This is a genomic window from Gilliamella sp. BG3, from assembly GCF_046635605.1.
Taxonomy (GTDB): domain Bacteria; phylum Pseudomonadota; class Gammaproteobacteria; order Enterobacterales; family Orbaceae; genus Gilliamella; species Gilliamella bombi.
In genome coordinates this window covers 1-90062 of sequence record NZ_JBIDFE010000012.1, presented here as the reverse complement: position 1 = coordinate 90062, position 90062 = coordinate 1, and the positions used below count along the sequence as shown (strand labels likewise).

The 90062-nt window shown below is 32.4% G+C and carries 96 protein-coding genes, 1 tRNA gene and 5 pseudogenes; 50 read left to right on the top strand and 52 right to left on the bottom strand.

What is annotated here, in order from left to right; translation table 11 throughout:
• Window positions 1–1024: hypothetical protein (locus tag ACGH6S_RS07285; protein WP_411578997.1), on the top strand; the 1024-nt coding region annotated here is incomplete at its 5' end.
• 357 nt (window positions 1025–1381) lie between these two features.
• Here ACGH6S_RS07285 and pdxT read toward each other — a convergent pair.
• Both pdxT and pdxS read right to left on the bottom strand, forming a co-directional pair.
• The gene (gene pdxT / locus ACGH6S_RS07280; protein ID WP_174798148.1) at window positions 1382–1981 is read right to left on the bottom strand and encodes a pyridoxal 5'-phosphate synthase glutaminase subunit PdxT; all 600 of its coding nucleotides are present in this window, start codon (window positions 1979–1981) and stop codon (window positions 1382–1384) included.
• Window positions 1981–2868 (bottom strand): pyridoxal 5'-phosphate synthase subunit PdxS, encoded by an 888-nt coding sequence (gene pdxS / locus ACGH6S_RS07275; protein ID WP_411578541.1) that lies wholly within the window; start codon window positions 2866–2868, stop codon window positions 1981–1983. Before pdxS ends, pdxT begins: the two co-directional genes overlap by 1 nt.
• A gap of 202 nt (window positions 2869–3070) precedes the next feature.
• On the opposite strand from pdxS, the gene ACGH6S_RS07270 reads away from it, so the two are divergent.
• Window positions 3071–4474: a PLP-dependent aminotransferase family protein gene (locus tag ACGH6S_RS07270; protein ID WP_411578542.1), complete on the top strand. Its 1404-nt coding sequence runs from the start codon at window positions 3071–3073 to the stop codon at window positions 4472–4474.
• 24 nt (window positions 4475–4498) lie between these two features.
• Here ACGH6S_RS07270 and ACGH6S_RS07265 read toward each other — a convergent pair whose 3' ends face one another.
• Window positions 4499–5257 (bottom strand): IclR family transcriptional regulator, encoded by a 759-nt coding sequence (locus tag ACGH6S_RS07265; protein ID WP_411578543.1) that lies wholly within the window; start codon window positions 5255–5257, stop codon window positions 4499–4501.
• 212 nt (window positions 5258–5469) lie between these two features.
• Between ACGH6S_RS07265 and ACGH6S_RS07260 the strand changes: the two genes are divergently transcribed.
• The 5 genes from ACGH6S_RS07260 (at window position 5470) to ACGH6S_RS07240 (ending at window position 10219) form a co-directional block, all read left to right on the top strand.
• Window positions 5470–6360 (top strand): dihydrodipicolinate synthase family protein, encoded by an 891-nt coding sequence (locus tag ACGH6S_RS07260; protein WP_411578544.1) that lies wholly within the window; start codon window positions 5470–5472, stop codon window positions 6358–6360.
• Window positions 6361–6378: 18 nt separating this feature from the next.
• Window positions 6379–7347, top strand: coding sequence for a 2-keto-3-deoxygluconate transporter (kdgT, locus tag ACGH6S_RS07255; protein ID WP_411578545.1), 969 nt, complete (start codon window positions 6379–6381; stop codon window positions 7345–7347).
• Between the two features lie 4 nt (window positions 7348–7351).
• Window positions 7352–8503 (top strand): lactaldehyde reductase, encoded by a 1152-nt coding sequence (gene fucO, locus ACGH6S_RS07250; RefSeq protein ID WP_411578546.1) that lies wholly within the window; start codon window positions 7352–7354, stop codon window positions 8501–8503.
• A gap of 680 nt (window positions 8504–9183) precedes the next feature.
• Window positions 9184–9447 (top strand): SemiSWEET family transporter, encoded by a 264-nt coding sequence (locus ACGH6S_RS07245; protein WP_034914233.1) that lies wholly within the window; start codon window positions 9184–9186, stop codon window positions 9445–9447.
• 418 nt (window positions 9448–9865) lie between these two features.
• Window positions 9866–10219, top strand: coding sequence for a DUF1161 domain-containing protein (locus ACGH6S_RS07240; RefSeq protein WP_085164780.1), 354 nt, complete (start codon window positions 9866–9868; stop codon window positions 10217–10219).
• Between the two features lie 71 nt (window positions 10220–10290).
• Here the strand turns inward: ACGH6S_RS07240 and asnA are convergent, their stop codons facing one another.
• Window positions 10291–11283, bottom strand: a complete 993-nt coding sequence (gene asnA, locus ACGH6S_RS07235) for an aspartate--ammonia ligase (protein WP_085164779.1) — start codon at window positions 11281–11283, stop codon at window positions 10291–10293.
• A gap of 575 nt (window positions 11284–11858) precedes the next feature.
• Here asnA and ACGH6S_RS07230 point away from each other — a divergent pair.
• Complete coding sequence (locus ACGH6S_RS07230) at window positions 11859–13346, top strand: hypothetical protein (RefSeq protein ID WP_411578547.1); 1488 nt, start codon at window positions 11859–11861, stop codon at window positions 13344–13346.
• Between the two features lie 750 nt (window positions 13347–14096).
• Here ACGH6S_RS07230 and ACGH6S_RS07225 read toward each other — a convergent pair.
• Both ACGH6S_RS07225 and crcB read right to left on the bottom strand, forming a co-directional pair.
• Window positions 14097–14495 carry a cell division inhibitor SulA gene (locus ACGH6S_RS07225; RefSeq protein WP_065589978.1) on the bottom strand — a complete coding sequence of 133 codons (399 nt, stop codon included), beginning with the start codon at window positions 14493–14495 and terminating at the stop codon, window positions 14097–14099.
• 106 nt (window positions 14496–14601) lie between these two features.
• Window positions 14602–14979, bottom strand: coding sequence for a fluoride efflux transporter CrcB (gene crcB / locus ACGH6S_RS07220; RefSeq protein ID WP_296318041.1), 378 nt, complete (start codon window positions 14977–14979; stop codon window positions 14602–14604).
• A 165-nt stretch (window positions 14980–15144) separates the two neighbouring features.
• Here crcB and ACGH6S_RS07215 point away from each other — a divergent pair, with 165 nt between their 5' ends.
• Window positions 15145–15753 carry a riboflavin synthase subunit alpha gene (locus ACGH6S_RS07215; RefSeq protein ID WP_085164774.1) on the top strand — a complete coding sequence of 203 codons (609 nt, stop codon included), beginning with the start codon at window positions 15145–15147 and terminating at the stop codon, window positions 15751–15753.
• 383 nt (window positions 15754–16136) lie between these two features.
• Here the strand turns inward: ACGH6S_RS07215 and comJ are convergent, their stop codons facing one another.
• The 3 genes from comJ to ACGH6S_RS07200 all read right to left on the bottom strand — a co-directional run bounded on the left by comJ (window position 16137) and on the right by ACGH6S_RS07200 (window position 17956).
• Window positions 16137–16619, bottom strand: coding sequence for a competence protein ComJ (gene comJ / locus ACGH6S_RS07210; RefSeq protein WP_296301329.1), 483 nt, complete (start codon window positions 16617–16619; stop codon window positions 16137–16139).
• Window positions 16620–16942: 323 nt separating this feature from the next.
• Window positions 16943–17377: a hypothetical protein gene (locus ACGH6S_RS07205; RefSeq protein WP_174798154.1), complete on the bottom strand. Its 435-nt coding sequence runs from the start codon at window positions 17375–17377 to the stop codon at window positions 16943–16945.
• Window positions 17378–17455: 78 nt separating this feature from the next.
• Window positions 17456–17956: a CPCC family cysteine-rich protein gene (locus ACGH6S_RS07200; RefSeq protein WP_174798155.1), complete on the bottom strand. Its 501-nt coding sequence runs from the start codon at window positions 17954–17956 to the stop codon at window positions 17456–17458.
• A 131-nt stretch (window positions 17957–18087) separates the two neighbouring features.
• On the opposite strand from ACGH6S_RS07200, the gene ACGH6S_RS07195 reads away from it, so the two are divergent.
• From ACGH6S_RS07195 to ACGH6S_RS07140, 12 genes are all read left to right on the top strand, one after another.
• On the top strand, window positions 18088–18540 hold the full coding sequence (locus ACGH6S_RS07195) for a hypothetical protein (protein WP_174798156.1): 453 nt from the start codon (window positions 18088–18090) through the stop codon (window positions 18538–18540).
• Window positions 18541–18725: 185 nt separating this feature from the next.
• Complete coding sequence (locus tag ACGH6S_RS07190) at window positions 18726–19319, top strand: hypothetical protein (protein WP_174798157.1); 594 nt, start codon at window positions 18726–18728, stop codon at window positions 19317–19319.
• 86 nt (window positions 19320–19405) lie between these two features.
• Window positions 19406–19783 carry an Imm8 family immunity protein gene (locus ACGH6S_RS07185; protein WP_085164763.1) on the top strand — a complete coding sequence of 126 codons (378 nt, stop codon included), beginning with the start codon at window positions 19406–19408 and terminating at the stop codon, window positions 19781–19783.
• 200 nt (window positions 19784–19983) lie between these two features.
• The gene (locus ACGH6S_RS07180) at window positions 19984–20448 is read left to right on the top strand and encodes a hypothetical protein (protein ID WP_143422057.1); all 465 of its coding nucleotides are present in this window, start codon (window positions 19984–19986) and stop codon (window positions 20446–20448) included.
• A 60-nt stretch (window positions 20449–20508) separates the two neighbouring features.
• Entirely contained in the window at window positions 20509–20868 is a 360-nt protein-coding gene (locus ACGH6S_RS07175; RefSeq protein WP_411578548.1) for a hypothetical protein, read from the top strand.
• A 147-nt stretch (window positions 20869–21015) separates the two neighbouring features.
• Entirely contained in the window at window positions 21016–21501 is a 486-nt protein-coding gene (locus ACGH6S_RS07170) for a hypothetical protein (RefSeq protein WP_411578549.1), read from the top strand.
• Window positions 21502–21541: 40 nt separating this feature from the next.
• Window positions 21542–21853, top strand: coding sequence for a hypothetical protein (locus tag ACGH6S_RS07165; protein WP_085164759.1), 312 nt, complete (start codon window positions 21542–21544; stop codon window positions 21851–21853).
• Window positions 21854–21980: 127 nt separating this feature from the next.
• A complete protein-coding gene (locus ACGH6S_RS07160; protein ID WP_085164756.1) occupies window positions 21981–22862 on the top strand; it encodes a hypothetical protein in 882 nt (293 codons plus the stop codon).
• Window positions 22863–23144: 282 nt separating this feature from the next.
• Window positions 23145–23537: a DUF2750 domain-containing protein gene (locus ACGH6S_RS07155; RefSeq protein ID WP_085164754.1), complete on the top strand. Its 393-nt coding sequence runs from the start codon at window positions 23145–23147 to the stop codon at window positions 23535–23537.
• A 63-nt stretch (window positions 23538–23600) separates the two neighbouring features.
• Window positions 23601–24722 (top strand): hypothetical protein, encoded by a 1122-nt coding sequence (locus ACGH6S_RS07150; protein ID WP_411578550.1) that lies wholly within the window; start codon window positions 23601–23603, stop codon window positions 24720–24722.
• Window positions 24723–24894: 172 nt separating this feature from the next.
• Window positions 24895–25254 (top strand): hypothetical protein, encoded by a 360-nt coding sequence (locus ACGH6S_RS07145; protein ID WP_085164747.1) that lies wholly within the window; start codon window positions 24895–24897, stop codon window positions 25252–25254.
• Between the two features lie 174 nt (window positions 25255–25428).
• On the top strand, window positions 25429–26046 hold the full coding sequence (locus tag ACGH6S_RS07140) for a hypothetical protein (protein WP_174795983.1): 618 nt from the start codon (window positions 25429–25431) through the stop codon (window positions 26044–26046).
• Between the two features lie 18 nt (window positions 26047–26064).
• Here ACGH6S_RS07140 and ACGH6S_RS07135 read toward each other — a convergent pair whose 3' ends face one another.
• From ACGH6S_RS07135 to ACGH6S_RS07115, 5 genes and pseudogenes are all read right to left on the bottom strand, one after another.
• Window positions 26065–26397 (bottom strand): hypothetical protein, encoded by a 333-nt coding sequence (locus ACGH6S_RS07135; protein WP_085164743.1) that lies wholly within the window; start codon window positions 26395–26397, stop codon window positions 26065–26067.
• Between the two features lie 222 nt (window positions 26398–26619).
• Window positions 26620–26847, bottom strand: a complete 228-nt coding sequence (locus ACGH6S_RS07130) for a hypothetical protein (protein ID WP_065589828.1) — start codon at window positions 26845–26847, stop codon at window positions 26620–26622.
• 22 nt (window positions 26848–26869) lie between these two features.
• On the bottom strand, window positions 26870–27241 hold the full coding sequence (locus ACGH6S_RS07125) for a hypothetical protein (protein ID WP_411578551.1): 372 nt from the start codon (window positions 27239–27241) through the stop codon (window positions 26870–26872).
• Between the two features lie 151 nt (window positions 27242–27392).
• Window positions 27393–27611: a hypothetical protein gene (locus ACGH6S_RS07120; protein ID WP_065589781.1), complete on the bottom strand. Its 219-nt coding sequence runs from the start codon at window positions 27609–27611 to the stop codon at window positions 27393–27395.
• A 194-nt stretch (window positions 27612–27805) separates the two neighbouring features.
• A pseudogene (locus ACGH6S_RS07115) lies at window positions 27806–28195 on the bottom strand (DoxX family protein).
• Window positions 28196–28373: 178 nt separating this feature from the next.
• Between ACGH6S_RS07115 and ACGH6S_RS07110 the strand changes: the two are divergent.
• A complete protein-coding gene (locus ACGH6S_RS07110) occupies window positions 28374–29255 on the top strand; it encodes a DUF4261 domain-containing protein (protein ID WP_085164741.1) in 882 nt (293 codons plus the stop codon).
• Window positions 29256–29347: 92 nt separating this feature from the next.
• Complete coding sequence (locus ACGH6S_RS07105; protein WP_085164739.1) at window positions 29348–30238, top strand: DUF4261 domain-containing protein; 891 nt, start codon at window positions 29348–29350, stop codon at window positions 30236–30238.
• 139 nt (window positions 30239–30377) lie between these two features.
• Here the strand turns inward: ACGH6S_RS07105 and ACGH6S_RS07100 are convergent, their stop codons facing one another.
• From ACGH6S_RS07100 to ACGH6S_RS07075, 6 genes are all read right to left on the bottom strand, one after another.
• Complete coding sequence (locus ACGH6S_RS07100) at window positions 30378–30662, bottom strand: hypothetical protein (protein WP_065589784.1); 285 nt, start codon at window positions 30660–30662, stop codon at window positions 30378–30380.
• Window positions 30663–30671: 9 nt separating this feature from the next.
• Window positions 30672–31073, bottom strand: coding sequence for a hypothetical protein (locus ACGH6S_RS07095; RefSeq protein WP_085164737.1), 402 nt, complete (start codon window positions 31071–31073; stop codon window positions 30672–30674).
• 63 nt (window positions 31074–31136) lie between these two features.
• Window positions 31137–31646, bottom strand: coding sequence for a hypothetical protein (locus tag ACGH6S_RS07090; protein ID WP_296302540.1), 510 nt, complete (start codon window positions 31644–31646; stop codon window positions 31137–31139).
• A gap of 445 nt (window positions 31647–32091) precedes the next feature.
• Entirely contained in the window at window positions 32092–32829 is a 738-nt protein-coding gene (locus ACGH6S_RS07085; RefSeq protein WP_208610445.1) for a hypothetical protein, read from the bottom strand.
• A 403-nt stretch (window positions 32830–33232) separates the two neighbouring features.
• On the bottom strand, window positions 33233–34063 hold the full coding sequence (locus ACGH6S_RS07080) for a phosphoenolpyruvate hydrolase family protein (protein ID WP_085164731.1): 831 nt from the start codon (window positions 34061–34063) through the stop codon (window positions 33233–33235).
• Window positions 34064–34079: 16 nt separating this feature from the next.
• The gene (locus ACGH6S_RS07075) at window positions 34080–35288 is read right to left on the bottom strand and encodes a Tm-1-like ATP-binding domain-containing protein (RefSeq protein WP_085164729.1); all 1209 of its coding nucleotides are present in this window, start codon (window positions 35286–35288) and stop codon (window positions 34080–34082) included.
• 178 nt (window positions 35289–35466) lie between these two features.
• Between ACGH6S_RS07075 and ACGH6S_RS07070 the strand changes: the two genes are divergently transcribed.
• Both ACGH6S_RS07070 and ACGH6S_RS07065 read left to right on the top strand, forming a co-directional pair.
• Window positions 35467–36096, top strand: a complete 630-nt coding sequence (locus tag ACGH6S_RS07070; RefSeq protein WP_065589788.1) for a TetR/AcrR family transcriptional regulator — start codon at window positions 35467–35469, stop codon at window positions 36094–36096.
• A gap of 129 nt (window positions 36097–36225) precedes the next feature.
• Complete coding sequence (locus ACGH6S_RS07065) at window positions 36226–36807, top strand: hypothetical protein (protein WP_411578552.1); 582 nt, start codon at window positions 36226–36228, stop codon at window positions 36805–36807.
• Window positions 36808–36969: 162 nt separating this feature from the next.
• On the opposite strand, the gene ACGH6S_RS07060 is transcribed toward ACGH6S_RS07065, so the two are convergent.
• From ACGH6S_RS07060 to ACGH6S_RS07045, 4 genes are all read right to left on the bottom strand, one after another.
• Window positions 36970–37407 carry a hypothetical protein gene (locus ACGH6S_RS07060; protein ID WP_034915509.1) on the bottom strand — a complete coding sequence of 146 codons (438 nt, stop codon included), beginning with the start codon at window positions 37405–37407 and terminating at the stop codon, window positions 36970–36972.
• A gap of 559 nt (window positions 37408–37966) precedes the next feature.
• On the bottom strand, window positions 37967–38347 hold the full coding sequence (locus ACGH6S_RS07055; protein WP_051634362.1) for a DUF805 domain-containing protein: 381 nt from the start codon (window positions 38345–38347) through the stop codon (window positions 37967–37969).
• Window positions 38348–38561: 214 nt separating this feature from the next.
• Window positions 38562–38975 (bottom strand): hypothetical protein, encoded by a 414-nt coding sequence (locus ACGH6S_RS07050; RefSeq protein ID WP_034915862.1) that lies wholly within the window; start codon window positions 38973–38975, stop codon window positions 38562–38564.
• 580 nt (window positions 38976–39555) lie between these two features.
• A complete protein-coding gene (locus ACGH6S_RS07045) occupies window positions 39556–39876 on the bottom strand; it encodes a hypothetical protein (protein ID WP_034915866.1) in 321 nt (106 codons plus the stop codon).
• A 102-nt stretch (window positions 39877–39978) separates the two neighbouring features.
• Here ACGH6S_RS07045 and ACGH6S_RS07040 point away from each other — a divergent pair, with 102 nt between their 5' ends.
• A complete protein-coding gene (locus ACGH6S_RS07040) occupies window positions 39979–40209 on the top strand; it encodes a hypothetical protein (protein ID WP_411578554.1) in 231 nt (76 codons plus the stop codon).
• A gap of 260 nt (window positions 40210–40469) precedes the next feature.
• On the opposite strand, the gene ACGH6S_RS07035 is transcribed toward ACGH6S_RS07040, so the two are convergent.
• Both ACGH6S_RS07035 and ACGH6S_RS07030 read right to left on the bottom strand, forming a co-directional pair.
• On the bottom strand, window positions 40470–40727 hold the full coding sequence (locus ACGH6S_RS07035) for a hypothetical protein (RefSeq protein ID WP_411578555.1): 258 nt from the start codon (window positions 40725–40727) through the stop codon (window positions 40470–40472).
• Between the two features lie 112 nt (window positions 40728–40839).
• Window positions 40840–41211: pseudogene (locus ACGH6S_RS07030) on the bottom strand (DDE-type integrase/transposase/recombinase); the annotation flags it as partial.
• A 316-nt stretch (window positions 41212–41527) separates the two neighbouring features.
• On the opposite strand from ACGH6S_RS07030, the gene ACGH6S_RS07025 reads away from it, so the two are divergent.
• The 3 genes from ACGH6S_RS07025 (at window position 41528) to ACGH6S_RS07015 (ending at window position 42939) form a co-directional block, all read left to right on the top strand.
• Window positions 41528–41734, top strand: a complete 207-nt coding sequence (locus ACGH6S_RS07025; protein WP_034910630.1) for a hypothetical protein — start codon at window positions 41528–41530, stop codon at window positions 41732–41734.
• Between the two features lie 266 nt (window positions 41735–42000).
• Window positions 42001–42432: a hypothetical protein gene (locus ACGH6S_RS07020; protein ID WP_065589791.1), complete on the top strand. Its 432-nt coding sequence runs from the start codon at window positions 42001–42003 to the stop codon at window positions 42430–42432.
• 189 nt (window positions 42433–42621) lie between these two features.
• On the top strand, window positions 42622–42939 hold the full coding sequence (locus tag ACGH6S_RS07015) for an MmcQ/YjbR family DNA-binding protein (RefSeq protein ID WP_411578556.1): 318 nt from the start codon (window positions 42622–42624) through the stop codon (window positions 42937–42939).
• 155 nt (window positions 42940–43094) lie between these two features.
• Here ACGH6S_RS07015 and ACGH6S_RS07010 read toward each other — a convergent pair whose 3' ends face one another.
• The 6 genes from ACGH6S_RS07010 to nikA are packed head-to-tail and all read right to left on the bottom strand — an operon-like array spanning window position 43095 to window position 49414.
• Window positions 43095–44420: an MATE family efflux transporter gene (locus ACGH6S_RS07010; protein WP_085164095.1), complete on the bottom strand. Its 1326-nt coding sequence runs from the start codon at window positions 44418–44420 to the stop codon at window positions 43095–43097.
• A 3-nt stretch (window positions 44421–44423) separates the two neighbouring features.
• A complete protein-coding gene (locus ACGH6S_RS07005) occupies window positions 44424–45203 on the bottom strand; it encodes an ABC transporter ATP-binding protein (protein WP_085164094.1) in 780 nt (259 codons plus the stop codon).
• Window positions 45204–46058, bottom strand: a complete 855-nt coding sequence (locus tag ACGH6S_RS07000) for an ABC transporter ATP-binding protein (protein ID WP_296300912.1) — start codon at window positions 46056–46058, stop codon at window positions 45204–45206.
• Complete coding sequence (opp1C, locus tag ACGH6S_RS06995) at window positions 46055–46885, bottom strand: nickel/cobalt ABC transporter permease (RefSeq protein ID WP_085164092.1); 831 nt, start codon at window positions 46883–46885, stop codon at window positions 46055–46057. The genes ACGH6S_RS07000 and opp1C overlap by 4 nt, the downstream gene beginning before the upstream one ends.
• The gene (gene opp1B / locus ACGH6S_RS06990) at window positions 46882–47826 is read right to left on the bottom strand and encodes a nickel/cobalt ABC transporter permease (RefSeq protein WP_065589797.1); all 945 of its coding nucleotides are present in this window, start codon (window positions 47824–47826) and stop codon (window positions 46882–46884) included. Before opp1B ends, opp1C begins: the two co-directional genes overlap by 4 nt.
• Window positions 47827–47848: 22 nt before the next feature.
• Entirely contained in the window at window positions 47849–49414 is a 1566-nt protein-coding gene (gene nikA, locus ACGH6S_RS06985; RefSeq protein ID WP_411578557.1) for a nickel ABC transporter substrate-binding protein, read from the bottom strand.
• Window positions 49415–49712: 298 nt separating this feature from the next.
• Between nikA and rhlE the strand changes: the two genes are divergently transcribed.
• From rhlE to ACGH6S_RS06965, 4 genes are all read left to right on the top strand, one after another.
• Window positions 49713–51029 (top strand): ATP-dependent RNA helicase RhlE, encoded by a 1317-nt coding sequence (gene rhlE, locus ACGH6S_RS06980; RefSeq protein ID WP_411578558.1) that lies wholly within the window; start codon window positions 49713–49715, stop codon window positions 51027–51029.
• A gap of 16 nt (window positions 51030–51045) precedes the next feature.
• Complete coding sequence (locus tag ACGH6S_RS06975) at window positions 51046–51381, top strand: YggL family protein (protein WP_411578559.1); 336 nt, start codon at window positions 51046–51048, stop codon at window positions 51379–51381.
• An 85-nt stretch (window positions 51382–51466) separates the two neighbouring features.
• A complete protein-coding gene (locus tag ACGH6S_RS06970; RefSeq protein WP_085164088.1) occupies window positions 51467–51775 on the top strand; it encodes a hypothetical protein in 309 nt (102 codons plus the stop codon).
• 641 nt (window positions 51776–52416) lie between these two features.
• Entirely contained in the window at window positions 52417–53850 is a 1434-nt protein-coding gene (locus tag ACGH6S_RS06965; protein WP_411578560.1) for a hypothetical protein, read from the top strand.
• A 103-nt stretch (window positions 53851–53953) separates the two neighbouring features.
• On the opposite strand, the gene ACGH6S_RS06960 is transcribed toward ACGH6S_RS06965, so the two are convergent.
• Window positions 53954–55546 carry an ABC-F family ATPase gene (locus tag ACGH6S_RS06960; RefSeq protein WP_034910532.1) on the bottom strand — a complete coding sequence of 531 codons (1593 nt, stop codon included), beginning with the start codon at window positions 55544–55546 and terminating at the stop codon, window positions 53954–53956.
• Between the two features lie 745 nt (window positions 55547–56291).
• Between ACGH6S_RS06960 and ACGH6S_RS06955 the strand changes: the two genes are divergently transcribed.
• The 5 genes and pseudogenes from ACGH6S_RS06955 to ACGH6S_RS06935 all read left to right on the top strand — a co-directional run bounded on the left by ACGH6S_RS06955 (window position 56292) and on the right by ACGH6S_RS06935 (window position 60942).
• The gene (locus ACGH6S_RS06955) at window positions 56292–58052 is read left to right on the top strand and encodes a hypothetical protein (RefSeq protein ID WP_411578561.1); all 1761 of its coding nucleotides are present in this window, start codon (window positions 56292–56294) and stop codon (window positions 58050–58052) included.
• Between the two features lie 269 nt (window positions 58053–58321).
• Window positions 58322–58408, top strand: a pseudogene (locus tag ACGH6S_RS06950) (riboflavin synthase); the annotation flags it as partial.
• 101 nt (window positions 58409–58509) lie between these two features.
• On the top strand, window positions 58510–59064 hold the full coding sequence (locus ACGH6S_RS06945; protein ID WP_296300901.1) for a YbhB/YbcL family Raf kinase inhibitor-like protein: 555 nt from the start codon (window positions 58510–58512) through the stop codon (window positions 59062–59064).
• Between the two features lie 25 nt (window positions 59065–59089).
• On the top strand, window positions 59090–59872 hold the full coding sequence (locus ACGH6S_RS06940) for an AraC family transcriptional regulator (protein ID WP_085164084.1): 783 nt from the start codon (window positions 59090–59092) through the stop codon (window positions 59870–59872).
• 212 nt (window positions 59873–60084) lie between these two features.
• A complete protein-coding gene (locus ACGH6S_RS06935) occupies window positions 60085–60942 on the top strand; it encodes a carboxylate/amino acid/amine transporter (RefSeq protein ID WP_411579492.1) in 858 nt (285 codons plus the stop codon).
• Window positions 60943–60955: 13 nt separating this feature from the next.
• Here the strand turns inward: ACGH6S_RS06935 and ACGH6S_RS06930 are convergent, their stop codons facing one another.
• A complete protein-coding gene (locus tag ACGH6S_RS06930; RefSeq protein WP_411578563.1) occupies window positions 60956–61909 on the bottom strand; it encodes an AEC family transporter in 954 nt (317 codons plus the stop codon).
• Between the two features lie 10 nt (window positions 61910–61919).
• On the bottom strand, window positions 61920–62693 hold the full coding sequence (gene yaaA, locus ACGH6S_RS06925) for a peroxide stress protein YaaA (RefSeq protein WP_411578564.1): 774 nt from the start codon (window positions 62691–62693) through the stop codon (window positions 61920–61922).
• Between the two features lie 73 nt (window positions 62694–62766).
• Between yaaA and ACGH6S_RS06920 the strand changes: the two genes are divergently transcribed.
• A complete protein-coding gene (locus ACGH6S_RS06920; RefSeq protein ID WP_034910542.1) occupies window positions 62767–62994 on the top strand; it encodes a YccJ family protein in 228 nt (75 codons plus the stop codon).
• Window positions 62995–63000: 6 nt separating this feature from the next.
• Entirely contained in the window at window positions 63001–63918 is a 918-nt protein-coding gene (gene rnz, locus ACGH6S_RS06915) for a ribonuclease Z (RefSeq protein ID WP_065589807.1), read from the top strand.
• Window positions 63919–63975: 57 nt separating this feature from the next.
• Here the strand turns inward: rnz and argE are convergent, their stop codons facing one another.
• The 4 genes from argE to cmoA form a co-directional block, all read right to left on the bottom strand.
• On the bottom strand, window positions 63976–65139 hold the full coding sequence (gene argE, locus ACGH6S_RS06910; protein WP_208610420.1) for an acetylornithine deacetylase: 1164 nt from the start codon (window positions 65137–65139) through the stop codon (window positions 63976–63978).
• Between the two features lie 239 nt (window positions 65140–65378).
• The gene (locus ACGH6S_RS06905; protein WP_411578565.1) at window positions 65379–71399 is read right to left on the bottom strand and encodes an alpha-2-macroglobulin family protein; all 6021 of its coding nucleotides are present in this window, start codon (window positions 71397–71399) and stop codon (window positions 65379–65381) included.
• Window positions 71400–71630: 231 nt separating this feature from the next.
• On the bottom strand, window positions 71631–72599 hold the full coding sequence (cmoB, locus tag ACGH6S_RS06900) for a tRNA 5-methoxyuridine(34)/uridine 5-oxyacetic acid(34) synthase CmoB (protein ID WP_174798179.1): 969 nt from the start codon (window positions 72597–72599) through the stop codon (window positions 71631–71633).
• A 37-nt stretch (window positions 72600–72636) separates the two neighbouring features.
• Window positions 72637–73368 carry a carboxy-S-adenosyl-L-methionine synthase CmoA gene (cmoA, locus tag ACGH6S_RS06895; RefSeq protein WP_065561420.1) on the bottom strand — a complete coding sequence of 244 codons (732 nt, stop codon included), beginning with the start codon at window positions 73366–73368 and terminating at the stop codon, window positions 72637–72639.
• Between the two features lie 72 nt (window positions 73369–73440).
• Between cmoA and ACGH6S_RS06890 the strand changes: the two genes are divergently transcribed.
• Entirely contained in the window at window positions 73441–74586 is a 1146-nt protein-coding gene (locus tag ACGH6S_RS06890) for a metallophosphoesterase (protein ID WP_143422002.1), read from the top strand.
• 28 nt (window positions 74587–74614) lie between these two features.
• On the top strand, window positions 74615–75697 hold the full coding sequence (gene rnd / locus ACGH6S_RS06885) for a ribonuclease D (protein ID WP_174798180.1): 1083 nt from the start codon (window positions 74615–74617) through the stop codon (window positions 75695–75697).
• Between the two features lie 27 nt (window positions 75698–75724).
• Here rnd and ACGH6S_RS06880 read toward each other — a convergent pair whose 3' ends face one another.
• Window positions 75725–76417: a 5'-methylthioadenosine/adenosylhomocysteine nucleosidase gene (locus tag ACGH6S_RS06880; RefSeq protein WP_174798181.1), complete on the bottom strand. Its 693-nt coding sequence runs from the start codon at window positions 76415–76417 to the stop codon at window positions 75725–75727.
• A 98-nt stretch (window positions 76418–76515) separates the two neighbouring features.
• Between ACGH6S_RS06880 and ACGH6S_RS06875 the strand changes: the two genes are divergently transcribed.
• Window positions 76516–77286 (top strand): SDR family oxidoreductase, encoded by a 771-nt coding sequence (locus ACGH6S_RS06875; RefSeq protein WP_411578566.1) that lies wholly within the window; start codon window positions 76516–76518, stop codon window positions 77284–77286.
• A gap of 27 nt (window positions 77287–77313) precedes the next feature.
• Window positions 77314–78183, top strand: a complete 870-nt coding sequence (locus tag ACGH6S_RS06870; RefSeq protein ID WP_065589816.1) for a co-chaperone YbbN — start codon at window positions 77314–77316, stop codon at window positions 78181–78183.
• A 251-nt stretch (window positions 78184–78434) separates the two neighbouring features.
• On the opposite strand, the gene map is transcribed toward ACGH6S_RS06870, so the two are convergent.
• Entirely contained in the window at window positions 78435–79223 is a 789-nt protein-coding gene (map, locus tag ACGH6S_RS06865) for a type I methionyl aminopeptidase (RefSeq protein WP_174798184.1), read from the bottom strand.
• A gap of 221 nt (window positions 79224–79444) precedes the next feature.
• On the opposite strand from map, the gene rlmC reads away from it, so the two are divergent.
• The 3 genes from rlmC to ACGH6S_RS06850 all read left to right on the top strand — a co-directional run bounded on the left by rlmC (window position 79445) and on the right by ACGH6S_RS06850 (window position 83180).
• Window positions 79445–80587 (top strand): 23S rRNA (uracil(747)-C(5))-methyltransferase RlmC, encoded by a 1143-nt coding sequence (gene rlmC, locus ACGH6S_RS06860; protein WP_085164076.1) that lies wholly within the window; start codon window positions 79445–79447, stop codon window positions 80585–80587.
• 252 nt (window positions 80588–80839) lie between these two features.
• On the top strand, window positions 80840–82408 hold the full coding sequence (gene gshA, locus ACGH6S_RS06855; RefSeq protein WP_174798185.1) for a glutamate--cysteine ligase: 1569 nt from the start codon (window positions 80840–80842) through the stop codon (window positions 82406–82408).
• Window positions 82401–83180: an endonuclease/exonuclease/phosphatase family protein gene (locus ACGH6S_RS06850; RefSeq protein ID WP_174798186.1), complete on the top strand. Its 780-nt coding sequence runs from the start codon at window positions 82401–82403 to the stop codon at window positions 83178–83180. The genes gshA and ACGH6S_RS06850 overlap by 8 nt, the downstream gene beginning before the upstream one ends.
• On the opposite strand, the gene ACGH6S_RS06845 is transcribed toward ACGH6S_RS06850, so the two are convergent.
• The 3 genes and pseudogenes from ACGH6S_RS06845 to rnhA form a co-directional block, all read right to left on the bottom strand.
• Window positions 83161–84396, bottom strand: coding sequence for a transglycosylase SLT domain-containing protein (locus tag ACGH6S_RS06845; protein WP_065639678.1), 1236 nt, complete (start codon window positions 84394–84396; stop codon window positions 83161–83163). The genes ACGH6S_RS06850 and ACGH6S_RS06845 overlap by 20 nt on opposite strands.
• A gap of 40 nt (window positions 84397–84436) precedes the next feature.
• Window positions 84437–85164 (bottom strand): annotated as a pseudogene (gloB, locus tag ACGH6S_RS06840) (hydroxyacylglutathione hydrolase).
• Between the two features lie 85 nt (window positions 85165–85249).
• Window positions 85250–85723 (bottom strand): ribonuclease HI, encoded by a 474-nt coding sequence (gene rnhA / locus ACGH6S_RS06835; RefSeq protein WP_065589823.1) that lies wholly within the window; start codon window positions 85721–85723, stop codon window positions 85250–85252.
• A gap of 179 nt (window positions 85724–85902) precedes the next feature.
• Between rnhA and dnaQ the strand changes: the two genes are divergently transcribed.
• Together dnaQ and ACGH6S_RS06825 are read left to right on the top strand one after the other, a co-directional pair.
• Complete coding sequence (gene dnaQ, locus ACGH6S_RS06830) at window positions 85903–86637, top strand: DNA polymerase III subunit epsilon (protein ID WP_244178508.1); 735 nt, start codon at window positions 85903–85905, stop codon at window positions 86635–86637.
• Between the two features lie 116 nt (window positions 86638–86753).
• Window positions 86754–86830: transfer RNA gene (locus ACGH6S_RS06825), tRNA-Asp, on the top strand.
• Window positions 86831–86879: 49 nt separating this feature from the next.
• On the opposite strand, the gene ACGH6S_RS06820 is transcribed toward ACGH6S_RS06825, so the two are convergent.
• From ACGH6S_RS06820 to ACGH6S_RS06785, 8 genes and pseudogenes are all read right to left on the bottom strand, one after another.
• Window positions 86880–87176, bottom strand: a complete 297-nt coding sequence (locus tag ACGH6S_RS06820) for a tyrosine-type recombinase/integrase (RefSeq protein WP_411578567.1) — start codon at window positions 87174–87176, stop codon at window positions 86880–86882.
• Entirely contained in the window at window positions 87133–87648 is a 516-nt protein-coding gene (locus ACGH6S_RS06815) for a tyrosine-type recombinase/integrase (protein WP_411578568.1), read from the bottom strand. Before ACGH6S_RS06815 ends, ACGH6S_RS06820 begins: the two co-directional genes overlap by 44 nt.
• 72 nt (window positions 87649–87720) lie before the next feature.
• The gene (locus tag ACGH6S_RS06810) at window positions 87721–87915 is read right to left on the bottom strand and encodes a hypothetical protein (RefSeq protein WP_238786375.1); all 195 of its coding nucleotides are present in this window, start codon (window positions 87913–87915) and stop codon (window positions 87721–87723) included.
• 68 nt (window positions 87916–87983) lie between these two features.
• A pseudogene (locus ACGH6S_RS06805) lies at window positions 87984–88133 on the bottom strand (helix-turn-helix domain-containing protein); the annotation flags it as partial.
• A gap of 78 nt (window positions 88134–88211) precedes the next feature.
• A complete protein-coding gene (locus ACGH6S_RS06800) occupies window positions 88212–88607 on the bottom strand; it encodes a hypothetical protein (protein WP_174798190.1) in 396 nt (131 codons plus the stop codon).
• Window positions 88608–88663: 56 nt separating this feature from the next.
• Window positions 88664–88867 carry a hypothetical protein gene (locus ACGH6S_RS06795; RefSeq protein ID WP_174798191.1) on the bottom strand — a complete coding sequence of 68 codons (204 nt, stop codon included), beginning with the start codon at window positions 88865–88867 and terminating at the stop codon, window positions 88664–88666.
• A 51-nt stretch (window positions 88868–88918) separates the two neighbouring features.
• Window positions 88919–89083, bottom strand: a complete 165-nt coding sequence (locus tag ACGH6S_RS06790) for a hypothetical protein (protein WP_411578569.1) — start codon at window positions 89081–89083, stop codon at window positions 88919–88921.
• Window positions 89084–89086: 3 nt separating this feature from the next.
• Window positions 89087–89716: a KilA-N domain-containing protein gene (locus tag ACGH6S_RS06785; protein WP_411578570.1), complete on the bottom strand. Its 630-nt coding sequence runs from the start codon at window positions 89714–89716 to the stop codon at window positions 89087–89089.
• A 176-nt stretch (window positions 89717–89892) separates the two neighbouring features.
• On the opposite strand from ACGH6S_RS06785, the gene ACGH6S_RS06780 reads away from it, so the two are divergent.
• On the top strand, window positions 89893–90062 hold a 170-nt coding region (locus ACGH6S_RS06780), incomplete at its 3' end, for a transposase (RefSeq protein WP_411578571.1).

Genomic DNA, 90062 nt, shown 5'->3' with positions numbered 1-90062 from the left:
TTTCAAATTATTATCAAAATTATTCCGAAAAGTTCCGTTAGTATTGATATTGTTATTATTGTCTTCTTTATGGAATGTACAGGCGAATGGCAAAAAGGTTCGAACGGGTAATCGTAGTGATGCAATACTGCTACCGTCGGCAGTTATCCATTATGCAAGGCCGAATCTATTTTTGGGTAATGACGAATACGCAGGTCCAGCTGACATATGGAATCCTAAGAAGGGCTTCCTAGTTCAATCAATCGATCCTAAATCATACAACCTCAATTTTCCAACTACAGGAGCGCATAATTTATATTTTGATTTACTTATAACAGGAATAGATGTGAGAGACTTGACATGGGAACCGGTCACGCATGAGGGAATTACAGCAACAGTGACAAATGTTGTAGCTAATAATGACTATTGGATTCCTTGGGAGGATTTTGCAAAAGTTGTCGCCCGTGTTAAGTTAACAGGTCCAGAGGCCAGAAATCAATGGGATAATCCAAATCCTAGCCGAATTGCTGTACCAAAGTTACCGCAAACGTTTGAGTTAGTGGGTAGAGATAGATATGGCATTGAGGTAGTAAAATATGGATTTGTGTTGAGGCAGTGGTTCGTCGTTCGGGATAATCCCAATGGATATGTTAATGGTAGACGTCATAATGACCAGTTAGCATGGTGTAATAATATAGGCTACCGGATGCCAAGGATCAGGGATTTAACTAACGCGGCAGGTCCTGTAGGCGCCAGCCCATCTTCATCAGATAATAATTACATGCGCTATATTGGTGCAGGCTTTTTTTCCGAGTGGGGCAGCATGTACGGCTACACTGGTGCTAGCTTTGTCGACAACCGCTACTGGACGAGCGATACCGACGACAACTACTGGATGAGCGATACCGACGACGACTACTGGAAGGAAGCTGCTAAGGTTAAGGATAGCCACCCGTTCACTGTGGGCTCACACTTTGGCAACTTCTATGGGTACTTCCCGTTTTACAGCACTTATGTTGTTTGCTCCTTGGACCTTAGACCTTAGTCCTGAGGTCGCCGAGGCCAATATTTAGAAACACCTATTTTGATACTTTAACTATCATAAAATTGTTTACCGCCGTGTAGGCAGTTTAGAAAACCCACGAACAGTTTCTCCCCGCATTTCTGGCGTTCACTGCCGTGTAGGCGGTTTAGAAAAGTATTCAAATCAAAGCGCATTCATAGAGTGCGTTTACCGCCGAGTAGGTGGCATATAAATCAAAAAAGCCCTCAGACGAGGGCAGTGGATGTCTACCGACAGAATAGCTGGCTATGGTTATTAGCTGTGTTCAGAAATTTTATTGAACGCTTAAGCTAGTCATTAATAATCCATTATCAACAATATAAAATAAATATTAATAAATTAATTACAACATTTCTCAACAAAGTAACGCATAATTCGATTATCGACGGTTAGTTCGGGATGAAATGAGCAAGTCAAAATGTTATCTTGCTGCGCCATTACACAATGATTATCAATAAAAGCTAGCTGATTGACTTGCTCACCAGCTTTTGCAATATATGGAGCACGAATAAATACTGCTGGAATTTGCTCACCAATAGTTGGTATATCTAACATTGTCTCAAAGCTGTTAATTTGCCGACCAAAACCATTGCGTTCAACGCAAATATCCATCAAATCTAATAATTCGACTTCGTTATGAGTTGTCGTTTTGCCACAAAGCACTAGCCCAGCACAAGTACCTAAAATTCCTTTGCCTTGTTTAGCAAATTGTTGAATGGGCGCTAAAAGCCCATTTTGTTTAATTAATCGACTAATTGTGGTCGACTCTCCGCCGGGAATGATTAAACCATCTAAATTAGCTAATTGTTCCGGTTTCTGAACTAGTGTTGCTTGTACATTATCAATACTATTTAGCATCAAAATATGCTCACTAACTGCTCCTTGTAAGTTGAGCACACCAATGTACTTAACATTGCTTAGTTTGGATGATTTTGCCATTACCAACCTCGATCTTGCATTCTTTCTGATTGAGCAAGTGTGCTGATTTCAATGCCTTTCATGGCTTCGCCTAATTCTTTTGATAATTCGGCTAATCGTGGATAATCATTAAAATAAGTAGTAGCTTGCACAATGGCTTTGGCAAATTTTTCTGGATTTTGAGATTTAAAAATGCCCGATCCAACAAAAACACCATCAGCACCTAGTTGCATCATAAGTGCTGCATCGGCAGGGGTCGCAACGCCACCAGCGGCAAAATTCACAACTGGTAACTTACCTAGTTGTTTTACTTGTAATACAAGTTCATAAGGTGCGCCAATTTCTTTAGCAAAAGTCATTAGCTCATCTTTTGATTTTCCTGTTATCAAACGGATTTGCTCATTGACTTTACGTATATGGCGAACAGCTTCAACAATATTCCCTGTTCCTGGTTCGCCTTTGGTACGTAACATTGATGCTCCTTCACCAATTCGACGCAGTGCTTCACCCAAATCACGACAACCACAAACAAAAGGCACGGTAAATTCATCTTTAAGAAGATGGTACTGTTCATCGGCTGGGGTTAGTACTTCGCTTTCGTCAATATAATCAACCCCCATTGATTCTAAAATACGTGCTTCAACAATGTGGCCAATACGTGCTTTAGCCATAACAGGTATGCTAACAGCATTCATGACTTGTTCAACAATAGTAGGATCTGCCATTCGAGCGACACCGCCAGCTGCTCGAATATCTGATGGTACTCGCTCTAAAGCCATTACCGCAACTGCACCAGCTTGTTCGGCAATTTTAGCTTGTTCAGCATTAACAACATCCATAATTACGCCGCCTTTTTGCATTTGTGCCATACCACGTTTAACAGTCTGTGTTCCTGTAATTTGATTCATTTTTTACTCCTAGTTGAAAATTGGCCTTGTTTGAAAAGTATTATTCAAAAAGAAACAGTTAGACGAAACAGCCAATTGGACTATAATAAAGCCATCCAATTTTAGGTTTGTTGATGTTACTATAAAAATTGCTCAGATAGAATATTGATTTTATTTAATTTTTAATGTATTTTCTAAAAAAAACAAGTGTCTAAAATAAAATATGTGGCAAAAACAAAAACTAACCCAATTTGAAGGATCACTTTTTCAACAATTGACTCACTTAATTGAACATTATATTGAGCAAGGAATTTTGATTGCTGGCGAAAAGTTACCTTCAGAAAGGGAGCTAGCTAAAATGTTACAGATTAACCGCTCAACTGTAGTACATGCACTGGAGCTGTTGACTGAACGAAGCATACTACTTCGACGTCGAGGCAGTGGCACTTATGTCAATAATAAAAAATGGGGCGTGCAAACCTATTCATCGATCAATTGGCGTTTACCAGCCCATTTTTATCGAGATAAAAAATCATTTTATCAACAAAAAGTGGCACAAGTGCGTGCGCAACAAGTGCATATTTGCGATCTGGCTAATGGTGATTTGCCAACTAATTTAATTCCCAAACTCCAGCTACCTGATACCTCGTTAAATGAATTGATTATGCATGAAAAAAACAGCGATGCATTACAATTAGGTTTACCATCGCTTAAAGCTCAAATTGCAACTTACATGCAAACTCAGTTTTCTATGCAAGTTGATATTAACGAAATTTTAATTACATCGGGCACGCAACAGTCGTTATTTCTTATTACACAGGGTTTACTTAAGCCAGGAGATGCAGTTGGAATTGAATCTCCTTCCTATTTTTACTCTTTACCTTTGTTTCAGGCTGCTGGATTACGTTTATATGGTATTGAATGTGATAATGAAGGTATTACCCTTGAAAGCCTATCAAATTGCGTACAACAACATCAAATAAAGTGGTTATTTTTGAATCCTATATTTCAAAACCCAATGGGCTTTGTTATGAGTAATAGACGAAAACAGGCAATTGTTGCATTTTGTCGTTCGCAATGTATAGGTATTGTTGAGGATGACGCCTATAGCAGTTTAGCGTTTAAACCAAATTTGCCAGTATTGCCCATAAAAAAATGGGATCAGCATAATCAAGTTATCTATTTAGGATCGCTATCAAAATATATAGGAGGAAATATTCGTATTGGGTGGATGGTGGCACCGCGTAATATTATCAAAAATCTGTCCAATATTCGGCAACACATTGATTCGGGGTTAAGTATATTGCCGCAATTATTAGCTCAAGAATATCTACAACATCATCACACTGTCCATCAACAACAGCTACGGCAAACGTTACAAATCAAAGCAGAGCAGTTAATGCATTGGTTGGATTGCTATTTCGGTGGTGAGATTACTTATCAACCTCCACTAGGTGGCTTTCATTTATATGCGCATTTACCTGTAAAAACGGTAGCGCAAGAATTAGCTGTGCTTAATAAACTGTTATCAAAAGGAGTGACGGTATCGCAAGGGGCTGACTTTGGCGATAATTTAGGAACAATTAGATTAAGTTATGGGCATTTTGAACGGAAAGTAGTTTGTTAGCTCAGCAGCTTATTACCATGATTATTAGCTTTTAATTTTGTCGGATAGTATTTTTGTTGCAGCTAACAAATATTGAACAAATTCGTTTATTCTTTCATTTGGCATTTGGAACCGAACCCCTGATGTGCTAATGGCTGCAATGACTTTGCCATTTTTATCATAAACAGGGGCGGCTAAGCAGGTGACTTCGTCAAAGTCTTCACCATTATCAAATGCCCAACCTTGTTGACGTATTTTTTGTAGCTCTTTTTTGTAAGCTGTTTTTGTGGTGATAGTATTTTGTGTTTTTATAGTTAGATTTTCGTTTGGGAACAAGTCATCAATGCGTTGTTCTGGTTCCCAAGCTAAAAGCACTTTACCCAGTGCAGAACAGTGTAAAGAAAGTTTGCGACCTAACCAGCTTTTGACTTGAATGGCACTAGGACTTTCAACTTTGGCTAAGTAGATGGCTGAATTACCGTCTAATACACCTAAATGGCAGGCAAGTTGTGTTTTATCCCGTAAAAATGAAAGTGGTTCAAGGGCTAAATCTTTTATATTAAATTGTTCGATTGCCTTATTACCAAATTCATAAAAAACAAGGCCTAAAAAATATTTTCCTTCGTTTTGTCGTAATAATCCGTTAGTTACTAAGCTAGCAAGTAGTGCCGAAGTTGAGCTTTGAGGTAAAGATAACCCTTGATAGATTTGTGTATAGGTTGCACCATCGTGTTTTGCAATAAAGTGAAATATTCTGTTTGCTTTATCTATGGCAGGGGCTTGGGTTGTTATTTCGGTTGTCACAAATTACGCTCATGTGTTGAAACTATTGTAATTATAAATATTTTTTTTATTTTCAACAACAGCAATTTCATTTTTACTTAATATTTGATCGTTATCACATTCTTAACAAATAGTTACTCATTTATGTCTTAATTAAGTTGAATCATTTTATTTACGATTATATATTGAAACAAACATCAATATTATGTTGTAAAATTTAATTAGGAGTTATTATGAAACATTCTCATCCATACTTTGGGGCTATTTGCCCTGCTATCACACCATTTAACAGCCAAAATAAAATCGATTTTGCGGCAATGGAAAAACACTACAAAATGCTAACTAATGCAAAAATAAACGGTATTTTAGTTATGGGGACTATAGGGGAGTTTGTCACTATGACTATTGATGAACGTTTAGAAATTATTAAACAAGCTCATCAATTCACTGATTTACCTTTGATTGTTAATGTATCAACCACTGTTGTTGATGATATGGTCAAACTTGCTGATGCAGCATTTGATGCTGGTTATGGCGCTGTAATGGCGTTACCTCATTACTATTTTGCACAAACATCAAATCAACTGTATGAATATTATAAATATTTAGACTCTAAATTTGCCAGCAACTGGTTTATTTATAATTTCCCTGCTAGAACAGGTTGTGACGTTGATTCACAATTGGTTACTCGATTAATGACTGATTTTCCAAAATTCATTGGCATTAAAGATACAGTTGACTGTGCATCGCACACCCGATCTATCGTTTTAGCTGCGCAAAAAATCCGTAAGGACTTTGCGGTATTTTCTGGTTTTGATGAGTATTTTGTACCAAATTTAATGAACGGTGGTGCAGGGGTTTTGTCTGGTCTTAATAATGTGGTTCCTGAGCTTTTTGCTAATGTAATGACGGCTTTTAAACAAAATGATTTTAATGAATTAATACAGTTACATAAAGAAATCAGCCGATTATCTAACATTTATAGCATTGGCGATGATTTTGTAACTACTATTAAAGTCGCAGTTGAACAAAAACAACATTATTTAGAACCAATATCGCGAAATTTTGGTGGAAATCTAAATAATGAACAAGTTACAAAAATAAAAACACTTTTTAATTACTAATTAAAAGAGAGCTCACTTATGAAAATTAAACAATGTATCGACAAAGTGCCAGGAGGCATGATGTTAGTACCTCTTTTTTTAGGTGCGTTATTACATACTTTTGCTCCTGGGACTGCTAAATATTTTGGTTCTTTCACTAATGGTATTATTACAGGTGTTGTACCTATTTTGGCGGTTTGGTTATTTTGCATGGGAGCATCAATCAATGTCAGTGCAACTGGAACAGTATTGAAAAAATCAGGCACATTAGTTGTGACAAAGCTAGCAGTAGCATGGGCATGTGCCTTTATTTTTACTCAAATATTGCCTGATAATGGCTTAGTCAAAACGGGGTTTTTTGCTGGATTATCCGTTTTAGCGATTGTTGCATCGCTAGATATGACTAACGCGGGTTTATATGCGTCATTGATGCAAGAATATGGCACAAAAGAAGAAGCAGGTGCGTCAGTATTAATCTCAATGGAATCTGGACCTTTAATGACCATGATCATCCTTGGTTCTGCGGGTTTGGCATCGTTTCAACCAGAACATCTAGTTGGAGTATTAATTCCCTTTATTGTTGGATTTATATTAGGAAACTTAGATGAAGACCTCAGAAGTTTATTCAGTGTAGGAACAAAAACACTAATTCCTTTTTTTGCTTTTGCATTAGGTAACACCATTGATTTGGCTGTTATTTTTAAAACAGGATTATTAGGCGTGTTTGTTGCTATTTTTGTTATTGTTGTTTCAGGCATACCACTTATTTTGGCAGATATATTTATTGGTGGTGGTCGTGGAGTTGCTGGAATTGCCGCATCGGGTACTGCTGGTGCAGCTGTTGCAACACCGTTTTTAGTGGCCGAAGTTGCACCAACCTTTGCCGAGGCTGCACCAGCAGCAACAACACTTGTTGCTGCATCAGTCGTAATAACCTCGATTGTGGTTCCTATCATCACCTCTTTATTTAGTAAGTATATTGCCAAAAATATTGAAATTAAGGAGTAATAGTATGGCTTATCGTATGATATTAAATGAAACTTCGTACTTTGGTGCAGGTTCAATTCATCATTTGATTGATGAGGTAAAAAAGCGCCATTTTAAAAAGGCGCTTGTCGTTACCGATAAAGATCTTATTCAATTTAACGTCGCCACTAAAGTCACCAATTTATTAGATGAATTTGGTTTGAGTTATGATATTTTTGACGAAGTGATTCCAAATCCAACGATTAATATCGTAAAAAAAGGCGTAGAAATTTTTAAACAATCAGGTGCGGATTATTTAATTGCTATCGGTGGAGGGTCACCACAAGATACAGCAAAAGCAATTGGTATTATTATTAATAATCCACAGCATGCCGATGTGCGTAGTCTAGAAGGGGCAATTAATACCGAAAAACCAGCAGTTCCAATTATTGCAATTCCAACTACAGCAGGCACAGCAGCCGAAGTTACCATTAACTATGTTATTACTGATGAAGAAAACAAACGTAAATTTGTTTGTGTCGACCCGCACGATATTCCTGTTGTTGCCATTATTGATAGTGAAATGATGGCATCAATGCCTGCTAGTTTAAAAGCTGCAACAGGTATTGATGCATTAACTCATGCTATTGAAGGCTTTATCACTAAAGGTGCATGGGAACTATCGGATATGATGCATTTAAAAGCGATAGAAATCATTAATCGGGCATTACGTGCGTCAGTTAAAGGTGACCCCAAAGGGGTAGAGGATATGGCTCTTGGGCAATATGTTGCTGGAATGGGATTTTCTAATGTTGGTCTTGGACTTGTGCATGGTATGGCTCATCCTTTAGGCGCTTTTTATGGAATACCTCACGGTGTCGCTAATGCTGTTTTATTACCTCATATAATGGAATTTAATGCTGAATCAACAGGTGAAAAATATCGTGACATAGCCAAAGCAATGGGATTGAATGATATTTTAAATCAAACAATACAAGAGGTTCGTAAACATGTTGTTGAAGCAGTTAAACAGCTCAATAAAGATGTTGGTATTCCAGCCAAATTGCGTGATATTGGTGTTAAAGAACAGGATATTCCCGAACTTGCTAAGGCTGCATTTGCCGACGTTTGTACTGGAGGCAATCCACGCGATGTTAATGAAAAAGATATTGAAATGCTATATCGCCATGTTTATTAGTTATTAATAAACATTTAATAATTTGTATTTTATAAAAATAAATTCTTGGCCTATTGCGGTAGTTCATTTGTTGTGGTTTATGACTATCGCCTTTTTGTAGATACTTTAGCTTTACTATTCGGTCTACTCTTCAATTGTATTATTCTATTTAGGTAAAATATATTAATTTATCTGCATAGTGAAGAAGTAAAAAAACACTTGCTTTTTTAGATAAAATAAAATTGATTTTTTGGTAGTTTAATATTTAATCTTTTTAATAAATATATTAATAATCAATTAATTGCAGAGTTATCAACAGGTTTATTCAGTACTTATTAAGTCATAAAGTGAATAAATATCTTAAGTCCCTTTTTTAATTATCCGCAAATAAACCACACTCAAAAAAGCTCAATAGGCAATTGAGCAAAATATCACCTTTTAACCAATTATTGAAATTAGTTTTTCCTTGTTATTTGCTTTTGTAACGCAATGCAAACAAATGAAAAATTTTTATAACATTATGATTAAATATAAAATCACTTATAAATAACATTAGGGATTAATTAAAAATTGGCTAATTACTTACCTTTTTTTAACTATACTTTACCATTGAACCAAATATGTTAGTTTACTGCCACTATTCTAACTCGTTATAATTACAAGCATCAGGTAAAAACCAGAAACGATATTAGGAGACTATTTTGCATCTTTCATCTAAGGCTTTTCGTATTTTAGGTATTATCGCTACAGTGGCGTCATTAGGGATGTATGTTTCTTATATTCCACAAATCATCGATAATTTGCATGGATTGAAAACAAACCCAATTCAACCATTGGCCGCTTCCATTAACTGCTCGCTATGGGTCTGCTATGGGCTGCTACAAGAAAAGAAAGATTGGCCACTAGCAATTGCTAATTCGCCAGGAGTAATTTTTGGGTTAATTGCTTTTTTTACTGCTCTATAATTTACATAATATCATTATGTAACAAGTAATCAGTTGCTCTTATATTATCGCTTTTTGGGTAGCATTTTTATTGTTTGAGTTCATAGTAAATTTCAACAAGAATTGTAAAAAAAGATTTTTTTTGTTATCAAATTAACTCAAAAATTGTTCAGATTAATATTTAATCATTTAGAAAATTATTTAATAATTAAAATGTTATTGAGTTATTAACAGGTTTGTTAAATACTTATCAAATTGTACAGTGAATAAATCAAGTTAATCGATTTGCTTTAATATTACCGACAAAATGATAGATTTGTTGAAATTTGCAATTATGCTGGCAGATTATTTTTAAGTACATCTTAAAAGAAGATAGACAGACTAATAGATAGTTTTATAATGCATCCAAAAATCAAATAACCGTCAAAAGGGAAAGAAAATGAAAAAATTAATCGGTATATTTTTACTTAGTTTACCCATGTTGGCTGTAGCTTCAAATTGTGATGAAATTAGTGCTAATATTGCTGAAAAAATCAAAAACAACGGTGTTGATCCTTCACAATTTCAGTTAAAACTTGAACCATCTGATAAATCAGAACAACAAATTGAAGGTAAAATTGTTGGTTCATGCGATCGTGGTCAACAACGTATTGTTTATGTTCGTTTGGATGGTTTAGCAACGCAAACACAAACTCAGCCAGCTAATACAAAAGATGAAACTGAAAGCCGTAATGATAAAGCAGAACCATCAATAAACACCCCAACCGAATCAACACCAGTCGAAGGTAAATGACCCGTTAAAAATTAATTATGTAATTTTTGCAGAAAAATAGGGAGTAATGCCCTATATTTATATGTTTGTGACTAGAGCAAATGGCTATAATTTGCTTTAACCTCTTCGTCCCATACACTTGATTGTACTTGACCAATGTGTTTTTGTTGTAAAAGCAACATAACCAAACGCGATTGCCCAATTCCACCACCAATGGTTTGCAACAAATCGCCATTAATTAATGCTTTATGCCAAGCAAGCTCTAAACGATCTTCGTCATTTGTTAGTTTTAATTGACGTTTTAACGTTTCTGGATTGACACGAATCCCCATTGATGAAATTTCCAATGCGCTATGCAAAATTGGATTCCACACTAAAATATCGCCATTTAAGCCATTAGATCCTAAATCGTTTTCACTGCTCCAGTCATCATAATCAGGTGCACGAGCATCGTGCTTTTCATTATTTGATAATTTACCGCCAATACCAATTAAAAACACAGCTCCAAGCTCTTTAGTTATTGCGTTTTCACGCTCTTTTGGGGATAAATTTGGATAGCGTTTTAATAACTGCTCACTATCGATAAAGGTGATAGATTCGGGTAAAAATTGTGAAAGATGATACTGTTGTGAAACAATTTTTTCGGTCGCTTTAATGGCAGCATAAATATTTTCGACCGCTTGTTTTAGATAAGTTAAATTGCGATCTTCTGGACGAATTACTTTTTCCCAATCCCACTGATCAACATAAACTGAGTGAATTGGCGAAAGTTGCTCCTCGTCTGGGCGTAATGCTTTCATATTAGTGTAGATTCCTTCGCCAACTTTGAAATGGTGATCGCTCAAGATTTTACGTTTCCATTTAGCTAGTGAATGTACCACTTCATATTGTGCATTAGGTATTGCTTTTACCTTAACTTGCACTGCGTGCTCAGTACCTGAAAGGTTATCTTGAATACCATCGCCAACTTTACTTAGTAACGGAGCTTGCACTTCGATAAGTGATAAACGCTCGGCAAGTTGCTCAGCAAAAAATTGCTTAACAAAGCTAATTTGCTGTTGCTGCTCTTTAAATGATATCGTCATGTTTACGCTCTAATCATTTATTTAATTTTCAGTGTATCAGTAAAGTAAACTAGATGAGTGAATTTTGCAAGATGAAGATAGAAAGGTAAAGCATTGACTTGTTTAAATTGAATAAACGTTTGATTTTGCTAAAAAATAAAATTTAAAAACTTCAATAAAATCAATTGTCTACCTGAGCGATTTTAGAACAAAACATACTTATAGCGCCATAAAGTTAATATGCTTGTCTTATCACAACATCAAAATACATGATCACTAAGTTAGGTTAACACGCCAAACTGGCGGTTTTGTGTTTTGGCGGTTAGTAGTGATATTAAGTATTAAAAATAAAAAGTTAATTTATCATAAACTTAACATTATATTTTGCTAAAAAATTGACTTATTGCTAAAGCTGAATCATTTCTATCTTTACATTTCTTTACAAAAAAGTAAGCTCAAGAACTAGCCAACTATTTTTTTAACGGCTATACTTCCATCGATTTAGGAAAACAAGCTTATTTAACAAGCTAATAAATATAAAACAAAACAATAAAACAATAAAACAATAAAACAATGTACTTGATGGATGAATCGTAATGCAATATCATTTTTGCCACAAGACTTGGCAAGCCTATGTCTTAAATTTATCGAATAATTTTATTCGGCGAGTGTTTGCTCAAAACTTATTTATATCTCTGAAATTATCTACAAAATCATTTTTAAAAATTCAATTGGTACTGGCGCCGTTGTTGTTACTGCCGTATTCATTGGAATCGCAGGCATTATCGGCCACTACATCGAATACCATTCAAGGCACTGCACCCTATTTAACGCTTGATGATGGTGTCACTAAAGAGACTAATATAGATGGCTTATTAGCTATTAAGTTATCAGACGGTCGAACATTTACACCACAAAATAATCCCTCATCACCGGCAGCACCAATTAAGGTACCTGTAGAGTATACTTGGGGTAATATTAATATAATAGTTCCGCCATTAAGTGAGTACTTCCATATGAATGACTTGGTGGCACAAGGTAAATTGCGTGATGATGATGGAGATCCTATAGAGACAAATGGGGGTATCCTTCTGTCTATCTTTGATAAAAATGGTCGATGGATTAATAGTGATCGTAATAATAATAGTAGGTTAACGATATGTAATGCACCTTATGCGGTGAGATTAGAGAGTCCAGAGGTTTATTTATTTACTATGTATGGTGACCCATATTATAGTAAACTCGAAGGAGGTACAGTAACGTATTACATTAGTCCAAATACCGTCCCTCAAATCTGTTCTGTAAAGCCAAATCTTGGTGGTCTGGATGGTCTAGGTGACATATGGAATTATAGGGACGGATTTTTCGTTCAATCAACTAATCCTGATTTATACAACCTAAATTTCCCGACCACGGGTGCGCACAATTTATATTTTGATTTACTCATAGGAGGAGTAGATGAAAGTCAGTTGACTTGGTCGCCAGTTACACACGGGGGGATCACAGCGACAGTAACGAAAGAAGTGGTTACTAATGGGGGGGGTGAAAAAGTTGTAACGCGCGTTAAGTTGACAGGGCCAGCGGCAAGTGATAGTCAAAAAGAGTCAGATAGTCCAGGTCTAATTGCCGTGCCAAATTTACCACAGGTATTTGAATTAGAGGGTCGAGATAGTAGTGGTAATGTAGTAGTGAAATATGGATTTAAGTTAAAGCAGTGGTTTGTTGCACGAGGAAACAAGTTAGGGACATTTTCTGAGCAAGAATCTTGGTGTAATAGCATAGGTTATCGTCTGCCTCGGATAAGCGATTTAACTAATGCGAAATGTGGTATAGATGATCGTTTCCCATGTGTAGAAGACATAAATGGCGCTACTCCTTTATCAATAGGTAATTATCCTCAGAGACGAATAGGCGCTGGTTTATTTACCGAGTGGGGCGCACTGATTGGTGGATATACCGATGCTGATTTCGGATTCCCGCATTGGACGAGTGATATAATGGGAAGTAATCCGTTTCTTGTATACGAAGGCACGGTTTCTAGATCTGATGGGGTTTGGGATGCTTCTGCTATTTGCACGTTTTAGTGGTTAGTTCAGTTTTAAAGCACAGGGATATTTATGGCGTTAATCAAGGACAATCTAGCCAAGAACTAAGCCGTTGCTCGATGGAGCATCGGCTGGCAAAACCAGTTGGCCTTAAGCTTTAATAACTTAAAACCAAAAAACGCCCCGACTAATAAGATTTAAAAATTTGCGCTTTTGTTATTAACCAGTTGTTATTAAACGACTGTTATTAAATAATAAAAGCGCTTTTCTTGAAAAATAAAGCCACAATAATAAAAAAGAATATAATCTATAAAGCATTGATTTTAATTAAAAACATAGATTGGACTATGAAAGCAAATAGTCTGATTATTCTTTATTAACTACCTTATTATTAACGTATCAAACTTAAATTAAAGTAACACATCTTTGGAAAATAACCGTTTTAGGCGTAGTACAACAGAATACTTTAAAATGGCTGATTGTAGTAGCAAGGCAAAAAATTTTAATTACTAAGTAAATTCTATTTGCCAAAAAAATCGTTATTGTAGATTAATTACCCATGACGGCGATTGGAAAGGTTGCTCGAAAAAAACTGTGTCAATTGCTATTATAAATTACTATTATTAACAACTATCAAAAAAAGCTGAACATTGCTAAATGCTCAGCCCTGATTTTTTATACATCAAATACTTAACTTAATTTTTATAGTGGTATATTAGTTTATTAAACATTTTAGATTTGCTTTCTAAAATTAAAAAATATGCTTTTATTTAAATAATATGTTTGTTTTTAATGATATTGGATAGATTGTTCACTTTGCTCATCGTGTACTAAAAGTAGACAAGTATCACTTAATGATACGGCTTTTTGTAAACGTGCTTTGTCTTGTTCATTAAGGTTATTGATACAAGCAACTATATAGCTACAGGTTTTGTATTGTAAGACTTTTTCAATGGTTGATACTAGGTCTTCATTATTTAAATTTGCTAGATGAATCACTTTGTGTTTATCTAACCCTGCAGTATTAACCCATGAACGTTTTAACATTGGTCGGTCAGAAAGCCATAATTGCCATTTTTTAGCTTTATTAAGTGATTTTAATAAAGGGCGTTGTTGTTGTAATACTTGTTGAAAAGGGGACTCAAAATTAATAGCCATAAGTTGTTGTGTAGAATGTTCAATAAGCATAATAACCTCTGTACTGTTTTTCTATACAGTGTATATTAATACAGTATTTTGAGGTTGTAAACTCTATTTATGATTATTTTTTATGTGATTTATTAATTGAGTTATTTTAAGAACGCAAATATTGATACGATAAAATACCTAAATATGTCATTAAAACTGAACCAATTACATGAATCAATATTGTTGCTAAACCCCAATATATTCGACCGTCTTGTAAAAAGTTAACCACCTCGGCAGAAAAGGTTGAAAAAGTTGATAAGCCACCACAAAAACCTGTTATTACCAATAACCGCCATTCAGCAGAAAGGTTAGAGTGATTAAAAAAGGCAATTGCAAAGCCAATAATATAGCCAGCAACTAAATTAGATAGCAATGTACCTAGTGGAATAGTAAAAGCAATAACATTGAGTTTAAGTGATAAGAACCAACGCATTAATCCCCCCGCTACTGAACCGACAGAAATGGCTAAAATCAGTTTTAACATAATGATATATCCTTGACTATACTTTGAAATATGAATTTGTTATCGCTATAGATACTAAGTGATCGGAAAATATATAAAACGATCATACCAGTAGAAAATAGAAATAGGAAATCCTAATCAGATTGAGATAGAATATTCAATATTAAGAAAATTTGAGGTATATCTATGTTTACAGGCATTGTTCAAGGCGTTGGTCAGATTATTGATATTGTTGATCAAAATAAATTAAGAACATATAAAGTTAAATTACCGCATCAATTAACTAATAAAATTGAAATAGGGGCGTCGATTGCCAATGATGGATGTTGCTTAACAGTAACGGGGGTCGATAAAGATATCGTGTCGTTTGATATTATGGAAGAAACCCTTGCATTAACGACATTGGGTGATAAAAAAATCGATGATTTTGTGAATATTGAGCGTAGCGCTAAATATGGTGATGAAATTGGTGGTCATGTGATGTCTGGGCATATATCTTGCACTGCAACTATTGTTGATATTCAAAAAACTGCCACAAATTGTGAGATGACATTACAATTGCCGAAAGAATTTATGAAATATGTATTATATAAGGGCTTTATTGGCATTGATGGTGCAAGCCTAACAATTGGGCAGGTAAAAGAAGATCGTTTTGCTATTCATTTAATCCCTGAAACGTTAGCTATTACCACGTTAGACGCTAAAAAAGTCGGAGATAAAGTTAATATCGAAATTGATTCCCAAACTCAAGCCATTGTTGATACAGTTGAACGGGTATTGGCAGCAAAAAATTGATAATATTTAATTTTGATTCTCGATTAATTTGAGAAAAATATTATTAGATTATTATCGAGTAACTGGTTTATTTTAATTAAGTATTTTCGTTAGTTTAACCTGAAATCAATGGTCTACCTGAATGTTTTATTAAAATAGGTAATAATCTTTTATAACGTTTGGAGACCTTTGATTAGTAGTTAAGGTATATCGACAATTTAATACCAACAAAATTTAATTTTATACTTAAATACTGTTTATATTTAAATGCTTTTTTTACTTAAACATATAGTTACCTGAAAGTTTTTGACAAGATTTTTAACATTTCCACCACAGACAAAAACAATTTAGTTCTTATTGGTTTATTTTTATGCTTTGATTAGTGTTAATTAGGTTGAAGATGGTTATACTTTACCCGATTGGAGCATTTTTCCTTTTTTGCCACCCCATTGGTCATCAATAATGTAGTGAGCTGTGATTGGTACAAGTGCAGGTATAAAGGTAAATTTATAAAAAACTTCATCACCTTCGCAGATTTCATAATACAGTGAATATAATGGTGCATCTAATTGTAGGTTAATAGTAAATTTTTCTGTGGCAGAGGCAACCTCAATCGTATTTTTGGGATGTGTGTAAAAGGGAACAACAATGCATCGTTGGGTTTGGTTATCCATTGTAAAACTATCTGATAAGGTTAAAAAAACGTTTGCACCGAAAACATCATCAGGTAATGGGTCAAAAATGACATAATCCTTATGAATAACTGCACCTTGTGCAATATTTTGTTTACCCCATTGCGATAATTCTTCACTGTATGGTCTAGATCTGACTAAAATTTGACTATGAGATATTAATAAATCTACAACCTGTTGTTTGTTTTTCTCCATCAGAGATATTCCTTTACATACCATAAAATCATCAAATTAAATGTAGGAAATTGCCAGATTGTTAATATCAAATTATAAAAATAATTCGCAAATAATAATGTATAAGGCATTTACTTAAAATTGCTTTATGTGGTTTAACCATTTTGTAAAAATTAATAAGCCATCTAGGCTTTTGTTTTCTATTTTTCTTTTGGATTTTTGAATATTGGCTGATTATGCCATATCTTTGTTAAAGCATATATTACTTTTTCGGGTTTCTCATTTATTTTAGCCTCATGTGTTATTTGGCGTTATTTGTATGGGTAAAAACAATATAATAAATCTTATTTAGTTAAAATAAGATTTATTGGGTTATTTAATTCAATCACTATTTTGAAATCGGCACTTGATTCCACTATAAGAAAGTGATTTGGCAATTCAGTTGCATTAATGAATGGGTTTGATGTTTCGAAATAGATCACCCATTTTAAATCATCTTTAGGCGTTAAGTAGGCAATAAACCCTTCTGAACCATAACTTCCTTCACCTAAAAAGCATTGATTACCATTAGTTATGGTAATTTTTTTTGTGATATCTATATTAGTGATATTATCAGGATCTTTATCCAAAAAAAGATTAAGGTTGAATTGTTTCCCTTTTTTAATTAACAATTGGGGATAAAACTGGGCTGAAAGGGATATCGATTCACCAGTAGAAAAGTAAATCCCGTCTTTTATAGGTAATGTTTGTTTATTCCATAACGCTAATATTTTTGTCATCTAAGCACTCTTTTATATGTTAATCTCCAAAAGCGTGGTTAATTTATTGCATAATCAAACCTAGATTTGATGCAAGTATTATAAATGTCTATTAGCTAATTTATACGAAATATTTGTTAACGTAGCTTTTTGTTTGTCGAATATTGCTTTATATTTGCTTAATGTTGAGTGATTAACTGCACTATAATGGTTTAGTTCATTATTTTGTGTGCCGTCATCTTCCCAATAGCATAATGGACAAACATCGTATTGTCCTTGATGAGTTAAGGTTAAATAATGGCAACAAGGGCATGCATGCAAGATATCTTCGTCCCCTATAATGGTAATAGGTTCACGGTATAAAGCACTAATATATTGTTTTAAATATTGATTAGAATAGCCTTTCAATTTAATGCCAACAAAATAGCCTAATAAAAATTGCTCAATGGCATCATCATAAATATTGTTATATGCTAAAGGTTGGCCTTCTTTATCAAGATAATTTGCAAAGAGTATATTTTCAATATCCTGTTTTGTGGATTGTGTAATCATTTCGATAGCTAACAGTGTTAAAGCAAGTTTTCGGCTGAGTGTTTTCATTGGGTTAATGTAAATAATGAAATGATAAATCGTCTAATTTATCAGATATATAGTTTTGTTACTATCTGGCTTTTTATTTTATGCTTATGATAAATGAAAAACAGGGACAATAAAAAGATAGAATGTTAAATATGGGAAAATTAAATATTGATCTTATTGATATTATTAACAATGGTGGCTTTTTGAAGTGCCTTTCTGCTTTAGCGAAAGATGCTTTTTTTCGACATTGCCGAATAGAAACAATGAAATCAGCCATTTTGTACACGGCTAAAATCGGGCTTTTTGATATAGAAGTAGGTCTTGATAAAAAAGAACATAGTGGCTATGAACTCATTAATTTATCTGAAGATAACCATGAAGTTAGTGGTATCGCTATCCATGATACTTATGGAATAATGAAAACAAATTTTAATGCTTTATTATCAGCTAATATTATCCAATTATTGCCTGAGCATACAGTAAACCATATAGATAATATAGAACAAATTGAAATCCACTTCTGTAGTGGAAGCACTATAATTTATCAGCAAGCTGACTTATCGCCTGCGGTAATATCCAATACATTAAAGGGCGTCATTTTTTGAATTGGAATAATGTGTGATTTGTTTATCGTCATCAATTACTATATGATTATTATTGATTATATAAGGAAAAAATAGAGATAACATTTCAAAAGAAGATCTCAAAATTTAATCAATTAAAATTGAGTCACATGAAAAAAAAGAAATGTTGCCCTTGATCTGTTGCGATACCCAAAAGGTAATAAAAAATGAATTCTATCGATATTATAAAAAGCTATTTGGCAGGCTCGCTTTCTCCACAGGATTTTCAAAAAGAACTTTATTATAATAAGGATATTGAAGATCTTCTATCTGAAGAGAATCAAATTCCCCCCTATACCAGCAGATATAAAAACGCATTTTTATATCTTATTGAAATTGATATTTTATTGCCATCAGGTGAACTCGATAGTAAAGATTTACTTTCAAAGTTTCTCGCTAAAAGAAATATTAACTTCTCGTTAAATAATGAACATAAAAAAAAGTATGATCTATTTATGAAAATTCAGCCAAGTTGGTTAAATTTAACTGAACCATACTTTAATTTAATCATGAATAAACATCGGGATAAAGTTGGAGTTGAATTAGAAAGAGCGTTAAAATTAGAAATTAAGAAAGATTTTAAGTTTTTAAAAAATAGACCTAAATGGCTTCAATCCCCAAACTGGCCAACCGTAGATAACAAACCGTTAATTTTTATAGGTCAATTAGATATAACCCAAATTAGCCATGATATATCCTATTTATATATATTTTTAGATGAAAAGAAAAATACATATATGACTTTTGAGCAATCAACATAAACAATAACTAACTGGCAACACGGCGATATGATTTAATAATAATTCTATCGGGTTGCCATAACTAGCAAAATCTCAAGCGATATATCATGAATAAATTAAAAATTAGGCAACAAAAATTTGAAGTGAAACATTACTGGTCCCCAGATATACATGATCCTTGGCGATGGAAGCCAGAAGACAATGCAGTATTTTACTTATTAGAAATGAATATTGGTATTACAGGAAAGGATGAAACAGATATTTATTCAATTATTATTGCCACTCCAGAAGGGATAATGAATTTAAATAACGATAGAATGCAACAACCTAAATTATATAAAATGTTGTTACTATACCAATACGATTGGAATAAGGTTAGACGCACAATAGATCAGCAGCTTGCTTTGATAAATCCCACTGATGAAATACAAGCCTTGGATAAATTAGCCAGTAGTTTTTATTGGGAATATGATGGTATGAAATAACCCTAAAAAAATATGCTAATTATGAATATGTGGTGATGAGTAATTAGCACAATTTATTAAGTGATCCTTTATAGCGGTTTGAGTAAAAATAGTTCGGTTGAGACTGAGCCTAATGGGAACGTGCAAACTAAAACCAGCATTCATGTGGATTGCAAAAGTGAAGTACATAAGTATTCCATAAAATGGGAGTTTTAATATTAATGCATATTCAAAGAGAAAAGATCTTATATGCACTTCAAAAAGCATATGGCGATTTAAGCAACCCAGATTTCCATTTCGTGATGGAATCCTATAACTCCCTAAAATATAAATGTCTACTAAATGATATCCATGCTTTATTTAAAGTAGAAGATAATACTGATTTAAACTATGACGTATGTATATCGCTAAAATTTAATTATCATAATAAATCAATGTATTTATATTTATCTTTAGTATCGGCCTATGCCTTTTTATTTTATGAAAATAAAGTTATTGATTGTAATGATGATATTTATCAAATATTGCCTGAACTGATTGATATATTACATGATTATCATTTTGTGTTGTTAAACAAAAATGAGCTTTTATATACCTTTGATATAAATTCCTCGGCTTTTGGTTTCGAGGATAAAAAAGCATCAGTTTTAGCACTGTTGTTTTCATTCGGTTTATCGGTCAATTAAAAATAATAATTAAACTACATGACGACAGCTTGGGAATAGTCGAAATAGGAGAAAAATAAAATGCCAGAAGTAAACAATCAGGCAATTGAAACAATCTATGGAGAAATATATGGAAGAGACGCTTTAATATTAAAAGACATCATATTTGATATGTTTCCACTGGAATTAAAGGTAGTAGCTTCTTTGTGGTTACCACATTGCCAACCCAGCAGAGGATTAGAAGGCGAGGCTTTAATCTGTTTTAAATTTAAAAATATAAAAAGTTTAACTATTACGATGATTGAAGAATCAAAATATCAGTTGGTACAAAAATCTTGTTTCGATAAAGTATTTGATAAGGAACAAGATGAACATTATGTTTTAAGTACTTATGATCATATTTTTGATGTGATTGGTCAATGTGAAGTAAGCTACAAATAGTTATTAACGTTTGTAATAATTTGGAAGGAAAATTGGCTGATAATATGGTTGTACATCATAAAAACCCATTATTTCGTCAATAATAAAGATTTACACAAGTATCCTAAAAGAATATCCCTTATTTGGTACTAATTAAAAGAGGTCGGTATGAATTTATTCTGCGATAATTGTAATAAAGCATTTATAGCATCAGAGGAGCAAGACCGATTCATCTTAGTTTCTCGTAAAAAAAACATGAAATTCATTATGATACAGTGTCCTTATTGTTTTATGAGTTATGCTTTTAATCCAATGCGGTTAACTAACCTAGACAATAAACAAATCCCTGTTGTTAATGGGTTAAGATGCCCTAAAGAAACATGTACGGGTATAGTATCTTATATTGAAGATATCCCTCCATTTTTTGGGTGTGGTGAATGTGGTAACGTCTGGTTAAAAAAAGAAAATTTGTATGATGATATTAAAAATATAATATCTAAGTATCCTTATAGAAAACATGCATATAATATAATAAACGGCGAATATTTACCTGTTCTAGATAAAGAAATTCCACCATGCTATGATGAGCAAGTCAGTTTAGAGTGGAATAATGAAATAAATAAAGACGATGGTTGTGATGATGGCAGAAAATAGCCAGATACAATTTATTGTAAATAATAATTGGAGATTATGAATGAAAACTATAAGAGGAATTGATAATTTGTTCCGTATTTATAAAAATTTGAATGAACCGTGGTCTTTTTTTGTAGAACCTGAATTTATAAATGAGATCAATTGCATTAAAAATGCCAATTATTACATTGCAGAGACGGAAGATGAATTTGATGAAATGGATGATTCACCTGATAAATATGATGCATGGTTAGAATATCCGATATTTCAAGCCATTATCGATAATAAACTTGAACATCATCCTAATGCTACAAAAAAAGATTTATTAGATGCTATTATTTATTACCTTGAAAATGATGATTTTTTGGATTAATCCAAAATGGGAAGGTCAAAAAAAGGTCTTTCCGTTTTTAAGCAAAAATCTGTAGTAGTAAAATTTACCGTTGTTAACCGCATTAATGTAGTCTATTTAAAACAGTTTTTATCGCTAAAGAGAAATTATGAAAAAATTTTTAGAATTACTAAATAAACAAGGTATAAAATACCTCATTGAAGACAATAAGATCACAGTTGATGGTAATTTAAATCTAAGAAATAAAGGAATTAAAGCATTACCTGAAAACTTGTTTGTTAACGGGGATTTGATTTTAACTTATACAAGAATTGAAGCACTACCTAAAAATTTTTCTGTTAGTGGTGATTTAGATTTAACAAATACAGAAATCAAAAAATTACCTGAAAATATACTTATTGGTGGCTATTTATATTTAACAAATACGGAAATCAAAGCATTACCTAAGAATTTTTCGATTAGTGGTAGTCTAAATTTAGCAAAAACAAACATAACAGCACTACCAGAAAACCTATCTGTCCAAGGTGATCTCAATTTAACAGTGACAAACATCAAAATGCTACCCGAAAACTTATCAGTTGGTGGGAATTTATACTTAGGATTTACAGAAATAGAAGCATTACCAGAACACTTTTCTATTAAAGGTGATTTGGATTTGAAATTTACCAAAATGACTAGGTTACCTGAATACTTATCCGTTGATGGTCACTTAAACATCGAATCGACAGAAATTCAAGAATTACCCGAAACTTTATCTGTTGGTCGTGGCATATATTTGGATATAGATCAAATACAGAATATAGCTTATCGTAAAACTAGCGAAGATAACTCGCAAATTATTTTTGCTTGTTGGGTTAATGGCTCATTTGCAATCCAAGCAATGGAATTTTTTGGTACACTTGCCGATTTTGAAAAAATGGTTGATGAAAACTATTCTGAAGAAAATGCGATAAAATACAAAAAAATGGCGAATGAATGTATCAAAGAGCTGAGTACAAAGCTTAATAAACCGTTACCGATAGTAAATTAAGATAAAATAAAAAACACTCTACCTTGATTAGTCCAATAAGATCGGCAAAATGACTACAATGCCGAATATTACTAAATAATGTGAACTGTCCTCATTTTAGTGGACAGTCATTTCAAATCACTCTTTAATTTAATTTTATTTTAAAATTTAACAGGTTATAAAAAAACACGGATATCAATATACTGTATTTCAATACTCTAATTTATACAAATTTTCAACATTGACATGATAATTATTATTATCTATGCTTGCCAAACGTAGCAAAAAATATGAGGACTAATTATGAAAGTATCAGCCAAAGAAATCGAAGCTATGTCAAATAAAGGTAGCAAAGAGAGATACATTTATTCTATAAAAAGAATTGTTGATAACGAAAAAGCTTGGGTTTTGGATTATGATGGTTTTGCCTTGAGTGGCATAAATGGTGACAATAGTGAAGTTCTTATATTATGGCCAGCTCGTGAATATGCTGCAAATTGTGCTATAGATGGTTGGGAAAATTACAAACCAAAAGCATTATCTCTTGATTATATAATGGATGATTTATTGCCTAAATTATCATCAAAAGGGACTCAAGTCGGTATTTTCTCAGTTCCGGGGCTATCTAATACTCCAGTTGTTGATGCTGAAAGTTTACTGCTTGATTTAGAACACGAATGTAGTAATTATATGTAATTTTATATTGATATCAGGATAAAAATAAAATTATCACAACCTTTATTATTTATGCGAGATATAATGGAAAAGTTTTTGGAGTTATTAAACAAAAAAGGCGTAAAATACTGTATTAACGATAATAAAATCATAGTTAATAATAATTTAAATTTAACAAAAAAAGGAATTTGTGTATTACCCGATAATTTATTGATTAACGGCGATTTGATTTTAGCTTATACAAAAATTGCAGCACTACCTAAAAATTTTTCTGTTAGTGGTGATTTAGATTTAACAGATTCAGCAATTCAATTATTACCCGACAATTTATCTGTAGGTGGTAGTTTATATTTATCGTTTACACATATCAAAGAACTGCCTAACAATCTATCTATTGGCGGTGATTTATATCTAGGAAATACAGACATTCAATCATTACCAGAAAATTTATCAATTGGTGGCGATTTAGATCTTGTCTTTTCAGAGCTCAAAGAATTACCTGATAACCTATCGATTGGTGGTAATTTAAATCTAGAAAATTCAGAAATTGAAATACTACCAAGAAATTTATCAGTTGGTGGGGATTTATATTTAATCAATAGTCAGATCAACAAATTATCTGAAAACTTATTTGTTGGTGGCGATCTAGATTTAGCCTATACAAATATTCAATCATTACCTGAAGGCTTAACAGTCGGTGGTGATTTAGATTTAAGAAATACAAACATCAAACAACTACCCGAAAAATTTTCTGTTAGTGGTTATTTAAATTTAAGAAATACAAAAATCCAAACATTACCAGAACATTTATCTGTAGGCGGGTATTTAAGTCTAGCGAATACAGAAATTCAAGCATTGCCTAAAAATTTATTTGTTGGTGAACATTTAAATATACAGTCAACCAAAATCACATCATTACCCGAAAACTTATCTGTTGGTCGTGGCATACATTTGGATATAGCTCAAATACAGAATATAGCTTATCGTAAAACTGGCGAAGATGACTCACAAACTATTTTTGCTTGTTGGGCTAATGGAGCATTTGCAATTCAAGCAACGAACTTTTTTGGTACACTTGCAGATTTTGAAAAAATGGTGGATGAAAACTATTCTGAAGAAAATGCGATAAAATACAAAAAAATGGCGAATGAATGTATCAAAGAGTTAACTATAAAGCTTAATAAACCGTCACTGAGAGTAAATTAAGATAAGTTAAAAAAGCAAATCTTCTTAATTGACTCAATGATATCGCCAGATAAAGTAATATTATACCAATCACATTCTTCTATATGATTAGGTAATAAGCGCTTTAGATATTTACGATAATATTGTTGATTTAAAGCAATCTATTGTTTAAAACAAACTAAGCTGCTAAAAAATGAATATACAACATATAGAAACAGCTGATTGCAATATCTTGGATACTAAAATATTTTCTCATAAAATTAAGATATATTTTGCATCAGTTTACCAATTAGAGACAAAACAACACATAACTAATGTTTGTTTATCGATTTTTAATTGGTCATTTTTTGAAGCAAATGTTTTTATCGTTAATCATTTGAATAATCGCTTTGAACAGAAAACGTTATTCAAACATGAATTAGAGTTTTTTGAATATATTCAGAAAATATCGCTTGAACAAAATAATTTTATATTACAAGGATACAGTAAAAAATCTGGCAACTGGCTAGAGTATCGTTTCATAGATAGTGATTTTTGCTTGACCATGTTTTAACAAAAATATAGCTGCGCATGTAATAACTATGCAACCGTTTTTGTAATGCTATAAGCATTGATAAAAAAATAAATTAATTGTCTGACAAAAAGCTTAAGTGATCTATGGAATATAGGCTGTTATTTCTAGTGTCATAACACGTTTATTTGGGTATCAATGTAAAGGTACATAATCATGAAATCAAAAGATCAGCGCTTCCTATTCTTAATTGAAAATAAAACCGCCCCTTGGGGCGACTGGGGCGATATACTTTGGACAGGGTTAACACCTTGGGATGAAAATAAGCAGTCTATTGCTATCGAACGTACCGGACCTTTTACTCCAAAAGCTTATTTTTCAAGTAATAACTTTATTTTTACAAAAGAAATAAAGGAACTAATCGAAAATTCCTCATTAAAAGGCATTAAATTTTTGTATGAAATAGAAAAAAAGAAAATTATTAATCTTGATTGGACAAAATGGGATGTGAATAAAGATATAACTGATTATTTAGATGATCTATATGAACCAGTGGATTTAATTTTTGATGGCATTAATGATGTAAAATTAAATCAGGATATGCCAGATTATTACTTGTCTAGTATAGAAAGCCAAATTCATTTAAACAAAAATAAACTTATCGATATGCAAAACCCTTCGGAATATATTACTTTTGTTGGCAACGAACTTGATGATTCTGATTTTTTTATGGGAATTGAAATACTAGGCTGTTTTATTAGTGCAAGAGCCAAAAATTGGCTAGAAAAATATTGCCCTAACTGTTTTGACTACTATTTAATTAAACCTGACTAATAGTGGAAATATTCTAACTTAATTGCTTAATCTAAATAAAAGATAATCATATAATTTTTCTGCTAAAAAATTAGCATGCTCACTTTTTACGATTAAATTAAAAAAATAGTATTGGTTATACGAATCTTCAATTATAGGATCGGAAAGCATACAAAATTCGATGTAAGCTAAATATAATTTTTTTATATCATCAGAAATTTCTTCTAAAGAGATATGATAATTGCTTATATCATAAAAGATATTAGTGAATTTATGATTAATAATACTTAACTCTATAAAAGGAGCTTTATTTTTCTCACAAAATTCCCAATGAAGCGATTTTGTTTTATCATTTCTATAAATGAATTTCATTAAGGATCCCATCCTAGATTTTGTGAATTTGTTATTTAAAGGGTAAGGTTGATTCTGTCTCCGAATTCTAATAAACCGATTCATAGAAAATATTTCTTTATTTAAATCAGAAGAAGAATAGCTTATTACATTTACATACGCACTTGTATCATTTTATGCAATGTGGGTGATTTGATGTAAATACTTATATCTTGATAATTGCTACATCTATTCTTTTTGATGTTAGTATACAGCCAAATCAGAATGACAAAAACCTGTTACAAAATCCATTAATTCTAAAATAATATCTTCACTATTAGGATATGTTAAGTTTTGCAAGCACACATACATACAATTTTTGGACATGCCTTTGTTTTTAAAATAAACAAGTGATTTTCTAATGTCTAACAGGTCTTGTTTTTCAGATATTTTTTGTGTGATACAAGCTATAAATTCTTGTTGATAAAGCATGTTATTTTTCTTTTTTCTTCTTTTATACATTAATAATTACAGTTGCTGAACTATCTGAGAAAATATCGTTAATATATTTAATTAACAACGTGTTATCTAGTTCATTAAATTCAATAATAATTTTTTTAGCCTGTATTTGCTCGGTTTTATGTTTATTTATCTCTATGGTAAGTGTATTTTTTTTCAAAACGATACTTTTAACTGCTTTAGCTACTTCGATTTCGGTTAGATGAGTTTGAATACCTATTGATTCATCTACATCACCTTCATCTACATCACCTTCATCTTCATCAAATCTAGATAATATTAAGTAATTGTTGGGAAATATTAGATCGTTGCTGATACCAATAATTAATACTTGATCTTCGGTATAACAGTTAATATTTGTTGCCAAGAATTTTATTTCATTATTTATCATATTATTAATATTCTGATTTTCTTAAATATCATTTTTCTTGGTAAGATTTATGTCAATTATAGTATTTATAAAATTTTGCTATTACTAATAAAGTGAGTTTAAACAAACCTAACAATTTAATATAACTTTATCTAATACCTTCTTGGTAATGATAGTGCTCAAGCATTTGTGCACTATTTTGTATACACCAATCATAACCACCAATATCTATCGGCATTTTAGTCAAAACGCCTGTTAATTTGTTAAGCTTTACCCAGTTATCTGCTTTTTCAAGGGACGAAAACACCGCAGATACCATTGAAATATTGTCTCTCTTAAAAACCCAAACCCAACTATATTCTTTCATACTATTTCACCTGTAATTCTTCTTTGTATTTTTCATGCTAATAATAAAAATGTTATAAACAATAATTTATGGGAACTGCTTGTATTGTTTATAATATTTTCTCAAATTACTGTAAACAATACGAGCAATTTCTATATTTTTTATTTGTACTGGAAGTTATTGTTTAGAGAGTTCAATTCAATAGAAGGATCATATTATTTTGTTAATGAATGATATCTTTGAGGTAATACGCTAATTTTTCCAGTCCCCAATAATACAAGACTAAATGCACTCAAAGCCATAAAAGCAGGATATTCCCAACCTCCACCTGTATTGCTAAATGATCAGCCATTTGTTGAATGAATAAAACTTATAACAATCATCTGAATAACAGTGAGTGAGCTGATTATACGAGTTAGAATTCCTAAAAGTAATAAAGCGCCACCAGCAATTTCAAAAGCAATTGTTAAATAACCAACAAATCCTGTAAATCCAATAGATTCAAAGTATTGAGCTGTACCAGAGGGGGTTAAAACAAGAAGTTTAGTTAACCCATGCGCCAAAAACATAATACCTAACGCTATACGTAATAAAAGTGATGCAATGTTGTTTAATCGATGTTTTAGTCGATGAGCTTAAAAATCATCCAAGATATGTTTGTTAAAAAATTGATCGTTTGGTATTTTAAATACTCTACAATATAAATATAATGTATACAAAACCGTACCCAATTAGGCTTGTGCTATTTAGGTAATAGAAGATGAATTTAATAAGGAATATAAAATGGGGTTATTTTCTCGCTTGTTTAGGCGTGGTGATAATGAAATCCAGCAATCAGATGACATCTTTGTGCCAAATTCTTCTATTGAAAATCCTTTATCTTTGATCGTTCTATTCAATGGCAAACTCTCTTTTAATCAACATAAATTATTAAAAACATTACGCAAAATTGATTCATCAATGAAAAATATTAGTTTGCAATCATCAATTGAGCAAATAGCTGATGGAGCTGATATACATGCAGTCTTTGGTAAGCACATTATTAAAATCGTTGGCTTTAATTCCCCTTGTTCTGCCGAAATTTTAGAACCTTGTATTGAAAGTAGTCAAAAAAGGCAAGATTTTAGACAACAAGTTTATCATCATCAAAGCCATATAATGTTGTACTATGTTGGCTTTGAAGAGGATTTAGTTGAACAATATGTTGCTCTAACACAGTTTGCTGTTGGATTTGAACATAGTGATATGTGCGCTCTTATTAATGCAAAAGCTCATCAAATTTTAGCAACTCATGTTGCCAGTGCACTGGCAACCGAACAAAAAGGCGTGTATTTGTTACGTAATTGTTTACCTTTATTTTTTATTGGATTTGAGGAATTTAATGTTGACCATTTTGATGGCATATGGATGCGTACTTATGGTGCCGATGCTTTTGGTTTTCCTGATTTTGCTATATTAGCTAATAGTTATGAAGATGGAGAAAAATATATGAACATGTTCAATAATTTATTGCTTTCTTTGCGGGATAGTGGGGCAATGATACGTGCAGGTCATACTACTGAAGATACTGAGGGCAAAAAAATGTTATTGCGTAATCCATTGGTACAAGAATCTTTTTTACAAAATGGTGGAATGGTATTGGTGATGGAATACTTTGTTGAGTAATCTTTAGTATAAATCAGATTTATTAATATAATGGTTAGTATCCTTATTGATAATAATAGATTTTAGAAAAACTTAATATTAAGGAATAGTAAATGAATATTTTTTCACGCCTATTTGGCAAAAAAACACAGCAACAACAAGCAAGCGGGAATCTGGTTGAAAATCCAGAGATTAAAGAACCGTTAGCATTAGGAGTCGTTTTTAAAGGACAATTTTGTTTTGATGAAAATAATTTATTAAATAAATTACGTAATATAGATTCTTCTATGAAAGATATCCAATGCCAACAGCCATTGGGGCAGTTAGATGATGGATGCTATATCTTAGTTGGTTGGGGAAAACACGTGATTAAGCTATTCGGTATCAATGCTCCATATCCTGCAGAGGTATTAGAAACTTGTATTGCACCTGCACATTATAATCAGGATATCAAAGCGCAAATTCGCAATAATGATAGCCATTTAATTTTATATTATGTTGGGTATGAGCAAGATGTACTTGAGCAATACCTTGCTTTAACCCGTTTAGCAGCTGGTTTGGAGGAGTTTAATGCTTTAGCTGTGATTAACGGAAATGGACATACTTCGCTACCGATAAATACTATTCGCAAATTGGTTACAGATAAAGATGGAATTGATAGTTTACGCTATTGCTTACCCTCGTTCTTTTGTGGATTTGTGAAATATGAGGTAGAGGGTGTTAAAGGGGTATGGATGCGTACTTATGGTGCGGATATTTTTGGCTTGCCTGATTTTGCTGTATTAGCCAATAGCCATGATGAGGGGGAATATTATTTTGAAATGTTTGGCAATATCCTACAGTATTTGCGTGATAGCGGTGCAACAATGAGGCCAGGCGATACCATGGAGGTGGGTGATGATAAAATGATGTCATTACGCGCTCCACAAGATGATGAATACTTTTTGAAAGATCAAGGTCATGTTTTGGTGGTTGAAATAAATAGCAATAATGCAACTGCATAAATACTTAACTTGCCAGCAAAATTAATCTAATAAAATAAACGTCTATTTTTAAATAGTGCGTTTATTTTTTTATATTCATTTTATCACTTAATTTATTGCTTAATTTACTTATTGATAGTGCTAACCCATTATCAAAAATTTATTTTTTCATTGTGAGTACAATATCGCCAGAATTCAGCCTTACCTTTTCGCCATTATATTGGTACTCAGACCACAGTGAAGGGTTATCCGATTCACAGTCATTAATGATTCGATATTCACTATAACCTGTATTACAGCCCAAGATAGGTATAATCTCACCAACAGTTCTGTCGATATCATGTTCAGACAAGTAGGTAATTAATTTTTTGACTAATTCTAGTTTGTGTTTTAACTCTGAATTATCTTTATATGATGATTCAATAAAATCAATAATATCTAACATTTATAACCTTTATAAAAATGTAAAACCAAAAAAATGATTTGGGTCAAAAAGTAAATTACCGCAGTCTTGACCATTGACGTAACTTATACTCATTGAGGAGAAGGGTATTGATGAGTATGTTATATCGGTGATAATTACAGCCTGCTCAGTTTTGAATAATTGTGAATAAATTGACATCAATGAAAAATGGTCATCATCATCTAAAGTAAACCATGCTTTAATTTCTGTTAATTCATTATATTGTATAATACCTGCTTCACTGAGATATAACTCAAAAATAACTTCATCAATAATAAAATATAATCTGTCATAAAATGGGTGAAAAATCGGTAGGGTAGCATAATCAATATAGCCAGCGATCATTACATCCTTTAGTTCACCAAGCATTAATCTATCAAAAAACCCCTGCATGATTAATCCTTTTATTACTTTGTACAATTAACTTAAAAAATGATTTTAACGATTCTGTTGTAATCAGCATATCAAGCTACTTCGAGCATCATCCAAAAGGCATCTATTATTTGATAAATAAAACTCACCGATTTCTTGCACATCTTTATCGTCACTTTGTAAAGCTAAAATAGCCAATTTTTTTGATAACTTCTGGCTAAATGAATTGAATAAATACATCAATATACCAAATGTTTCATAATTCTGTTGCCCTAAAATAGGTATAATATAATTCCAAAGATGTTTTTCTAGCCACTGTGTATTGATACTTAAAATAATCTCTTGGCATAATTTTGTATTGCCATCTAAATATTGCATAATGTTGATAATTTCAGGTAATAAGCTTATTTTGATTGCTTCTGGAAATTGTTTGATCAAGTGTAATAACAAGGGATCAAACTTTTGGGTTAAATGTGTTTTAATTAATTCAACGGCTTTAGGCTGATTAGCTAATAAATAGAGTTTATTTAATAAATTATCCTGTAGATTAATGCAGTCGATTAAAAGTTGATTTATATCATTGAATGAGTGCATATTTTGGGTTACCTGTTTTATCTATAATGCTGCTTAAGGTTTTATTTGGCAAAACCATATCCAATTATCATGATGAAAATAAAATGCAATATTGTTATCAGAGCAGATAAGTAGGCTATCATCATGAATATTATCTAGACAATGGGTTGATATTTCCATCCCATTGGTATAGGCATCATAATAATATCCTGATTTAATGGTATAGTGTTTTATAATTTGAGCAAATTTTTCAAAAGCATTGTTATCGATTCTTACACAATGGTGATTCAAATGTTTATCAAGATATTTGATATTATTGGCAAATTTCTGCCACTTTCCATTAATGAGAAAGTGATATCGTTGTTTTTTATCTTTCTTTATAAAGTTGTTTATAAAAAAATTTAGATGATTCATAGTATATTGAATATCAAGTTATGATTTGACCTTTATATATTGCCATTTTATCTTAAAAAATACCTTTTAATTGCTTTTTTGATATTTTGATCTGTTTAGCGATGATTTCTACGTAGAATGAATCACTTTGAATAATGTAATGCCAATAGTCACCGCGATCATATTGTTGCCAATTAGGGAAATGAGTTTGTCGTTCATTGACTAATTGCTCAAGCCATGATGATTCAGGAACAACCCAATAACAAGAATTAACATCATCGCTATCACAATGACTGTAATAAGCACACTGTTTGTTTCGCTCAAAATGCATTGCCCAAACATTAGAAAACTGAAATATACCCGTAAATTTAGAATACTTGGCAGGTTTATACCATATTTTACAATAGGCGGTTAAAGCATCGCCTTTGGATTTTATGACAATGTCATCGTTGGGCGCTTGCCAAAAAGGAAGTTCAATGGGATAGGCATGATCTTTGGTTTGTGAGTGTTGATAGATAATACTATGATTGGTTAAGGTTGTTTGAATATGCTTTTCAACGTGGTAATTAGGAGATTTATCCTCTGTAATCATGAATGTAAGAATATAAGATGGATTAAGGACGATGTCAAAAGTACGATCAATTTTGTCATGAATTATTATAGTAAAATCATCTAACTTAGCTTTAGCAATACCACTATCATTTTTATAAGTAAATGTACAGTTAAAGGCTTTCGTAAGTTTGGCTAATAGTCGTTCAAATGAGCAATTCTCATCAATTAACAACCTTAACCATTTTGGGGGAGTGTTCATCTGTTCCTGCTTAGTACTATTACTTTGCGATTAATTTAAGCCTAAACTGGTAAAAATATTTGCCAGTTTATCAATAATATTTATCAATTTTAATCTTTTTGAGAAGGAATTGTTAGACTAATCTCATTTTTTATTATCTAAATAGTATTATTAAACAATTATTTCAAATCGAAGATAATTTTGAAAGTGGTTGGTGGTTTTGCTATTTACTTATTTGTTAAAGCTTTTATGCATATTTTTACATAGGATTAGGGTTTCTGTTAAATTTAAATTGCCATATAACAAATATGCGTAGATATTAATAATATAATGTTTCAATCAGAATAAAGTTTAACGAATTTCACTTCTCTTAAAAAAATAACAGCGCGATACATTAGTTGCGCTGTTATTGCTTATATTATTGTTAGTGTCGTTGAATTGATTTAAATCTTTCTGTCGTTTGTTTTAGTGCAATTTCTGTTGGTAAACGTTCCATTGAACTTGCTCCATAAAATCCATTACATTCAGGGCAATTTTTTAAAATATATTCAGCATCTTCAGGGGTAGCAATAGGACCACCATGACATAAAATAATAATGTCTGGGCGAATTGCTTTAGCCGCTTTTGCCCATTGATTGATTAGTAGCACACAGTCAGCTAGTTTTAATGCTGTTTCTGCACCAATACTCCCCCCCGTCGTTAGTCCCATATGAGGTACTAAAATATCTGCACCCGCTTTAGCCATATCGATCGCATTTTGTTCACTAAATACATAAGGTGTTGTAAGTAGATCTTTTTCATGTGCTTTGCGGATCATTTCGACTTCTAAAGCGTATCCCATTCCTGTTTCTTCTAGGTTTGCTCTGAAGTTGCCATCAATGAGTCCAACAGTTGGAAAGTTTTGCACGCCAGCAAATCCCGTTTCTTTTAATTTATCTAAAAATTGGTCAAATTGACAAAATGGATCTGTGCCATTTACACCCGCTAGTACTGGCGTATTTTTAACTACTGGTAATACTTCTTTAGCCATATCCATTACAATTTCGTTAGCATTGCCATAAGCAAGTAATCCTGCTAATGAACCTCTACCTGCCATACGGTAACGCCCTGAATTATAGATAACAATAAGATCGATACCACCAGCTTCTTCACATTTTGCTGATAATCCTGTACCAGCTCCACCACCAATAATTGGTTGACCTTTAGCTATCATGTCGTGGAATTTTTTTAACAATTGAGTGCGTTGACTACCCATAATATTCTCCAAATATTTATTTCATTATTTTTGTAAATTCATTGATGATAAGATCACAAAACTGCGGTGAGTTTATATGATAAGGGGTTTTTATTAACTTTCTTTTTTGAGTTTGAATAAAGGTTTTTTCAAATTCATCAATAAATGCTTGATTTGCTTTTGGTGACCAAAAAGCACCACCTTCAATATCTAAAGCAGAAAAACCACCTTCAGGAATAATAAAAGTGACATAACCTTGGCATTGATTAAGTTTATTTGCTATCCAATTAGCCATTTTTTGATTTTCTTCTGGCGTTGTTCGCATTAATGTCACTTGTGGATTATGTGGATAAAATAGGCGATCTTGATATTTTTGAGGAATAGTATCAGGGCTTGCAAAATTTACCATATCAAGTGCACCACACGATCCAATATAAGGTACTTGGCTTCTTGCAATGGCACCAAAACGATCTTCATCGCAGGCTAAAACACCGCCAAATAAATAATCACATACTTCCGTTGTTGTAATATCAAGCACACCGTGCAATAAATGGCTATCAGCTAGTTTTTCCATTGCTTTGCCACCACTGCCTGTTGCATGAAAAACCAAACAATCATATTGCCCGTTTAATTTAGTTGATACAGATTGAACACATTTAGTTGTGACACCAAACATAGTTAAACCAATTGCAGGCTTATCTTCAATCGTATCTTGGGTTTTAAATAGAATTGAGCCAGCAATAAAATTAGCTGCATTGGTTAAAACTTTCCTAGATATGACATTAATTCCAGCAATATCAGTAACTGAATACATCATTGCAATATCACTTGCACCGATATAACCAGAAATATCACCAGATGCCATTGTTGATACCATTAGTTTAGGAATTCCTACAGCTAATGATTGCATGGCTGGAGTAATTAATGCAGTTCCTCCCGAACCACCTAAACCTAGTATGGCTTCTACATCGTTTTGAGTCATCAGAAACAATTTGAAAGCTTCGGCCATTGCAACAATTGCTTTACCTCTATCGCCACAAAAAACAGCCTGTTTACCGTCTGGATGGTAACTAGCGACGGTTTCTGCTGTGATAGTTGCTAAATGATTAAATTGATGAGATTGTGTAGAAACATCAATAATTTTGCAGTTGAGATTTTTTAAATCAAGAATATTTTTAATATAAACGATTTCTTGCCCTTTGGTGTCTAATGTAGTAACCAAATAAATTGTACTAGTTGATGCCATTTATTACTCCTAAATGAGTTAATTAGGTAAATATTTGTAACAAAAGGGTGATTAATTGTCATACATTATATATCAAAAATGAGATTTAAGTCTCATTTTTTAGGAAATGATAAATTTTAACTAATTTATTAAAATGCAGTATCATATTTAAAATTACGATAAATTAAATATATTCCTAATGACTCAGAAAACTTTAGTATCGCACCCAACATATGTTGGCGTAAAAAAACGGACTTATGAGCGTTTAATTAATATTGCATTAGAAGCATTAGAACAAGGCTGTGAGCTTACCATAACTGAACTTGCTGATAAATCGGGTATATCTAGAGCAACAGCATACCGCTATTTTCCAACACAAAGTGCTCTAATTACAGCTGTGGTAGAAAGTTCATTAGAACCTATTTTTAGTTGGCAATCAAAAAAACAAAATGCAGAAGAACGTATTAATGATTTTTTAGCTTTTGCTTTTCCTCAAATGCTAAAGCATGAAGGGGCGCTACGTGCAGCATTAAGGGTTTCATTACAACAGTGGGCAACAGAACGGTCATCATTATCACCACAAACCGAAAAATTGGTACGAGGTAATCGTAAAGAAACTCTTACAACAATATTATCCCCACTCAAAGCTGAACTACCAAATGAGCTTTATGATAAAGTAGTTTATGCTATTTCAATTATTTACGGTTCTGAAATATTTATGGTACTCAAGGATATCTGGGGACTTGATGATCAAAATGTAATATCACTATCGCAATGGATAGCTAAAGCCATCATTCATCAAGCCAAACAAGAAGCATCGAAAATTTGATTGGAGCTCAAAAAGTCTATTCTTTAATTTTACTTATTCTTGTATATTAAAAAAATCAATAAGTTTACAGAAAATGGGATAACATAAAATAATGATTCATCCTTATCTAAATATTTGAAGTAGGACCTAATGAAAAAACTTGTTTTTATCTTTATTTTTTGTCTTTGTGGTTGTGCAAATAAGCAAACGCAAATTTTGCCTAGTAATGACACAATTATAAAATTAAAAGTTGAAAAAAGTGTAGGGATTATTGCTGAATCAAAGGAATACTCATATCAATTTACTAGTCCCGAAGCCATACTAGAACTTAAAAGCTACCATGATTTTTTAGCTGAAAATAAAGATGATATTGAAAGTGTATCAATTACATTTTATCAAGAAAATTTAAGTGATGAAATTGTTGCTCAATATAGTAATTTTATTCCTGAGCTAAAAGCCTTAAACAATAAAAAATTATTAGCGAAATATAAATCAAAATCGATTTTGAGAGATGGTTATTATCAAGTTCTATTTAAAACCAAAGGAAACTTCTATAAGCAATCCAATACATTATCTGATCAATATTTATTACCAGAATCAATTACTGTATTTGTTAAATCAAATCATGAAAAAGAATCAGATATTGACATCCAGGGCGATATGATTGGTTTGATTATATTTCCAATTTTTATTCCTATGGCGATGGTTGGTTGCTTAATTGGTCCTTGCTAAAAAGCCTGTAGAAAAACATCGGCAAGTTTACTCTCCATGGTTGAAATGATCCTTTAAAAATATCATTAGGCGTTTTCCCCAAAATCGATTTATGGGATTACCTGTATTATAAATATTAATAAATCCCTTAAATAGTACAGTCAAAAAGTAGAAAATCCCCTTTTACTTTTTGAATGTTTTGAATTTTGATAGCCAATAATTGCCTTTATCATATACACAACCAATTAAAACATTTCCTTCGGTTTTGATTGTTAATTCGCGACTATAACAATATTGTTTTTCAAAAGACCAATTTATATCAGCAATATCAAGATATTTCATAATAAGTTCAAAACTTGTTTCAGAATATATGATTATATTATTCAATAAAGTAACTGGATGACGAGCTAAATCAAATCCTATTGAATATATCTTGGAATTAACAACCATTATTTCCAGTGAATCGTAAAAATAAGAAAAACCTTCACTTTTTTTAAATTTATCAAAATAATATTTTTTACCCAAATCTTTTTTTTGAAAAATAGAATATATTTCTTTCTCTGGTAATTCTACTTTTAATCCCAAATATATCCCAGTCCTAAGAAAATCAGTTAAATCCATTTATTTTCTCCAGTATTTTTAAAAATTTAACCAATTCAATTAATTAGATTCTCACCAAAATATTAGACAGAGCCCACCTTGATGATGTATATAATTATAATAGATTTCAATATATTCAAATAGTGCTTTGTTAGTCAGCTTCCTGTTTTTATAGTAACAATCATGAATAATATGGGGGTGAGTATATGAAAAAGTTTTCAACAACCGCATTATCAAAGCAGCTTCATCTTCGACTCATACTTTGCCTTAGTCCATATTGTAACAATCACTGTTTGAAACCGGCACTGTAATATTGGTTTTCTAAGTCACTGTGACTGGGCTCATTTTTAGGAAGATGTATTAAATATGGCATTTATTGAATATAAAACACGAAAATAAACAATATCATTATCTACGTTAGTTTTGTACTAAAAATAGGATATTTATAATCATTAAAATGTTAGTTGAAAGTTATGTTAAAACTGAGAATAAGAGGGGGTAGATAAAATAGTTAAGAACAAAGAGCTGAATATAGGGAAAACTGTACTCCCTTCACCATGCGGAGTGAAGGAGTATTTTACTAATTTGACAATATTCTTGGGTTAGGTCCGTATTGGTTTTCTCCTGAAGTTGGTTTTATTATTAAAGATGCACCTATTATAGCTCCTGGACAGAGAAGATAAACAAAACACCACAGACCGCTTGTACCTATATCATGTAATCGTCTAACATTGTAAGACAATATTGTAAGAAAAGTAACGATAAAAATTAACATTACACAAATTCCTAATATAGTACTTGGTAATATTTTGTCCATACTGAATAGCAGTACAAAAGAGAACCATACTAATATACATTGAATAAGAATAAAAAATCCAAACTCACTACGAGTTGAACGGCCTTTATAACGAAACATTTTTCTATAGCCATCAAGCCATGAATTAATTGCTTTACTCAACACTTAATACTCCTTATTTATTAAAATATTTGTAAATGTATAATAAATTAAACGTTATCTCAAATATTTTATATTGATAATGTAATAGAAATAGCTAGAATAATTTAATAAAATTGATTTTCATCAATTAAATGCCTGCCACTATTATTTTTTGGTTTTGATAATATTGTTATTTATAATTAGTTTGTATTACTTATAGGTATTATCAATTTATTTATCAATAAGGTATATGTGTTTCATTAATTGGAACAAAATCACTTAATCCTATTCTCCATCGTTGTTCAACATATTCTAATAACTCATCGAAATTAGAAAAAACATATTGTTCAAATGAAGTTATTGATTGATTGAATGCACTATTATTATCCGTTAATGTGGGGTCTGCATAATATGTACGCAGCTTATATAAAAAAAACACTTCTTTCTCATCTATTATTGGTCTTATAAGTTGATCTATATAAAGTGAATACAAGGAAAATTCCCATTCGTCATCTTCTTCCTCAGGTTTCTCATATTCAATAGAATAAATCTCAATAAAACGAGTTTTATTTTCTTCCAATCTTTCAAAGAATTGACCTTTCATTTCATAGGGAAATGGATGGTAAGGATTATTGTATTTTCTCTTATTCATAATTAATAAAATATCCTAATAATTTCACCGCCATAGGATCGCTATAAGTATAAATCTGCAAATGCATGCCATTAGAATTCTGAGCTCCAATTTTCGCATTCCAACTAAAATCATCCTAATGATACGTTCCTTTGTACCTGTTTTATTTTGTACAGTTACAAGAGCCTTTTTGCATTTAGTTCACTGCATATTTTACTTCTAATTATCTATGATTTATTACAATTCCCCAACAATAGACCAAAACCTAATTAAAATTCATTAGGTGCACACAGATTCAAGCCAGCTAATAATCTAATCAGGTTTGCCAGAATAAAGCGTTCTATTTCCAGATCATTGTATCTGAAATTATTGTAATGTAAGCCAGTTTATTTGTCTAAATATTGTCCCTAATATCTGAGGTGTTGCTCTATGGATTCGTGTCCAATTTCCTTAATGTGCTTACTTCAAAGCTGATAGCTACATTCTGACAGTATTTCTCTATTAGCATCGGTCAGTTTTTCTGGACAGTTGTTTTAGTTGGAATAAGAGTAGTAATGTAAATTACTAAATTATGATGTAACTTTTTGATATTTTATAATTTTTAAATTAATGATTGTATTCTTGGTTTCCAGCCATTATTCCATTTGCTTTCAATTTCAGAAGAATAGTTTTTTATAGTATAATAATCATCCTTATCATGGTGAGAAATGAAACATTGGTCTACACATTGACAAATCCAAATTAAAAGGTTTTTTATATCAATATCATTTTTAACTAGATATAGATATTCTTCTGCATTTTTTATTGTAATTTCAATTAGATTGGCATGAAAAAAACCTATCTCAAATAATAAATAGCAAAAAGTATCTTTAATTGAATCATCTTTATTTTGTAACATTTTATTTTTTATATGTAAGTTCATTTCAACAATTCGGGTTCTTTCTTTTTGCTACTGTGGATTTTTTTATTATTCATTAAGTGTACCATCAAAATTGAATATATCTTAGATTTTTCTAAAGATAAAATGTCCCATAATTATCTTTGTAAATCAATTACTATCAGTCGCGCTATTGTGGTATTAAGTCGTTGTACTTACTATTATCCAACTAAATTATTGGATGATTCAATGATTATTTTGATATTAAGTGATATAGCTGAAAAACATTTACGCTGGGGGGCCGAAATTTTTTATTGTATCGGAAAGCTCGCTATAAATAGAGTTGCAAACGTGTTTATTGGGTGTATTGTGAGTTAAAACTTAATTTTCAAATAAAGCGTAAAAAGCGTACTCTACCTCGAACACTAGAAAAGTAATCGTTATCCAACAAACAAGGTGAATGTTGGTCAATGAATTTGGATGATAGAAGTCGAAGCTAACGTTGTTTTAGTACGTAATTATTGATGACTTTAAAAGAGAAGTATTAGATATTGATACTACGGTGAGTTTATCAGCTGGTAGTGTTATTTACTATCTAGATAAACTGGTCAAATATCATGGTTATCCGAGCATACAAATCAAATTGACAATAAATATTTGATAATGTTGTCTTTTGTTACTTTTTTAAGAACTACAGCATATTCATCTTTAAAATATCCTATATCAGCTATTTCATCTATTTCATCTTCCATATCTTGAATAAACCGTATCGGATCATAAAAATTGAACGTGCGTGTATTTCCATTTACTGTAATTTCAAAATTCAATATAACACCTTTAGATTCGCATTCAAATTGATACAAATCGTCATACCAATCAGGAAATATAATACTCATTAATCTAGTACCTTTTTTTTGATAGAGCAACCTGATAATCTTTTACATACATTGGATACGATGGAATGATATTGTAAATATCCCAAACTTAGTATACAATTCACGTAGAAAATTAAGCTGCTTGTTTTAGTTTTTTATACTCAATCGGTGTCATGTTATTTAATGTCTCATGCGGTCTTTCGGTGTTATAAATCGTTCAATATAGCCATTTTGATAAGGGCTACCGGGTTTGATGTAATCTATAATTATACCATGTTTTTGCCCAATTAGTAAACGTGTTTCCGGTGAATTCTGGCCCATTATCGACCCGTATTTTTAATGGATACCCATGATATTCAGCCAGTTTATCTAAGTAGCGGGTAATCCTTCCTGCTGGTAAGCTTACTGCAATATCAATCCCTAACGCCTCACGATTAAAGTCATCGATGACATTGAATGTTCTAAAGCGACGTTGATTACGACTACTGTCACACATAAAATCCATTATTAAATCCCCTTTTCTTTTATCATAGAGAATTTTCTACTTTTTTGTTGTACTATTTTAGGGGATAGTTACACAACTTGTTTGATTTCTATTTCAGATATATCTGTAGAATTGGAAATATTAACAAACAGCTTGGCAACTGATAAATAAAAATTTAATAAAATCAATACTCTACCTGATGGTTTTTATATCACCTAAAAAGACATGTTTATTGAGCAATTTTTAAAAAACTACACTTGCTTTTTTCTTAAATCAGCGGTTAGATATAACAGTGATAAGCATTGGGTTTATCACTAATTTATTAGGAGGACTTATAATGGTACAAAAATTTGCTCCATACGGTAGTGATGTTTCGTCTGGCACTTATAAGTGCGCTGACTGTGGCTATATTTATTCTAACCAAAGTAAGAAATCGTTACCTCCTTGCCCTGATTATAATAAAAAACCGCACAGCAAAAATGGTTGGTATATTATGTCTGGACAGGGTGATTCAGTTAAAGATCCTCATCCACATAAAAAGTAATTTTATTCAGTTAATGCTATTAAAAGGTAGCCAATATGGTTACCTTTTTTGATTGTATCGATTTAAAATGATATTTTTTAGTTGTCAGCAATTAATTGTGACGTATGTATAACGATATGACTATTAAGTATAAATATCAATTCTTTCATATAGTTATTTTATAAACCGCTTATTTTGTTGTGAATTTATTTGATTTGTTTTTCATTTAGATGTTTTTTATAATAAAATCAATATGACTGTTAAATCTAAAAGTAAGGAATATTGAAGTGAAAAAGCTAATGAAATTGGTAGTGTTACTTTCTGCTCTTTTTACAATTTCGAATGCGTATAGTGCTGAATTACCACCATCAGCAAACATAACTAAAGCTTTTGCTGATAGTGCAAAAAGGTCGATATTAGGTGAAGGTGGCGAATTTCCGGTTAAAGTGGATGCGGGTTATGAAATAACTAACATTTTTGGTAACCTTAATAATATTGTTTTTGAATATAATATGCCGACCGATAGCCAAAGTGTATCAATAGTAGACATTACAGAAAATATCAGGCTTGGGCTTAATGCTCAATTTTGTAATAAGCAAGACGTGATTGAAGTATTACGTGCTTATGATATTCGGTTTTTATTTCGTTTTCAATTCAATGATGATCGTAATGTGCCAGCAACGTTATCAATAGATGAAATTTGTAAAGAACAAAAATAAATAGGTTAAATTTATAGCTATTGTTGACACCTTATTTTGATATTATTATGTATAACAGTGATTTTATAAGGCTTAATTAGCATGTTATATATTAAATAAGCTGTTTATATTATTGTATTAGATTGGGTGAATTGAAAAAGAAAAATAACAATAAGCCTTAAGAATAAATTAATTGAATATGCTCATACTTTGAACAATATTCAAATTGACCATACTTTTGAAAATTACCCTAACTATCAGGTTATTAGACATAAAACTAATGCTAAATGGTTGGGGTTAATTATGTCAGTGGGAAAGAATAAGTTAGGTCTAAATTCAAAAGATATGGTGGAAATAATTAATGTTAAATCTGATCCTGAATTAATTTCTATAATAAAAATTAATTCAGATATATTACCCGCATATCATATGAATAAAAATCACTGGATCACAATAATGCTCGACGGTTCTGTGCCGTTTGAACAAATCGTAAGTTTATTAAACCATAGTTATGATTTAACTATTTAAAATATATGATATATTTTAAAAAATATAAAATGGTATAGTTGCTTACACAACAGGTTAATTCAGAAACAAAAGCTTTGTATTATCTTTTATATAACTATTTAATTAATGCTTTGAACGGTATAAATACTTTAGACTTTTAAAAGATAATTGGTTATTTAGTTTAGTATATATCTTTTAGAATTTTTTACCCACATTACTAAAAATAAAGTTCTACCTAAGCTAAATAAAATATAAGAAAGCCATAATCCATTATTCCCCCATATTGGTACACAGATATATTGTGATATCAGCCATAAAATTAAGGCAAGAATCATAGAATCACGAATAGAAGAAGTGTAACTGATCCCAGAAAAAACGCCATAATAGATAAGACCACCTGCAACCACAATAGGAAAGATAGTAAGCCAATATTGATATTGCAAACAGATTGTGATGATTTCGGTTTGATTGGTTAATAATTTAATAATTGTTGTATTAAATCCAAACCATAAGGCAATTAATATTAGAGGACAAATAATACAAGCTTGCAGTGACCAATGTAAGGTTTGATTATATAACTTAATATCTTTAGTACCTTTCGCCTTACCGCTAAATACGCTTGAGGCATTGGCAAACCCGTCAAACAAATAAGCCATTAAATAGTGAATTTGAAACAAAACGGCATTAGCAGCTAACACTTCGGTGCTAAAACTCGAACCAATCGAGATAAAATGGTTGGTAACGATTAATAAACAAATGGTACGAATCATCAAATTGGTATTAACTAAAATCACTCCTTTTAATGATTGCCAAGATAGTATCGATTTTAAATCAGTTTGTTGATTGGATTTCGGTAAATTACGATAAATAAACCAAATGCCTAACAAAGTACAAATTATTTGGGCAATTAGTGTTGCAAAGGCAACTCCCTGCACATTCCAATGAAAGCCCCAAACAAAAATTACTGCCATAATAATATTAAGCAGATTAATTAATACTTGTAGAAATAGCACAGCCTTTACTTTAGACATTCCCATTAACCAACCAACTAAAACGTAGTTGATAAGGACAAACGGTGCTCCCCAAATTAAGACAGAGAAATAAATATCCGCGTAATGCTTTACTTCTTCATTAGGTTTGATAATGTGCATTGAGGAAGAAAATATCATCTGTTGAAAAATGATAAAAATAATTCCTAAAAATATAGCTATAAATAAAGGGCGAATTAAAGATGCTCGCAACAGTAACGGGTCATCTAATGCTTGTGCTGCAAAACCAGTGGTACTAACTCGTAAAAAGCCAAAAAGCCAATAAATAGTATTAAAAATAACAGCGCCAACAGCAATGCCTGCAATAAAGGCTGGATTGGGTAAATGTCCAACCAATGCGGTATCGACCACGCCCAGTAATGGAGTTGTAATAGTTGAAATAATAAACGGAATAACTAGCGCTAAGTAATCTTTAAAACGATATTGTTTATTAACGATAGATTGAGTTGCCATAATTTAAAAACCTAAAATAGATTTAAGAAGTTGTTTAGAGTAAACATTATTAACCTGATTTAAATTGGCTATTTTATCAACTTGTTCGACAATCTGTCCTTGATAAAAGAAGATCACCCGATCGCAAAGATAAGTGATAGTCGCTAAATCATGTGTAATAAAAATGGTTGTTAAATTTAACTGTTTTTGCAGATCAACTAATAACGATAAAACTTGAGTTTGAACAGTAATATCAAGTGAACTTACTGCCTCGTCAAATAAAACAAATTTAGGTGAACAGGCAATTGCTCGTGCAATACAGATACGTTGTAATTGTCCACCACTCATTTCGTGGGGAAATCGATGATAAAATGATTCATTTAATCCTACTTGTTCTAATAGTTCAATTACTCGCTTTTTAAGTAGGCTTGCAGTAAGTTTGTCATAAATATAAATGGGTTCGGCAATAATTTCAGCAGCGGTAAAATAAGGGTTAACTGAAGTGTTGTAGTCTTGAAACACAGCGCTTATTTCTCGTCGCATTGGAGACTTTCGCCATGCACGTTGTCCTATATCTTGCCCATTAAAATAAATTTTGCCACTATCAGGTTTTTCAAGCCCCAAAATTAGTTTTCCAAGTGTACTTTTACCGCTTCCGCTTTCTCCTACAATACCTAAACATTCGCCTTGGTATAAAGACAAAGAAACATCTTTAATAATTGGCGTTTTTTTGCGATTAAATAAACCTTGATTAGGTTGTAAGAAAGATTTTTTGAGATTATTAATTTGTAATAACGGCGTCATTTAGATAGTCTCCAATCTATTTGGGTGGATAACGGCGTTAAATTTGGCTAATAACTGTTTACGAGTATCAATTAAGTAACGTGTATAATCATTTTTAGAATGATAAAAAATATGATCGCAACTACCTTGTTCTATAATCTGGCCTTGATTCATTACAATAATATGATCAGCGATATGGTGAATAACACTTAAATCATGCGAGATAAATATCATTGCTGTTTTCGATTTTTGTTTGATATTTTTTAATAATTGCAGAATATGAAGTTGACTAATAGAATCCAACGCTGTGGTTGGTTCATCGGCAATAATTAATTCAGGTTCAAGCATTAATGCTATTCCGATCATGATTCGTTGTAACATGCCACCACTTAACTGATGCGGGTATTTCTTAAAGATTTGTTTTGGATCATTAAGACCAATGTCCGCAATCATAGTTAATGTTTTTTCAATAGCTTGTTTTTTACTAATTGTCAGATGTGCCAATAACGTTTCAACCACTTGATTGCCAATACAATAAAGCGGATCAAAAGCATTCATTGGATGCTGTAGTATAGCCGAAATAGCATTGCCACGAATATGGCGTAATGTTTCATGGTTTTGTTTTAATAAATCACCATTTGATTGTAATGCTATTTTAGACTGTTTAGGGTTAAATAAAACTTTGCCTTGAACCGAAAAGTAGGGCTCTAATAAACCGATAATAGCTTTGCTAGTTAAACTTTTACCGCAGCCACTTTCGCCCACAATACCTAAACATTGATGATGCTCAAGGCAAAAGGAGATATCATTAAGCAGTGTTTTGCCATTATCCAGTGTTACAGTAAGATTCTTAACCTCAAGTAATTTATTATTCATGCTGTTTTTTCCTTAGGATCAAGAATGTCACGTAAACAATCACCAAGCATATTAAATGCAGCAACCACAATTAATATTGCAATTCCGGGGTAGAGCATTTGCATAGGATGCTGCATCATAACGTTTTTTGCTTCACTTAGCATTAGTCCCCATTCTGGAGTTGGTGCTTGTATGCCAAGCCCTATGAAAGATAAAGCTGAAATATTTAAAATTACCCAACCAGTATCTAGTGTGGCTAACACAACTAACTCTGACATTACATTTGGTAATAAGTGACGGCGAATAATAAATGAATGTGGTGCGCCAATTGCTCGGGAAAATAAAATATAGTTTTTACGGCTATATTTGATAACCGAGCTGCGAATCATACGACTATACCAAGCCCATTTGACCATAATATTGGCAATAATAACGTTCTCAATACCCACACCAAGTACGCCTACAATAGCAAGAATCATTACTTGGCTAGGAAAAGAGAGCATAATATCGCATAAACGCATAATACACTCGTCAAGTTTACCTCGTTTATAACCTGAAATTAGGCCAATTATTGCACCAATAACAATGGTAATAATCATGGTTAATAATGACAAAAATAACGTGGAGCGAATACCATAAAGTAGTCTTGAAAAAATATCACGTCCAAGATGATCACAACCTAACCAATGCTGAGCAGACATTGGGGCGTATTTACGAATAATACGTACTTTATTGGGATCAAATGGTGCAATATAAGGGGCTAAAATACCTAATATAATGATAGTTGCAATGATAATTAAACAACATAATGCAGTTTTATTTTTACAAACCTGCTTAAGTACATTCATGACAAACCACCATTATCACGTAAACGAGGATCTAGTAAATGATGAATAACATCGACAATAAAATTACATACCACAAATAATATTGCCATAATTAAAATATAAGCTTGGATAACGGGGTAGTCTCGATTCATAATAGCTGCAATACATAACCGTCCAAGTCCTGGCCAGGAAAATATATATTCAACCACAAATGAGCCAGCAATTAATTGCGGAATTGTCATCCCTAATGCGGTAATAGTGGTATGTAACGAATTGATTAATACATGCTTAAGAATAATTGTTCGTTCTTTTAGTCCTCGGCTACGTGCATAAAAAACGGAGTAGTTACGCATGTTTTCTAGCATGTTATTACGAATAAAACGAATATAGGTTGAAATATAAACGAATGATAGCGTTAAAGTTGGTAGGATTAGATTTTGCCATGTGCCATATCCATTAGTTGGAAGTAAATCTAAATAATTAGCAAAAAACCAGATAAATAAAAGCCCAAGCCAGTAGCTCGGCATAGCCGTGCCTAAAAAAATTATAATACGTAAAATATGATCAAAAACTGAATTGACAAAAATGGCACATAAAATGCCTAAGATCAGACTAATAATTAACGTAAAAATAAATGAAGATAATGCTAAAAGCAGTGTTGGTTGTAAGCTTCGAATGATCTCATCTAATACTAGCCTATCTCGATGTACAAAAGAACGACCAAAATCAAGTTGAAAAACGTTATATAACCAACTGATGTAACGGTTCCAAAATGGTTCATTTAAACCTAACTCTAGGCGCATACTTTCAATAGCATCAGGCGTGGGCATAATTTCATTTAAACGTAATGCTACTTCAGCAGGATCAGAAGGGGCTAAATTAATAAGTAGAAAAGCGATAAACGAGATACCGATAATAATCGGTATCATCATAATTAAACGTTTAAAAAAGTAATTTAACATTATTACTAACTAACAAAATAAATTAAAAATGCATTTTCTCAAAGGGAATGTCAAACTGCGAAGGAGCAAATTCAATACCTTTTAGTGATTTTATGGCGATAGCTCGGTTGCGTTCATAAGTTAACGGAATATAGACCGCTTGGTTATGCAATGTTTCAAGCACATAACGGTAAAGATCTTGACGTTCTTTTTCATCAGTTGAAATTAATGCTTTACTAATGCTTGCATCAATTTGAGCTTTCTCTTTCAATCCTTGTTGTGCCATATAATCACCATATACTGGTAATTTCATGCCAGACATAAAAGATTGTGGGTCATAAGGCATTCCCCAAGAAATATCAAATACCATATCAAAATCACCAGCTTTTTGGCGATCACGATAACCTTGTTCTTCTTCTCCATGAATGTTAAGTTTTAAACCAACCTGTTCAAACTCATCTTGCATATATTGTGCGATAGTTTTTTGAGATGCAGTATTGCTATCATAATAAAGAGTTATTTCAAATGATTTGCCATCTTTTTGACGGTAATTCTGACCTTTTTGTTTTAGCCAACCTGCTTTATCAAGTAGTTCTTCGGCTAATTTAATATTATATTCGTAAGGTTTTAACCCAATATTTGCATAAGGAATATTAGTAGCCATTAATGTATCAGCTGGCGCTTCGCTACCATTGAAGATACCTTCCGAAATATCTTTTTTATTTATGATATGTTCGATTGCTCGGCGCACATTAGCATCGCTTAAAGCGGGTCGAGTGGTATTCATCAATACGATACGGCTTGATACAGGTTTTGACATTAATGTTTGAAATTTATCAATTTCTGAAAAACGTTCAAATGAATCGGCATCCACCATATTTTTACCATAAATTAAATCAATTTCACCTTTTTCAAGTGCCATTAAACGGCTTTGGTTGTCTGCTATAACTTTCATGGTAACAGTTTTCAGTTTTGGTTGCTCACCCCAATAGTTAGGATTTGCGTTAAAAACAGCATACTGATCTTTTTTATGATCACCTAAAATATAAGGGCCTGTACCAATATAAGATTTAACGCCATTTTTTGTTTCACCATCGATCATTGAATTCGGTGAAATAAAGCGCATGGGTCTGGTTACTGCAATTTCAATCAAAAACGGGTAGTAAGGCTCTGACAGATTAACTTGAAGAGTATAATCATCTACCGCTTTGACTTCAGTAATTAAACGTACCATTTCAAGCCATGTATGGCGCACTTTATTTGACAGGACAGCATCCCAGTTTAATTTTGCACTGTGAGCATCGAATTTAACACCATCACTAAAGGTAACATCTTTTCTCAGTTTAAACGTATAGGTTTTTCCTTGGTTTGTAATAGTCCAGCTTTCGGCAAGCCAAGGAGAAAATGTGCCATCTTGATTATAATGAACAAGCGACTCATAGAGCATATTTTGAGCCCACATTTCACCTCCATAAAGGTGTGGATTCAAATCGCGTATATCTCGGAAGTTTGCAAAAGTGATATCATCTTTTGCAAAACAGTTAAAGCTAAAAAGCGATAAAAGTGAGACAATTAATAGCTTTTTAATGTGGCTAAAGTTTAAAAGCATGTTTAATCCAGTAAATTATTATTAAAGAGCAAAATATTAACATAATCGTAAATGATAATAAATATCATTTATATTTTTATGGATAAACACAATTAAAATTAGTACTCTTCTTTATAACATATTTATATATTAAAGGTGCTTTGATAATTTTAAGTAAGGGTTTGTGTAATATTTTAATATTTGGATTAGTATACATAATAGTCGATAAGTAAATTTACAAAATAATCAAACAAATATTATTGAATTGCTTTATAATACATATGAATAATTTATTTTTTATTTATTTAGGATACATTTCATGTCATTTGGCTCTCTTGGTTTAGATACTGAGATTTTAAAAGCAATTCAAGAACAAAACTATACCGATCCAACTCCCATTCAACAACAAGCTATACCTGTAATCTTATCTGGTAAAGACCTTATGGCGAGTGCACAAACAGGAACAGGTAAAACGGCAGGGTTTGGTTTACCAATATTACAAAAGCTTATTGAACAGCAAGCAAAAGAAGCTAATAATCCAAAACCTAAAAAAGGCAAACGTCCTTTATATGCCTTGATTTTAGCCCCAACGCGCGAACTGGCTGCGCAAATAGGTGAAAATATTCGTGATTATAGTCGTTATTTGTCCATTCGTTCATTAGTAGTTTTTGGTGGGGTGAGTATTAATCCGCAAATGATGAAATTGCGCAGTGGTGTGGATATTTTAATTGCAACACCAGGGCGATTGCTTGATTTACAGCAAAAAAATGCGGTGGATCTGTCAACGATTAAAATACTGGTGTTGGACGAAGCTGATCGCATGTTAGATATGGGATTTATACATGATATTCGTCGTGTGATTACCAAGCTACCTAAAAAACGGCAAAATTTAATGTTTTCGGCAACTTTTTCGGATGAAATAAAAGTTTTGGCTCAATCTATTTTGCAGTCACCTGAATCTGTTGCTGTAGCCAAAACCAATAGTGCTTCAGATCAAATTACTCAATATGTTCATCGAGTTGATAAACGTCGTAAGCGTGAGCTACTGTCTTATTTAATCGGTAAAAATCAGTGGCAACAAGTGTTAATTTTTACACGAACCAAATATGGTGCAAATCATTTAGCGGAACAATTAACGAAAGATGGCATTAAATCAGCAGCTATTCATGGGAATAAAAGCCAAGGAGCTCGTACAAAAGCATTAGCTGATTTTAAAAGCGGACAAATTAGGGCATTGGTTGCCACAGATATTGCCGCTCGAGGTCTTGATATAGAGTTATTACCTTACGTTGTTAATTATGAGCTCCCTCAAGTTGCTGAGGATTATGTTCATCGTATTGGTCGAACAGGTCGAGCGCAGAATCAAGGGCAAGCTCTCTCGCTTGTGTGCATTGATGAATTGCCACAATTAAAAGCAATTGAAAAATTAATTAAAAAAAAGATTCCAGAATTAACAACCAAAGGGTTTGAAGTTGATCCAAAAATTAAAGCTGAACCTGTAAAAAAATCGCCACCAAGGCGTGCGCCAGCAAAAAAAAGAAGTTCATCTTCAAATCGATCGTCGCAATCCAATCAAAATGGTGTGAAAACCTCCAATAAACATAATCACACTAAAAATAAGCAAACTTATATTTAATAAGAAGGAAATTATTATGGTAAATCGCAGCAGACGTTTACGAAAAAAATTACACATTGAAGAATTTAAAGAATTAGGTTTTACCGTTAGTTGGTCGTTTGAAGAAGGTACAACTGAAGAAACTTTAGATAATATTGTCGATCAGTTTATTCTTGAGGCTATTCAACCCAATGGTTTAGCTTATGAGGGGAGTGGTTATTTAAATTGGAAAGGGATTATTTGCACCCAAAAACTAGGCAATTGTACCGAAGAACATCGTGACATTGTCACAAAATGGCTAAACGAACACGGTCTAAAAAGTGTTAAAACTAGCCCACTTATCGATATTTGGTGGGATGAATTAGAATTCTAATCTATTGGTGATCTCTAAATAGAAAATAGTCACTGGTGTGGCTATTCAAGTACAATATAGTATTTCGGAAAGGAGTACTTATATAATGAACGAAGGTACTATTTTTAAACTTGATAAAAAGTATACGCCTTTTTTATTCAAAGCGATAGAAGCAGCAAAGAAAAGCGAATTTGTGACCAAATATAAATACGATATCGATCATTTTTATATATCTTTTAATAATTATATAAGAATAAATAATGGATTTAGCTGTTATACAATAAGTTTTTATTCGAAAGAGATAACGCAAGATAATTGGATGGACATTGGGGCAGGCGGAATAGTTATAGATGATATAAATGTTGATATAGATATTGATTCTGGCGATGTTATTTCCATTTATGCAAGCCGTTAACATAAATAAGAATTTATAAAAATTATTGGTATATAAAAATAATTACATTAGCGGTTATATTATAGCTACTAAAATTTTTTAAATTATTTAATAGTAAATCGCTTTATATATTGGTACAGCTATTTTTTTCAATGATAGATTATCAACGGATGATATTACAACTTTAATATGCATTGCTTTTTTATAATTTTCTTTCCAACTGTAAGTAAAAGATATCCAAGCTAATATTTACAAATCTTAACAAAAAGGTCAGCATTTTATATTTAAATGATGTTATTTTTTATTTACAATATAGGCTTGTTTTAGTGAGTTACTATATTTCTTTTTTATCTAAAACAAAAATGATTTTATAAAAATTAATCGATACACTATATAAAAATATTATATTAAACAATTACTTGAAATATTGAATAGGTTATGGTAGAATGAAAGAAGCAACACAACACAACACAACACAACACAACACAACACAACACAACACAACACAACACAACACAACACAACACAACACAACATTAATTTATTCTTTGTGTAAAAAAATATTATCAAGTAAATTCCTCAAAAATTCATTCTTTGTTTATAAAAATTGCCATAAATACATTATTTATTATCTTAGATTGATAAAAATACGAAAAATTCAGATGATAAATTTCATCTTTTTTATCTTTATGACATTATTGACCATTACTAATAGTTATGCTGCTTTATCTGCAAAGACAATAAAAACAATTGAAGGTTCAGCCCCTTATATCAAATTAAATGGCTCTGCTATTAATGGACTAGCTGATTTATTGAGTTTTCAAAAACCTGATATTTCCTCTAACTATGTAGTAATTCATCCATCAATAAATAAAGTAATTTATGCGCATAATGGGGATAAATTTAATCAATTTATTACAAAAGTTGTTGCTGATGGACAACCAAAACGTTTATCAAATATTGTGGGAGTAAGTTATGGTGATGATGATGGTGATTTCGCTCATTCAACTATGGGAATAACAGGTACATTAACTGCTACTTGGCGCTATCGACAGTCAGATGGTACGATAAGAACGTTATCTGCTGATGAATTAAAAAACAAATTAGATTCATGCCAAAGCCCATATCAATTGACGATTAGCGCTAATGGTGTTAAAGCGCAATCTCAATATGGTATACCATTTGAACATGCTTATGGTAGTCTTAGTAAAACGTATACAATAAAAGTTGATGATTTCAAAGTTTGCTATATAAAGCCTGCTAGTTTACAAATTTATGATGCTTCTGGCGTTAACAAAAACACTTGTACCAATACAACAAATTGCAAATTTATTGGTGGTTATAATCCTAGAGTTTTCTTCCCTAATGAGGGTTTTTCGGCTTTGGCTCCTACTAAATTCCCCACAACGGCTTTTGATAAAGCAAAATTTACTTTAAGAATGAGTAATGAACAAAGTGATTATATTTATACATCAAGTAATCCAAATTTAGTCTCAATAAGTAATGTAGCGGGAAGTGAAGGTGTTGTTACCTTTAATTCATCCGTTCATCCCAATTTACCTTTTAATGTAATTTTAACAGCAAAGACAAAACCCAATACAATAAGGCCTTCAAAAACGTTTATTTATTCTTTTACCATTAAAAAATGGATACGAGCACTTCCTCCAACACAATATAAAACAGAGGAGTATTTAAATACTGGAAATGGTATTTTTCCTGCAGCTAATGCTTGTGCTGGACGTGATTTAGGGATGATTAGTGCAGAAGAAGCGGCAAGTTATTTTTATTCACCAATGGAACTCAGCAATGCTCCAAGTGCAGCAACAGCTGTAACCGGGAATGGAACTGGATCATTTCCTGAATGGTATCATAATCGAGAAGCCCGATTATCTCGAGATATAGATGGGACGTTTTATGGTGAATGGGGGAATTTATATAAAGGTTATCCTAAGAATGGTTTTGATTTATCTCAAGGATGCACTTGGAGTAGTCAGGCGTATACAAATGGACTTATATTTGGCATTGATATCCAAAATGGTTATGTTGGTTATAATTTGCTTAAATATGATGGATGCACTCCTGTTTGTCGAAAATAGTATCGAGAAAAAGCTACTTTAGCATTGTATAAAAACAATAAAAATTATTAATATACAGAAAATAGCCACATTCGTATTTGTGGCTATTTTTAGTAATGGCTAATTATTCAATCCCTTGGCTACGCAAGTAATCTTCATAATTACCTGTGTAATCAATGACTTTTTCAGGTGTAATTTCAACAATGCGTGTTGCCAATGAACTAACAAATTCGCGATCGTGTGAAACAAAAAATAGCGTGCCTTGATAAAGCTCTAATGCCATATTGAGTGATTCGATAGATTCCATATCTAAATGGTTGGTTGGCTCGTCCATAACAATAATATTTGGGCGTTGCATCATCAATTTACCAAATAACATACGTCCTTTTTCACCACCTGATAGTACTTTGACTTGCTTTTTAATATCATCTTGTGAAAATAACAATCGGCCTAAAATACTACGTACGGCTTGCTCGTCATCGGTTGGCTGCTTCCATTGGCTCATCCAGTCAAATACAGTTAAGTCGCCTTCAAATTCGTATTCGTGATCTTGTGCATAATAACCAATATTGGCATTTTCAGACCATTTTATATCGCCTTGTTCGGGAGTAAGCTCGCCCATTAGTGTTTTTATTAATGTAGTTTTACCAATACCGTTAGTCCCTAAAATAGCGACTTTTTCGCCCACTTCGACCATTAGGTTTAAGTTTTTAAATAGTGGACCATTATCAAAACCTTTGGTCAGGTTTTCAACAACAAGCGCATTACGGAATAGTTTTTTATCTTGTTCAAAACGAATAAATGGATTTTGACGACTAGAGGCCTTGACTTCTTCAAGTTTAATTTTTTCAATTTGTTTTGCGCGCGAAGTTGCTTGTTTTGATTTAGACGCATTGGCACTAAATCGACTAACAAAAGATTGTAGCTCACTGATTTGTGCTTTCTTTTTGGCATTGTCAGCTAATAAACGCTCTCTCGCTTGCGTTGATGCTGTCATATAATCATCATAGTTACCAGGGTAGATGCGAAGCTCACCATAATCCATGTCTGCCATATGGGTACAGACCATATTTAAAAAATGGCGGTCATGCGAAATAATAATCATGGTGCTTTCGCGTTGATTTAAGGTGTCTTCAAGCCAACGGATAGTATCGATATCCAAGTTATTGGTCGGTTCGTCAAGCAATAAAATATCGGGATTTGAGAATAAGGCTTGGGCTAATAATACTCGTAATTTCCAGCCTGGTGCGATTTCGCTCATTAATCCATAATGTTGCTCAATTGGAATACCAACACCTAATAATAATTCACCCGCACGAGCTTCAGCGCTATAACCATCCATTTCGGCATATTGGGTTTCCAAATCAGCAACTTTAAAGCCGTCTTCTTCACTCATTTCGGGAAGTGAATAGATGCGATCACGTTCTTGCTTGATCTGCCATAATTCGGTATGTCCCATAATTACGGTATCAAGTACGGTAAACTCTTCAAACGCAAATTGGTCTTGGCGTAATTTACCTAATCGTTCATGCGGATCTAAAGCAACATTACCAGATGTTGGCACTAAATCACCACCAATAATCTTCATAAAAGTTGATTTACCGCTACCATTGGCACCAATTAAACCATAACGATTACCATTACCGAATTTAACCGAGATATTTTCAAATAATGGCTTACTTCCAAATTGCATTGTGATGTTATTTGTACTTAACACTAGAATTTACTCTCTTTAACATGCGTTTCACTCATAAGTAATAATTAGCCTTTGAGTGAAGTCGCGGAAATATGAATTGGCGCATATTATGCCATAATTAATCATTTTTGAGGATCTTTGTTTTAGATAACGGCATTTAAGGAGGAGATATTTAATTATTAATATATTGTAAAACATATGAAAAATCAGTGATATTTACTCTTTATGATTAAAATAATTCCCTGAATTCTACAAGATGTTAACCGCTTATCATATTACTTTAAACAAAGTAAATCATTCCTAAAATTTATTTTTACTTTTTGATTTCAGGCTAATTGCGAATAAATATCATCACTTGATATTACCATAATAACTCATTGATTTCCCTTAAAACCTCTTGAGTGAAAAATTCATTTAAATCAATACGCTATCTGAGAAATTTTTATTGTAACATGCACTAATCTTTTAAACATCTGAAGTGATTGATTTGTCGTTGGAAACTATCGACAAATCAATCCCAACAAAATTTAAATTTTATACTCAAATACTTTTTATACTTAAACACATAGTTACCTGAAACTTTTTGACAACATTCTCAGGGTTTTCATCGCAGACAAAAGCGCCCTAATGAATCAATAATTATCTTTTTACACTCCTTAACAAATACCCTAATTTCAAATTTGAAAAAACCGTTTAACCTATTTATACTTTATATTGAGTATATAAAATTAAAATAAATATATATTGAAACAAAGGAATTAGAAGCATGTTAACATGTTGTTTAATAGCTAGCTATCACTTGAGTTTATTTTTTGGATTGAAAACAAGACGTAATTTATTGATGGTAAGCATTACCAATTCGCTAATGCCTTTTCATTTAGGATTAAATTCGAATTTTAATTTACTTATAAAATCTTCAAGGTTTTTATTATCTCATTTTTCCATCACACTATTATTTATTGTTATAAGTCTATTATTAACTGCCAATATCAATATAGCAAATGCGTTAAGTGCGACAACCAGTAATGTAATCAATGGTAGTGCACCATATCTAACCTTTGATGGTGGATTAACTAAGGCAGAAAATACCGAAGCATTACTTGCAATAACTTTAGCAGATGAAATGGAGATAAAAGCAAATGAAGATGTATCAAGCATCATAAAGCCGATAGAGCTACCACAAAGTATAAAAAAGTTTAGTGATATAAAAACAGTGGTGCCACTCCCAACATCAGGGAATAGCTATTATCCAAGTTTTGATTTAAATAATTTAATTGGTACTCCATACAATTATTGGGGCGATGATGATGGCGATGGTGATATAAGTGCCACTGGAAGTATAACTGTAAAGTGGCAAGATAATATGGGTAACGATATAACAGCAAACGTAAAAGCAAACCCAACCGAATTATTAAGTACTTCATGTGCTGCAAATTATCAATTAACGATAAAAGCAACCTCAGGCGAATTATCAACACGGTATGGTTCACCTAAAAAAAGTACTTTTAATGCAATAGAGCACACTTATTATATTAAACCACATAAAAATAATATAACCCCTTGTTCTGTATTATATGCACAACCCAATTTGGCCCATGATGACACTGCTTATGGCGACTATTATAATGAAAATTCAAATGGTGAGACATGGGTTGCTTGGAAGGGGTACAAAGTATCGAGTGCATCAAATAGTGGAAATTACGAAAATGACTCAAGCATAAAAGAAAATAACTTTCCAAGTACAGGATCGCATGGATTGTATTTTTATTTGTTATTTGAAGGTATAACGCCAGCAGAAGTATTAGCAGCCAATGGTAATCTAGTTAGTGCAGAAGAGGGGGGAAATGTCAGTTTAATATTAAGCACCGAAAATACGCCAAGATGGAGGCATGAGTATTATGGACCTAAACCATATGGGTATAGCGAGCCAGGTTTGAAGATAACGTTAAAAGGGCCGCGTTATAACTCAAATGATAAAAGTTTTAACCCTGTAACTTTTAAACTGTATGCTGATAGCAGTAAGAACAAATTATTATATGAATTCAGGCTAATGCGTTGGTATATAGCACAGCCTAATGTTGTGTATAATGGAACAGGAAATGGCACAGATGCTCAAACAGCTGTAAGGAATTATTGTCACAGTTTAGGAAGCGGTTATCGAATACCTGATATGAATGATTATACGAACACTAATAGGAGAGGTTGGTCAGGTGGGATACCTGGACGGAATAAATGGGCTGCTCTTCGTCAATTGAGTTACCAAACTGGAGGAAGATGGATAGGGGGAATATTGAATGAATGGGGATGTATAGTCAATGACTGGAATGCTGCAGGCTCTGGTGGTGCATCCAAATGCAATGGTTATACTGGAACCGATTGGGATAGCTATATGTATTGGAGTGCAGATGTGTCATTAAGTGGTGATTATAAAGGTAAAGGAATGTGGGTAATATCGAATGTTGGTGCACCTCGTGTTTTCGGGGATTTTTCCTATTCAACTTATCGCGCTGTCTGTGTTACACCATAAAAAGACATTAATGGCAAATCCTTTGCACAGGATAGTTGCTGGTGAAATCTGTTTATCTCTAGGATTTACTAGCATTGTTTACAGTAATTTGAAAAATTGCTGTAATGGATATACATAAAAAACAAAACTAACGCCTTATTACAGACAAGAGATATGGCGCTTATATCATAAACGGTCACTGATTTGGCTAAAAGCTTTATGGTCATTCGCCCAACCATTTAACGTATTAAAGAAAGCCCGATTGAAGCTTTTGCCTTTTTGACAAGTAAGTAGGAGACAAAGTCAAAATTGAAATTGACTCACAAACTCAAGCCATTGTTGATATGGTTGAACGAGTATTAGCCGCAAGAGAATGATAATATTAATCGAATTTGTGTCATATTTAAGCTAATTTGTGCTGATTATAGATTGAAAATTCCTTATGATGGCTTTTATTTAATAGTTAAAAGAGGTTAACATGCGTATTTTGTACAAAGCGAAAGTCATTATTTATAGTACATTATTATTGAGTACAAGTTGCAGTAATGCGGCACAATTACAATTAACTAGCACTGATCTTGTCGATAGCGGGTTTACTGCTCGGTTTATATCCAATCAATTTGGTTGTCAAGGCGAAAATATATCTCCGCAAATTTCATGGCAAAATCTACCCAAAGCGACAAAAAGTTTAGTATTAACTATGTATGATCCTGATGCACCAACGGGTTCTGGTTGGTGGCATTGGGTGATTGTTAATATTCCTGTACAAACGCCGTTTATTAAACAATCAGCAGGAAATAATCCCAATTTATTACCTAAAGGAAGTAGGTTAGTACGTAATGATTTTGGCGTGATAAATTACGGTGGTCCATGTCCTCCGCTAAATTCGACTCATCGATATCAATTTACACTTTATGCACTAGACATTGATCACATTGAGGTTGATGAACAAACCACACCAGCTCTAATTGGTTTTATTGCTAATTCGCATCAAATAGCGAAGGCAGATATGATTTACTCCTACTCACGTTGATATTGGTTAATAGGCTATTAGGATTATGGATTTTGCTTCAATTGGTCGAGTGACTTATATAACACAACGTTGTAATCAAACCCTAAAGCAGATTCAAAGCAATGATCCAATGATTGTCTATGTCATAAATGGCGAAAAACAGATTGAATGTGAGGGCGAATATTTTAAGGTAAAAACAGGTCAATTAGTCCTGATTCCAGCAGGTAATTTAATGAATATAAATAATTTTTATATTGATGATAAGGATTATCAAGCCATCTGTTATTCTTGGCATGCACAGTTAATAGACCAATTTGCTTTATCTCATCTTTATCAGAATAGTCAAATTCTTAAAAAAATTAAAGTTGAAACAATATTACCTGAAACTTTTATTACTCGATTGGTACAGATTAAAACAGAATTATTGACCCATAACCAATGCAATTCTAATCTTGTTAAACATTTATTTATTGAATTATTAATTAGATTATCTGCATTTGGTGTGTATTTTCCCCTGAATAATAACCCAAAAATTAGCCAAAAAATTCGCGAAATTATTAACCAGCAGCCAGACAAAAAGTGGCAGGCAGCAGAAATTGCTAAACAATTTGCTATGAGCGAATCAACTTTACGACGACATCTTGCTTTAGAAGGATATAATTTATCCAAAATTATCTTAGATATAAGAATGAATTTTGGTTTAATGCTGTTACAAACTACCCAAAAAACGATCCTACAAATTGCCCAAGAAGTGGGATATGAATCAGGCTCTCGTTTTGCTTTTTACTTTAAACAACGTTTTGGTTTTTCACCAAAGAGGCTACGTTAGTCAATTTTTTATCACTAACATTTAATTTTATTTATTAAATTTTTTTATGCGTGTTCATTACCGTGGTTTCTCAAATTACTGTATATAGCGACAATTGTTCTTACAGGTTGTCAATTATTTTTTCATAGTAATCAATTTTTATGATATAAAGTTTACAAGTGTTAAGCCAATTGATACGATCTGTATCTAGTTATTTTTTATATTCATCAATTATGCTTTATCTTATTTTTGTGACAATTATTTGGTCATTCTCATTTAGTTTTATTGCGGTTTATTTAAGTGGACAAGTCGATTCTTGGTTTGCTGTTGTAATGCGAGTGCTATTTGCCTTTATAACTTTTATTCCATTTTTACGTTTTAAAAATATTCGTTTTAAGCAGATGTTGCTTTTAATGGGAGTAGGGGCATGTCAATTAGGGATTATGTACTTTTTTTATTATAATTCTTTTCAATATATTTTGGTGCCTGAAGTTTTATTATTCACTATTTTTACACCAATCTATGTCACGGTTATTTATGATCTATTGCAACAACATCCTTTAAGGCTTAGCTATCTTTTAATGGCAATTATTGCAGTAGTTGGTGCAGCCATTATTCGTTATGATCATATTAGTGCCAATTTTATTATCGGTTTTTTATTAATTCAGGGCGCCAATATTGTTTTTGCATTAGGTCAAGTAGGATATAAAAGGATTATGGAGGTTTATCCAATGCCCCAACATCAAGCTTTTGCTTGGGTTTATTTTGGAGCAGTGATTGTTGCCAGCTTTGGCTGGCTGCTGTTTGGTGATGCATCAAAATTACCAACAACTAATTTGCAATGGGGAATTATTATTTGGCTTGGAATAGTGGCTTCTGGTGTGTGTTACTTTTTATGGAATTTTGGCGCGACAAAAGTTGATTCGGGTACTTTAGCTATTATGAATAATGTGGTTATCCCAACAGGGATTTTAGTGAATGTGGTTATTTGGCATCAATCATTAGACTGGTTACGCTTTATATTAGGTAGTGTAGTTATTGTGTTGGCACTATTGCTACACTACAAAATTAAAAATCGATCATTGAGTTAAGCACAATAAGCAGTTAAGGTAAATGTGTCATAATCGATAAAATTAGCGGCGTTGTAATAGAAGACAGCGTCGTTGATATTAGTAAGCTTGAAGCAATAGGTCCTTGTAACACTTCAAACTGTCTTGCCATCATATAACAATTTATTGCAATTGAAACCGAACTAAGTAATACCACTACCTGTAATTCCAAAGTTGGTAAACCTAATAGTTTACCCATAATGTAAGTAACAATTGGCAATGCAGCTAATTTTAAAATACAGATAGAGGTCGTAATAAGTAATTTGTCGCGAATTTTATATTCAGCCAGTCCCATACCTAGCACAATTAATGAGAGTGGTGCAGTCATATCGCTGACCATTTTTGTTGACTGATTGATAAATTTGGGCATAGGTAATCCAATATAATTTACGACAATCCCAGTGAAAATACCTATAATAATAGGATTTTTTGATACGTTTTTTAATGCTTTGATAAAGCTCCGTCCAGAAAATTTACCCATTTGAACAAATTCAATTGATACGGTAGCAAGTGACCATAAAATCAGAGCGTTAAATATAACAATAATGGCTACAATGGGGATTGCTTTCTCGCCAAGTAGCATTTTGATGATGGGAATGCCAACAAAGACGGTATTAGTATAAATACCACCCATAGCAAAAAGTGTACTTTCTGAACCTGTTAATTTAAATAATTTTGATGCAACCAAACAACCAAACGCAAAGACGATAAATGATCCACCAAAAAAGACAAATAACACTTTTATATCGATCTGTGACTGTTCAGAAAAGTGGCTCATGATCTGAAACAGCATAATCGGAAACGCTATATAAAAGGTAAATTTGGTTAAGCTGTCGGTCACAGTTTTTTGCCAACGACCAATTTTAACAGCTAAATATCCTAATAAAATTAAGATAAATAAAGGCAAAGTAGATAAAAACTGTGCCCATAATGTAGTAAGAAATTCCATTATTATTATTTTATTGATGATTGCGTATAAAGTACCATTCTAAGTCAGTTGATCGTTTCGAATCAAATTGATAGCCTTCTAGATTAAAACTTTTAATATCGTCACTCTTTTCAATGCAATTTTTTATAATGTATCGGCTCATTAGTCCGCGTGCTTTTTTTGCATAAAAACTGATAACTTTATAGGTATCTTTACTTTGATCTAAAAAAATAGGCTGAATTATAGTTGCATTTAATTGTTTTGGTTTGATCGCTTTGAAATATTCGTTTGAGGCTAAATTGATTAATGTGCGATGTGATGATTTGGCTAGTTCGCTATTAAGGTGTTGAGTTAATTTATCGCCCCAAAATTGATAAAGATTAGTGTTATCGCCATTTTTTAAGCGGATACCCATTTCTAACCGGTAAGGTTGAATTAGGTCAAGTGGTCTTAAAATACCATAAAGACCTGATAATATTCTTAAATGAGATTGTGCAAACTTTAGATCTTTATCAGTAAAATCTTCAACATGTAATCCTTCATAAACATCACCTTTAAAAGCAAGTATAGCTTGTCTTGCATTTTCAAGATTAAAATCACTATGCCAATCTTTAAATCGCTCATAATTAAGTTCGGCTAATTTTTTGCTAATAGACATTAAGTTAGCTAAATTCTCAACACTTAGTTTTTTGCAATCTTGAATAAGTTTTTTAGTTAAGTCAATAAATTGAGGAAGTGTGTAATTTGGGGTTAATAATGGAGATTGGTAATCCAAAGTTTTCGCCGGAGAAATAATTGTTATCATACGTATTTAGCCTATTGTGTTTTGCAGTAAATAGGTTTATTTTACCTCTAATTCAACTCAAAGGAGTAGCAAAATGAACATCGATAAAAAAGAAATACATGATATTAAATCTTGGGCTTCTGTTCGTGAAACCTCGATTGAAATTGCTGAGGCTATTTTTGAGCTAGCTAACCATGATGAAAAACTTGCCGAACAAATTTGGTCAGAAGGTAGTGATGAAGTGTTGAAAATTGCGTTTTCTAAAACCAAAGCGGATAAGTTGTTCTGGGGTGAGCAGACTATTGAACGTAAAAATGTTTAAATCTTTATGAATTTGACTTTTTTAGGGACAAGTGCTGGTTCCCCAACATTACAACGTAATGTGAGCAGTATTTTATTGGATCTTAGGCAAGAGCGGGGTAAGTTCTGGCTTTTTGATTGTGGTGAGGCAACTCAGATGCAAATGCAAAAAGCCAAGTTTAGTCTTGCTAAACTTGAGATCATTTTTTTAACACATCTACATGGCGATCATCTGTTTGGACTACCAGGTGTTTTAACTTCCCGTTCCTTGATGCAGAATCAATCTCCTTTAACATTGATCGCTCCGAAAGGAATTAAAATCCTTATCGAAACTGTTATTGAAATTAGTTATTCTTGGTTAACCTATCCTCTTAACATCATTGAGCTTGAAGAAAATTGTATCGTTTTTGAAGATAATCAGTTTCAAGTAGAAGCAAAATTATTACAACATCGTGTACCGTGTTTTGGTTATCGTATTATCGAAAAAGATCTACCTGCTCAGCTTAATATCGATAAATTAAAGCAAGATAATATTCAGGCTGGTCCTTTTTATAACGATCTTAAAAATGGTAAAACAATTACACTTGATGATGGGCGAATAATTAATGGCACAGATTACTTAGGTCAAATTAAAAAAGGCCGAAAGTTAGCAATTTTAGGTGATACTATTCCTTGCCAAACCTCAATTGATCTTGCTAATGATGTTGATTTGCTTGTTCATGAAGCAACCCAAGAACATGCTTTAGTTGATAAGGCTATTGAACGTGGTCATTCCACCACTGTACATGCGGCAACGATTGCCAAACAAGCTAATGCCAAAAGACTTATAATGACTCATATAAGCCCAAGATATAATTTGAATAACAATAAAAAGTTAGTTAATGAAGCAAAAAGTGTTTTTGCAAATACTGAAATCGCTACCGATTTTGCAACTTTTTCCATTTAGTTAGATTTATTTTATAAAATTTCGCCGATGTTATTTTATCGGCGAATAAAAAACAGATTAAAGACAAAAATCCTTAATTAGTTGTTCTATTGCTATTTTAGTTGGTTTTAAAAAGTCCATTGAAATAAACTCATCGGGCTGGTGTGCTTGTTCAATTGAACCAGGTCCTAATACAATCGTTGGTGAAATTTGGTTTAGGTAGGGGGCTTCTGTGCTGTAGTTGACTGTCTGCGCACTATGACCGACTAATTTTTCAATGTGTTGTAATGCTGGATGATCTTTTTTACACTCATAGCCCGGAATTGGGGCAACTTCGTATTCTATAGCAATTCGATTTGGATATTTATCCATAACGGGTTGCAGTGCTTCACAAAGCGCATGATAAAGTGAATCAACATCGTTATCGGGCAATACACGAATATCAATCACTAGCTCACAACAACCGCAAATACGGTTGGCCGCATCCCCCCCGTGAATAACACCTAAATTTAGAGTAGGGTAAGGAACGCTAAACCCGTCATTATGATATTGTTCTTTAAATTTTTGTTTTAGTACTAACAAGCGTTCAATGACTAAATTCATCACTTCGATAGCGTTAATACCTTTATCAGGATCGCTAGAATGCCCTGATTTACCAATGACTTTAATGGAATTAGAGATAAATCCTTTATGTGCTCTGATGGGGATTAACGATGTTGGTTCGCCAATAATAGTACAGTCGGGTTGTAATTTAGTATTCTTCGCAAAAAATGCGGCACCAGCCATTGAAGTTTCTTCATCGGCGGTGGCAAGGATATAAATGGGTTTAGTTAACTTTTTAAGATCAATATCACGCAGCGCATCTAAAATAAAGGCAAAAAAGCCTTTCATATCAGCGGTGCCAAGTCCATATAACTTATTATTTTCTTCCGTTAATTTAAAGGGATCTTTACTCCATTGCCCATCATCAAACGGAACAGTGTCACTGTGTCCACTTAGCAATAAACCACCTTGGGTTTTATTTTCGGTATTTGAATAAGTAGCTAACATATTATATTTATGACGAGTATTAGGAACAGGTTGGATATCAATAGCAAAACCTAAATCTTCAAACCAACAGGCTAACTTGTCGATGAGTGCTTTGTTAGAATAATCTAATTTCTTGTTAGTAACGTTACTAATTGTTGGTATTGAAATTAGTTCGTTATATATTGTTAAAAAAGACGGTAGGGCCATAAAAATTACCTTTAAATGTTAAACGAAAATATATTATTTTATAATGCTATAAGCATAGCATTTACCTTTTCATTTGCCTATCAATAACCTTATTGTTTCATTTTCTGTTTTATATTAAGCATAAAATTAATTTAATCGTTTGAATATTAAAAGCAAGGTTTAGAATATGTTTTTTATTATTATCGTTATCTTTGATAAAAACGGGCTATAAGCCCGTTTCAGTGATTGATTAACTGTAAAAACAACTATTGTTGTGGGATGATTCTTATCTTTTGCCCACCTTTTGATACGGCTTGAATATCACGATCATACATTGCTTCACCAAATGCAGGTGGAATGCTATAGATTCCTACATTAGTTGCTTTTATTTGATAGGTGAATTCTTGTATTTTATTATTATAAGTTGAACCATAAATAATAACACGATCTTCACGTACATCTGTATATTCAGGATACCAAGTGTATTTTCCTGTTTTTATACTAATTGGTGAAATCCAGCCATAATTTTCATCATAATCATCTTCTTCATAGTCATCATATTCTTCATTATCTTGAATATATTCGTCATAATCTTTTTCCTGAGAATTTATTGGTTGTTGTACTACTTCAAAACCACCTGGTAGTAAATCAACAATGGCAATATTAGTTGCACCTTCATCTGCTAGTGCTCGGATTCTAACTGTCACGTTAATTTTATCGCCAAGTTTGACTTGTTCAACAGGTTTGCCATCAAGATCAGTAAATTCACGATATACTTCAAGCCCCCTTTTAATTGGCTCTTTAGGGATATCTTTGTCATAACCTTGTTCAGACAGCATATACCAAACAGGTAAGCTTGATTTATTAGTTATGCTTAATTGTGCATCTTGATCATTAAACTTGCCTTTAGCTAAAATTCCACTTAAATTTGCAATAATTCTTTGTTTTTCTGCATCCTTTGATATTGCATTAATTTCAAGAGTATCTTTAGATAAATTTGATTGTTCAATGCTCTGCGAATAACTACTTAAAGCCAATATTGTCATTGCTGCTGATTGAGTAGTATATTTTTGTTTATTTAGCATGATAACCATATTTTCTAATGCTTGCGCAGGAATATCTTTTGCTTTTTCAGGAAAATGTTTGCTAATTAAATAGATTTTTCCTGCATTAACGACCAGTGGATCATAATAGTTGTTTAGCCACCAAGCACGATCATATGCAGCTTCTAATTGTTGCCAAACAGGTTTGATTAATTTATTTGCTTCTTTATCCATCTTTAACATTTTATATGATGAAGCTAAATACATTGCTGTTATATCTTTTTTCCATGAATCATCTTTTCGATTAAGATTGCTAATGGTAGAGGCTAAATAGCTTGTTGTAACTTGATTTTGCCTTGTTAATAAATAGATAGCATAAGCACGTACTCTTAAACCATAAGTACTAGTATCACTAGATTCAGCAATTGTTTGCAAATATTTATTAGCATTATCAAGCATTTTTTGGGGAACTTGATAACCCATTTCTTTTGCTTCAAGCATAAAGTTTACTGCATATAATGTAATAAATGGATCAACATTATAAGTTGAGTACCATAAACCAATTGCACCTTCACTATTTTGGCGAGATTGCAGCACTTGGAATAATTCTGATAATGGAGCTATTCCTTCTTTTGAGGCCAGATCAAATTCCTTATATTTACTAGCGATCAAAATAGGAATCGCGCGACTAACAATCTGTTCAGAGCAATAATGAGGGTAATCCTGCAAATAGGTACTTAGGCCTTTACTTAGTATGAATGGTGAATAAGCTGCAGCAGCTTCACGTTTACTTAAATTATTATACATGTCTCTAAAATCAGTAAACGTTTGTTTATGATCTGCCATTCTTCCCATTCTTGTGATTAATCTGTATTCAGTTAATGGCCGTATTGAAAGGCTAATATCACGAGTAATTGTTATATCATTATAGTTGGCGGAAAAGTGAAGATCGCCATTACCAAGCTGATCTGTTGCTTTAAAGTTAAATTTTAAAACCCCATCTTTGCCATTAGCCAATTCGATGGTTTTTTTATTATCACTCGTGATTGATAGATTAGGAGTGGTTGAAACTTTAACATTAATAGGAATTACTTTATCACCAATATTTTCAATAAGATTAGTTACGTTTAGTGAAACTTCAAACTCATCATTTGGTGCAGCAAAATATGGGACATTAGGTTGTAAAACAATATCATTATGTACTGTTGTTGACATTTGAGTATGTCCCATTGTTTTGTCACCAACTGATACTGCCATGATACGAATTTTGCCATTAAAATAATCAGGCACTTTATATTCAATGGTTTTATCGCCATCGACATCGATAATACCTGACCAATAAGCTACTGGTTCATCTATTTTCCGTTTAAATGGATTTAAATGATTTGATAAGACATCATCATTATCACCATCACCACCAGGTGCTGAAGCTGTTATTAAATGTCGAAATTCTGGCAATATAAGATCTAAAATTTGCGACGTTCTTACAGATAGTGCTTTTTTGCGTAAGAAGCTATTTAATGGATCTTTCAGTTTATAATTTGAGACTTGCAAAATTCCTTCGTCTACGGCAAATACAACTGCTTTTTGTGGCGTATTTGTGTGTATTGTAATTGGTAGCGTATCTCCAGGTTTTATTAGTGATGGTGCTTGTAATACGATTTTATCGTTAAATTGATCATTTGAAATTTTGAAAGGTATAACACCGTAACTAAGTGGACTCATAAAAATTTCATCAGAATTTGGATCACGAATAAATTGGACATTAATATAACCATTACCACCAATGTCTTTTGGTAGGGTTATTTTTTGTATTGAGCTTGTTGTATCTGTGTGGAACCACTTCCAAGCATACACTTTGTCGCGCTCAATAGTAATAATACCACTACCTACATAAGGAGCTGTGATTGAGACTTCTATTTCATCACCTGGATTATATTGTGCGTCTTTAATTTTTAATGAAAGCTCCGCATTACGGTCTAAATTACGAGTAACATTCGCTTTACCTACAATAGAGTATTTACCTTGGTAAAGTAATTTGTCATCATTATTTTTGATTTGAATAATATAATTACCAGGATTTTTACTATCTAATTGATACCTAGTTTTATCTTGATTAATCTTAAATGGTTGTTCAGATAGAACCGATTCTTTACGGCGTGATTCATATTTATAAACTCCTGAAGATTGTCTAACTAATACCGATAGATATTTTTCTTCAATTAAAACAAGTTTTAGATCAGATAACTCTATTTTTTCTAAAGTCGGATTTATCGCTATAAAATCAATATGACGAACTGAATCCCTGTTAATATATCTTAAATTGCCATCCGCTTTAGCTCCGACTAAATAATCATTTGGTGAAATAAAGGTGCTTGCAGTTGTCGCAACGCTTCGTCCACTATCAGGCTCAAAAACATCGGTTAACATTCTTAGCGTGTAGTTTCCTTCAAAGCTTTGTATATTGTCATTGAGATTGAGTTTTACTATACCGTTTTCATCTGTTGTTTTTTCATCTAATTCAACTTTAAAACTATTTCTTTCACCAGAAATATTTTGGTAGAAATAGTAATCTTCATATTTTTTGAAATAAGGTGTTGATGGTTCAAGAATTAATGTATTTGTGACTCGACGATTAGTTGCATCAGTACCGATTAGGTTTTTGGCTTTAATCTCAGCTTGGATATTTTCAGGTTTTAACCAACCATCTTTTATTTCTGGCAACAACTTAAGAGAAACAGCAGTTTTATCTGGTTCAAATTCACGAACTACAACCGAACTTGAGCCTAATAGGATTCGCGATTCTTCATCATCATTTTTCAAATATAAATTAATATACCAATCACCAGTAGGGGATTCATAGTTAGTTTTATAGCTAAGTTCATTAAAACCTGATTTATTTAGTACAATCGATTTTTTGAGTGCTAGATTGGATTTTGGATCGTAAATTTCTGCTTCTACGGTGATACCCTCTAAGGAATTAGTCCATTTTTGAGCTCTAACTATGGTACCTATATGGAATGTGTCGCCAGGGCGATAAACACCTCGATCTGAAAAGATGTGAGATCGTAACTCCCCACCTTCAAGGGTTTCACGAATGCCGCCGATATCAAAACGAGATAGATTTAAATTTCTTTCATAACTTTTGATTGGTAAAAATGATAGGTCACGGTCTTTTTCAACAACATATAAAAGAGGCTTGATGCCTTGATAATATTCAGACAATGGCGCAAAACGAACATGACCATTATCATCTGTAGTTTTAGACGTAATAGCAATCCCATTCATGCCTAGAACTGAAACTTTAGCACCGCTAATGGGTTCGCCTGAACTTATAGATTGAATAAAGAGATCATTGGATTGATCAAGTGACTTTTTGGCGATAATTCCTAAATCAGTAACGACAATAAAGCGTGAAGCCATGAACTCATATTTAGTATCTTTTTTATCTTTTCCATAAAGTCTTAACAAAAAGACACCACGATTCTTATTCCCATTTGTGTTAGCAGTTAAGTAACGAGTTAAATCGACATTTGTGTATTTAACTTCTTCAGGAGCACCTGTAACGTCTTTAGTTATGCTGTATTTTTCAATAAAATGATCATTATCCAATTCGCCAAAATTCATATCGCTAAATTCGTAACTTTGATTAAAAGCTACTAAATGTTGAAGCTGTGAAGGGATAACGCGATCTATTTCTAACTTCATCTGCTCTATATTGCGCGATACTATAGGTAGTTTTTTCTCGCCAGATAAAGATAATAAAGAACCTGATGCGGCAAAATCAAGATAAGTTGGGTAACTAGGAACTGTTAATATTGTCTGATAATCTTGTTTTAAAAAATACCCCTCTTGAGAAGATAAAGGTTGATTAACTTCAATATATACCTTTGAGTTTTGTTCAGTTTTAAATTCAAAGCTAATTTGATTCTGATAAGCAAGTTCAGTATCAATTGGTTTTATTGATATTGGAGTTGCTCTTTCGAGTATTTCTGGTGTTACATTGTATTTTGTTTCGTATCTACCAGAAGATCTATTGTAATAGCTTTCACTATAAGAACCATTGTTATTTTCAGGTAATTGCCAAACTTTGATTGCTTTCGATACATCTTCAGATCTTACGGCATGACTTAATGATAAAACTAATACCTGCTGTATTTTTTCATTGCTTTTTTCAACCAATGTAAGCTCTGTTCTTGTAACACTTAAATGATATTTATCTGGTACAGTTACACTATTAGTTATATCATAATTCATTGAGTTACCACCTAAAGTTGATCTAACCCCTTTGTTAATTGTTATTTTTAAATAACCTTCTTTATCAAGTAAGGGAATAGGTGCGCTCTTTATATATGCGATTTTGTCATTATCACCATAGGTTATAGTAAAATCGACATGGTTTAAGAATTCATCATCGTTTTTTTCGTATGAATTGTCAGATTTCTTCTCTTTTTCATAAAGCGATAAAATAATATTTTTTTCAAAGCTTTGCCTATCAACAGGATGACTAAATCTGATTGTATTTATGACGTTCCTAATATTTGTTTCTGTAGGGTTGGAATAAAGCTCACCTCGATTTCTGAAATTATATTCAAAATTAGGAGAAATAAAGGAAAAAGTTGCACTATTTTTTTCTAGTTCGCTATTTTCAGCCAATAATTTTGACTTATCCAATATGACTGTATATTCAATACCAAGTGGCCACTTTCTCTCTTTTGGTGTGAATTTTATTGTTGAATCATTTGACCATGTCCATTTTCCCTCAATGTTTGGTGAAATACTAATACCTTCTGTTATTTCATCTTTATTGATTGATTCTAGGGGAATTGGTGGGCGTTTAGCACCGGTGAATTGGATATATATTATATCGTTACTTGTACTTGGTGGGACTAATTTAGCTGAATAGGTATTTATTACTATAGGTGCTGGTTCAATCGGTTTTGGGCGGTTTAAATACCAATGATAGGCATAATTTCCTGAAAAATAAGCAATAAATCCTAAAATAATACTTGCGCTAATTATAGTTTTTATTTTTTTTAATACAGAACCTGTCGCATAGTAAAATCTTTTTGCATCAGGTAACCAACTTGGTGTTGACCATTTAATATCGCCAATAATTGGGCTAAATAGCCAAAAAATTCCTTTTATTAAAATAAATAAAAAAATAAGAAAGGTACTAATTATTTCCCAAGCCTTTTGCAGTATATTAAAAGGTAACAGCAAAATAAATTTGAACAACTCCATTGTTTATTTCCTATTTCTAAAAAAATTAATGATTTATATAAAATAATTATATTTAAACACATAGTTACCTGAAAGTTTTTGACAACACTTTTTTTGTCTTTTAGTGATAGATGTTAGTCAATTAAAAAATAAACCAAATATAACTTAAGATACTATGATTTTTTACATTTCAAGGCAACCTGTAGCGGAACCTTAATTCATAAAGCTAATAACGCTTTTTTTATTATATTATTATTTTTTTGCGATAAAAACAGCTCGCATTGGGGCAGGGTAGCCTTCAATTGTTTTGGTTGAATCATCTGGATCTAAAAAGTTGGCCAGAGAATCTGATGTCATCCATTCAGTTTTGCGTTGTTCATCAAAATTAGTTAATGATATATCAACCATTCTTACATCTGAATACCCACATTTTTCCAGCCAATTAATCATTGTAGGAGTAGAAGGTATAAAATAGACATTACGCATTTGTGCATAACGATCACCTGGCATTAACGCTTGATGTAATTCTCCATCAATAACCAAAGTTTCAAGTACTAGTTGTCCACCTTCAACCAATTGATCCTTCAATTGGAATAAATGGTCAAGTGGCGAGCGGCGATGATATAAAACCCCCATTGAAAATACGGTATCAAAAGCATTAAGTTTAGGGAGATGTTCAATTCCAAGTGGTAATAAATGTGCTCGCTGATCGTTACCTAGTAGTTTACGAATAGCTTCAAATTGGCATAGATAAAGCGCCATAGGATCAATTCCGACAGCAAGTTTTGCTCCAGCGCCAATCATTCGCCATAAATGATAACCACTGTTACAACCCACATCTAAAACAATTTTATCTTCTAAACAATCAATATGATTAATTAAGCGTTCCCATTTCCAATCTGAACGCCATTCTGTATCAATATCAATTCCATACAAGTGAAAAGGACCTTTGCGCCATGGCATCATATTTTTTAATAATTGTGTTATCCTCTGCTGTTCACCCGTAGAAAGAGGCTCTTTTGATTTCGCTGTGACACTATGTAATAAATCAATTTGATAAGGTGAGATGGATGGTAAATGTTTAATACTGTTTAGCCATTGATTAAAGCGACTATCTATGTTTTGTTTTTGCCAATTTGCGAGTTGTGCAGGTAATACTTCAAGCCAACTACTAAGTCTATTTTTTGCGATAATCTGGTAAAAATCACCAAAATCAATCATTCTGTTATCCTTTATCAATTACGCTTAAATTAATCTGTTATTTTATGGCAATAATAGATCCAAAATTAAAACATTGGAACCAAGTGTCAATGTGTTTAAAACCAGCTTTAGATAGTCGCTGTTTATGTGTTTCGATAGTATCTGTTAGCATGACGTTTTCCAGCATGTTACGTTTTTGACTGATTTCAAGCTCACTATAGCCGTTAGCACGTTTAAAATCATGATGCATATTAAATAGTAATTCATCAATGCAGGTATCACTAAAGCTAAATTTTTCAGATAGGACTAAAATGCCATTTGGTTTTAACGCATTATAGATATTATTTAAAACACGTTGACGATTTTCAGGAGTTAAAAATTGTAAGGTGAAGTTGAGTACAACCATTGATGCGTTTTGCATGTTAATATGGCAAATATCATCACAAATTACGTCTACAGGTGTGCTTGATTTGTAGGATTCAATATGCCGCTTACAACGTTCAACCATTGGCTGAGAATTATCAACCGCAATAATATGGCAATTTTCTTGATTGACATTGCGTCGAATAGATAATGTAGCAGCGCCTAATGAACAACCTAAATCATAAATCATTGAATTAGGTTGTACAAATCTTCCAGCTAGCATGCCGATCATCGAGATAATATTAGAATAACCAGGAACAGATCGCTGCACCATATCAGGAAAAACTTCGGCAACTTTCTCATCAAAAGTCCAATCCCCCAATTTTTCAATAGGTGTGATGAATAATTGGTCTTTTTTAATATCCATAAAAAGTTATTGGTACGAAAAAAAATAATTTTGTTATCATATCATTATTCGTCTTCAATTGTTCAGATAATTATGAGTTTTATTTATTTTTCTATTTTATTTATGATGATAGTGATCAGTATTTTAATGATTGCTTATTTAGGTAAACGATGGGCATTTTGGTTCAATTTTCATTTTACTGGTTATTCTAAAATCATCTATTGGTTAATTGTTGCAATTGCTGGATTATCACTGGTGCTTTCTAGGGCATTAGATGGTATTTTTAATAAGCTATCTCTGATTTTTAATATTATTTTTGCTGGATTTTTGTGTAGTATTTTTATTTTATTGATTTTTGATGCGATCTATTTGCTCTGCAAAAAAAAATTAAAGCCTAACTTACTGCTTAGAATTGTTTATGTAAGTTTAGTTTTTTCACTATTTTATTACAGCCATGAAATGGCAATTAGTCCGAAAACCGTTTATTATCAAGTAAAAATAGATAAACCTGCTCATGTTGAAAATCTGCGTATTGTGCAGCTTAGTGATATTCATATTAATGAATTAACTTCGAGTGGATTTATTCAGCAAATGATAGATAAAGTAAATCAATTAAATGCAGATTTTATTGTAATTACAGGTGATACATTAGATAAACGTTTGGCGCCCTTTACAGAACTAGGTTTTGATAAGCAATTTCAGCAGTTAAAATCGAAACATGGTACCTACGTTATTTTTGGAAACCACGAATATTTAAATATTAGAAATCAAAATAATAGTGAAGAGAATATTATTAATGCTTTTAAGCAAGCAAAAATGAAGGTTTTAAAAGATGATATTGTATATCTTGATGATATAGGAATTACATTAATTGGGCGAGATGATTTTTCTTCTGTGCTTTATGATGTGAAAAGATCCACATTAGCTGATTTGATGATGTTTGCAGATAAAAATACACCCGTTATTTTATTAGATCACCAACCCAAAGATCTTACTGAACCAGCAAAGTTAGGTGTTGATTTAATGATTTCTGGGCATACTCATGCTGGGCAAATATTTCCAATTAACCTTATTGAAAAATTAATGTATAAAAACGCTTATGGTTTGTATCAAAATGAAGATAATAACTTTACTAGCATAGTAAGTAGTGGATATGGTTTTTGGGGACCACCTATTCGCTTAATGACTCGCTCTGAAATTGTGGTGATTGATGTTGTATTTAAAAAAAGTACACAATAAATAGATTTATCTAAATAGGAATTTTACTTTGTCTTATCAACTTATTGTTAATAATGATCAGCTAGCTGAGTTTTGTTCAAAAATCGAAAAAAGCTCAGCGATTGCATTAGATACAGAATTTGTACGTACGTGTACATTTTATCCACATTTAGGGCTATTGCAGGTCTTTGATGGAAAACATGCTGCATTAATTGATCCAATCACTATTAGTGATTGGCAAGATTTTTTAACGATCTTAAAAAATCCTAAAATTGAAAAGTATTTCCACTCGTGCAGTGAAGATATCGAGGTTTTCCTTTATTACTTTGGAATGGTGCCGACTCCTATTATTGATAGCCAAATATTGGCTTCTTTTTTAGATAATCCGTTAAGTTCTGGTTATGCCAGTCTAGTAAAAAAATATTTAGAAGTAGAGCTAGATAAAAGTGAAACTCGAACAGACTGGTTAAAACGACCATTAACCGAAAAACAGTGTGAGTACGCTATTAATGATGTGTTATATCTTTTTCCATTGGTAAACATTCTAAAATCACAATTAACCGAAAATGATTATTTGCAAGCCGCTTATCAAGAGTGCCAAATGGCGGTGGCTCGTAAATGTACAGTGATAGATCCAAACAATGCTTATCTAAATATTAAAAATAGTTGGCAATTGAAAGGGAAAAGTCTAGGTCAATTGTATAAATTAGCAAGTTGGCGATATAAATTGTCCAAAGAGCAAGATATCGCTTTAAATTTTGTTATACGCGAAGAAGTTTTGTGGAAAATAGCACGTTATTTACCGTCTTCATTAGCTGAACTTGATAAATTAGGGATGAAAGGTAAAGAAATTCGTTTATATGGGCAAAAAATTCTCGATATTTTATCTGAACCGATACCCGAGGTACCACTTATTCGTAGAATTAATACTTATCCCGATTTCAAGAAGATCTCGGATGAATTAAAAAAAGCGGCTCAAATCATTTCATTAAAAACAGGGCTTAATCAAGATTTGTTACTTTCACGGCGATTAATTAATCAATATATTAAATGGAAAATTGATAAAAAAGGTGACGTACCAGAAATACTAACTGGTTGGCGTCAACCTTTGTTTAGTGAATATTGTTTGTGACATCAGTATGCTCTTTTTGAAAAGAGTTTAGGTTAGCTCGCTTAACATTGATTCAACAATTAAGGACGATTGTGTGGCTGCAAGTTTTAAAAATGACTGAAAATCCATTGCAGATTCATTATCACCATTATCTGAGATTGCTCTTACCACTACAAACGGTACTTTAAATAGCCAGCAGACATGCCCAATTGCTGCGGCTTCCATTTCTACTGCTATGGCATTTGGAAAGGTTTGTTTGATTCGTTCTAATGTATCTTTACCATTAATAAATGCATCACCACTACCAATTGAGCCTTCAACTGCATTAACACCTTGTTTTTTTATACATGATTTGGCTAATGATTGATATTGTTGGCTTGCTTCAAATACAACTGGGCAACCGGACATTTGCCCTGGTTTATAACCAAAAGCGGTTAAATCGACATCATGATAAAATACGTCTTTTGATACGATAATGTCACCAATATTGAGTTCGGTTGAAAGTCCTCCAGCTGAACCGGTATTAATAACGGCATCAACCTTGTAATTATTTAATAATAATGTTGTGCCTGAAGCTGCGGCTACTTTACCAATGCCTGATTGAAGTAGAACTATTTCACAACCGGCAATTTGACCAAGGTGAAAATCACAACCTAAATGGCGTTCAACTTGATAATGGGTAATTTTACTTTTTAATATGGCAACTTCTTCTTCCATTGCAGCAATAATAGCGATTTTCATACGATCCTCTGGCTTAGTTTGGGTAACTTCTATTTAAGTGTGATATCATAATTGCAGAAGATTAGCTTGACAATATATGAATAAAACGGAGATAAAAATTGAAAACAATTTTTATTACAGGCTGTTCAAGTGGAATAGGACTTATTTCAGCCATTGCATTAAAAAAACGTGGTTATCGTGTTATTGCGTCTTGTCGCAAAAAGTCTGACCAGCAAAAATTAATTGAACAAGGATTTGAAACCGTATTACTTGATTTAGATGATCCTGATTCTGTTCATTTAGCCGCTAAAGAAGTGTTAACTATGACAGGCGGACAATTATATGCATTATTTAATAATGCCGGCTTTGGAGTATATGGGCGATTAGCAACAATTAGCCGAGAGCAGTTAGAGTCTCAATTCTCAACCAATTTCTTTGCTGTACATCAGTTAACTCAGTTACTACTTCCTGCAATGCTTGCAGAAAATGAAGGGCGTATTATACAAACCAGCTCAATTGTTGGCATTGTTGCCACTCCTGGTAGAGGAGCTTATTCAGCAAGTAAATATGCTTTAGAAGCATGGTCTGATGTACTAAGATTAGAATTAGCTAATACCAATATCAAAGTTAGTTTAATTGAACCGGGGCCATTAAAAACGTATTTTTCAAATAATGTTAATCAAATAGAAAAAGAAAATATTGTAAAAAATCCACCTATTGCCAAACGATTTACGTTACCGCCTGAGGCTGTGTTGCCTTACTTATTCCATGCACTTGAACATAAAAAACCCAAAATACGTTACAGGGTAACAAAAGTAACAAAAATAGCGGCTATTGCTAAACGTTTGCTTCCTGATAGATTAATGGATAGAATTTTAAAAAATAAATAATGAATCAAAGTATTCTTAGGACATAATATGCAAAATCAATTTATTTTTGATGTTAATGAACAAAATATTCAAGAGATTATAAAAAGATCTTCTCAATCCCCTGTGTTGTTTTATTTTTGGTCATCAAGAAGTCCCAATTATGAAGCAATGACTCAAACTTTAACTAAATTAGCTAATGAACATCATGGTCAATTTATTTTGGCAAGTGTTAATTGCGATGAAGAGCAAATGCTGGCTGCTCAATTTGGTTTGCGGGCCATTCCAACTGTTTATTTATTTCAAAATGGTCAACCTGTTGATGGCTTTCAAGGTCCTCAATCCGAAGAAACCATTAAAACTTTTTTAGAAAAAGTGCTACCAAATGAAGATGAGCTTAAATTAATTGAAGCACAAAATTTATTTCATGAAGCTAAATATGAAGAAGCATTACCACTGTTACGGCAAACCTGGAAATCATTAACCGATCATTTGGGTAAACCGAGAACCGATATTGCATTAATGCTAATAAAATCACAAATTGAACTTAAACAGCTAAGTGAAGCAAAAGAAGTGCTGGCAACTATTCCGCTACAAGATCAAGATTCAAGCTATCATGGATTACAAGCCGAAATTGAATTACTTGAACAAGCGGCTAATTCACCAGAACTACAACAATTACAGGCAGAATTTGCTCAACATCCTGATAACGTTGAACTAATGATTCAATTGTCTTCCCAATTAATGCATGTAGGACGTCATGAGGAAGCATTAGAGTTGTTATTCAAACCATTGACAAAAGATCTTAATGCTGGTGACGGGCAAGTGAAGAAAACATTACTCGATTTATTGGCGGCATTAGGAACAAGTAATCCGTTAGCTAGTAGTTATCGACGTAAATTGTATACTTTATTATATTAAGATTTATGAAATTTAAACTGGAACAAATTTTAAGCGTTTACTTATAGGTTTATTGTTTTTGCTAAGTATAAACAGTGGGTTTGCTATTATATGTGCTTCTTATGTTCGTTCTCTAAAAAAAGATATACATAGAAGTAAAATCGATGAACTAAATAAAAAATTAGCACAAAAAAATTCGAATATAAAAATTATTGATAGAGACTTATAAAGTTAAACGATTCAACAATAAGCTATTGTTGAATCGTTTTTATTTAGTGTTCAATAATTCGAGGGAAGTTTTCATTACTACGCAATGTTAAGACTTCAACTCCATTATCAGTAACTAAAATAGTATGTTCATATTGAGCGGAAAGTCCATGATCTTTGGTTTTAACTGTCCAGCCATCTTTCATGGTACGAGTACGCCAATCACCCGTATTTATCATTGGTTCAATGGTAAAGGTCATTCCTGGTTTTAAAATTACACCGCCGTCATCAGCATCATAATGTAAAACTTGAGGTTCGTCATGATAGACTTCACCAATACCATGACCACAGTATTCTCTAACAGATGAAAATCCAAATTTATCAACATGTTTTTGAATGGTTTTACCAATTTCTTTTAGACGGATACCTGGTTTTATAATTCTAATTGCTGCATATAGACTTTCTTGCGCTACTTGACACAGTTTTTCACCAACAATTGTCGGTTTACCTGCTATGTACATTCTGGATGTATCGCCATGATAGCCATCTTTAATAACTGTCACATCAATATTTAGAATATCGCCATCTTTTAACTTTTTGTCAAAACTTGGAATACCATGACAAACCACATCATTAATTGAAATACAACTGGTGTGTTGATAACCATGATAACCAATATTAGCCGGAATAGCCTTTTGGACATTGACGATATGTTCATAACAGATCTTGTCTAGTTCACCTGTAGTAATACCAGGTTTAACATAAGGCTCTATCATTTCTAAAACTTCAGCAGCGAGTTTGCCTGCTATACGCATTTTTTCAATTTCAGCTGGGGTTTTTAACTTTATAGACATTAATTTTTTCCTTTAATATTAATGACAATATCCTATCATACAGCACTATTTCGTCAAATTATACCAGAGAATTAATTATACCTTTTTCTTATATTCCTATAATTTTTTTGTAAAAAAGTTTCAGGAAAATATATGTTTTAGTATAAAATTCAAAACTATTGTTATATTCGTTCGATATTCTGTATATAATTATACCCATTATAAAAAAGGCTTTAATCGCAATGCAATGTCGCTTTTACCAACAAAAAAAGTGTTTATCTTGTCAATGGATTGAACATCCTTATCATGTACAACTGGCAGAAAAACAAAATAAGTTATTACAACAATTAATCCAATTTAAACCAAACAAGGTTGAAGAACCTTTTGCTAGTCATGAAACCGCTTTTCGTAATAAAGCAAAGATGGCAGTGTTAGGTAGTGTCGAAAAGCCCGTTTTAGGTATACAAACGGGGAATGAGGCCGTCGATTTATGCGATTGTCCTCTTTACTCAAACAGTATGCAAAATATCTTAAAACTTGTTCGAACTTTCATTCGTAAACAAGGGCTTATTCCTTATAATATTAATAAGCGTAAAGGGGAGTTGAAATTTGTTATAATTACTGAAAGTAAAATTGAGAGTACGAGCAACTTTATGTTGCGATTTGTTTTAAAATCACACAAGTTTGTTGCTAAAATAAATAATTCTATTAAACAATTACAAGACAAAATTCAAAACTTAGACGTAATCTCGATAAATATTCAACCAAATCATGCGGCTATTTTAGAAGGTGAAGAAGAAATAGTCTTAACTGATAATTCATTTCTTCCGATAACTTTAAATAACACTCCTCTTTTTATTAAACCTAAAAGCTTTTTTCAAACAAATCCATATGTTGCCAGCAGCCTTTATAAAACAGCAAGTGACTGGATCACAGATTTACCTATTCATTCTATTTGGGATATGTTTTGTGGGGTAGGTGGTTTTGGGTTAAGTTGTGCTAACCTTGTTGCTGAGAAAAATATTAGCCTTACAGGTATTGAAATTAATTCAGATGCAATTGAGTGTGCAACTAAATCAGCAAAAAAATTAGGTTTTAAACAATTAAACTTTAAAGCATTTGACGCAACACAATACGCTACAGCTCAAAAAAATGTACCGGATTTAGTTTTACTAAATCCCCCAAGACGAGGGGCAGGTAAAGTACTTATGCAGTATTTGAAACAAATGGCACCTAATTATATTATGTATTCAAGTTGTAACTTATTTTCATTAGTTGATGATTTAATGTTACTGCCAAATTATCAAATCCAAAAAGTAAAATTATTTGACATGTTTCCGCATACTTCACATATGGAAGTATTAGTTTTATTGCAACGATTATAAATAAAATAGATTTATGATAAATATTATATGTGCTATTTCCTATCCATGAAATAGCTGTTATTTTTTTAAGTTGCCATGTATTTAAGATCGAATTTTTTGTAATAAAAATAGTAAATTATAGTTTTTAGGATTGCTATGTTACGGCGTATAATACTAATTTATTCCAAGTGTTGTCATAAATTAGCCCATCGCATAATTTTAAATTATGTTAATATAAATATTAAATAACTACATTTTAAGGAAGCGCAAAATATGATTCCTGATGTCTCAAAAGCACTTAGTTGGTTAGAAAAACACTACACCATTTTACAAGGTATTCAACGTGGTATTGAACGAGAAACTTTACGTATTTTGCCTGATGGATCATTGTCAAAAACGCCATTTCCTTCAAAAATTGGTGCTGCGTTAACCCACCCTTGGATAACAACTGATTTTGCCGAATCAATGTTAGAATTTATCACGCCAGTTAATACTAATATTGATTATATGTTGACGTTTTTGCGCGATTTGCATCGTTATGCTAGCGTAAATATTGGTGATGAAATGATGTGGCCTTTAAGTATGCCTTGTTTTGTTGCAAACGAAAAAGATATTATTCTTGCTCAATATGGTACTTCTAATGAAGGTCGCTTTAAAACGATTTATCGTGAAGGATTGAAAAACCGCTATGGTGCAATGATGCAGACCATTTCAGGTGTTCACTATAATTTTTCACTACCAACTGCATTTTGGCAAGCAAGAGAAGGGGTTAAAAATACCGAAGAAGGCAAAGCTGTAATTTCTGAAGGTTATTTTACCTTAATACGAAATTATTATCGTTTTGGTTGGGTTATTCCTTATTTATTTGGTGCATCGCCATCAATGTGTTCTTCATTTATTCAAGATCCAGTTAAAGCACAAGCCTTTATTGAACAAACAAATGGCAACTGCTATTTGCCTTATGCAACTTCTTTAAGATTAAGTGATATTGGATACACCAATAATGCTCAAAAACAGCTTGGTATTACTTTTAACCATTTAAATACATATGTTGAGGGACTAAAACGTGCAACGCGCACAAAGTCTGTAGATTTTGCTAAGTTGGGAATTAAAGCGGATGGGCATTATCGCCAATTAAATGATAATGTATTACAGATTGAAAATGAGTTTTACGCACCTATTCGACCTAAACGAGTGCCAATGGCAGGGGAATCTCCATCGGATGCACTTTTGCGTGGTGGTATTGAGTATATTGAAGTAAGAGCATTAGATGTTAATCCATTTTCGCCAATAGGAATTACTGAAGATCAAATACGTTTTATAGATCTATTTTTAATTTGGTGTGCACTAGCACCAGCCCCAGAGATGAGTAGTAAAGAACTTGAATGTGCTAAATTGAATTGGAATAGAGTCATAATAGAAGGGCGAAAACCAGGACTTGAGATTGGTATTGGCTGTGAAAGTAATCGAGAGCCATTATCTAAAGTTGGTCACGAATTATTTAAAGATTTGTTACGTGTTGCTGATGTTTTAGATCATCAAGATGATATGCAGCGTTATCGTAATGTTTGTGAACGTCTAGATTTAATGTTTGATCAACCAGAATTAACTTTATCAGCAAGAACATTGCAAGCAATAAGTGATTTAGGTACAGCAGAATTTGGTTTAGCTTTAGCAAATCAATATAAAAAACAACTTATGGTAGAACCTTTAGCATTATTAACTGAAGGTGATTTTGTACAACAACGACATTTATCTATTGAGAAACAGATAAAGAAAGAGCAAGGAGATACTTTATCTTTTGATGAATATTTGGAAAAATTGAACGCCAAAAATGTTTAAAAAGCGCTGTTATACTTTACGTTATCAGGCAGATAACAAAGTTGAGTTGGTTTTACCTAATCAATCAATAGTAGTTAATACGCCATTAATTGATCAAACATCGTTTTCTATTTTAGTTTGGAATATTTTTAAACTAAAAAGGGCTGATTGCATTGATATACTCAAAAACTATGTTGATAAGACTAAACTTATTTTGTTACAAGAAGCTCAAACAACATCGCCATTACTAAATTTTATTTCACAACACAATAAAATTGCGGATCATGTTCCAGCATATTGTTTTAACGATATTTATGCTGGAGTCATGACAATTTCAGACACTTTGCCAACCTCACTTTTTTCTTTTAGAGAAAAAGAACCATTAATCCGTGTCCCTAAATCTGCTTTAATTACTATTTATCCTATTAGCAATTCCAAACAACAGTTATTAGTTGCTAATATTCATGCTGTAAATTTTAGTATTGGCGTAAAAGTTTATCGCCAGCAAATACACATGCTATTAAATCATATAAAAGAGCATACTGGTCCAGTGATTTTGGCCGGTGATTTTAATGCATGGAGTCGGCAACGATTAAATTTGTTGTATCATTTTGTCCGTTCAATTGAACTTAAGCCGGTTAATTTTTCAGTAGATGTTCGAAAGAGATTTATGGGCAGACCACTTGATTTTATTTTTTATCGAGGATTACAACTTAATGCGGCTGAAATTATTAGCACAACCGCATCAGATCATAATCCTTTATTAGTAAATTTTAGATTGGATTTGCGTTGACAAGATTAATTGTCAACATATCACCTTCTTGAACTCTAGAATTCTTTAGATTATTCCATTGCAAGATATCGGTAATTTTCACACGATAATTTTGAGCTATAGAGTAGAGGCTATCTCCTGCTTTAACAAGATAAACAATCTTTTTTACATTTTTGGAAAAACTATCCTTACTTACTATACTGTTACTTTGAATAAAACTTGTTCTAAATTCAAACGCCATATTAGAACGAGGAGTATCTTGTAAAAGTTCTGTAATTTCATTCACAACAAGGTTTTCTGCTTGTAGCTTTTTGAATAAACTTTTAGCATGAGCATAAGGAACAAGCAAATGGAAAGGGCCATTTACTGTTTGTTGCACATATCCAGCATTATAAGTAGCTAACTCATCAAGTGATAGTTCTGAGTATTTAGCAATTTTAGCAAGAGAAATATTTTTTGATATATCAATTCTAACGAGTGAATTTTCATAATTACAATCAGGTAATTTAATTCCATATCGTTTATTATTCTTAACAATATCAATAATTGCTAAAATTTTAGGCACATAGTGCATAGTTTCTGTTGGTAAGTCTAGCGACCAATAATTAATTGGTAAACCTTTAGCCTGATTTCTCTCAATGGCTTTTCTTACTCTACCTTCACCTGCATTATAAGCAGCCAAGGTTAATAGCCAATCACCATCAAAACGCTTATTTAAATTTTGTAAAAGTGAAATAGCTGAATTAGTCGATGCAATTAGATCTCGACGAGCATCAAACGAACTACTTCGCTGTAGTCCATACTCTTTAGCTGTAATAGGAACAAATTGCCATAATCCTGCAGCTTGAGCAGAGGATGTAGCAAGTGGGTCATAAGCGCTTTCAATAAGAGGAATTAAAGCTAGCTCAGCAGGTAAGTTATTTTTATGAAGCTGATTAATAATGTAATAAACATAAGGCTCTGAACGTAACGCAACGGCTTCAAAACCTTTAGGATTACGTAATAATCGTTCTCTTTCCGCGCTAACGCGACTATTTTCTGGAACATTAGCCTCAATCTGATTCAGCATATATTGCCATGGATTTTGAGTGATAGATACATAATTACTGGAACTATTTGTATTATTAGCTGTGTTTTTTGAATACTTTATTCTAACAACAGGATTATATCGTGGTCCATGATGCTGACATGCGATTAAAAACAAACATAACGCTGTAAATATTAATAACTTTTTCATTAGTCCGTAAATTTTACCTAAATTAAGATTAGCATTATACCTAAAAAATATCTTTTTGGCTTCTAAAAAAAACAAACAATTCTAATTCATTATTAATTTTGAACTTATTTTGTAATTTAGTTTCATAACATCGTAAAAATAAATTAATTTTTTTTCGTCAGATAAATTAGACGGTAATGTTATTAATTTATTAGAAATCGAATCTAAATAGCTTTCGATATTTTTGTCATCGGGCAGCATTTGGGACGCAAATGCTAAATTTGATAAAGTATATTCATGACCTGCACAGATTAAAGTATCATTAGGCAGTTGTTTTAATTGTTTTAAAGAATTTAACATTTGTTCATGAGTCCCTTCAAAAATCCTTCCACAACCGGCTGAAAATAAAGTATCTCCGGAAAATAAATAGGGCCTGCAATAATATGCCAAATGACCAAGAGTGTGCCCTGGTACTTCTATAACTTCAAAACTAAAATCACTAATACATACTTTATCTTGTTTGATAAGATAATTAATTGGTAAATTGATTTCACTTGGACCGTAAACATCAATATCTTGATATTGAGCTTTTAATTCGTTTACTCCTCCAGTGTGATCAATATGGTGATGAGTAAGTAAAATTCCAAGGGGTATTAATTTATGCTTATTAATATAATTAATAACAGGTTCGGCTTCCCCAGGATCGATAATTATGGCTTGGTTACTGGCATTGGTTAGAATCCAAATATAATTATCCTTTAAGGATGCAATGCTATGTAGTTTATACATTTTAATTTTTTACCATTAATTATAAATTATGTCGTTAAAAGCAAATAAACTTTTTAAAATTGAATAAAAATATTTAATTAATACATTAACCATTTATGCATTGTTCAAATATAGTATCTTGTAGTGTAGGGGACTGAGCTTGTGTTTTAGCTATAATGTCACAACGCTCGTTTTCAATATGCCCAGCATGACCTTTTACCCAAATCCATTCAATTTTGTGAGTTTGTACTACTTGATCAAGTCTTTTCCATAAATCAACATTTTTTACTGGTTTTTTGTTGGCGGTCTTCCAACCATTTTTTTTCCAACCATGTATCCAATTAATAATTCCATTTCGCAAATATTGACTATCAGAATATAATTCAATTTGACAAGGCTGCTTTAATTGCTCTAAAGCAACAATTGCAGCTAATAATTCCATACGATTATTCGTAGTTTTAAAAAAACCTTCTGATAATATTTTTTCGTTTGTTTTATATTTTAAAATTGCAGCATAACCACCAGGACCGGGGTTACCTAGGCAAGAGCCATCAGTATATATTTCAATTTTTTTTAACATCTTTTTAATTTCATTTATGACTATTTAAATTTTTTATTAATTCATTTACTGTAATTCTGTGACTTAAATAAATTAAGGACTATATTAATTTTTGAATGTATCAACTTTAAGGGATTTTGGTGCTAGACTATACCACTAAATAAAAGTTTTTCCCAACGATTGATATAAAAGAGAAGAAAGTGATCCATAATTCTACACGACAAATTGTATTAGATACTGAAACGACAGGTATGAACCAAGAAGGTAATAATCATTATGAAGGACATAAGATTATTGAAATTGGCGCTGTTGAAATTATTAATCGACGTTTAACTGGTAACCATTTTCATGTTTACATAAACCCCGAACGCTTAATTGATGAAGATGCATTTAAAGTGCATGGAATCAGTGATGATTTTGTTAAAGATAAACCTATATTTAAAAATGTTGCTCACGATTTTATTAAATTTATAGATGGTGCCGAGTTAATTATCCATAATGCATCATTTGACGTAGGTTTTATGGATTATGAATTTCGTCTTTGTGGTCTGGATTTTAAAACAGCTGATCATTGTATTATTACTGATACCTTGGCTATGGCAAGGCGTTTGTTTCCAGGTAAACGTAATAATTTAGATGTGTTATGTGAACGTTATCAGATAGATAATTCCCACCGAACATTGCATGGTGCATTATTAGATGCTGAGATTTTAGCTGAAGTCTATTTAGCTATGACAGGTGGGCAAACGACATTGTCTTTTAGTTCTGAAGATAATAACTCATCTTTATCAGAATCTAATTCAATTAAAAGAGTAGAACGTAATGGTGTGCCTTTGAAAGTAATCAGAGCCACAGGACATGAACTTTCTGAACATGAGATTATTTTAAAAAAAATTGACAAAAAAAGTGGGGGAGCATTGTGGAATATAAATTAATGATTGTTTTGTATTCAATTGATCGTATATTTTAAAAATTTTATTGACGAGAATAAAAATAATCTTTAATATCACGCCTACTTTAACGTTTCGACGTTAAAGCTATCAAATAAAGCGGAGCGGTAGTTCAGTTGGTTAGAATACCTGCCTGTCACGCAGGGGGTCGCGGGTTCGAGCCCCGTCCGTTCCGCCAATTCATTAAGAATATCAATCGATTAAAGCACTCCACGAAAGCGCTTTTTTTATTGCAATACTCTTTGTGTCAAATTTGTGGCACTTTCTGATAACGCATTTTCCGAAGCTACTAGAAAATGCCTAGAAGATAAGTGGGCATATCTTCTAACTGTATCAGCTTTACTCCACGCTCCTAAATCTTGTAGTGCGTGTGGATGAGTGCCATTCATGGAGTGTCTGCTTGCCCAAACATGCCTTAAATCGTGAAATCTAAGATGGGATAGACCAGCTCTTTTACGAGCGTTTCTCCATACTTTTGAATTAGCACGCTTTATTGGATGGATTACCTTTGTAAGTAAAAACATTGGTTGGGTGTTTGCCTTGCAAATTTTCTAAAACATACAATGCAACGCTGTTTAATGGAATACCAATACCTTTGGTCTTTACTTTCCCACTACCGATGTTAACCCATGCATGACGATTTTTAATATCAACATTTTCCCACAAAAGACCTGTGATATTACTCATTCTTAAACCTGTTGCTAGTGCAAAAAGAACAATAGGTATTAAATGAGCAGGTAATTCATCAACAAGCCTTTTTTCCTGATTCGGTGTTAGCATAACTTGTCTTGGTGGTGGTTCTGGTAACATTTTTATAGCGGGTACTTTATCAAGGATATCATTCTCATATGCGCAATTAAGTACGCCTCTAATCTGTTGCAGTACACCGTTAACAGTTCTGTTTTTTACGCCTGTTTCCTGTTTTTCTTTTTTGATAAAATTTATTAAATTGCGATCAATTTCTGAAATATATTTATTAGCTAAATATTTATCCAACCAAATTAGATCGTAATTTTTATTTTCCTTTCTTTCTGGTTTCTCGTTTAACCAGACAACAACAGCTTCTATTCAAGTATATTCTGGTCGTTCACCCAATTTTGCCACTCGCCAGATTGTATCATATTCTCGAGCAGCTAGCTCTAATGCTTTTTGCTGATCGCTAGTCCCAGAGCTTTTGCGTACTCTTCCGGTACCATTCGGTGAGCTGTACGCGTAGTGCCAGATTTCGCCCTGTTTGTATAATTTAATTGGTTGCTTTGACATTTTTTTAACTCCTCAAACTCATTATGTCGCAGCACCTCTTGCGAGGTGTCATTTTGATTTCTTTTTATGTAATTATCAAGATCTTCTTTCTCAAAAAACCAGTGTCCTTTTTTACCGCTACGTTTGTATCCCTTGATAATTCCTTTTGATGCTTTAGCTCTTACATTAGTTGGATGTTCTTTTAAATAACTCGCAGCTTCTTTTGTTGTGTAATACATAATTTTTTATCTAAATTTAATATTTTCACCAAATTTGGCGTTAATTCATTAGAATTATCCCCCAATGGGGGATATTGTTTATTTGTTTAACTCTGATGGTTTCTTTTCAACAATCTTCATAAATCCAACACCGAAATACTTAATATAAAGATCATTAATAAAAAAGAGCATTTCGTTAGCCATCCCAAGCCTTTCTTCATCCCAGCTATCAAGCGCGGCATGCACCTCATCTGCAATAATGCCGAATGCGTTAGCAGCTAAAGCTGACTGATTTAAAAGCGCACCAGCTATAAATGAGCTGAATTGATTACGTATATCTTCATTAGAAAAGTTATTAAGTAAATTAGAATCGCTTGTAACTGAAAAATCTGCATTTGGGTTATGCTTTTTTGCTAACACTATAAATTGCTGTCTTACCGCATTTGCCGCAACTTCATTTAATTCACTGTTAATAATCATTTTAGTTAAGCTCATCTTTATGCCTCCTATTTAATATGTACGCATCAAGTTTGTTATTTTGTATTTTTCCATTAGTTGCTTTTACCTTGTGTTAATTGATACTCAATAGCAGAACGGAATCCTTGCGCAAACACATCAAAGATTTGTGCCGTATCGTTTTCAACATAGTTGTTTAATGCTTTGATGCTTGGGTCTCGAACCAATGAAAAATCTAGTTTATTTTTAACAACAAACTTTTCAAAACAAGTGTGAACAGTAAACATAAGATTATTCATTGGATGATTCCTCCATTTTTATAAAAGCATTTTCTATAACACCTTTTAATATCAGTAACAACCGAATTGATTCATGGTTTCATCATCCACAGTAGTTAAATCGGCACAACGAAGCGTGTCAGCAATAGCGCCGATACCGTCTGCGATACTAAGCACTTCTCTTAATTCTTCTTTAGAGGCAGATGTTGATAATAAATAATTAACTGGGTTATACATGGGTTATACCTTCATATGTGATTTAATGGCTTTTATTCCATTTTCGTTGTAACGAAAGTTAGTGACTTGCTTATCTGAATGTTCAGCTTTATCTAGCACAAAGATGCCATTTTCCGCTGTCTTCAAATTGTACTTATTAGCAATTAGTCCCACCTTGTGACCTGATATTCCCAGTTGTGCGCCGACTTCTTTTGCTGAATAAGTTTGACCATCTAGAATAGGATAGGGGACAACAGAACCTGCGATTGGATTAATTAACTTAGCATAGATAGCTTGTTTTGATGGCGAACTCAAATTAGATAAGTGGCCACATAATTTTTCAGCAACGTTATAAACTTCTTTTATCGCTCTTGCTTTTCTTAACTCCGGTAATCCTGAGTTATCAATTTTCGGCGTAGGTGTAAGCTCTCCTTTTTTGTAATCCAAAAATACTTGGTTAACCGTCAACTGAAATTTTGGACTGATCCAACCGGCATAAGAAATGGCCAAAAGTTCATGGGCGAATGTACCAGAAGAAATACCGCCTTTTGTGATAGTGATTATTTCTTGACCAAAGGCAGAATTCTGCCTTAGCTCTTCAATAAGTTCTTGAGTGGACTTTGTTGCTAACCATGCTTTGGAATGGCAACACATTTTCAAACAAAAAAATTAAGGGGTAAGTGTTTTTTAAATTCAACGGGAGGCAAGTAGCCTAACGAAGAATGTAATCGTTTATGCCTATTGGTTGGATCGGCTACACTAATTCATACAACTTTTTTAAGGGGTAAGGTAAACTTATAACAACTAAAAAAGGAACAAATATTAATAAGATTAAACACAAAAGACGAAGATTCACAGATGATTTTAAACAGCAAATGGTCAGTCTTTATCGACATGGTAAATCACGTAGTGAAATCGTTGCAGAATATGATTTGACACCATCAGCTTTGGACCGTTGGATAACGCAAGCAAGCCAAAGCGGCTCATTTAAAACAAAAGA

Coding starts and splice junctions, on each gene's coding strand:
- pdxT (WP_174798148.1), bottom strand. CDS start 1,981: ATGGCAAAATCATCCAAACTAAGCAATGTTAAGTACATTGGTGTGCTC.
- pdxS (WP_411578541.1), bottom strand. CDS start 2,868: ATGAATCAAATTACAGGAACACAGACTGTTAAACGTGGTATGGCACAA.
- ACGH6S_RS07270 (WP_411578542.1), top strand. CDS start 3,071: ATGTGGCAAAAACAAAAACTAACCCAATTTGAAGGATCACTTTTTCAA.
- ACGH6S_RS07260 (WP_411578544.1), top strand. CDS start 5,470: ATGAAACATTCTCATCCATACTTTGGGGCTATTTGCCCTGCTATCACA.
- kdgT (WP_411578545.1), top strand. CDS start 6,379: ATGAAAATTAAACAATGTATCGACAAAGTGCCAGGAGGCATGATGTTA.
- fucO (WP_411578546.1), top strand. CDS start 7,352: ATGGCTTATCGTATGATATTAAATGAAACTTCGTACTTTGGTGCAGGT.
- ACGH6S_RS07240 (WP_085164780.1), top strand. CDS start 9,866: ATGAAAAAATTAATCGGTATATTTTTACTTAGTTTACCCATGTTGGCT.
- asnA (WP_085164779.1), bottom strand. CDS start 11,283: ATGACGATATCATTTAAAGAGCAGCAACAGCAAATTAGCTTTGTTAAG.
- ACGH6S_RS07230 (WP_411578547.1), top strand. CDS start 11,859: ATGCAATATCATTTTTGCCACAAGACTTGGCAAGCCTATGTCTTAAAT.
- ACGH6S_RS07225 (WP_065589978.1), bottom strand. CDS start 14,495: ATGCTTATTGAACATTCTACACAACAACTTATGGCTATTAATTTTGAG.
- crcB (WP_296318041.1), bottom strand. CDS start 14,979: ATGTTAAAACTGATTTTAGCCATTTCTGTCGGTTCAGTAGCGGGGGGA.
- ACGH6S_RS07215 (WP_085164774.1), top strand. CDS start 15,145: ATGTTTACAGGCATTGTTCAAGGCGTTGGTCAGATTATTGATATTGTT.
- comJ (WP_296301329.1), bottom strand. CDS start 16,619: ATGGAGAAAAACAAACAACAGGTTGTAGATTTATTAATATCTCATAGT.
- ACGH6S_RS07205 (WP_174798154.1), bottom strand. CDS start 17,377: ATGACAAAAATATTAGCGTTATGGAATAAACAAACATTACCTATAAAA.
- ACGH6S_RS07200 (WP_174798155.1), bottom strand. CDS start 17,956: ATGAAAACACTCAGCCGAAAACTTGCTTTAACACTGTTAGCTATCGAA.
- ACGH6S_RS07195 (WP_174798156.1), top strand. CDS start 18,088: ATGGGAAAATTAAATATTGATCTTATTGATATTATTAACAATGGTGGC.
- ACGH6S_RS07190 (WP_174798157.1), top strand. CDS start 18,726: ATGAATTCTATCGATATTATAAAAAGCTATTTGGCAGGCTCGCTTTCT.
- ACGH6S_RS07185 (WP_085164763.1), top strand. CDS start 19,406: ATGAATAAATTAAAAATTAGGCAACAAAAATTTGAAGTGAAACATTAC.
- ACGH6S_RS07180 (WP_143422057.1), top strand. CDS start 19,984: ATGCATATTCAAAGAGAAAAGATCTTATATGCACTTCAAAAAGCATAT.
- ACGH6S_RS07175 (WP_411578548.1), top strand. CDS start 20,509: ATGCCAGAAGTAAACAATCAGGCAATTGAAACAATCTATGGAGAAATA.
- ACGH6S_RS07170 (WP_411578549.1), top strand. CDS start 21,016: ATGAATTTATTCTGCGATAATTGTAATAAAGCATTTATAGCATCAGAG.
- ACGH6S_RS07165 (WP_085164759.1), top strand. CDS start 21,542: ATGAAAACTATAAGAGGAATTGATAATTTGTTCCGTATTTATAAAAAT.
- ACGH6S_RS07160 (WP_085164756.1), top strand. CDS start 21,981: ATGAAAAAATTTTTAGAATTACTAAATAAACAAGGTATAAAATACCTC.
- ACGH6S_RS07155 (WP_085164754.1), top strand. CDS start 23,145: ATGAAAGTATCAGCCAAAGAAATCGAAGCTATGTCAAATAAAGGTAGC.
- ACGH6S_RS07150 (WP_411578550.1), top strand. CDS start 23,601: ATGGAAAAGTTTTTGGAGTTATTAAACAAAAAAGGCGTAAAATACTGT.
- ACGH6S_RS07145 (WP_085164747.1), top strand. CDS start 24,895: ATGAATATACAACATATAGAAACAGCTGATTGCAATATCTTGGATACT.
- ACGH6S_RS07140 (WP_174795983.1), top strand. CDS start 25,429: ATGAAATCAAAAGATCAGCGCTTCCTATTCTTAATTGAAAATAAAACC.
- ACGH6S_RS07135 (WP_085164743.1), bottom strand. CDS start 26,397: ATGAAATTCATTTATAGAAATGATAAAACAAAATCGCTTCATTGGGAA.
- ACGH6S_RS07130 (WP_065589828.1), bottom strand. CDS start 26,847: ATGCTTTATCAACAAGAATTTATAGCTTGTATCACACAAAAAATATCT.
- ACGH6S_RS07120 (WP_065589781.1), bottom strand. CDS start 27,611: ATGAAAGAATATAGTTGGGTTTGGGTTTTTAAGAGAGACAATATTTCA.
- ACGH6S_RS07110 (WP_085164741.1), top strand. CDS start 28,374: ATGGGGTTATTTTCTCGCTTGTTTAGGCGTGGTGATAATGAAATCCAG.
- ACGH6S_RS07105 (WP_085164739.1), top strand. CDS start 29,348: ATGAATATTTTTTCACGCCTATTTGGCAAAAAAACACAGCAACAACAA.
- ACGH6S_RS07100 (WP_065589784.1), bottom strand. CDS start 30,662: ATGTTAGATATTATTGATTTTATTGAATCATCATATAAAGATAATTCA.
- ACGH6S_RS07095 (WP_085164737.1), bottom strand. CDS start 31,073: ATGCAGGGGTTTTTTGATAGATTAATGCTTGGTGAACTAAAGGATGTA.
- ACGH6S_RS07090 (WP_296302540.1), bottom strand. CDS start 31,646: ATGCACTCATTCAATGATATAAATCAACTTTTAATCGACTGCATTAAT.
- ACGH6S_RS07085 (WP_208610445.1), bottom strand. CDS start 32,829: ATGAACACTCCCCCAAAATGGTTAAGGTTGTTAATTGATGAGAATTGC.
- ACGH6S_RS07080 (WP_085164731.1), bottom strand. CDS start 34,063: ATGGGTAGTCAACGCACTCAATTGTTAAAAAAATTCCACGACATGATA.
- ACGH6S_RS07075 (WP_085164729.1), bottom strand. CDS start 35,288: ATGGCATCAACTAGTACAATTTATTTGGTTACTACATTAGACACCAAA.
- ACGH6S_RS07070 (WP_065589788.1), top strand. CDS start 35,467: ATGACTCAGAAAACTTTAGTATCGCACCCAACATATGTTGGCGTAAAA.
- ACGH6S_RS07065 (WP_411578552.1), top strand. CDS start 36,226: ATGAAAAAACTTGTTTTTATCTTTATTTTTTGTCTTTGTGGTTGTGCA.
- ACGH6S_RS07060 (WP_034915509.1), bottom strand. CDS start 37,407: ATGGATTTAACTGATTTTCTTAGGACTGGGATATATTTGGGATTAAAA.
- ACGH6S_RS07050 (WP_034915862.1), bottom strand. CDS start 38,975: ATGAATAAGAGAAAATACAATAATCCTTACCATCCATTTCCCTATGAA.
- ACGH6S_RS07045 (WP_034915866.1), bottom strand. CDS start 39,876: ATGAACTTACATATAAAAAATAAAATGTTACAAAATAAAGATGATTCA.
- ACGH6S_RS07040 (WP_411578554.1), top strand. CDS start 39,979: ATGTCCCATAATTATCTTTGTAAATCAATTACTATCAGTCGCGCTATT.
- ACGH6S_RS07035 (WP_411578555.1), bottom strand. CDS start 40,727: ATGAGTATTATATTTCCTGATTGGTATGACGATTTGTATCAATTTGAA.
- ACGH6S_RS07025 (WP_034910630.1), top strand. CDS start 41,528: ATGGTACAAAAATTTGCTCCATACGGTAGTGATGTTTCGTCTGGCACT.
- ACGH6S_RS07010 (WP_085164095.1), bottom strand. CDS start 44,420: ATGGCAACTCAATCTATCGTTAATAAACAATATCGTTTTAAAGATTAC.
- ACGH6S_RS07005 (WP_085164094.1), bottom strand. CDS start 45,203: ATGACGCCGTTATTACAAATTAATAATCTCAAAAAATCTTTCTTACAA.
- ACGH6S_RS07000 (WP_296300912.1), bottom strand. CDS start 46,058: ATGAATAATAAATTACTTGAGGTTAAGAATCTTACTGTAACACTGGAT.
- opp1C (WP_085164092.1), bottom strand. CDS start 46,885: ATGAATGTACTTAAGCAGGTTTGTAAAAATAAAACTGCATTATGTTGT.
- opp1B (WP_065589797.1), bottom strand. CDS start 47,826: ATGTTAAATTACTTTTTTAAACGTTTAATTATGATGATACCGATTATT.
- nikA (WP_411578557.1), bottom strand. CDS start 49,414: ATGCTTTTAAACTTTAGCCACATTAAAAAGCTATTAATTGTCTCACTT.
- rhlE (WP_411578558.1), top strand. CDS start 49,713: ATGTCATTTGGCTCTCTTGGTTTAGATACTGAGATTTTAAAAGCAATT.
- ACGH6S_RS06975 (WP_411578559.1), top strand. CDS start 51,046: ATGGTAAATCGCAGCAGACGTTTACGAAAAAAATTACACATTGAAGAA.
- ACGH6S_RS06970 (WP_085164088.1), top strand. CDS start 51,467: ATGAACGAAGGTACTATTTTTAAACTTGATAAAAAGTATACGCCTTTT.
- ACGH6S_RS06965 (WP_411578560.1), top strand. CDS start 52,417: ATGATAAATTTCATCTTTTTTATCTTTATGACATTATTGACCATTACT.
- ACGH6S_RS06955 (WP_411578561.1), top strand. CDS start 56,292: ATGTTAACATGTTGTTTAATAGCTAGCTATCACTTGAGTTTATTTTTT.
- ACGH6S_RS06945 (WP_296300901.1), top strand. CDS start 58,510: ATGCGTATTTTGTACAAAGCGAAAGTCATTATTTATAGTACATTATTA.
- ACGH6S_RS06940 (WP_085164084.1), top strand. CDS start 59,090: ATGGATTTTGCTTCAATTGGTCGAGTGACTTATATAACACAACGTTGT.
- ACGH6S_RS06935 (WP_411579492.1), top strand. CDS start 60,085: ATGCTTTATCTTATTTTTGTGACAATTATTTGGTCATTCTCATTTAGT.
- ACGH6S_RS06930 (WP_411578563.1), bottom strand. CDS start 61,909: ATGGAATTTCTTACTACATTATGGGCACAGTTTTTATCTACTTTGCCT.
- yaaA (WP_411578564.1), bottom strand. CDS start 62,693: ATGATAACAATTATTTCTCCGGCGAAAACTTTGGATTACCAATCTCCA.
- ACGH6S_RS06920 (WP_034910542.1), top strand. CDS start 62,767: ATGAACATCGATAAAAAAGAAATACATGATATTAAATCTTGGGCTTCT.
- rnz (WP_065589807.1), top strand. CDS start 63,001: ATGAATTTGACTTTTTTAGGGACAAGTGCTGGTTCCCCAACATTACAA.
- ACGH6S_RS06905 (WP_411578565.1), bottom strand. CDS start 71,399: ATGGAGTTGTTCAAATTTATTTTGCTGTTACCTTTTAATATACTGCAA.
- cmoB (WP_174798179.1), bottom strand. CDS start 72,599: ATGATTGATTTTGGTGATTTTTACCAGATTATCGCAAAAAATAGACTT.
- cmoA (WP_065561420.1), bottom strand. CDS start 73,368: ATGGATATTAAAAAAGACCAATTATTCATCACACCTATTGAAAAATTG.
- ACGH6S_RS06890 (WP_143422002.1), top strand. CDS start 73,441: ATGAGTTTTATTTATTTTTCTATTTTATTTATGATGATAGTGATCAGT.
- ACGH6S_RS06880 (WP_174798181.1), bottom strand. CDS start 76,417: ATGAAAATCGCTATTATTGCTGCAATGGAAGAAGAAGTTGCCATATTA.
- ACGH6S_RS06870 (WP_065589816.1), top strand. CDS start 77,314: ATGCAAAATCAATTTATTTTTGATGTTAATGAACAAAATATTCAAGAG.
- map (WP_174798184.1), bottom strand. CDS start 79,223: ATGTCTATAAAGTTAAAAACCCCAGCTGAAATTGAAAAAATGCGTATA.
- rlmC (WP_085164076.1), top strand. CDS start 79,445: ATGCAATGTCGCTTTTACCAACAAAAAAAGTGTTTATCTTGTCAATGG.
- gshA (WP_174798185.1), top strand. CDS start 80,840: ATGATTCCTGATGTCTCAAAAGCACTTAGTTGGTTAGAAAAACACTAC.
- ACGH6S_RS06850 (WP_174798186.1), top strand. CDS start 82,401: ATGTTTAAAAAGCGCTGTTATACTTTACGTTATCAGGCAGATAACAAA.
- ACGH6S_RS06845 (WP_065639678.1), bottom strand. CDS start 84,396: ATGAAAAAGTTATTAATATTTACAGCGTTATGTTTGTTTTTAATCGCA.
- rnhA (WP_065589823.1), bottom strand. CDS start 85,723: ATGTTAAAAAAAATTGAAATATATACTGATGGCTCTTGCCTAGGTAAC.
- ACGH6S_RS06820 (WP_411578567.1), bottom strand. CDS start 87,176: ATGTTTTTACTTACAAAGGTAATCCATCCAATAAAGCGTGCTAATTCA.
- ACGH6S_RS06810 (WP_238786375.1), bottom strand. CDS start 87,915: ATGTCAAAGCAACCAATTAAATTATACAAACAGGGCGAAATCTGGCAC.
- ACGH6S_RS06800 (WP_174798190.1), bottom strand. CDS start 88,607: ATGAGCTTAACTAAAATGATTATTAACAGTGAATTAAATGAAGTTGCG.
- ACGH6S_RS06795 (WP_174798191.1), bottom strand. CDS start 88,867: ATGAATAATCTTATGTTTACTGTTCACACTTGTTTTGAAAAGTTTGTT.
- ACGH6S_RS06790 (WP_411578569.1), bottom strand. CDS start 89,083: ATGTATAACCCAGTTAATTATTTATTATCAACATCTGCCTCTAAAGAA.
- ACGH6S_RS06785 (WP_411578570.1), bottom strand. CDS start 89,716: ATGTGTTGCCATTCCAAAGCATGGTTAGCAACAAAGTCCACTCAAGAA.